Annotated in this window: 104 protein-coding genes and 5 tRNA genes (1 of these 109 cut by a window edge); 59 read left to right on the top strand and 50 right to left on the bottom strand. The window is 62.0% G+C overall.

The features are described from left to right. Positions 1-1,796: the 3' portion of a sodium-translocating pyrophosphatase gene (locus tag QZ266_RS01315; RefSeq protein WP_295690942.1), read on the top strand. Its footprint begins 298 nt before the window's first position; the window shows 1,796 of its 2,094 coding nt (coding positions 299-2,094); its start codon lies beyond the left edge, outside the window; it ends in the stop codon at positions 1,794-1,796. Positions 1,797-2,127: 331 nt separating this feature from the next. Here the strand turns inward: QZ266_RS01315 and QZ266_RS01310 are convergent, their stop codons facing one another. Beyond that, positions 2,128-2,622, bottom strand: a complete 495-nt coding sequence (locus tag QZ266_RS01310) for an outer membrane protein assembly factor BamE (RefSeq protein WP_295690940.1) — start codon at positions 2,620-2,622, stop codon at positions 2,128-2,130. Positions 2,623-2,739: 117 nt separating this feature from the next. Between QZ266_RS01310 and QZ266_RS01305 the strand changes: the two genes are divergently transcribed. The 6 genes from QZ266_RS01305 (at position 2,740) to QZ266_RS01280 (ending at position 6,486) form a co-directional block, all read left to right on the top strand. Further along, the gene (locus QZ266_RS01305; RefSeq protein WP_295690939.1) at positions 2,740-3,273 is read left to right on the top strand and encodes a ubiquinol-cytochrome C chaperone family protein; all 534 of its coding nucleotides are present in this window, start codon (positions 2,740-2,742) and stop codon (positions 3,271-3,273) included. A gap of 96 nt (positions 3,274-3,369) precedes the next feature. Then, positions 3,370-4,428, top strand: a complete 1,059-nt coding sequence (gene plsX / locus QZ266_RS01300; RefSeq protein ID WP_295690937.1) for a phosphate acyltransferase PlsX — start codon at positions 3,370-3,372, stop codon at positions 4,426-4,428. Further along, positions 4,425-5,402 carry a beta-ketoacyl-ACP synthase III gene (locus QZ266_RS01295; protein WP_295690935.1) on the top strand — a complete coding sequence of 326 codons (978 nt, stop codon included), beginning with the start codon at positions 4,425-4,427 and terminating at the stop codon, positions 5,400-5,402. Before plsX ends, QZ266_RS01295 begins: the two co-directional genes overlap by 4 nt. A gap of 97 nt (positions 5,403-5,499) precedes the next feature. After that, positions 5,500-5,805 (top strand): integration host factor subunit alpha, encoded by a 306-nt coding sequence (locus QZ266_RS01290; protein WP_295690933.1) that lies wholly within the window; start codon positions 5,500-5,502, stop codon positions 5,803-5,805. Positions 5,806-5,835: 30 nt separating this feature from the next. Next, positions 5,836-6,288, top strand: coding sequence for a MerR family transcriptional regulator (locus QZ266_RS01285; protein ID WP_295690930.1), 453 nt, complete (start codon positions 5,836-5,838; stop codon positions 6,286-6,288). A 120-nt stretch (positions 6,289-6,408) separates the two neighbouring features. Continuing rightward, positions 6,409-6,486: transfer RNA gene (locus tag QZ266_RS01280), tRNA-Pro, on the top strand. Between the two features lie 22 nt (positions 6,487-6,508). Here the strand turns inward: QZ266_RS01280 and QZ266_RS01275 are convergent. Next, the gene (locus tag QZ266_RS01275) at positions 6,509-7,774 is read right to left on the bottom strand and encodes an FAD-dependent oxidoreductase (protein ID WP_295690928.1); all 1,266 of its coding nucleotides are present in this window, start codon (positions 7,772-7,774) and stop codon (positions 6,509-6,511) included. A gap of 152 nt (positions 7,775-7,926) precedes the next feature. Here QZ266_RS01275 and QZ266_RS01270 point away from each other — a divergent pair, with 152 nt between their 5' ends. Next, positions 7,927-8,952, top strand: a complete 1,026-nt coding sequence (locus QZ266_RS01270) for a COX15/CtaA family protein (RefSeq protein ID WP_295690926.1) — start codon at positions 7,927-7,929, stop codon at positions 8,950-8,952. Positions 8,953-8,967: 15 nt separating this feature from the next. On the opposite strand, the gene QZ266_RS01265 is transcribed toward QZ266_RS01270, so the two are convergent. Further along, positions 8,968-9,816: a CPBP family intramembrane glutamic endopeptidase gene (locus QZ266_RS01265; RefSeq protein WP_295690923.1), complete on the bottom strand. Its 849-nt coding sequence runs from the start codon at positions 9,814-9,816 to the stop codon at positions 8,968-8,970. Positions 9,817-9,900: 84 nt separating this feature from the next. On the opposite strand from QZ266_RS01265, the gene QZ266_RS01260 reads away from it, so the two are divergent. Beyond that, positions 9,901-10,404, top strand: a complete 504-nt coding sequence (locus QZ266_RS01260; RefSeq protein ID WP_295690921.1) for a MarR family transcriptional regulator — start codon at positions 9,901-9,903, stop codon at positions 10,402-10,404. 51 nt (positions 10,405-10,455) lie between these two features. Here the strand turns inward: QZ266_RS01260 and QZ266_RS01255 are convergent, their stop codons facing one another. Both QZ266_RS01255 and QZ266_RS01250 read right to left on the bottom strand, forming a co-directional pair. Beyond that, positions 10,456-11,355: a hypothetical protein gene (locus tag QZ266_RS01255; protein WP_295690919.1), complete on the bottom strand. Its 900-nt coding sequence runs from the start codon at positions 11,353-11,355 to the stop codon at positions 10,456-10,458. A gap of 92 nt (positions 11,356-11,447) precedes the next feature. Then, positions 11,448-12,863, bottom strand: a complete 1,416-nt coding sequence (locus QZ266_RS01250) for an alkaline phosphatase PhoX (RefSeq protein WP_295690917.1) — start codon at positions 12,861-12,863, stop codon at positions 11,448-11,450. Positions 12,864-13,076: 213 nt separating this feature from the next. On the opposite strand from QZ266_RS01250, the gene rplM reads away from it, so the two are divergent. Together rplM and rpsI are read left to right on the top strand one after the other, a co-directional pair. Beyond that, positions 13,077-13,541, top strand: coding sequence for a 50S ribosomal protein L13 (gene rplM / locus QZ266_RS01245; RefSeq protein ID WP_295690913.1), 465 nt, complete (start codon positions 13,077-13,079; stop codon positions 13,539-13,541). Position 13,542: 1 nt separating this feature from the next. Further along, positions 13,543-14,040: a 30S ribosomal protein S9 gene (gene rpsI / locus QZ266_RS01240; protein ID WP_366523900.1), complete on the top strand. Its 498-nt coding sequence runs from the start codon at positions 13,543-13,545 to the stop codon at positions 14,038-14,040. A 69-nt stretch (positions 14,041-14,109) separates the two neighbouring features. On the opposite strand, the gene QZ266_RS01235 is transcribed toward rpsI, so the two are convergent. Beyond that, positions 14,110-15,027, bottom strand: a complete 918-nt coding sequence (locus QZ266_RS01235) for a LysR family transcriptional regulator (protein ID WP_295690911.1) — start codon at positions 15,025-15,027, stop codon at positions 14,110-14,112. Positions 15,028-15,139: 112 nt separating this feature from the next. Here QZ266_RS01235 and QZ266_RS01230 point away from each other — a divergent pair, with 112 nt between their 5' ends. Both QZ266_RS01230 and QZ266_RS01225 read left to right on the top strand, forming a co-directional pair. Beyond that, positions 15,140-15,763, top strand: coding sequence for a class I SAM-dependent methyltransferase (locus QZ266_RS01230; RefSeq protein WP_295690908.1), 624 nt, complete (start codon positions 15,140-15,142; stop codon positions 15,761-15,763). A 26-nt stretch (positions 15,764-15,789) separates the two neighbouring features. Next, the gene (locus tag QZ266_RS01225; protein WP_295690905.1) at positions 15,790-17,667 is read left to right on the top strand and encodes an ABC transporter transmembrane domain-containing protein; all 1,878 of its coding nucleotides are present in this window, start codon (positions 15,790-15,792) and stop codon (positions 17,665-17,667) included. On the opposite strand, the gene phaC is transcribed toward QZ266_RS01225, so the two are convergent. Further along, complete coding sequence (gene phaC, locus QZ266_RS01220) at positions 17,664-19,577, bottom strand: class I poly(R)-hydroxyalkanoic acid synthase (RefSeq protein WP_295690904.1); 1,914 nt, start codon at positions 19,575-19,577, stop codon at positions 17,664-17,666. The two genes, QZ266_RS01225 and phaC, sit on opposite strands and share 4 nt — an antisense overlap. Before the next feature lie 83 nt (positions 19,578-19,660). Here phaC and QZ266_RS01215 point away from each other — a divergent pair, with 83 nt between their 5' ends. The 10 genes from QZ266_RS01215 (at position 19,661) to QZ266_RS01170 (ending at position 25,708) form a co-directional block, all read left to right on the top strand. Continuing rightward, positions 19,661-19,990 carry a hypothetical protein gene (locus tag QZ266_RS01215; RefSeq protein ID WP_295690902.1) on the top strand — a complete coding sequence of 110 codons (330 nt, stop codon included), beginning with the start codon at positions 19,661-19,663 and terminating at the stop codon, positions 19,988-19,990. 54 nt (positions 19,991-20,044) lie between these two features. Continuing rightward, on the top strand, positions 20,045-21,001 hold the full coding sequence (gene glpX, locus QZ266_RS01210) for a class II fructose-bisphosphatase (protein ID WP_295690901.1): 957 nt from the start codon (positions 20,045-20,047) through the stop codon (positions 20,999-21,001). 11 nt (positions 21,002-21,012) lie between these two features. Beyond that, positions 21,013-22,824, top strand: a complete 1,812-nt coding sequence (gene recJ / locus QZ266_RS01205) for a single-stranded-DNA-specific exonuclease RecJ (protein WP_295690899.1) — start codon at positions 21,013-21,015, stop codon at positions 22,822-22,824. Between the two features lie 67 nt (positions 22,825-22,891). After that, positions 22,892-22,966 (top strand) — tRNA-Glu (locus QZ266_RS01200). Between the two features lie 134 nt (positions 22,967-23,100). Further along, positions 23,101-23,610, top strand: coding sequence for a 6-carboxytetrahydropterin synthase (locus QZ266_RS01195; RefSeq protein ID WP_295690896.1), 510 nt, complete (start codon positions 23,101-23,103; stop codon positions 23,608-23,610). Positions 23,611-23,979: 369 nt separating this feature from the next. Further along, positions 23,980-24,468, top strand: coding sequence for a cold-shock protein (locus QZ266_RS01190; protein ID WP_295690894.1), 489 nt, complete (start codon positions 23,980-23,982; stop codon positions 24,466-24,468). A gap of 88 nt (positions 24,469-24,556) precedes the next feature. Further along, complete coding sequence (locus QZ266_RS01185) at positions 24,557-25,126, top strand: DUF192 domain-containing protein (RefSeq protein ID WP_295690893.1); 570 nt, start codon at positions 24,557-24,559, stop codon at positions 25,124-25,126. Positions 25,127-25,167: 41 nt separating this feature from the next. Further along, positions 25,168-25,244, top strand: a tRNA-Pro gene (locus QZ266_RS01180). Positions 25,245-25,303: 59 nt separating this feature from the next. Further along, entirely contained in the window at positions 25,304-25,609 is a 306-nt protein-coding gene (locus tag QZ266_RS01175) for an ETC complex I subunit (protein WP_295690890.1), read from the top strand. 22 nt (positions 25,610-25,631) lie between these two features. Continuing rightward, positions 25,632-25,708 (top strand) — tRNA-Arg (locus QZ266_RS01170). Positions 25,709-25,769: 61 nt separating this feature from the next. Here QZ266_RS01170 and metC read toward each other — a convergent pair. Genes metC through QZ266_RS01155 form a run of 3 tightly spaced genes read right to left on the bottom strand, consistent with a single transcriptional unit; the run spans position 25,770 to position 28,761 of the window. After that, the gene (metC, locus tag QZ266_RS01165) at positions 25,770-26,927 is read right to left on the bottom strand and encodes a cystathionine beta-lyase (RefSeq protein ID WP_295690888.1); all 1,158 of its coding nucleotides are present in this window, start codon (positions 26,925-26,927) and stop codon (positions 25,770-25,772) included. Next, positions 26,924-27,754: a sulfurtransferase gene (locus QZ266_RS01160; protein ID WP_295690885.1), complete on the bottom strand. Its 831-nt coding sequence runs from the start codon at positions 27,752-27,754 to the stop codon at positions 26,924-26,926. Before QZ266_RS01160 ends, metC begins: the two co-directional genes overlap by 4 nt. Then, complete coding sequence (locus tag QZ266_RS01155) at positions 27,754-28,761, bottom strand: cysteine synthase A (RefSeq protein ID WP_366523901.1); 1,008 nt, start codon at positions 28,759-28,761, stop codon at positions 27,754-27,756. The genes QZ266_RS01160 and QZ266_RS01155 overlap by 1 nt, the downstream gene beginning before the upstream one ends. 119 nt (positions 28,762-28,880) lie before the next feature. Here QZ266_RS01155 and QZ266_RS01150 point away from each other — a divergent pair, with 119 nt between their 5' ends. Then, positions 28,881-29,507 (top strand): DUF6134 family protein, encoded by a 627-nt coding sequence (locus QZ266_RS01150; RefSeq protein ID WP_295690883.1) that lies wholly within the window; start codon positions 28,881-28,883, stop codon positions 29,505-29,507. A gap of 2 nt (positions 29,508-29,509) precedes the next feature. On the opposite strand, the gene QZ266_RS01145 is transcribed toward QZ266_RS01150, so the two are convergent. Next, complete coding sequence (locus tag QZ266_RS01145) at positions 29,510-30,997, bottom strand: deoxyribodipyrimidine photo-lyase (protein WP_295690881.1); 1,488 nt, start codon at positions 30,995-30,997, stop codon at positions 29,510-29,512. Between the two features lie 99 nt (positions 30,998-31,096). Here QZ266_RS01145 and kdsA point away from each other — a divergent pair, with 99 nt between their 5' ends. Further along, entirely contained in the window at positions 31,097-31,945 is an 849-nt protein-coding gene (kdsA, locus tag QZ266_RS01140; protein ID WP_295690878.1) for a 3-deoxy-8-phosphooctulonate synthase, read from the top strand. Between the two features lie 9 nt (positions 31,946-31,954). Here kdsA and QZ266_RS01135 read toward each other — a convergent pair whose 3' ends face one another. Further along, positions 31,955-33,157, bottom strand: coding sequence for a DUF3089 domain-containing protein (locus QZ266_RS01135; RefSeq protein ID WP_295690875.1), 1,203 nt, complete (start codon positions 33,155-33,157; stop codon positions 31,955-31,957). A 141-nt stretch (positions 33,158-33,298) separates the two neighbouring features. Between QZ266_RS01135 and QZ266_RS01130 the strand changes: the two genes are divergently transcribed. Further along, positions 33,299-33,961 (top strand): DUF502 domain-containing protein, encoded by a 663-nt coding sequence (locus QZ266_RS01130; protein WP_295690872.1) that lies wholly within the window; start codon positions 33,299-33,301, stop codon positions 33,959-33,961. Here QZ266_RS01130 and recG read toward each other — a convergent pair. Then, positions 33,958-36,042: an ATP-dependent DNA helicase RecG gene (gene recG / locus QZ266_RS01125; RefSeq protein ID WP_295690870.1), complete on the bottom strand. Its 2,085-nt coding sequence runs from the start codon at positions 36,040-36,042 to the stop codon at positions 33,958-33,960. The two genes, QZ266_RS01130 and recG, sit on opposite strands and share 4 nt — an antisense overlap. A 76-nt stretch (positions 36,043-36,118) precedes the next feature. On the opposite strand from recG, the gene QZ266_RS01120 reads away from it, so the two are divergent. Beyond that, a complete protein-coding gene (locus QZ266_RS01120) occupies positions 36,119-36,412 on the top strand; it encodes a succinate dehydrogenase assembly factor 2 (RefSeq protein ID WP_295690869.1) in 294 nt (97 codons plus the stop codon). Positions 36,413-36,465: 53 nt separating this feature from the next. Next, positions 36,466-39,954: a transcription-repair coupling factor gene (gene mfd, locus QZ266_RS01115; protein WP_367178193.1), complete on the top strand. Its 3,489-nt coding sequence runs from the start codon at positions 36,466-36,468 to the stop codon at positions 39,952-39,954. Between the two features lie 63 nt (positions 39,955-40,017). Here mfd and QZ266_RS01110 read toward each other — a convergent pair whose 3' ends face one another. Continuing rightward, complete coding sequence (locus tag QZ266_RS01110; RefSeq protein ID WP_295690865.1) at positions 40,018-41,334, bottom strand: hypothetical protein; 1,317 nt, start codon at positions 41,332-41,334, stop codon at positions 40,018-40,020. Between the two features lie 95 nt (positions 41,335-41,429). Here QZ266_RS01110 and QZ266_RS01105 point away from each other — a divergent pair, with 95 nt between their 5' ends. Continuing rightward, positions 41,430-42,524 carry a CaiB/BaiF CoA-transferase family protein gene (locus QZ266_RS01105; RefSeq protein WP_295690863.1) on the top strand — a complete coding sequence of 365 codons (1,095 nt, stop codon included), beginning with the start codon at positions 41,430-41,432 and terminating at the stop codon, positions 42,522-42,524. Positions 42,525-42,533: 9 nt separating this feature from the next. Here QZ266_RS01105 and QZ266_RS01100 read toward each other — a convergent pair whose 3' ends face one another. Then, on the bottom strand, positions 42,534-43,700 hold the full coding sequence (locus QZ266_RS01100) for a pentapeptide repeat-containing protein (protein ID WP_295690857.1): 1,167 nt from the start codon (positions 43,698-43,700) through the stop codon (positions 42,534-42,536). 319 nt (positions 43,701-44,019) lie between these two features. Here QZ266_RS01100 and QZ266_RS01095 point away from each other — a divergent pair, with 319 nt between their 5' ends. Then, the gene (locus QZ266_RS01095; protein ID WP_295690856.1) at positions 44,020-44,268 is read left to right on the top strand and encodes a hypothetical protein; all 249 of its coding nucleotides are present in this window, start codon (positions 44,020-44,022) and stop codon (positions 44,266-44,268) included. Between the two features lie 4 nt (positions 44,269-44,272). On the opposite strand, the gene QZ266_RS01090 is transcribed toward QZ266_RS01095, so the two are convergent. Beyond that, positions 44,273-45,265: a WYL domain-containing protein gene (locus QZ266_RS01090; protein WP_295690854.1), complete on the bottom strand. Its 993-nt coding sequence runs from the start codon at positions 45,263-45,265 to the stop codon at positions 44,273-44,275. A 79-nt stretch (positions 45,266-45,344) separates the two neighbouring features. Here QZ266_RS01090 and QZ266_RS01085 point away from each other — a divergent pair, with 79 nt between their 5' ends. From QZ266_RS01085 to QZ266_RS01065, 5 genes are all read left to right on the top strand, one after another. Then, positions 45,345-46,259 (top strand): YihY/virulence factor BrkB family protein, encoded by a 915-nt coding sequence (locus QZ266_RS01085; RefSeq protein ID WP_295690852.1) that lies wholly within the window; start codon positions 45,345-45,347, stop codon positions 46,257-46,259. 60 nt (positions 46,260-46,319) lie between these two features. Next, positions 46,320-47,024, top strand: a complete 705-nt coding sequence (locus tag QZ266_RS01080) for a CoA transferase subunit A (protein WP_295690850.1) — start codon at positions 46,320-46,322, stop codon at positions 47,022-47,024. Beyond that, a complete protein-coding gene (locus QZ266_RS01075; protein ID WP_295690847.1) occupies positions 47,024-47,683 on the top strand; it encodes a CoA transferase subunit B in 660 nt (219 codons plus the stop codon). The genes QZ266_RS01080 and QZ266_RS01075 overlap by 1 nt, the downstream gene beginning before the upstream one ends. A gap of 153 nt (positions 47,684-47,836) precedes the next feature. Continuing rightward, positions 47,837-50,923 (top strand): efflux RND transporter permease subunit, encoded by a 3,087-nt coding sequence (locus QZ266_RS01070; RefSeq protein ID WP_295690844.1) that lies wholly within the window; start codon positions 47,837-47,839, stop codon positions 50,921-50,923. Positions 50,924-50,944: 21 nt separating this feature from the next. Further along, a complete protein-coding gene (locus tag QZ266_RS01065) occupies positions 50,945-52,006 on the top strand; it encodes an efflux RND transporter periplasmic adaptor subunit (protein WP_295690843.1) in 1,062 nt (353 codons plus the stop codon). On the opposite strand, the gene QZ266_RS01060 is transcribed toward QZ266_RS01065, so the two are convergent. The 5 genes from QZ266_RS01060 to kynA all read right to left on the bottom strand — a co-directional run bounded on the left by QZ266_RS01060 (position 52,007) and on the right by kynA (position 56,558). Then, the gene (locus tag QZ266_RS01060; RefSeq protein ID WP_295690841.1) at positions 52,007-53,392 is read right to left on the bottom strand and encodes an L-serine ammonia-lyase; all 1,386 of its coding nucleotides are present in this window, start codon (positions 53,390-53,392) and stop codon (positions 52,007-52,009) included. A gap of 55 nt (positions 53,393-53,447) precedes the next feature. Continuing rightward, positions 53,448-53,714 carry an Lrp/AsnC ligand binding domain-containing protein gene (locus tag QZ266_RS01055; RefSeq protein WP_295690839.1) on the bottom strand — a complete coding sequence of 89 codons (267 nt, stop codon included), beginning with the start codon at positions 53,712-53,714 and terminating at the stop codon, positions 53,448-53,450. Positions 53,715-53,848: 134 nt separating this feature from the next. After that, positions 53,849-55,078 (bottom strand): kynureninase, encoded by a 1,230-nt coding sequence (kynU, locus tag QZ266_RS01050; protein ID WP_295690838.1) that lies wholly within the window; start codon positions 55,076-55,078, stop codon positions 53,849-53,851. Continuing rightward, on the bottom strand, positions 55,075-55,704 hold the full coding sequence (kynB, locus tag QZ266_RS01045; protein ID WP_295690836.1) for an arylformamidase: 630 nt from the start codon (positions 55,702-55,704) through the stop codon (positions 55,075-55,077). Before kynB ends, kynU begins: the two co-directional genes overlap by 4 nt. A 5-nt stretch (positions 55,705-55,709) precedes the next feature. Continuing rightward, a complete protein-coding gene (gene kynA, locus QZ266_RS01040; RefSeq protein WP_295690833.1) occupies positions 55,710-56,558 on the bottom strand; it encodes a tryptophan 2,3-dioxygenase in 849 nt (282 codons plus the stop codon). Positions 56,559-56,721: 163 nt separating this feature from the next. Between kynA and QZ266_RS01035 the strand changes: the two genes are divergently transcribed. After that, positions 56,722-57,306, top strand: coding sequence for a HupE/UreJ family protein (locus QZ266_RS01035; RefSeq protein WP_295690831.1), 585 nt, complete (start codon positions 56,722-56,724; stop codon positions 57,304-57,306). Positions 57,307-57,365: 59 nt separating this feature from the next. On the opposite strand, the gene QZ266_RS01030 is transcribed toward QZ266_RS01035, so the two are convergent. From QZ266_RS01030 to QZ266_RS01020, 3 genes are all read right to left on the bottom strand, one after another. Next, positions 57,366-59,228, bottom strand: coding sequence for a M2 family metallopeptidase (locus tag QZ266_RS01030; protein WP_295690828.1), 1,863 nt, complete (start codon positions 59,226-59,228; stop codon positions 57,366-57,368). 121 nt (positions 59,229-59,349) lie between these two features. After that, a complete protein-coding gene (locus tag QZ266_RS01025; protein WP_295690826.1) occupies positions 59,350-59,796 on the bottom strand; it encodes a YaiI/YqxD family protein in 447 nt (148 codons plus the stop codon). A gap of 3 nt (positions 59,797-59,799) precedes the next feature. After that, positions 59,800-60,930, bottom strand: a complete 1,131-nt coding sequence (locus QZ266_RS01020; RefSeq protein ID WP_295690824.1) for a M14-type cytosolic carboxypeptidase — start codon at positions 60,928-60,930, stop codon at positions 59,800-59,802. Positions 60,931-61,067: 137 nt separating this feature from the next. Between QZ266_RS01020 and QZ266_RS01015 the strand changes: the two genes are divergently transcribed. After that, positions 61,068-61,553, top strand: a complete 486-nt coding sequence (locus QZ266_RS01015) for a hypothetical protein (RefSeq protein ID WP_295690821.1) — start codon at positions 61,068-61,070, stop codon at positions 61,551-61,553. On the opposite strand, the gene QZ266_RS01010 is transcribed toward QZ266_RS01015, so the two are convergent. Both QZ266_RS01010 and msrP read right to left on the bottom strand, forming a co-directional pair. Then, the gene (locus QZ266_RS01010; protein WP_295690820.1) at positions 61,493-62,167 is read right to left on the bottom strand and encodes a sulfite oxidase heme-binding subunit YedZ; all 675 of its coding nucleotides are present in this window, start codon (positions 62,165-62,167) and stop codon (positions 61,493-61,495) included. The genes QZ266_RS01015 and QZ266_RS01010 overlap by 61 nt on opposite strands. Positions 62,168-62,187: 20 nt before the next feature. Next, complete coding sequence (gene msrP, locus QZ266_RS01005; protein ID WP_295690819.1) at positions 62,188-63,174, bottom strand: protein-methionine-sulfoxide reductase catalytic subunit MsrP; 987 nt, start codon at positions 63,172-63,174, stop codon at positions 62,188-62,190. A 403-nt stretch (positions 63,175-63,577) separates the two neighbouring features. Here msrP and QZ266_RS01000 point away from each other — a divergent pair, with 403 nt between their 5' ends. From QZ266_RS01000 to QZ266_RS15305, 3 genes are all read left to right on the top strand, one after another. Beyond that, positions 63,578-64,834, top strand: coding sequence for a site-specific integrase (locus QZ266_RS01000; protein WP_295690817.1), 1,257 nt, complete (start codon positions 63,578-63,580; stop codon positions 64,832-64,834). Between the two features lie 324 nt (positions 64,835-65,158). Continuing rightward, on the top strand, positions 65,159-65,368 hold the full coding sequence (locus tag QZ266_RS00995; protein WP_295690814.1) for a helix-turn-helix domain-containing protein: 210 nt from the start codon (positions 65,159-65,161) through the stop codon (positions 65,366-65,368). A 320-nt stretch (positions 65,369-65,688) separates the two neighbouring features. After that, the gene (locus tag QZ266_RS15305) at positions 65,689-66,021 is read left to right on the top strand and encodes a transcriptional coactivator p15/PC4 family protein (protein ID WP_367178192.1); all 333 of its coding nucleotides are present in this window, start codon (positions 65,689-65,691) and stop codon (positions 66,019-66,021) included. Between the two features lie 1,833 nt (positions 66,022-67,854). Here the strand turns inward: QZ266_RS15305 and QZ266_RS00990 are convergent. Further along, a tRNA-Ser gene (locus tag QZ266_RS00990) sits at positions 67,855-67,942 on the bottom strand. A gap of 122 nt (positions 67,943-68,064) precedes the next feature. On the opposite strand from QZ266_RS00990, the gene QZ266_RS00985 reads away from it, so the two are divergent. From QZ266_RS00985 to mazG, 7 genes are all read left to right on the top strand, one after another. Beyond that, positions 68,065-69,003, top strand: a complete 939-nt coding sequence (locus QZ266_RS00985) for a septal ring lytic transglycosylase RlpA family protein (RefSeq protein WP_295690813.1) — start codon at positions 68,065-68,067, stop codon at positions 69,001-69,003. 112 nt (positions 69,004-69,115) lie between these two features. After that, positions 69,116-70,261: a D-alanyl-D-alanine carboxypeptidase family protein gene (locus tag QZ266_RS00980; protein ID WP_295690812.1), complete on the top strand. Its 1,146-nt coding sequence runs from the start codon at positions 69,116-69,118 to the stop codon at positions 70,259-70,261. Between the two features lie 5 nt (positions 70,262-70,266). Then, a complete protein-coding gene (tmk, locus tag QZ266_RS00975; protein ID WP_295690809.1) occupies positions 70,267-70,902 on the top strand; it encodes a dTMP kinase in 636 nt (211 codons plus the stop codon). After that, positions 70,899-71,948 carry a DNA polymerase III subunit delta' gene (locus QZ266_RS00970; protein WP_295690807.1) on the top strand — a complete coding sequence of 350 codons (1,050 nt, stop codon included), beginning with the start codon at positions 70,899-70,901 and terminating at the stop codon, positions 71,946-71,948. The genes tmk and QZ266_RS00970 overlap by 4 nt, the downstream gene beginning before the upstream one ends. Before the next feature lie 2 nt (positions 71,949-71,950). After that, the gene (locus QZ266_RS00965; RefSeq protein ID WP_295690805.1) at positions 71,951-72,733 is read left to right on the top strand and encodes a TatD family hydrolase; all 783 of its coding nucleotides are present in this window, start codon (positions 71,951-71,953) and stop codon (positions 72,731-72,733) included. Next, entirely contained in the window at positions 72,730-73,581 is an 852-nt protein-coding gene (locus tag QZ266_RS00960; RefSeq protein ID WP_295690803.1) for an MBL fold metallo-hydrolase, read from the top strand. The genes QZ266_RS00965 and QZ266_RS00960 overlap by 4 nt, the downstream gene beginning before the upstream one ends. Positions 73,582-73,891: 310 nt before the next feature. Then, entirely contained in the window at positions 73,892-74,713 is an 822-nt protein-coding gene (gene mazG / locus QZ266_RS00955) for a nucleoside triphosphate pyrophosphohydrolase (RefSeq protein ID WP_295690801.1), read from the top strand. Between the two features lie 26 nt (positions 74,714-74,739). Here the strand turns inward: mazG and hflX are convergent, their stop codons facing one another. The 10 genes from hflX to dusB all read right to left on the bottom strand — a co-directional run bounded on the left by hflX (position 74,740) and on the right by dusB (position 87,116). After that, positions 74,740-76,092, bottom strand: a complete 1,353-nt coding sequence (hflX, locus tag QZ266_RS00950; protein ID WP_295690799.1) for a GTPase HflX — start codon at positions 76,090-76,092, stop codon at positions 74,740-74,742. Beyond that, entirely contained in the window at positions 76,089-76,361 is a 273-nt protein-coding gene (gene hfq, locus QZ266_RS00945) for an RNA chaperone Hfq (protein WP_075189826.1), read from the bottom strand. The genes hflX and hfq overlap by 4 nt, the downstream gene beginning before the upstream one ends. Before the next feature lie 106 nt (positions 76,362-76,467). After that, complete coding sequence (locus tag QZ266_RS00940; RefSeq protein WP_295690794.1) at positions 76,468-77,313, bottom strand: D-amino-acid transaminase; 846 nt, start codon at positions 77,311-77,313, stop codon at positions 76,468-76,470. Positions 77,314-77,322: 9 nt separating this feature from the next. Continuing rightward, positions 77,323-78,726, bottom strand: coding sequence for a TrkH family potassium uptake protein (locus QZ266_RS00935; protein ID WP_295690792.1), 1,404 nt, complete (start codon positions 78,724-78,726; stop codon positions 77,323-77,325). Between the two features lie 3 nt (positions 78,727-78,729). Then, positions 78,730-80,103: a Trk system potassium transporter TrkA gene (gene trkA, locus QZ266_RS00930; protein WP_295690788.1), complete on the bottom strand. Its 1,374-nt coding sequence runs from the start codon at positions 80,101-80,103 to the stop codon at positions 78,730-78,732. A gap of 21 nt (positions 80,104-80,124) precedes the next feature. Continuing rightward, entirely contained in the window at positions 80,125-81,513 is a 1,389-nt protein-coding gene (locus QZ266_RS00925; RefSeq protein ID WP_295690786.1) for a sigma-54 dependent transcriptional regulator, read from the bottom strand. Positions 81,514-81,516: 3 nt separating this feature from the next. Next, entirely contained in the window at positions 81,517-83,736 is a 2,220-nt protein-coding gene (locus tag QZ266_RS00920) for a PAS domain-containing sensor histidine kinase (RefSeq protein ID WP_295690783.1), read from the bottom strand. A 73-nt stretch (positions 83,737-83,809) separates the two neighbouring features. After that, positions 83,810-85,075 carry a response regulator gene (locus QZ266_RS00915; RefSeq protein ID WP_295690781.1) on the bottom strand — a complete coding sequence of 422 codons (1,266 nt, stop codon included), beginning with the start codon at positions 85,073-85,075 and terminating at the stop codon, positions 83,810-83,812. Next, positions 85,072-86,121: an ATP-binding protein gene (locus tag QZ266_RS00910; RefSeq protein ID WP_295690778.1), complete on the bottom strand. Its 1,050-nt coding sequence runs from the start codon at positions 86,119-86,121 to the stop codon at positions 85,072-85,074. The genes QZ266_RS00915 and QZ266_RS00910 overlap by 4 nt, the downstream gene beginning before the upstream one ends. Beyond that, positions 86,118-87,116, bottom strand: coding sequence for a tRNA dihydrouridine synthase DusB (gene dusB / locus QZ266_RS00905; protein ID WP_295690775.1), 999 nt, complete (start codon positions 87,114-87,116; stop codon positions 86,118-86,120). Before dusB ends, QZ266_RS00910 begins: the two co-directional genes overlap by 4 nt. A gap of 83 nt (positions 87,117-87,199) precedes the next feature. Here dusB and QZ266_RS00900 point away from each other — a divergent pair, with 83 nt between their 5' ends. After that, complete coding sequence (locus QZ266_RS00900) at positions 87,200-88,354, top strand: bifunctional 2-C-methyl-D-erythritol 4-phosphate cytidylyltransferase/2-C-methyl-D-erythritol 2,4-cyclodiphosphate synthase (protein ID WP_295690772.1); 1,155 nt, start codon at positions 87,200-87,202, stop codon at positions 88,352-88,354. Further along, positions 88,351-88,851: a CinA family protein gene (locus tag QZ266_RS00895; RefSeq protein WP_295690769.1), complete on the top strand. Its 501-nt coding sequence runs from the start codon at positions 88,351-88,353 to the stop codon at positions 88,849-88,851. Before QZ266_RS00900 ends, QZ266_RS00895 begins: the two co-directional genes overlap by 4 nt. Here the strand turns inward: QZ266_RS00895 and QZ266_RS00890 are convergent. Both QZ266_RS00890 and lipA read right to left on the bottom strand, forming a co-directional pair. Continuing rightward, positions 88,819-89,322, bottom strand: coding sequence for a type II toxin-antitoxin system RatA family toxin (locus QZ266_RS00890; RefSeq protein WP_295690767.1), 504 nt, complete (start codon positions 89,320-89,322; stop codon positions 88,819-88,821). The two genes, QZ266_RS00895 and QZ266_RS00890, sit on opposite strands and share 33 nt — an antisense overlap. A 33-nt stretch (positions 89,323-89,355) precedes the next feature. Then, a complete protein-coding gene (lipA, locus tag QZ266_RS00885) occupies positions 89,356-90,333 on the bottom strand; it encodes a lipoyl synthase (RefSeq protein ID WP_295690764.1) in 978 nt (325 codons plus the stop codon). A 636-nt stretch (positions 90,334-90,969) separates the two neighbouring features. On the opposite strand from lipA, the gene QZ266_RS00880 reads away from it, so the two are divergent. The 6 genes from QZ266_RS00880 (at position 90,970) to QZ266_RS00855 (ending at position 96,719) form a co-directional block, all read left to right on the top strand. Then, the gene (locus QZ266_RS00880) at positions 90,970-92,115 is read left to right on the top strand and encodes a N(5)-(carboxyethyl)ornithine synthase (protein ID WP_295690761.1); all 1,146 of its coding nucleotides are present in this window, start codon (positions 90,970-90,972) and stop codon (positions 92,113-92,115) included. 363 nt (positions 92,116-92,478) lie between these two features. Beyond that, on the top strand, positions 92,479-92,805 hold the full coding sequence (locus tag QZ266_RS00875) for a hypothetical protein (protein ID WP_295690759.1): 327 nt from the start codon (positions 92,479-92,481) through the stop codon (positions 92,803-92,805). Positions 92,806-92,833: 28 nt separating this feature from the next. Beyond that, on the top strand, positions 92,834-93,523 hold the full coding sequence (locus QZ266_RS00870; protein WP_295690756.1) for a hypothetical protein: 690 nt from the start codon (positions 92,834-92,836) through the stop codon (positions 93,521-93,523). Then, positions 93,520-94,545 carry a hypothetical protein gene (locus tag QZ266_RS00865; RefSeq protein ID WP_295690754.1) on the top strand — a complete coding sequence of 342 codons (1,026 nt, stop codon included), beginning with the start codon at positions 93,520-93,522 and terminating at the stop codon, positions 94,543-94,545. Before QZ266_RS00870 ends, QZ266_RS00865 begins: the two co-directional genes overlap by 4 nt. Positions 94,546-95,105: 560 nt before the next feature. Further along, positions 95,106-95,837 carry a hypothetical protein gene (locus tag QZ266_RS00860; protein ID WP_295690752.1) on the top strand — a complete coding sequence of 244 codons (732 nt, stop codon included), beginning with the start codon at positions 95,106-95,108 and terminating at the stop codon, positions 95,835-95,837. A 123-nt stretch (positions 95,838-95,960) separates the two neighbouring features. Then, complete coding sequence (locus tag QZ266_RS00855; protein WP_295690749.1) at positions 95,961-96,719, top strand: SET domain-containing protein-lysine N-methyltransferase; 759 nt, start codon at positions 95,961-95,963, stop codon at positions 96,717-96,719. 10 nt (positions 96,720-96,729) lie between these two features. Here the strand turns inward: QZ266_RS00855 and QZ266_RS00850 are convergent, their stop codons facing one another. From QZ266_RS00850 to QZ266_RS00835, 4 genes are all read right to left on the bottom strand, one after another. Then, positions 96,730-97,239 carry a DUF6702 family protein gene (locus tag QZ266_RS00850; protein ID WP_295690747.1) on the bottom strand — a complete coding sequence of 170 codons (510 nt, stop codon included), beginning with the start codon at positions 97,237-97,239 and terminating at the stop codon, positions 96,730-96,732. A gap of 25 nt (positions 97,240-97,264) precedes the next feature. Further along, positions 97,265-99,700, bottom strand: coding sequence for a M1 family metallopeptidase (locus QZ266_RS00845; protein ID WP_295690744.1), 2,436 nt, complete (start codon positions 99,698-99,700; stop codon positions 97,265-97,267). A 101-nt stretch (positions 99,701-99,801) separates the two neighbouring features. Next, complete coding sequence (locus tag QZ266_RS00840; RefSeq protein ID WP_295690741.1) at positions 99,802-101,106, bottom strand: hypothetical protein; 1,305 nt, start codon at positions 101,104-101,106, stop codon at positions 99,802-99,804. A 60-nt stretch (positions 101,107-101,166) separates the two neighbouring features. Continuing rightward, positions 101,167-101,940: a hypothetical protein gene (locus QZ266_RS00835; protein WP_295690738.1), complete on the bottom strand. Its 774-nt coding sequence runs from the start codon at positions 101,938-101,940 to the stop codon at positions 101,167-101,169. Between the two features lie 253 nt (positions 101,941-102,193). Between QZ266_RS00835 and QZ266_RS00830 the strand changes: the two genes are divergently transcribed. Then, positions 102,194-103,861 (top strand): AMP-binding protein, encoded by a 1,668-nt coding sequence (locus QZ266_RS00830; RefSeq protein ID WP_295690737.1) that lies wholly within the window; start codon positions 102,194-102,196, stop codon positions 103,859-103,861. A 153-nt stretch (positions 103,862-104,014) separates the two neighbouring features. Here QZ266_RS00830 and QZ266_RS00825 read toward each other — a convergent pair whose 3' ends face one another. The 4 genes from QZ266_RS00825 to QZ266_RS00810 form a co-directional block, all read right to left on the bottom strand. Next, positions 104,015-104,677 carry a hypothetical protein gene (locus QZ266_RS00825; protein WP_295690734.1) on the bottom strand — a complete coding sequence of 221 codons (663 nt, stop codon included), beginning with the start codon at positions 104,675-104,677 and terminating at the stop codon, positions 104,015-104,017. Positions 104,678-104,761: 84 nt separating this feature from the next. Next, entirely contained in the window at positions 104,762-106,162 is a 1,401-nt protein-coding gene (gene lpdA / locus QZ266_RS00820) for a dihydrolipoyl dehydrogenase (protein WP_295690732.1), read from the bottom strand. Between the two features lie 114 nt (positions 106,163-106,276). Then, complete coding sequence (locus tag QZ266_RS00815; RefSeq protein WP_295690729.1) at positions 106,277-106,879, bottom strand: HD domain-containing protein; 603 nt, start codon at positions 106,877-106,879, stop codon at positions 106,277-106,279. Between the two features lie 60 nt (positions 106,880-106,939). After that, positions 106,940-107,311 carry a cupin domain-containing protein gene (locus QZ266_RS00810; protein WP_295690726.1) on the bottom strand — a complete coding sequence of 124 codons (372 nt, stop codon included), beginning with the start codon at positions 107,309-107,311 and terminating at the stop codon, positions 106,940-106,942. 79 nt (positions 107,312-107,390) lie between these two features. Between QZ266_RS00810 and QZ266_RS00805 the strand changes: the two genes are divergently transcribed. Together QZ266_RS00805 and QZ266_RS00800 are read left to right on the top strand one after the other, a co-directional pair. Continuing rightward, positions 107,391-107,807, top strand: a complete 417-nt coding sequence (locus tag QZ266_RS00805) for an ACT domain-containing protein (protein ID WP_295690724.1) — start codon at positions 107,391-107,393, stop codon at positions 107,805-107,807. Between the two features lie 55 nt (positions 107,808-107,862). Continuing rightward, positions 107,863-108,537, top strand: a complete 675-nt coding sequence (locus QZ266_RS00800) for a 2OG-Fe(II) oxygenase (protein WP_295690722.1) — start codon at positions 107,863-107,865, stop codon at positions 108,535-108,537. Here QZ266_RS00800 and QZ266_RS00795 read toward each other — a convergent pair. Together QZ266_RS00795 and QZ266_RS00790 are read right to left on the bottom strand one after the other, a co-directional pair. Continuing rightward, complete coding sequence (locus QZ266_RS00795) at positions 108,534-109,316, bottom strand: acyl-CoA thioesterase (RefSeq protein ID WP_295690720.1); 783 nt, start codon at positions 109,314-109,316, stop codon at positions 108,534-108,536. The genes QZ266_RS00800 and QZ266_RS00795 overlap by 4 nt on opposite strands. 72 nt (positions 109,317-109,388) lie before the next feature. Beyond that, positions 109,389-110,471, bottom strand: a complete 1,083-nt coding sequence (locus tag QZ266_RS00790) for a serine hydrolase (RefSeq protein ID WP_295690718.1) — start codon at positions 110,469-110,471, stop codon at positions 109,389-109,391. 158 nt (positions 110,472-110,629) lie between these two features. On the opposite strand from QZ266_RS00790, the gene QZ266_RS00785 reads away from it, so the two are divergent. Further along, positions 110,630-111,583 (top strand): sialate O-acetylesterase, encoded by a 954-nt coding sequence (locus QZ266_RS00785; RefSeq protein WP_295690716.1) that lies wholly within the window; start codon positions 110,630-110,632, stop codon positions 111,581-111,583. A gap of 44 nt (positions 111,584-111,627) precedes the next feature. Here the strand turns inward: QZ266_RS00785 and QZ266_RS00780 are convergent. After that, a partial coding sequence (locus QZ266_RS00780; RefSeq protein WP_295690714.1) for a 2-oxo acid dehydrogenase subunit E2 occupies positions 111,628-112,732 on the bottom strand: 1,105 nt, incomplete at its 5' end.

Raw genomic sequence — 112,732 nt, 5'->3', positions numbered from 1 at the left:
GCGCCAATGTGCGCACGACCCAGGCTGCCAGTACGAGCCTAGGGGCCGGCCTGGCCGTGGCTTTCCGGTCGGGTGCCATCACCGGGATGCTGGTTGCCGGTCTCGCCCTGCTGGGTGTGGCGGGTTACTACTGGGTACTGACCGGTCCGATGGGCCTGGTCCTCGGAAGCGAAGACACCGGGCGGATCATCATCGATTCCCTGGTCGCTCTGGGCTTCGGTGCCTCCCTGATCTCGATTTTCGCCCGTCTCGGCGGCGGTATCTTCACCAAGGGTGCGGATGTCGGCGGCGACATGGTCGGCAAGATCGAAGCCGGCATTCCCGAGGATGATCCGCGCAATCCGGCCACCATCGCTGACAATGTCGGCGACAATGTCGGTGATTGTGCCGGCATGGCGGCTGACCTGTTCGAGACCTATGCCGTGACTGTGGTTGCGACCATGGTGCTGGCGGCGATCTTCTTCTCCGGCGGTCTGGCGACCACGATGGTGCTCTATCCGCTCATGATCGCCTCGGCCTGTATCGTGACCTCGATCATCGGCACCTTCTTCGTGAGCCTGGGCAAGGGCACCAATGTGATGGGCGCGCTCTACAAGGGCCTCATCGTTGCCGGTGTCCTGTCGATCGGTGCGCTCTACTTCGTGACCGATTACACCATCGGCATGGGTGATATCGCCGAAGTGAACGGCAAGATGATCACCGGGATGAACCTGTTCTGGTCCGGCCTGATCGGCCTGATCGTCACGGCAGCGATCATCTGGGTCACCGAATACTATACCGGGACGGCCTATCGCCCGGTGAAGTCGGTGGCTCTGGCCTCGGAGTCCGGGCATGGCACGAATGTCATCCAGGGTCTCGCGGTCTCGCTGGAATCGACAGCGCTGCCAGCCCTGATCATCATTGGTGGCATTCTGGGTACCTATGCCCTGGCAGGCCTGTTCGGGATTGCCATCTCGGTGACGACCATGCTGGCCCTGGCCGGTTTGATCGTGGCCCTCGATGCCTTCGGTCCGGTGACGGACAATGCGGGTGGCATTGCTGAAATGGCGGGTCTCGACGAGAGCGTCCGCAATACGACCGACACGCTTGATGCGGTGGGCAACACCACCAAGGCGGTCACCAAGGGCTATGCGATCGGTTCGGCCGGTCTTGGCGCCCTGGTCCTGTTTGCGGCCTACACGACGGATGTCGAACACCTGCTGGGGATTGAGCCGAACTTCTCGCTCGAGAACCCGTATGTGATCGTCGGCCTGCTCTTCGGTGGTCTGCTGCCATATCTCTTCGGCGGCATGTCCATGATGGCCGTGGGCCGTGCGGCCACCGCCGTGGTTGCCGAAGTGCGGCGTCAGTTCAAGGAGATCCCGGGTATCATGGAGTATAAGGCGAAGCCGGATTATGGCCGCGCCGTGGACATCCTGACCAAGGCGGCGATCCGCGAAATGATCGTGCCATCGCTTCTGCCCGTCCTGTCTCCGATCGTGCTCTACTTTGCGATCAATGCGATCGCCGGTCAGGCGGAAGCCCTGGCTGCGGTTGGTGCGATGCTGCTGGGCGTGATCGTCAATGGTCTCTTCGTGGCCGTTTCCATGACCGTCGGTGGCGGTGCCTGGGACAATGCCAAGAAGTATATCGAAGACGGCCATCATGGCGGCAAGGGCTCGGAAGCTCACAAGGCTTCCGTGACCGGCGATACGGTTGGTGATCCCTACAAGGACACTGCCGGACCCGCCGTGAACCCGATGATCAAGATCACGAATATCGTGGCCCTGCTTCTGTTGGCCGTCCTGGCCCACTAGGCAGGATCACACCTGATCCTGGAAGAGCTCCGGCCTTTGGCCGGGGCTCTTTTTTTTGTCCGCTCTGCGCCGCGCGATCGATCCTTGTACGACGGGTTTGCGGTGGCCGCCCGGCCCGCCGCCTTGTCGTGGGTCAAGGCGGCCGGCAACTGCCCACGAGCGCGGAAACAATCCCCCTCACACAGCCCTTCAGGGCATCGTCTCCCGGAGGAAAAGGTCGGGCGGGCCGTGGCGGAGTGGGCGCGCTTTGTTGGCCCACAGCGAGCGCCGCGCACAAAAAAGCCCCGGTCCGTGAACCAGGGCTCTTTGGGTTTTGCGATACTGGTCGCCTCTACTGGTCGCGGCGTGGACCGCCAGCGCCGCCGGGCAGGTTCTGCTCGCCACCGAATTGTTCGGAGGGCAGGCGCCCGACATTGCCGAGAAGCTGTTCAAGGAAGGTCAGTTCGCGACCCCGTGTCGGTGTTTCGCGGTCGGCATAGGCAACCACGCGGCCGTCTTCCAGCCCGTATTCGGAGACTTCGGAGACCACGCCATTATCGTCGAAGGTGACGGCGATGATGCGGCGGTCACGTGTCGCCGGCCGGAGATAGGCCAGGCTCTCGCGGGTCGCGGAGATATAATACCAGGTATTATCCTCGAACGTTCCACGTGTTGACGGATTGCCGAGGCGCGACAACACAGAAGATTCGGTGTCTTCGGCGACCAGGATTTCGGGCACGTCCTGTGTGGTGTAGCGATAGCCGTGCGATCGAAGGACCGGATTGCAGGCCGATGCGCCGATCGCGCAAGCGGCAATCAGGACTGTAAGGCTAACGCGACGCTTCATCAGGAACTCCTGCGAGATGGGTCTGCCACGCGCGACGTGATGACGCGTGCGGCGCTGTCTTGACCTAACCAAGGGCGAGCTTAGCTTCAAGCGCCAATTCTTGGGAGAGCGGATCGCATGTTGAACCGTCTTTTCGGCCGAAAGCCGGAAAAACTACGCGCCGAAGCGCTTTATCGCGATGTCGTGACGGCTGCCCGCACGCCGGATTTCTATGCCAGGCTGGGAGTTCCGGACACGGTTGAAGGCCGTTTCGAGATGATCATCCTGCATTGCGCCCTGGTGGTGCTGGCCCTGAAAACGCAGGACGGTGATGATTCAGCGCGTCTCAGCCAGGCGCTCTTTGACACCATGTTCGATGATTTTGATGCTGCGATGCGCGAAATGGGTGTGGGCGACTCAGGCGTTGGCAAGAAGATCCGCTTCATGGCGGAGGGCTTTTATGGTCGGGCCGAAGCACTGCGCGAAGCGGCCAGCCAGGACCAGGCAGATGAATTGCAGGCTGTGCTGTCGCGCAATGTTTTCAGCGCTGAGGCGGATGATGCGCGCGCGCCAGCCCTTGCCCTATACGTCAACTCGGCACTTGAAGCCCTGCGGGCACAGGGTGGGGCAGCGTTGATCGCCGGGGCGTCGCCAGCCTTTCCGGCGATCTGATCGCCGTCTTGCTGCCTTGCATTGCCAGAGTCATGGGCTAAGTTCCGCGGGCTTTCGGCGCAGCGCGCCTTTGCGAGGGACATTGCACCGCTACTCATGACAGCTATCCCCACGATTTCGGTCGACGCCATGGGCGGAGATCTCGGACCCGAGGCGGTCGTCGAGGGTATCGGCCATGCGCTCAAGCGCTGGCCGGACCGCAAGGCGCACTATCTGCTTCACGGTGATGAGGCGCTGCTCGCGCCGCTTCTGGAAAAGCATCCGAAAGTCGCCGCCGTATGCGAGTTGCGACACACGGAGACGCTGGTCCAGATGACAGACAAGCCGAGCGAAGCCGTCCGGCGCGCGCGCGGCTCCTCGATGTGGAATGCCATCCAGAGCGTGAAGGCCGGTGAGGCCGGTGCGATCGTCTCCTCGGGCAATACCGGCGCCTTGATGGCGATCGGCAAGGTCATCCTGCGCATGAAAAAGGGCGTTCACCGTCCGGCGATTTCTGCGAACTGGCCTACGCCCAAAGGGCATACGGTTGTGCTCGATGTGGGCGCCAATGTTCAGTGCGGTGCGACCCAGCTGGTTGAGTTCGCAATCATGGGCGAGGCCTATCACAGCGCGGTCTTTGGCGGCGACTCGCCGTCTGTCGGTCTGCTGAATGTCGGCCAGGAAGAACTCAAGGGAAATGACACGGTGCGCGAGGCGGATCAGCTGATCCGCAAATCGGGCCTCGACATTGCCTATCAGGGTTTCATCGAGGGCAATGACATCTCGGCCGGCGGCATCGATGTCGTGGTCACTGATGGTTTCACCGGGAATATTGCGTTGAAGACGGCTGAAGGCACGGCCCGTCTTGTTGCCGGCTGGGTGCGTGAGGCGCTGACCAGCTCGCTGCTGGCCAAGCTCGCGGCCGGTCTGCTCTCGCTGGGCGCGCTCGAACGCCTGCGTCAGAGGATGGATCCTCGCTACATCAATGGCGGTGTTCTGCTGGGCCTCAAGGGGATCGTCGTGAAGTCGCATGGCGGCGCCGATGGTGAGGGCTTCGCCTCGGCGCTCGGCTTGGCCTATGTCATGGCGAAGAGCGATTTCATGGCCCAGATTCGCGCCAATCTCGACAAATTCGCCAGTTTTGAAGAAGAACAGGAAGTCGTGGCAGCGTCATGACCGAGTTGAGTACGCGTATCGCCGGTATCGGCTCCTATCTGCCCGAGCGGATCCTGACCAATGACGAAATCTCCGCCATGGTCGATACCAGTGACACCTGGATCCGAGAGCGGACGGGTATCCGTCAGCGTCATATCGCCGGTGAGGGCATCACGACCTGTGACCTGGCGGAGCGGGCTGCGCGCCGCGCGCTCGAAGATGCCGGGCTGGAGGCGGACGATCTTGACCTGATCGTAGTCGCCACAACGACTCCGGATTTCACCTTTCCCTCGGTCGGTACCATGCTGCAGGCCCGCCTCGGCGCGACCCGGGGGGCGGCGTTTGATGTCCAGGCCGTCTGCACCGGCTTTGTCTACGCCATTGCCATGGCGGACAATATGCTGGCGCGCGGTCAGGCGAAGACGGCTCTGGTCGTCGGTGCCGAGACCATGTCGCGCATTCTCGACTGGACCGACCGCTCGACCTGCGTGCTCTTCGGGGATGGCGCCGGTGCGATGGTCTTGCAGGCGGCTGACACGGATGAGGGTGCCGACCGTTCGGGAATTCTGGGCACTTATCTGCGCTCGGATGGCCGATTCAAGGATTTGCTCCATGTTGATGGCGGTCCGTCCTCGACCGGAACGGTGGGTCATTTGCGCATGGTGGGCAATCAGGTCTTCCGTCATGCCATCACCAATATCGCCGAATCCATGACCACGATTGCCAAGCGTTCCGGCGTCACGATCGAGGAGGTGGACTGGTTTGTGCCCCACCAGGCCAATCAGCGGATACTTGAAGGTGTTGCGCGAAGGCTTTCAATTCCAACGGAAAAAGTCATATCCACTGTTGCCGACCACGGGAATACCTCGGCGGCTTCGGTTCCTCTTGCCTTCGATCGGGCGGTCCAGGACGGGCGCATCAAGCGGGGCGACCTGGTTTTGATGGAAGCGCTGGGTGGTGGCTTCACCTGGGGCGCCGCGCTCGCGCGGTATTGATCTTTTATTCGCCGGTTTCTTGCACTTAACCAAGACCTTGGCGTTGACCTGACCCGCTTTGGAGGCGTAGCCTCCTATCGTCTTTGTGGGGATAGCTATGTCAGACAAAACCTTGACGCGAGCAGATCTGGCGGAATCGGTCTACCGAGAGGTTGGCCTTTCACGTCAGGAATCAGCCGATCTTGTTCAGTCCGCGCTGGGCATGGTGTCGGACACGCTGGCCAAGGGTGAGTCGGTCAAACTCTCCTCATTCGGCTCGTTCCTTCTGCGGGACAAGCGTGGACGCGTAGGGCGTAATCCGAAGACCGGAGTGGAGGTGCCGATTGAGGCCCGCCGCGTCCTGGTGTTCAAACCGTCGCAAGTTCTCAAGGAGCGCGTCGACTCGGCTCTGTCCAAGGATTAGGACAGGCCCGCAGGCTGACGCGAAGGGCGCATGTCGGTCACCAAGAAGTCTGCAGACGCATTTCGGACCATCAGCGAGGCCGCTGATGAACTGGATATCCCGGCGCATGTCCTGCGTTTCTGGGAAAGCAAATTCGCCCAGATCAGCCCGCTCAAACGTGCCGGAGGCCGGCGTTTCTACCGTCCCCAGGACTTGCAATTGCTGCGCGGCGTGAAGCGGCTCCTTTATGAGGATGGCTACACGATCAAGGGCGCCCGGAAATATTTCAAGGATCATGGCATTGCGGCCGTGATGGCGATGGGTGAGGGCGCGGCCGGCCCGCTGAGCGATGCGCTCGCAATTGATGCCGCCGACCGCGAGACGCCGGCCGTGACAGCTCCGGCGCGTCCGCGCCCGGCCGATGGCGCCCAGCGCCAGCTCGATGACATCCTCGCCGATCTGGAAAACGCCCAGGCCAAGCTGAAAGCCGCCCTGGAACCGTGATGGCGCGACCATTGTCCGGTCCACCGCACACCGCGCTGACACGCCTGTTGCGGAGCCGGAAAGCTCACCCTATAAGCGACTTCCCCATTGGACGGGCCTGCCTGTCCAGCAAGTGAGTGTCGGAGCGTGGCGCAGCCCGGTTAGCGCACCGGTCTGGGGGACCGGGGGTCGCGAGTTCGAATCTCGCCGCTCCGACCATCCTTGCAATTTGATCCGGCCCTTACGCTCCGGCCAATGCGGCCTTCATCACATCCTTCATCGCGATCGCCGGATTGGCCAAGGCTGCCAGCTCGGGCCGGGCACGCTTCTGGATCATCATCTTGGCCGCCATGAAGCTTTGCGGGTCATTGATGCAGTCGGCGGCGATCAGCACCCCGTCGGCGAGATGGAAGAAGCTGCGGGGTGTTTCGGCGTCGCCGCCGCGGGTGATGGTGGTGTCCTGGGTCCCGATCAGGCCGGCTGTCTGGAGTTTGAGGTCGAACTGGTCGGACCAGAACCAGGGCACTTCCGGCTTGGGTGCCGGGGCGCCGCAGATGGCGGCGGCGGCACGCTTGGCCTGGTCAAGGGCATTGGGCACGCTCTCCAGACGCAGGCGGGTGTCGGTGAGCCAATTGTGCTGTTCGGCGCAATCGCCAATGGCGTAGATATCGGGATTACTGGTGCGGCACTGATCGTCGACCCTGATCCCATTGCCCGTCTCCAGACCGCATGCGGCTGCGATTTCCTGATTGGGCATGACGCCAATGCCGACGAGGACGCTATCGCAGGCAATCTTCTCGCCGGTCTTCAACTCGACCCGGTCGGCACGCGTGCCACGCGAAAAGAATCCGGACCTGGGCTTCAGCGCCGCGACCTGGGCGTCCAGACGAATGGTAATGCCGCGGGTCTCATGGGCGTCCCGATAGAATTGCGACACTTCGGGAACCGCGACGCGCGCCAGGAGGCGATCCATCGCTTCAATCACAACCGGTGTCGCACCGAGCTTGGAGGCCACCGAGGCCGCTTCCAGCCCGATATAGCCACCACCGATAATGGCGATCCGTTTGCCGGGCTGGACGTCCGTCTTCAACGCATCGACGTCGGCAATGGAGCGCAGATACCGAACGCCATCGAGCTCGGCGCCGGGGACGGGCAGGGGCCGCACGCGGGAGCCGGTTGCGATCACAAGATGCGTGTAGGATTCCTCGCGCCCGTTGGAGAAGATGACGAGATTCCGGTCCGGGTCGATCCTTTTGGCCCGGCTCGACAGGCGCAATTCCACCGCTTGCTCGGCCCAGGTTTCCGGCGGTTGCAGCCAGAGACGGCTTTCATCGATCTCGCCGGACAAATAGGTCTTGGACAGGGGGGGGCGCTGATAGGGCGGGTGTGGCTCATCGCCGACCAGGACAATGCGGCCCTCAAACCCGCCGCGACGCAAGGAGGCCGCGCATTGGCCGCCTGCCTGCCCGGCGCCCAGAATGATGACTGTCTCACTGGTATTCGCCACGCCTGTCTCTCCCTGACACTCTTGTCGGTTGCGACATGATGGCGCGTCCGCTCCTGTCCTGCGAGTGCATTATCAGCAGGTGACCCCGATGGAGTGAAGTCCGAGGCTTGTCTGCCGCTGTGGATGGGCTAACTAGCCGCCCGGGAGATTGTATGTCGTACCACACCAGCACCACCAGCCGCGCCGTTTCGATCTGGCTGCTCGTTGTCGCCGCATTCGTCTGCGCGATGATCATTGTCGGCGGTACGACGCGGCTGACGGATAGCGGCCTGTCCATCACCGAGTGGAAGCCGATCTCCGGCGCCATTCCGCCCCTTTCTCAAGAAGATTGGGCGCGTGAGTTTTCGCTCTATCAGCAGACCACCGAATTCCAGGTTCAAAACGCCAGCATGACGCTGGAAGAGTTCGAGTTCATTTTCTGGTGGGAGTGGGGGCATCGGCAGCTGGGTCGACTGATCGGCCTGGTCTTTTTTGTCCCGTTCGTCTTCTTCTGGCTGCGGGGCGAGCTCAGCGCGCGTCTCAAACCGCGCCTGTTCGGGCTTTTCCTGCTTGGCGGTGCCCAGGGCGCGATCGGCTGGTGGATGGTCGCCAGCGGCCTGTCCGACCGGCTGGACGTCAGCCAATATCGTCTGGCCACGCATCTGGGCATGGCGTTCATTATCCTGGGTGCATCGATCTGGCTGTCGCTGGAAGCGCGCTATGGGCCGCCACCTTTGCGGCGAGGGCGACTTGCCGGCCTTTCGGCCGGGCTTCTTGGCCTGGTCTTCCTGCAAATCATCCTGGGGGCTTTCGTCGCGGGCCTTGATGCCGGTCGAATCTACAATACCTGGCCCTTGATGAATGGTGATCTCATCCCCGAGGGCTATCTCGCCGGGATGGGCTTTTTCCCGGCCATATTCGAGAGCCATGCAGCGGTGCAGTTGCATCACCGGTGGACCGGCTATCTCGTTGCTCTGGCCGTCTTTGTCTACGCCGGCTTGATCTGGCGGGAGCCACGGGTTTCTCTGAAGCCTTTCATGATCATCCTGCCAGCTCTCGTGATCGGTCAGATCGCACTCGGCATTGCTGCGTTGCTGGCGGTCGTGCCGCTCTCGCTCTCCCTGGCCCACCAGGCGGGTGCGGTCCTGCTTTTCATTGCCATGGTCGGCGCGGCCTGGACCGCCCGCCGCGCGGTATAGGCGGGGCGCTTCGCGCTAGAGGCCGGCCTTGCGGGCCCGCTGCCAGTACACCAACGCGATCAGGCTCACCACGATTGGTATCATGAGACCGTATTCATCCGCCCACAGGGCGGTGGAGGAGGTCTCGACGGTCAAAGGCGTGAAGATTTTCTGGATGTAGATATTGTGGGCGCCGTGAAACATGATGGCGGGCCACACGGATCGGCTCCGAAAAGTGTAATAGGTCATGATCACGGTCATGGCGATGATCATCACGGTGAAACAGATCAGCTGAAACACGGTGTTACCGCCGCCATAGGCGATGATGATCGGATAGTGCCAGATTGCCCAGATACCACCGCTGATCAGGCAGGTGGCATTGAATGAGACAAGCTTGCGCAACTCCCACGCAAAGAAGCCGCGCCAGCCGATTTCCTCGCCCGCGATCGTGCCCAGTGACTTCGCAAATTGCACGATGGCCATCAAGACAACCATCAGTGCGATCACCAGGAAGGCCGGCGCATCGGGAAGGCCAAGTTGCTGGCTCCACGCGCTGATTGTTTCCAGATTTCCGAAGCCACCCAGCCCGGTCATCCAGATGATCCCGTAACCAATTGCGACATAAAGCACCGGGATCAGGTATCCGGCCCAGTTGGCGCCATGGCTTCCCCAGCGCCAGGGCAGGTCGGAAATCTTTCGACCGCGGAGTTTGAGCGTCAGGAAAGCTGACACTGTGGGCATCATCATGAGCGTGCCGACATAGAGGGAGGTCGGCACAAGCTCGACGATCGCGAAATGGGCGATTGCGCTCGTTATCGAGAGAATCACGAGGAAGGTCAGCAAGGTGAGGACCGTCGTGCGTTTGTCAGTTTGAGCGTCATTCATGGTGGCTGACCTTCCTTTACGCCTGAGGTCGAAGGGTGTATTTTATGCATCAAATTGTACAATTGATTGTATGAAAGGCAAGCCATGCGTGACAGCAACATCATGGACACTCACCGGCTGAGCGGCGCATTCGTGTCCAACAAACTGCTGAGACTGGTGGAAATGATTGCCGATCAGGGACAGGCGCTGTTGTCGTCAGCGGGCATTGATGTGCCGCCAAGAGCGATCTCGACGGTTCTTATGATCGGTGAGATCGCGGATGTGACGGCTGCCGATATCGCGACATCGCTCGATCAACCTCACCAGGTCGCGACCCAGCGTATTGCGGCCCTGATCAAGCTGGATCTCGTCACAAAACGCCCGCATGCCACGGACAGCCGGCGCAAGGTCCTGGTCCTGACGGCGCGCGGCGAGGATCAGTATCGATTGATGATGGCTGTGCTCGAGAAAATCCGTGCGGCGATGGATGCCCTCTTCGACGAGATCGGCTGTGATCTGGCTGGCAAGGCTGTGGAGGCCGTTGCGGCGCTCCGGACGCGGCCATTGACCGAGCGGGTCGAAGGGTTGGACGCAAGCGACGTGAAATGAGCCGCTTGCGCGGCTCATTCGGTCTCCATCAGTGTCGCCGGTCGAGGGTCGCTATTCGTTGGAAAACACCGCGCGGGTCAAAACGTCCCGCGAGATGACTTTCAGTCGACCGGCGTCGGCGTCAAAGACGGCCATGAGGCCGTTGGAGTAGGCTGTGTAACCAAAGTCAGCATCCGTGACGGCAAGGCCCGCCGGAATGCCGACGCCCGGCGTGGAGAGGCCATCGACGATGTCGAGGGAAATGCCGGCTTCCAATGTAGCCGCATCAAAGGTCTCGACAGTATCGCCGCTGCCATTGGTGGCGAGCACGAGACGCGTCCCGTTGAACTCGCCAACAGTCAGATTGGCCGCTGGATAAGCGGTGCCGGCCAGCAGTGTCCCGTCACTGCTGAGGCGGGCCAGGCCACCGGCCGGGCTGGCGGTGTAGATGTCCCCATCAAAGGTCGCGCACTGGCGAGCCGGATCGGGCAGAGGGAAATCGCGGATTCGCTCGACGCCGAGGACGTCGTCGCCGGCATCCCGGATCCGCCAGATCTCGGCGCGTGCACCGGTTCCCAGCACGACGATTTCAACAAAACCGGCGCCTTCGCGCAGCAGGCAGAGGCCCGTGACACCGTTGATCGGCTCAATTTCGCCCAGTGGCAGATCAAGGACCTGCGCGCCATCGCGAATGACGGCATATCCGCGAACCGAATTGGAATCAGCCGCTGCGCCGAAGATCAGCGGGAGGCTTTCGCCGCGCAGTTCGAAATTGGGGGCTGTGGCGAGTCCCGTCAGGCGCTCACCGGCATGTCGCGTTTTCAGCAAACCATCCAGGTCGAAGATATCAATACCGCCATCGCGCGGCGCTGACAGGACAAAGCCGAGCGAAGGGGCGAGCGGGTCAGGCAGGAAGCCGACCATGCCGCCCCCACCACCGTTCACAGGCGTGAAGGCGGCCGTCACCGTCAATTCGACCGGTCCGCCCTCATCCAGCGGGCTGGAGTTCTCGGCTGTTTCCTGCGTGTCCGGGCCGCAAGCGCTGAGCGCCAGCAGGCAAGCGCCTAGCGCGAAGGCTCGGGCCAGGGACCGCGAACCGCGAAGGTGCGGCCGGGATAGCGCTGTACGTTGAAAAACAGAGTCGAACCGTCGGGACTGAAACATGGACCGCAAATCTCGCTTTTTTGACCTTCCGGCCCGGAGGCCGCATTGCGGGCAATCGTATACACCTCTCCTTGGGGCGTCACGCCGCGGATGTACTGGTCTTCAGGTCCGTCCTCAACAACGATGAGGTCGCCCCAGGGGGCAACGCAGAGATTGTCGCAACGCTCCATCACTGCGGCGTCATGGCTCTGATAGAAAAGTTGAAGCCGGCCGGGCGACGCGGATTCGCCGGGCTCGCCTTCATTCGGGCTTGGCTGGTAGCGCCAGATCTGGCCAAGCCGGTCCGGGCCGCCATCGGTACAGGCGAAGTAACACTCATTCTCGCCCCACCAGATACCTTCACCGCGGGTGAATTGCGCGGCGCCGCCGCCGATGGCGCGAATGGCAAGATCAGCGTCAGGCGCTTCGACATTGTCGAGGTCCACCCAGTCCACATCCAGCCATTCGCCGGGCTGGATTGTCTCGCTGTCCCAATTTCGTGTGTCGAAGCCCGGGCGCCCGCGGATCGCAAGGCCCTGGAGGCGTCCGCCTTCGATCAGCTGTTCCGGAACATTCGGCAGGAAGCGATAGAAGGCGGCGCGTTCATATTCGTCCTCGGTCTCGTAGACGATGCCCGTGCGGGGGTCGACGGCAATCGCTTCGTGGCGGAATCGGCCCATGGCCTTGAGCGGCACGGGCTCAACCAGTCCTTCGGCTTCGGCCGGAACCTCGAAGATATAGCCATGTTCGACACCGGCCTGGGGGCCGGGATTGAGATCCGTTTCCTCACAGGTCAGCCAGGTCCCCCAGGGCGTCGGACCGCCAGCGCAATTATTTATTGTCCCGACGAGGGAGAGATACTCGTCCTCGACGGCCAGGGTCTCCGGGTTCAGGATGACATGGCTTGTGCCGCCAATATGCGGATTGCCCTCTTCGTCCCAGTCATGGACGAGGGCGCGATCAATTCGCTCAAGACCGCTATTGCCGGGCACGAAGGGCGATTTTTCGGCATCGCCAAGGCGCAGCTCGTGATTGCGGACCAGAACAAGGCGTCCATCGGCTTTCTGGAAACAGGCCATGCCGTCAAAATCACCGGGCACGGTCAGGCCGTCGCTCATCGGCTGGCCGGCCGAGGAGATCACCTGATAGGTGAAGCGGCGCGGTAGATCGATGAGCATGTCCGGATCAACACGCAGGGGACCCAGCCCGCTGACCTCATTGAAATAGCCTTGCTCAGCCGGATAGGGGCGCTGGCAGCCGGCCAGGGCGGCGAGGCCTGAAAAGGCGAGGGTGGTGGCGGCGCTGCTGCGCAAGAAATGGCGGCGGGACAGGGACATCGGCAACTCCGGGGACGTCGGGAACACGCTGTAATTACGTTAGATTCACGACGGAGGCATGACGGTTATGCAGTGTGCGGTATCATTTAACCGTATCGTTAGGTGTATAAAATTACAGCCAAAATCAGCCACCTGCTTGACCAAGCCGAAAATGCCCTCTAAACGGCGCGCTCGAATTCAACCCGAGCCAAGCAGGCCTGAGGCAGGATCAATATGAAAACCATCTCCGTTAAACCGGCGGATGTCGAGAAGAAGTGGATCGTGATCGATGCGGAAGGCGCCGTTGTTGGCCGTCTCGCCGCGTTCGTCGCCACCCGCCTCCGCGGCAAGCACCGTCCGGACTATACTCCCCATGTCGACATGGGCGACAATGTCATCATCGTGAATGCCGAGAAGATTGTCTTCACCGGCAACAAGCGTGACGACAAGCGCTACTATCACCACACCGGCCACCCTGGTGGCATCAAGGAAACCAGCCCGGCCAAGATTCTGGACGGTCGTTTCCCTGAGCGTGTGGTCGAGAAAGCTGTTCAGCGCATGCTGCCGAAAGACAGCCCGCTGGCCCGTCAGCAATTCTCGAACCTGCGCGTTTACGCCGGTCCCGATCACAAGCACGAGGCTCAACAGCCGGATGTGGTCGATTTCAAGTCCATGAACTCCAAGAATACGCGAGGCTGATATGTCAGAAGAAGCCCGCTCGCTCGAAGACCTCAAAGACGTCATCAAGGAAGCCGATGCCGGCACCGTGGTGGCTGACGAGTCCGTTCCGGCTGAGCCCAAAATCGATGAGCACGGCCGTTCCTATGCCACTGGCAAGCGCAAGAACGCGGTCGCCCGCGTCTGGATCAAGCGCGGCAATGGCAAGATCACGGTCAATGGCCGTGACCAGGAAGTCTATTTCGCACGTCCGGTCCTGCGCATGCTGCTCCAGCAGCCGCTGCAGGCAGCCGAACGTGTCGATGAGTTCGACATTGTCGCTACCGTCGTCGGTGGAGGCCTGTCCGGCCAGGCCGGTGCTGTGCGTCACGGCATCTCCAAGGCCCTCCAGCTGTTTGAACCGGGTCTGCGCCCGGTCCTGAAAGCCGGTGGCTTCCTGACCCGCGACAGCCGCGTCGTCGAGCGTAAGAAGTACGGCAAGGCCAAGGCCCGTCGTTCCTTCCAGTTCTCCAAGCGCTAAGCTTTACAGAACACGCCGAATGCAAGACGGGCGGTGCCACTGGCACCGCCCGTTTTCGTTTTGGCTATCTCACAGCCGCGGGCGTGGCCGGGCTCGTGCCTGGTCGGCCAGACCGTCGGCGATGGCGTCGAAGACCAGGCGGATACGGCGGCTGGTATTGAGCTCGCGATGGGTGACCAGCCAGGTCTGGACCGGGATCGGGGGCAGGGCCGGCCAGACTTGCTCCAGGATGGAGTGCTGGTCGATCCAGTCGCGGGTCATCGGGGTCACGCCGAGGCCCTGCATGGCCAGGGCGTGATGCACGGTCGAGCTGCCGCTGCTGATACGGAAGTTATCCGGCGTCAGGTTCAGCCCGATTGCATTGAGATGCTCGATCACGCGTTCATTCTGTTCGAAGCCGATGAAATCGAGCCGGTTGACATCGTCCAGGTTGGTTGGGCGACCGACGCGGTCGAGATAGTCCGGATGCGCATAGAGATGGCCTGTGGTCTCGCTGACCAGGCGGGCAATCAGGTCCGGTTGTTCCGGGCGGGCATGCCGGATGGCGATGTCGGCCTCTCGCTTCTGCAGATCCTGCAATTCATTCGAGGCAATGATCTCGAGGCGGATACCCGGTGCTTCCTCACGGATCCGTCTGATGATGGGCGGGAGATAGAAAGACGCCATGATATTGGTCGCGGTGATGGTCACCAGGCCCTCGACCGCGCTGGATTGGCCCGAAGCGGTCAACGAGATGCGTTGGGCGGCCTCGCCCATGGAGCGGACATGCTCGACCAGTTCCAGCGCCGCGCGGGTTGGCTGGGTGGCGCGGCGATTGCGCTCGAAAAGGGTGACCCCCAAATCCGCTTCCAGCGCCGCAATCTGGCGACTGAGGGTTGGCTGGGTCTGGCCCAACGCGCGTGCTGCGGCGGAGAATGAGCCTTCCTCGATCGTGGCGAGGAGGGCGCGGATCTGATTCCAGTCGAAGGCGATGGCGTTCCAATTCATCTAAATGCGTATATCAGATGTCCGGATGGCGGCAATTTATATTCGCTCAACGTATGTCAAAACCGGGGCCTTGGTGGTTCGTACGGCGCGAACTCGCAGTGGAGACAAAGTCATGGGTCAAGCACAACGCTGGTGGGACAAGATCGCGGAAAAATACTCGAACCAACCGATTGCGGACGTCGAGTCGTGGGAGTTCAAGCTCTCGAAAATCCGTGAAACACTGACGTCGGATACGCGCCTGGTGGAATTCGGTTGCGGCACAGGCGGAACGGCCCGCCGCCTCGCGGATGCTGCCGGCTCCATCCTGGCGACGGACCTCTCCGGCGAGATGCTGGCGATTGCCGAGACGCGCGGTGCCGAGGCGGCAATCGACAATATCAGCTATCAGCGCGCCGATTTCGTCGATCTGGATGCGCCGGAGGGCAGTTTCGACGTCGTTCTCGGCATGAGCATCCTGCACCTGCTGGAAGATCGCCAGGCGGCGATCGCCAAGGCGATGAAACTGCTTCGGCCCGGCGGCCACTTCATCACCAGCACAGCCTGTTTGCTGGATGGTTATTGGTTCATGGTGCCGATCCTGCCGATCGGGCAGTTTTTCGGTGCCTTTCCGCCGGTCAAGGCCTTCGGTACGCGGACGCTCAAGCAAGAGATTGTCGAAGCCGGGTTCGAAATAACCTATGACTGGCGCCCAAAACCCGGCGCGGCACTGTTCGTCATCGCCCGCAAACCGGCCTGAGCCTCGACCGAGCAGAGAGTGATTGCATGACCGAAACCCAGACCGCGCGAGATGCTGCCGTGGACGAAGCCCGCGGTTCAGGATTTGCCGCCGAGCTCGAGCGCGACCAGGCCCACCGGGAAAAGGCCAAATCGGTGCAGCCCTTGCGCCGACTGATGCCCTATATATTGCGCTATCCGGGCTTGTTGGCGGCCTTCTCGGTTTTTCTCTTCCTGGCGTCTGGTCTGACGTTGCTCCTGCCCGCAGCCTTCCGTCTCGTGGTCGATTGCGGTTTTGCAGGCGCGACCCAGTCTGATGCCTGTGCCGGCCTGGGGGACAGCTCGGGGCTCGGAATCTATTTTCTGGCCGGGATGGGTGTGGCGGTCCTGCTGGGCCTCGCCAGCGCTTTCCGATTCTATTTCATCAGTCGGCTGGGTGAACGTGTCGTGGCGGATCTGCGCCAGGATGTATTTTCCCATCTGCTGTCGCTCGATGCGCGTTTTTATGCAGGGACGCGGACCGGCGAGGTGCTCTCGCGCCTGACCACCGATACAACCTTGATACAGACGGTCGTCGGGTCCTCGATCTCGGTGGCGTTGCGGACCGTGGCGACCACGACCGGAGCCTTGATCCTGATGGTCGTCGTGAGCTGGCAGCTGGCCCTGCTCGTGCTGGCGCTCGGCCCTTTGATGCTGGGACCGATCATGTTGTTCGGCCGCCGGATCCAGCGTCTGTCGCGCGTCAGCCAGGATAATCTGGCCGATGCCTCGGCGCGGGCCGGCGAGACCCTGCAGGCAATCCAGACAGTGCAGGCCTTCACCCGCGAGCGCGAGGAATCCCACCGCTTTGGCAAGGCGGTGGAAATGACCTTTGTCTCGGCGATGCGGCGGATCAATGTCCGCTCCTTCATGACCGCCTTGATCTTCTCGGTCATTCTGACCGGATTGATCGCGGTGCTGTGGTTTGGTGCTGTTCAGGTGCAGGCTGGCGCCATCACGCCCGGCGCGATGACCCAGTTCGTGATGTATGCCTTTGTCGCCGTGAGCGGCGTGGGCATGCTCACCGAAACCTACACCGAGATGATGCGGGCGGCCGGTGCCACCGAGCGTCTGATGGAATTGCTGGTCGCGCGCACCTCACTGCCCATCGCGTCGCCGGTCGAGGAGCTGGCCGAGCCCGTTGAAGGCGCGATTGCGTTCGAGGCTGTCCGTTTCGCCTATCCGGGCCGGGAGGCCGAACCGGCTCTGCGGGCGGTCAGCTTCGAGGCCAGACCCGGCGAGACGGTCGCCATTGTCGGGCCGTCCGGGGCTGGCAAGACGACACTGTTCCAGCTTCTGCTGCGCCTGCATGATCCCCTTGGCGGGCGGATCTGTCTGGATGGACGCGATATCAAACAGCTCGATCCGCAAGCCTTGCGCGAAAAGCTGGCCATCGTGCAGCAAAACGCGCCGCTCTTCTCGGGAAGCGTGGCCGACAATATCCGCTTTGGACGCCCCGAAGCGAGTGATGCCGAGGTCCAGGCCGCGGCTCGGGCCGCCAATGCCGACGCCTTCATCCAGGCCTTGCCAGAGGGCTATGACACATCGCTTGGCGAGCGGGCCGCCAGCCTGTCCGGCGGGCAGCGCCAACGCCTCGCCATCGCCCGCGCCATTTTGCGCGATGCCCCGGTCCTGCTGCTTGACGAGGCGACCAGCGCTCTCGACTCAGAGAGTGAGCAACTGATCCAGGCCGCCGTGGAGACCCTGTCCGAGGGACGAACAACCCTGGTGATCGCCCACAGGCTGGCGACCGTGCGTTCGGCAGACCGGATTATCGTTCTGGAGAACGGGCAAGTGGTCGACACCGGTCGCCATGACGACCTGCTTCAGCGCGGCGGTCTCTACGCCCGATATGTCGAGCTGCAATTCGGTCAGGTCGACGCCTAGGCTGCCGGTTCCGGTTTTGCCGATTTCGACGGCTTGGCGTCGCTTCGCACAAGGACGTTGCGGCCGGGCGCCTTGCGGATCGCCTTCAGCTTGCCATCACCGGGCGTGCGCGGCGGGACATCGTCGCCCGAGCGGTCAAACAGCCAGGCGCGCCAATCGCCCCACCAGGAGCCGGGATGCTCCGATGCGCCGCCGATCCAGTCTTCGACGGTCTCGGGTAGGGCGTCATTGGTCCAGTACTGGTATTTCTTGGCGTCGGGGTGATTGATCACGCCGGCAATATGTCCGGAGCCCGCCATCATGAAGCGGGCCGGGCCGCCAAACAGGCGGGCGGCGCGATACACGGACGGGTAGGGCGCGATATGGTCCTCGCGGGATGCCTGGATATAGACCGGTGTCTTGACGGCACCGAGATCCAGCGTGTGGCCGCCGAGCTCGAGCTCGCCCTTCGCCAATCGGTTATTCTTGTAGAAATTGTCGAGATACCAGAGGTGCAGGGCCTTGGGCATGCGCGTCTGGTCGGCATTCCAGAACAGGAGGTCGAAGGCTTGAGGCTGGCGGCCGAGCAGGTAGTTATTGACCACGAAGGACCAGACAAGATCGTTCGAGCGCAGGAGATTGAATGTGTCCGCCATCGAGCGTCCGTCCAGAACACCGCCCTGGCTGTCCATGATGCGCTCGATTTCCTTCAGCCAGACATCATCAATGAAGATGAGCAGATCACCGGCCTTTTCGAAATCCGACTGGGCCGCGAAGAAGGTTGCCGAGGCAATTCGTTCTGACTGGCCTTCCGCCTCAAGCCAGGCCATGGCCGAGGAAAGGAGCGTACCCGCCACGCAATAGCCGACTGCATTGACAGAGGTTTCGCCGGTGGCAGCCTCGATCGCGTGCAGGGCTGCAAACAGCCCCTCATGCATGTAATCCTCGAAGGTCTTGTCCTTGAGCTCCGGGCCCGGATTGACCCAGGAAATCAGGAAGACGGTGAAGCCCTGATCGACCAGCCAGCGGATCATGGAATTCTTTTCGCGCAGATCCATGATGTAGAATTTGTTGATCCAGGGCGGCGCTATCAGCAGTGGACGCGCCTTCACGCTCTCTGTTGTCGGCGCGTACTGGATCAATTCCATCAGATCGTTCTGGAAGACGACCTTGCCCGGCGTTGTCGCCATGTCGCGGCCGACCTTGAACCCGTCCGTATCCGTCTGGGTGAGCGCCAGTCGCCCGTCGCCGGCTGCGAGATCATCGAGCAGGTTCTGCAATCCCCTGGTCAGGTTCTCTCCCTGGCTTTCCATGGTTGCGCGGAGTACGTCGGGGTTGGTCAGGGCAAAATTCGTGGGCGACAGCGCATCCGTCATCTGTTTGGTGAGAAACTCGACTTTGCGCTTGGTCCGCTCATCGATGCCGTCAACGCTGCCGACCAGACCCATCATGAAATGCTGGTTGAGCAGATAGGATTGCTTGATCGCGTCGAAAACCGGGTTTTCCGACCAGTCAGCCGAGCGCCAGCGCTTGTCACCGGGTTCGGGACTGATGGCCGGCGTCGTCGGCGAATCACTGGTCATCATCCGCTTGGTCGTGTTCGACCAGAGATCGATATAGCCCTTCATGAGATCGGCCTGGGCTTGCATCATGAGGTCGGGCTGTTCGGCAATCTTAGCCCAGACTTCCTGGAATTCCGGCGCCGAATGAAAGGGGTCGGCATTGGGCAGGACCGGATCGCCCTCAATCGCCTTGCGCATGACGTCTGACATCAGGTGCTGCGACTTCAATGAGGCCTGCATCAGATTGCGCGATACCTTGTCGAGGGCGTCGAATTCCTTTTCGGAGAACCCGGCCCAACCAGGCGTGTCGGCCTTGTCATCAGGCTTGCCGGGATCCTTATTCTTGTCATTTCCCGACGTGTCGCTCATGGCAATCCCTTGTGATCAACAGGTGACTCAGACCCTTATCAGCGTATAGAAAGCGCGACGCGCGTCCAGCGCGAGGAGAGCCCATGAAACATGTCCTGTTCGTCCTGTGTGTGACGCTCGGTGCTGGCGGCTGCGCCGTGATCGACATGCCGGCGTCCGATGATGCCAATCCGAGCTGGGTTGATGAACGTCTCGCCCGAGCCGGGGATAGACGAGAAGCACCGCCCGTGGTACCGGTAACATCCCTTCCACAGAGCGAAGCGGGGGCCATGGATGCTGCCACGCAGCGCCTGCTCGATGAGCGCGCCGCCATGCAGGCCGAGGCCTTACGCCGCGAAGAGGAAAACCGGCGTGGGGACGCCAGTGATTTTGTGAGTGACGGGCAGGCCCGAACCCAGCCTCCCCAGCAATAGGATCGGCGTAAAGCCGCCCGTTCCGCACCCGGACGGGATGATGAGGAAGACGAAATGAGCGACACGCAAGCCCTGACCAATCTGGCCTTTCAGGCCGTTCGTGCGGCTGAGCACGCAGCCGTGGCAGCCTATGGCTGGATCGGGCGTGGTGAAAAGGAATTGGCGGACCAGGCCGCAGTTGACGCTCTGCGCACGGGCTTGAACGCCATGCCCATGAAGGGGCGGATCGTGATTGGCGAGGGCGAGCGTGACGAAGCGCCAATGCTCTTCATTGGTGAGGAAGTCGGGACGGGCGAAGGCCCCGAGATCGACATCGCACTGGATCCGCTCGAAGGCACGACGCTGACCGCAAAAGGGCAACCCAATGCGCTGGTCCTGGTCTCCTTCGCGCTCCGCGGCGGTCTGCTGCATGCGCCGGATACCTATATGGACAAGATTGCTGTCGGCCCGGGTCTGCCCGCTGGCGTGATCGATCTCGATGCCTCGCCCGCGGATAATGTCCGCAATCTGGCCAAGGCCAAGGGTGTCGACCCATCCGAGATCACCGTCTGTATCCTCGAACGCGAGCGTCACCAGCCCATCATGGATGGTGTGAAATCGGTCGGTGGCCGCATTCGCCTGATCCCCGATGGCGATGTCGCCGGCGGGATGGGGACGGCGGGCCTCGGTGCCGGTGTCGACCTCTATATCGGCCAGGGCGGCGCCCCTGAAGGTGTGCTGCTCGCTTCGGCCCTGCGCTGTATCGGTGGCCAGATGCAGGCGCGTCTCGTCTTCCGCAATGATGATGAACGTGTGCGTGCGGCCCGGACCGGGGTGACGGATCTCGATCGCAAGTATGACGTCGCCGAACTGGCGGCGAGCCATTGCCTTTTCGTCGCCGCCGGCGTCACCGATGGTGATCTGGTCGATGGTGTGCGCAAGGAGGGCGATCTGGTCCACACGCATACGCTTTTGCTCGACTCAGCCGATCATTCCGTCCGCCGTATCCGGTCAGCCCGACCGGCGGCCTGATCGATGGTGTGATGCTCGACGACAATCCGACACAATCCGGCGGCTCATCTCCACTCCTGGGGGTGAGCCGTTCGCTATCCGGCAAACGCTGGAGGCTGCGCGAGGCGGATGAGGGCGAGATTGTCACCATCGCCCGCCAGCAGGGCGTGCCCGACGCGCTCGCGCGGGTCATGGCGGCGAGGGGTATCACCGCGCAAGGCGCAGCGGGCTATCTCGCGCCGCGCTTGCGTGACAGTTTTCCCGATCCCGCCGATTTCGCCGATATGGACAAGGCCGCCCGCCTCGTATGGGAGGCGATCGAGACGGCACGCCCGATGGCGGTATTCGCCGATTACGATGTCGACGGTGCGACCTCGGCCGCTCAACTCATCCGGTATTTCCGGCATTTCGACCATGATGCGGAGATTTACGTGCCTGACCGTGTCGAGGAGGGGTATGGCCCGTCGGGCGAGGCGTTCGACACGCTGAAAGCGCGCGGCGCGGAGCTCGTCATCACGGTGGATTGCGGCGCTGCTGCCCACGCGGCTCTGGAGCATGCGGCGACCATCGATCTCGACGTCATCGTCATCGACCACCATTTGATGGATGCGGCGATGCCGCCCGCCGCGGCGCTGGTCAATCCCAACCGGGCCGACGACAAATCCGGTTGCGGTCATCTCGCGGCTGCCGGGGTAACCTTTGTATTCCTCGCGGCACTCAATCGCGAAGGCCGGCGGCGCGGGACCATCACGCCTGACAATGAGCCCAATCTGCTCGACTGGATCGACCTCGCCGCCCTCGGCACGATCTGTGATGTCGTTCCGCTCACCGGCATTAATCGAGCGATCACCGCCCAGGGCCTGAAGGCGATGACCGGCTGGCGCAATCTCGGTCTGCGAAGCCTGGCCGAAAAGTCGGGCGTGGAAGGTGAGGCGACGACCTATCATGCCGGTTTCCTGATCGGGCCGCGTATCAATGCCGGCGGCCGGGTCGGCAAATCGGATCTCGGCGCGACCCTGCTGACCACCGAGGATGAGGCCGTGGCGCTGCGGATTTCCGATCAACTCGACCGGCTCAACGCCGAGCGTCGCGCCATCGAGGCGGACGTGCTGGACGCTGCCAGCGCCCAGCTAGAAGGCCAGGCATCGGACCGGGCGATCCTGATTGCCGCCGGCGAAGGCTGGCACCCTGGCGTGATCGGCGTTGTGGCCGGCCGGCTGAAGGAACGTTTCGACAAGCCCGTCATCGTTATCGGGATTGATCGCGAAGCGACACCGCCCGTCGGCAAGGGGTCCGGTCGCTCCGTACCCGGCGTAAATCTGGGCGGCGCGATCGCGGCGGCCCGCGAGGCCGGCCTGTTGCTCTCCGGCGGCGGTCACGCCATGGCCGGTGGGCTCAGCGTCGATCCGGACCGGATAACAGAGCTCGTCGCCGATCTCGACACACGTCTGGCGCCCGAACTCGCAGCCGCAGCCGATGCCATGGCGCTGAAGGCCGATGGTGTCTTGTCCGCCTCCGGGCTCACGCTCGACCTCGCACGCACGCTGGAACAGGCGGGTCCTTACGGTCAGGGCAATGCGGAACCGTGCTTTGTCCTGCCAAGGATGCGGGTCAGCTTCGCCAAGCGTGTAGGCACGGATCATGTGCGTTTCACGCTCACCGATATCGACAGCCGCCGGGTCGATGGTATTTGCTTTCGCTGCGCCGATACGCCAATTGGCGAGGCCCTGCTGGCGGCGGGCCCGGACTTGTTCCACGCTTTCGGACGCCTTAAACTGGACAGCTGGCAGGGCCGGGAACGCGTGCAGCTCCACCTGGAAGACCTCGCAACTGCAGCGGAATGATTTTTTGCAGAAATCCCGCTTGCAAGGATGCTCAGGCTTTTCTATACGACGGCCCTCACATCGCTGCGGTCCCTTCGTCTATCGGTTAGGACGCCAGGTTTTCAACCTGGAAAGAGGGGTTCGATTCCCCTAGGGACTGCCACGATGTCCTCCCCATACAGATGATGATGCGAGATCAGCCGGTCGCCATGCCCATTGCGCGGGCAGTCCGGGTTTGCCTCTGCGCGGGGCGCGGGCTATAGGCCCACACCGAAACCGAAAGCGGAGCGTACGGGCATGGCCCATCTGTCGACCAAATCCTATGGCAATGAGCGCGGTCTGTCCTGTTGCTCTCGGCAATGGGCTGCGGACAGCCATTGCGCGCTTCTGCACGGCTATTCCTTCGGCTTCAACTTCGTGTTCGCCGCGGAACAGCTCGACAAGCGGGGCTGGGTGCTGGATTTCGGCAAGGATGGTTTCGGGCCGATCAAGGAGTGGCTGCACGACATGTTCGACCACTCACTCCTGGTCGCGCGCGATGATCCCGAGCGGCCGATGCTTGAAGCGCTCGGCGAGTGCGGCCTGGCCAAGATTCGTCTTGTCGAGGGTACGAGCTGTGAGCGTATGGCCGAGATGGCCTTTCACAAGGCGTCCGAGATCGTGGCCACGGCGACGGGTGGCCGCTGCTGGGTCGAGTCGGTGGAATGTTCTGAGCATGCCTCGAATTCGGCGATCTATCGTTCCGCTGCAGCGGTTGAGCGTCTCGCCCAGACCGAGCGTTTGCAGGTCTCGCTGACCGAAGATTGAGACTCAGCGGTTATCCGGCTCAATTTTCCAGTCAAATTCACGTGTTTTGATGTGTTCACGGAGCATTTCCGAGCCTATGGCCGGATCAAGGTGCATAAAAAATTCGCCTGATACGGGAAAAAATGCACATTACCGAACTGTCATGCTAAGCGCATCAAGTAGCGTGGAGAATTCTACAAAACCACAAGATATAGTAGTTGAAGGGGTGAGAATGGCTCGCACTATCAATATTTAGGTCAGAGCCAATACGGCCCAAAGCCGAATTCATCTTCTCTTAACCTATCAGTTTGTGTAACAACCTTTCGCTCGAGGGTTGTTTAAGCGAGTGACATTATGGTTTTGGCTCACGAAGTGTTTGAAGACACGGAGATGCTTGAGCTCGAAGGCCGGGTGAAGTGGTACGATCCGGCTCGGGGCTATGGGTTTATCGATGCAAGTGACGGGCAGGGGGACATCCTGCTTCATGCGAGCTGCCTCAGGCGGTTCGGGCAAGGTCCGGCGCTTCCCAATGCGAAAGTGCTGTGCAAAGCGGTTCAGGGCGACAAGGGCCGACAGGCGGTCGAACTGGTTGAGATGGTGGGCGGCGATGCCGAAGCCGAGACCCGACCACGACGTTTCCATCCTTATGCCGTTACAAACGCGCCTTTCAGCGAGGCGGTGGTGAAATGGTTCGACGCGCTGCGTGGATACGGATTTGTCACCTGCGACGAGGTCGAGGGTGACGTCTTCCTGCACGCAGCCACTCTGCGGCGCGCGGGGCTGGACGATATCCAGCCCGGTGATCGCCTCGAGGTTCGCTGTGTCGAGGGCCCCAAGGGCGCGCTGGCCGCGGAAATCAAGCCTGCCGGCGCGGCCTGACTATCAAGGGCGGGTGACCTGCGTCGCCCGCCGCTTTCCCTTGCGTTTGACCGTTGCGCGCCCACGGGTGCGCGGTTAGCTTGCGGCCATGCGAAACCTGATCCTCTCCAGCCTTCTGGCTCTTGGTCTGGCCGGCGCCGTTTCGGCCCAGCCCGCCACTCCTCAACCTGCTCTTGACCCGACTGCACAGGATGCGCCGATCATATTCGGTGGTCCCGATGTCGTCCGGATCGACACGGCGAGTGGCGCCAGTCATGTCATCATGGCGGAGATCGCAACGACGCTTGACCAAAAACAGCGCGGGTTGATGTGGCGCGAGAGCATCGAGCCGGGCACGGGCATGCTGTTCGAGTATGCGCCGCCGGAATCAGCCTCCATGTGGATGCGGAACACGCTGGTCGATCTGGATATTGTTTTCATCGATCCGGAGGGCAGGATTGTGAAGATCATTGCCTATGCCCAGGCCGAATCGCTGCGCAGCCTTGCCGCGGAAGCCAGTGTTTCCGGCGTCCTGGAGCTGGGCGCGGGGCAGGCGATCGAGCTGGGACTGCGCCCGGGTGATAGTGTTCACCACGCCATTTTCGGTAATGATGGCGAGCCGGCAGCGGTCGCGGACGATGATGATGCTGCAGAGGAAAGCCCTGTCGAGGCGCAGTAGGCTTGCCTTAATCGGAACGCGCTTACATAAGGGCACTCAGTCGGGGCGTGGCGCAGTCTGGTAGCGCATTCGCTTTGGGAGCGAAGGGTCGCAAGTTCGAATCTTGCCGCCCCGACCATTTGCCGGGCCTTCGCAGGGTCCCGCCCGGCAATGTCGTGATATGATTGGGAGAGACGCATGTTCGCAAAGATCTATCGTCCCGCACGCAATGCGATGCAATCCGGTCGCGGCAAGACCAAAAGATGGGTGCTCGAATTCTCGCCCGAGATGGCCAAGCGCCCCGACCCGCTGATGGGCTGGACCTCGTCCTCCGACATGCGTGGCCAGATCAAGCTGACCTTTGACACCCAGGAAGATGCGGTGGCCTATGCCAAGCGTCAGGGTATTCCGTTCCAGGTCGTCGAGCCGCATGAACCAAAGCGTTACGCGAAATCCTATGCCGATAATTTCTCGGCCGATCGCAAACAGCCCTGGTCGCACTAGGCGCCTCGCCTGACAGTTTTCAGCTTCCGTAGCTCAACCGGATAGAGCGCCCGCCTTCTAAGCGGATGGTTGCAGGTTCGAGTCCTGCCGGAAGCGCCAGCTTTCCTGCGCACGACAACTCACTCCGCGGTCCCGTCCCGAGGGGGCGGGCTCGCCCGGTTCAGCGTATGGCCGCGACAGCTGCGAAACCGCGCTCCAGATCGGCGACCAGGTCTTCGGGGGCTTCGAGACCGATAGAGAGACGGATCAAGGCGCCGTCATGGCTGTGGTCGGTCTTCGTGCGCTTCAATTGCGGATCGCAATGGATGGCGAGGCTTTCATAGCCGCCCCAGGAAAAGCCCATGCCAAAGACTTCCAGCGCGTCCAGGAAACGCTCGGACATCGCCACATCCCAGCCCGGGACCTCAAAGGCGAAGAGCCCGCAGGCACCGGTGAAATCGCGCTGGAAAATGGCATGGTCGGGATGATCCGGGCGGGCCGGGTGTCGAATGGCCCCGACCTCTGATCGGGCGGCGAGCCAGTCGGCGATGGCCAGGCTGCTGGCAGCGCTCCGCTCCATGCGGACCGCCATCGACCGCAGGCCGCGCAAGGCGAGATAGGCATCGTCCGGCCCGGTATGGAAACCGAAGGCGCGCTCTGTGGTTTGCAGTCTCTGGAACAGCGCCTCATCGCGCGCGACGACAGCGCCCATGAGCAGGTCGGAATGCCCGCCCACATATTTGGTCAGTGCCTGGACCGCGTAATCGACGCCAAGCTGAAGCGGCTTGAAAGTCAGCCCGGCGCTCCAGGTATCGTCGATAATTGTGGTGACACCCTTGTCCCGGGCAATTCTTGCGATCGCCGGGACGTCCTGCATTTCCATCGTCAGGGAGCCCGGGCTCTCCAGCAGGATAGCCTGGGTCTTGTCGGTGATCAGGTCCGCGATCTCGGCGCCCATGCGCGGCGCGAAGAAACGGGTCGTGATTCCATAGCGCGACAATTGGGTCAGCAGGAAATTGCGGACCGGCCCGTAGATACAGTCGGCAGCCAAGATTTCCCCGCCAGCCTCGGTCGCGGCAAGGATGGACAGCGTATTGGCCATCAGGCCGGATGAGGTGAGGGCCGAACCCGCTCCCCCCTGCAACTCGGTGAGGGCGGTGCGCAGGGCGTCATGGGTCTCCAGACCCACCCGGCCATAATGCTTGCGGCTTGGCGGAAAGTCGTAGAGTGCGGCGGCCGACGGCGCCAGCATGGTCGATCCGCGCGCTACGGAAGGATTGACCTGTCCGCGCTCATCATGCGGTCGGCCCAGGCGGGTGAGGCGGGTATCGTCTTTCATGGCGCGGCGCGTCCCGTTTCGATTTCGGTGTCGGGACAGCTGCCCCATTCGCTCCAGGATCCGTCATAGACGGCGGAATCGTATCCCAGACAATCCAGTGCCAGCGAAACAATGCAAGCCGTGACCCCAGAGCCGCAGCTCGTGATGGTCGGCCGGTCCGGATCAAATCCGGCTCGCGTGAAGAGCGTTTCGTCGATCCGGAGCTTGCCCTCCGTTGTCAGCAAGGTCGTGTAGGGCAGGTTTCGCGCGCCGAGCATGTGGCCACCGCGCATGTCCGGGCGCGGTTCGGGGATACGCGCCGCAAAACGAGCCTTGCCGCGGGAATCCAGAATCTGGCTCCGCCCGGATTTGACCGCCGCTGCCACACTGTCCCGGTCTGCGAGGCGGGCCGGAATCAAGGCCGCCTCGAAATCACCCTTCGTCCAACGCGATGCTGGCCGGTCTGCGACCGGCCCCGATGCGGCTATCCAGGCCGGCAGACCGCCGTCAAGAACCGCGACACCTTCATGTCCCATGGCCCGGAACATCCACCAGACACGGGCGGCGCTGAACAAGCCGAAACGGTCATAGACGATCAGCCTGCTGGCGCCATTGATGCCAAGCCCGCGGGCGTGTCGGGTAAAATCCGGGGCGGACGGCAACATGTGCGGCAGCGGGTTGGCGGTGTCCTTGACGGTATCAATATCGAATGGACGCGCGCCGGGTATATAGCCTTCGGCGCCATCCTGCGGCCCGGCTGGGAAGGTCCAGCTGGCATCCAGGAAAATGGTGTCAGGGTCGGACAGCCGCGAAATCGCGGCGCCCGCGTGGATCAGGCTTGTGCCCATCAGGCCAGCCAGGCCGGCACGGGCAGGCCTTTTTCGCGCAGGAAATCCGGATTGTAGAGTTTGGATTGATAGCGGGCGCCGTGATCACAAAGGATGGTCACGATCGTATGGCCCGGCCCCAGATCGCGTGCCATGTGCATGGCGCCGGCGATATTGATCCCGGAAGACCCGCCCAGACACAGGCCTTCCTTCTGGGTCAGGTCGAAAATGATCGGCAGGGCCTCTTCATCGCGAATACGATAAGCGCGGTCGACCTGGATGCCCTCGAGATTGGCCGTCACCCGGCTCTGGCCGATCCCTTCCGTGATCGACGTGCCTTCGGCCTTGAGCTCACCATCCTTGAAAAACCCGTAGAGCGCCGCGCCGCCCGGGTCGGCGATTCCGATCTGGACATTCTCCCGCCTGGCCTTCAGGCCGCGGGACAGACCGGCGAGCGTGCCTCCCGATCCAACGGCGCAGATGAAGCCATCCAGCTTGCCGTCGGTCTGGTCCCAGATTTCTTGCGCCGTGGTGGCAGCGTGGAAATCGCGATTGGCGGTATTGTCGAACTGGTTGGCCCAGATAGCCCCATTGGGTTCGCTCTCACTCAGCTCCGCTGCCAGCGTCCCGGAATAGCGAGCATAGTGATTGGGATTGGCGTAGGGCACGGCATCCACTTCGATCAACTCGGCCCCGAGCAATCGAATGGCATCCTTCTTCTCCTTGGACTGGGTGCGTGGAAAGACAATCACCACTCGATAGCCGAGGGCGGCACCAACCAGGGCGAGACCGATCCCGGTATTGCCGGCCGTGCCTTCCACAATCGTGCCGCCAGGGCGCAGCGCACCACTGGCTTCCGCAGCTCGGATAATCCCCAGAGCTGCGCGATCCTTGATGGATCCGCCCGGATTGAGAAACTCCGCCTTGCCGAGGATTTCGCATCCCGTGGCTTTCGAGGCGGCGTTCAATCGTATCAGCGGGGTGTGGCCGATCAGGTCAATAACGCTGCGGGCAGGTTGCACGGGCAAGTCTCCTAGGCTGGGGCTGACCAGTGTCAGTTGGTGTCGCGGATGGAAAAGAAAATGGCAAGGCCTGCAATCCGGATCGTGCTTCAAAGCGTAGTCCAATCATGACCCGCCATACTCCCATGATTCAAGCCATCCCGCTCGCCCTTGCCACGCTCAGCTTTGCGACGCCTGGCGCGCTCGCTGACACGCCAGATGATGTCACTTTCGATGTATTCCGGAACGGTTCGCCCTTTGGCGAACACCGGGTGGAATTCTCCGAGCGACCCGATGGGCGGATGGAAGTCGAGATCGAAATCGGTCTGCGGGTCGGTTTCGGACCGGTGACCGTATTTCGCTACGAGCATGAGTCCGAGGAGGTCTGGGACGGAGGCGAGCTGGTTTCGCTGACGGCCTCGACGCTGAAGGATGGTGACCGCACCCGCTACGCGCTGTCTCGCGATGAAGCGGGGCGCCTGATCTCGCAAGACGGCTGGATCGAGGACCTGGTCCCGTCCAGTCACTGGTCCGGCTATATGGCGGGCCTTCCGGCGGTACTCAACACCGAGACCGGTGAGCCAATGGACGTCACGATCGAGGATCTGGGGATGGACCGGGTCGAGACCGGAAGTGGTCTGATCGACGCCCGCCGCTACCGGATGACCGGCTCTGTCACGGTCGACCTTTGGTATGATGCAGAGGGCCGCTGGGTCGGTTGCGCCTTCTCTATCCGCGACCAGAATATCGTCTACCGCCTTCGCGATAACTGAGTTCAGCTGGTCGCGTCCGCCTCGGCTGCCGCGCTCGAGGCACATTCCTTCATGTGCTGATAAGCGGCGAGAGCGCTCTCACGCCCCTGCTTCAGGTCGACGACCGGGCGCGGATAGGTCTTGCCAAGCGTGACACCGGCCATGGCGAGGATACCATCCGGCTGGTCCCAGGGCGCATGGATCGCTTTGCTGTCGAGCTTGGCCAGCTCCGGAACCCACCGCCGCACATACACCCCGTTCGGGTCGAATTTCACGCCCTGGCTTACCGGATTGAATACCCGAAAGTAGGGGGCCGCATCGGCGCCGGATCCGGCAACCCATTGCCAACTCGCGGCATTCACATTGAGGTCGGCATCGACCAGGGTATCCTCGAACCAGATCATGCCGTCGCGCCAGTGAACGCCGAGATGCTTGATCAGGTAAGACGCGACGATCATGCGCGTGCGGTTGTGCATCCAGCCCGTTTGCCAGAGCTGGCGCATCGCCGCATCGACGATGGGCACGCCGGTCTGGCCGCGCTTCCACGCCTCCAGCCCGTTATTATTCTTGCGCCAGGGAAAATGATCGAACTGGCTGTTGAAGTTCGCCTCTCTCAAATCGCCGAAATGGAATGCGAGATAGATGGCGAAGTCGCGCCAACCCACTTCCGAGAGGAATTTCTCCATCGGTTGGAACGCGCCGCCGCGCTCGGCGTGATCACGGGCACGGTGCCACACGGTTCTCGGCGAAATTTCACCCCAGGCAAAATGCGGCGAAAGGCGTGACGTGCCTTCGCGGTCGGGGCGATCGCGGTCGGTAGGGTAGGCGGCCATGGGGCCGCAGAGGAAGGCGTCGAGTTTCGCGTGGGCGCCGGCCTCGCCAGGTGTCCAGTCCTGGTCAAAGCCACTCGCCCAATTGGGGCGGCTCGGCAACAGACTCCAATCCTCCAGGACCTCGCTTGCGACCTTTTTACCGTTGATCAGCTGCGTGGGGGCCGGCAAGGGCGCGCGCGGATCAAGGTTCCGCAGCGCCGCCTTCCAGAACGGCGTGAAAACGCGATAGGGCTTGTCCGATCCATTGAGATGGGAAGCCGGGTCGATGAGTGTGCTGCCCCGAAATGTGCGGGGCCTGATCCCCGAACGCTCAAGCTGGCGGGCGAAGCGTCTGTCGCGCGCATCAATCTCGGGCCGGTCGGCGCGGTTCCAGTAGATCTCGCCGCATGATGCTTCGCGAGCCAGGGCCGGCAAGATCTCGGCCGGGTCACCGCTGCGCAGGACCAGGCGCGCGCCGCGGGCCGACAAGTCCTCGGCGAGGCGTTCGAGGGAGTGGTGCAGCCACCAGCGTGCCGCGGCGCCCGGGGCTGTTGCAGTCTCGCCCCCGGTTTCATGGATGAAAACGCAGACAAGCTTGTGCCCGCTGCGAACTGCGGCATGAAGCGCCGGATTATCAAGGACCCGAAGGTCTCGCCGAAACCAGACGAGGGCGGTATCGGTGGCGCTGGAACTTGCCATTCTTGTCCTGTCGCTCAATAAGGGCCTTGTCTCGCTACGTCATCGATCCGATATCGGATCAGTCGAGCGACAGCATTCGCGTCCACAAGGAGAGCCCGCGTGAGCCAGGTCAATTCCGTCATTTCCATCCCGCGTCCCGGTCGCAATCCGATCGAGATCGGCAATGACCGCAAACTCACGATGATTGCGGGCCCGTGCCAGCTCGAAAGCCGCCAGCATGGGCTGGAAGTTTCGGCCCAATTGCGTGAGATCGCCGATCGTCTGGATGTCGGCCTGATCTACAAGACCTCCTTCGACAAGGCGAACCGCACCAGTATCAAGGCGCAACGCGGCCTCGGCCTTGAGGCTTCACTCCCGGTCTTTGCAGAGATCCGCGAGACGAGCGGACTGCCAGTGCTGACGGATGTGCATTCCGAAGAGCAGGCGCGTATCGCCGCGCAGGCAGTCGACATTCTCCAGATCCCGGCCTTCCTCTGCCGTCAGACCGACCTCTTGATTGCGGCGGCCGAGACCGGCAAGCCGATCAACGTCAAGAAGGGCCAATTCCTGGCACCCTGGGACATGAAAAATGTGATCGAGAAGATCGCGGCAGCGGGCAATCCCAACATCATGGCGTGTGAGCGCGGCGCCAGCTTTGGCTATAACACGCTGGTATCGGACATGCGCTCGCTGCCGATCATGGCGCAGTTCGGCGCACCGGTGGTCTTCGATGCGACCCACTCGGTCCAGCAGCCCGGCGGTCAAGGCGCGTCTTCGGGCGGCCAGCGCGAATTTGTCCCCACCCTGGCCCGCGCAGCGGTGTCGATCGGTGTCGCGGCTGTGTTCATGGAAACGCATCCGGATCCCGACAATGCGCCATCCGACGGACCGAATATGGTGCCGCTTGATCAGTTCGAGGCTCTGGTGAAGCGCCTGCTGGAATTCGACGCCCTCGCGAAAGGGCTGTAGCCAGCCGGCTCAGAACTCGCGTCGGTCCGGGATCGGAACAACCGGCGCATCCTCGACATCCTCGACAATCTCGAGAGGCGGCGCCCAGCGACGTTCTTCCTGCAGGATACTGATCAGCGTAAAGGCGCGTTGCGCCGCATCCAGGCGCAGGTCCTCGTAGAAGAGGTTGAAGGGCGGCTCCCTGAAGTCCTCGGCCAGGCGATTCGGCCTTTGCAGGTCGCGGTGACGGGGCTCGTCGACAAATAGTATCCCGTCGGCGCACTGGGCGCCTGTCTGTCCGGGGATCGGCGCGGGCGTCGTATCCGGCGGCAAGCCTTCAGCGGCCACACCGCCGCGATGCTGACGCGCCGAGGCATATTCACTGGTCCGGGTGCCCAGGACCGGATTGATGCACAACAGGCCCCGTCCTTCCACAAAGGCGAGATTGCGATCCGGGGTCCAGCTCATCGTGCGTTCGGTAAGAATGCGGATCCGGTCAGATTCCTCTGTCTGTGCATAGGAATAGGCAAAGACGCAGCGAACATCCTCCGCCGTTTCACAAGGCGGGATGTCGGCAAGCGCATCGGAGAACAAGTCGAGCGGGACGGGTGCGTCAATGATATAGGCCGCCACCAATCGACTGCGGAGCGTTTCGTCCTGCGCAAAGCGGTCGATCAACAAGCCGAGCGCGTGAAACCCGCCCTGACCGACGCCAGAGAGAATGATTGGACGATCAGGACCGATGTCTTCCAGAAAAGCGTCGAAGGCCCGCGCGACATCCTCATGGGCAAACAGGCGGGCCTGGACGCTGTCCTCCCGGTTATTCATGAAGGCATAGAGCGCGGCCTGCCGGTAGCGTGGCGCGAACAGGACGCCGGAACGCGCGAAGGGGGCCGCGTAATTGGGCAGGGCGATGTCGATGACCTGGCGATTTGCGCTTTCCTTGTCGAGCGCGCCATTCCAGTTGGCACCGCCGGAATAGGTGGTCGGATGGACGAAGAAGACGGCGGCTTCCTCAGGATCGCTGAAATCGCCCCGCGCGAACCAGGCGTCCGCTGCGGCGTAGTCTGCCGGCGGGGGCGGGCTATAGGTCTGGAACGGTTCGCCGGGGTCCTGGAATGTCTGGAAAATCTGGTCGCGCAGCAACCAGCCAGCGAGAGCTGCAACGACCAAGAGGCCGAGACTCCCGGCGACGACCATCCAGCGCGCGATCGAGATCGGATTGGCGAGCATGTCGAGGCTTTTCCTTGTAACGCGAACTGTGTGTGAAGATCGTGCAGCGGCGATTGGCGACCGATTTGGCTTACCCTATGCTGACACGGCTGCCGGGGGGTAGTGTTTACGCCGATCCGGCGTCATCTGGACGGGAGCGCCATGTTTCGCTGGCTTCGCAACAGTTTCCTCACCGGTATTGTGATCGCCACGCCACTGGGCGTGACCTTCTATCTCATCGTGTCATTCGTCGGCTTCGTCGACAATGTGGTCAAGCCCCTGATCCCGGCCCGCTATAATCCGGAAACCTATCTGCCGGCGGATTTCACCATTCCCGGACTTGGGGTTCTGATCGCGGTCATCCTGCTGACGGCCCTTGGCGCACTGGCGGCGAATATCTTCGGCCGAACCCTGATCGGGATTGGCGACCGCATTCTCAATGGTGTTCCGCTGGTCCGGAATGTCTATGGCGCGCTGAAACAGATCATGGAAACGGTGTTCTCCGGAAAGGCCAATTCCTTCAAGGAAGTGGTGCTGATCGAATACCCGATGAAAGGTCTTTATGTCGTGGCTTTCGTGTCGGCCGAAGGGCAGGGCGATCTCAAGCACAAGATTTCCGATGACGTGGTGGCACTTTTCGTCCCGACCACACCCAATCCGACATCGGGCTTCCTGCTCTATACGCCGCGAGCCAATACGATCCATGTCGACATGACGGTGGAGGAAGCGGCCAAGCTGATCATTTCCTTTGGAATGGTCACGCCTGACAAGCTGCCCGATGAGGTCCGGGCGAAGTTGCCGGACGAAATCACCAAACCGCACTAGCCCGAGCGAAGGAAGCGAACGCCCTGGTCATGATCGAACAGGTAAAGGAGGGTGCGCAGCGCATCGCCCCTTTCACCCTTGAGTTCGGGATCCTGGTGAACGATCAGGCGGGCATGATCATTGGCAATCTCGATCAGGGCCGCATGTTGCTCGATATCGGCAAGCCTGAACTCCGGTAGCCCGCTTTGACGCAAACCAAGCGGGTCGCCGGCCCCGCGCAAGCGCCAGTCCTCTTCTGCGATCCGGAAACCGTCATCCGTCTCGCGCATCATCTCAAGACGGGCCCGGGCTGTATCGCCGAGGGGCCCCTTGTAGAGCAGAAGGCAGGATGAGGGCTTTTCACCCCGCCCGACCCGACCGCGCAACTGATGCAGCTGGGCGAGCCCGAAACGCTCGGCATGCTCGATGATCATGACTGTGGCATCCGGCGCATCGACGCCCACTTCAATGACCGTGGTGGCGACCAGGATATCCATTTTGCCAGCCCTGAAGGCGGTTGCGACGGCTTCTTTCTCGGCGGGCTTCATGCGGCCATGCAGCAGGCCGACCCGGTCATCGCCGAGGGCGGCGCGCAAATGCCGCCAGCGATCCTCGGCCGCAGACAGCTCCGACATCTCGCTTTCCTCAACCAGCGGGCAGACCCAGTAAACCCGATCTCCGCGACCGATTGCCCGGCGTACGCCTTCGACGACTTCATCCAGCCGGTCCATTGATGCCAGGCGCGTTTCTGGCGGGATGCGGCCGGCCGGCTTTTCATCCAGCCGGGAGACATCCAGGTCGCCATATACCGCGAGCGAAAGCGTGCGCGGGATTGGCGTCGCAGTCATGACAAGCGTGTCGGGGCGTTGCCCCTTGGATGTCAGTCGCAGGCGATCAGAGACGCCGAAGCGGTGCTGCTCGTCGATCACGACAAGGCCGAGATCCGCGAACTCGATCCCGTCCTGGAAGAGGGCATGCGTGCCGCAGACAATATCCACATGGCCCTGCGACATGCGCTCGAGCAGGGCGGCACGTGTTTTTCCCTTGTCGCGCCCGGTCAGCGCGATGACGGAGAGCCCTGCCGGCTCCAGCATCTCGGTCAGGGTTCTGGCATGCTGGCGCGCGAGGATTTCAGTGGGTGCCATGATCGCGGTCTGCACTCCGGCGCCCGCGGCCTGGGCTGCGGCGAGGGCGGCAACGAATGTCTTGCCCGCTCCGACATCACCATGGAGGAGGCGCGTCATGCGGGCGTCGGAGACCATGTCGCGACGGATGTCCTCGAAGGCCCGCATCTGGGCGCCGGTCGGTTTGAACGGCGCCGTGGCAAGGAGTTTGTCGACGGCCTCCGATGACCCCGCCAACGCGCGACCGGATTGGGCACGTCGGCTTGCCCGGACAATTTGCAGGGCCAGCTGGCGGGCAAAGATCTCATCAAAGGCGAGGCGTTCACGTTCCGGGGCGTCCGCCTCGAGTGAGCGTGCCGATTCCGGCGCGTGCAGGGCTTTCAGGGCCGGTTTGAAGGCTGGCCAGGCGTGCTGGTCGTAGACATCCGTCGGGATCCACTCGGGAAGCGTGGGCAGGAGTGTGAGCGCGCCATCGATGGCACGCCGCATGACCTTGGCGGTCAGCCCCGCGGTGAGCGGATAGACCGGCTCGATGAGCGCCATCTCTCCCGCGGCCTCTTCCGTGACCACCAGATCCGGGTGCACGATCTGGATTTCCGACCCGAAACGCTCTGCCTTGCCGGAAATCACCCGCGTCTCGCCCTCGGGCAGGAGCTTGGACAGGTAGTCACGTCGCGCGTGAAAGAAAATCAGGTGGAGGAAACCGGTCTCATCGCGGCATCGCACCTTGTAGGGCTGGCCCTGGCGCTGGGCCGGGATATGGGTTTCCACGATCACGGTCAGCGTGACGATTTCACCGGTCGGCGCGTCCATGATCGGGACCCGCCGGGTCCGGTCGACCAGCCCCGTTGGCGGTGTGAAAAGGACATCACGGATCCGACTGCCGCAAACTTTCTCGACCAGGGTCGCGAGCCTCGGACCGATTCCGGGCAGTTTGGTGACGTCCTGGAAGAGCGGAAAGAGAATCTCTGGGCGCATGATCTGCACCTTATCGGCAAGTTGTGCGGCTGCCACCGGTCGACGGCGGCGATAGGGAGGACTATATGCCCGGGTTATGAGTGATGACATTGAAACACAGCGCAAGAAACTGCGCATTCGTGCCTGGCGCCGCGGCTTCAAGGAAGCCGATCTGATCCTGGGCCGGTTTGCCGACTCTCATCTGGCCGAGCTCGGTCCGCAGGCGCTGAATGATTTTGAGCGTCTGCTGGATGAGCCGGACGCGGATATCTATGCCTGGATCATTGGCAAGCAGCCGACACCGCCCCAGTTCGACACCTCCGTCATGACCGCCCTGAAGGGCTTCCGCGTGGATGCGGATGCCGCGTTCGGCGACGGCCCCAAGCAATAAGCGCAAGGACAGTCCCTGTGGCAGCGACGACGACCGGCGTGTCTGAGACCGAAATGATTGCGGCAGTGCACGGTCAGGCGACTGTCTGTGGGGCGCCGGAAGGGCTTGATGCGCTCGTCTTTGCCGACACGGCCCGCCTGCGCGGCGGTGTGAATGTCTTCATTGCCCGCGATGATTCGCGCGCGGCGGCCTTCGTTTCGGCGCTGCAATTCTTCGCGCCCGATATCGAACTCCTGCGTCTGCCGGCTTGGGATTGCCAGCCCTATGACAGAATTTCGCCCAGCCCGCGTGTGGCTGCGCGCCGGGCAGCGACGCTGGCAAGACTGTCTTCGGGAGATCTTGGCACCGCGACACTGGTCGTCACCACCATAAACGCGATGGCGCAGCGCTGCCCGCCGCGCGCGGTTCTCGAAAGCGCCGGCATTGCCGTCAAGTCCGGCCGAAGCGTCGATCTGGATGACCTCATCCAACATTTCACGGTCAATGGTTATGCCCGTACGGCCACCGTGATGGAGCCAGGCGATTTCGCCGTTCGTGGCGGTGTGGTTGATGTCTATCCGCCTGGCGCTGAGGAGCCGGTTCGCCTCGACTTCTTTGGTGACACGCTTGAATCCATCCGGGCCTTTGACCCGGAGACCCAGCGTTCCCTGCGTCAGCTCAAGGCGATCGAGTTCACGCCGGTGAGTGAAGTCCTGCTCGACGAGGCGAGTATCTCGCGCTTCCGTTCTGGTTTCGTGAAAACCTTCGGGGCCGTACAGGGCGGAGACCCGGTCTATGAAGCTGTCAGCGCCGGTGCCCGTCCGGCCGGTGTCGAACACTGGATGCCGCTTTTCTACGAGCAGCTGGACACGCCCTTCGACTATTTGCCCGCCGGAGCGCTGGTCGCGATCGATCATCTCGCCGATGAAGCGCTGGACGAGCGGCTGAGTCAGGTTGCAGACTATTATGAGGCCCGGATCGTGGCGGGCGAGGCGCGTCACGAATCCGCGCTGTCGGCGCCAACCTATCGCGCCCTGCCAGCCGATGCGCTTTACTTCACCGAGGCGAACTGGACAGGCGCGCTGGCTGATCGCCCGGTTCGCCGCTTTACCGCCTTCCGCGAACCAGGCCCGCAAACGATTGATATCGGGGGCAAGCAGGGGCGCGGCTTTGCGGCGGAACGCATGGCCGAGAACACCAATGTCTTCGATGCGGTTGCCAGCCATATCAAGGCGCTGACCCGTTCAGGCAAGACAGTCATGCTGGCCTCCTGGACCGGCGGCGCCTCGGATCGTCTGGCGAGTGTTCTCGGTGAGCACGGTTTGAACGGCATTCCCCTGATGGACAGCTGGACGTCGGTACCGGCAGACGGGAAGGGCGGCATTTGCCGCGCAATTCTGCCGCTCGAGCGCGGGTTCGAAACCGAGACTCTGGCGGTGCTGTCCGAGCAGGACATATTGGGCGACCGGCTCGCCCGTCCCCGCAAGAAGCGTCGATCCGCCGACATCATCGTCGAGGCCGGTTCGCTTTCGCCAGGCGATCTGGTCATTCATGCCGATCATGGCCTGGGTCGATTCATCGGGCTGAAAACGTTGCCCGTCCAGGATGCGCCGCACGACTGTATCGAGCTGGAATATGCCGGTCAGGCCAAGCTCTACTTGCCGGTCGAGAATATCGAGCTGCTGTCACGCTATGGCGCTGAGTCCGAGACCGCGCAGCTCGACAAGCTGGGCGGCGTGGCCTGGCAGGCGCGCAAGGCCAAGGCCAAGAAGCGCTTGCGCGATATGGCGGACCAGTTGATCAAGATTGCGGCCGAGCGCCTGGCGCGCAAGGCGGACCCGATTGAAGCGTCGAGCGGGATTTATGACGAATTCTGCTCCGCCTTTCCCTATCCGGAAACCGATGACCAGCTGAACGCGATCGATGATGTCTTCTCCGACCTCGCCAAGGGCCGGCCGATGGACCGCCTGATCTGCGGTGATGTCGGTTTCGGCAAGACTGAAGTCGCGCTGCGTTCGGCCTTTGTGGTCGCGATGAGTGGCCAGCAGGTGGCGATTGTCGCGCCGACGACTTTGCTGGCGCGTCAGCACTACAAGACGTTCACGGACCGTTTCAGAGGCTGGCCGGTCAAGGTCCGGCTTTTGTCCCGTCTCGTTTCTGCGAAGGAAGCCAAGGCGACCCGGGACGAGCTTGCTGACGGCAAGGTCGAAATCGTGGTGGGCACCCACGCGCTTTTGGCCAAGACCGTCAAATTCTCGGATCTCGGCCTGCTTGTGGTCGATGAGGAGCAGCATTTCGGGGTGAAGCACAAAGAGCGTCTGAAGGAGCTGCGGTCGGACGTGCATGTGCTGACCCTCACGGCGACACCGATCCCGCGGACGCTCCAGCTGGCGCTGACGGGTATCCGGGACCTCTCCATCATCGCGACGCCGCCAGTCGACCGCCTGGCCGTCCGCACCTATGTCGCCCCCTTCGACCCTGTCAGTGTCCGGGAGGCTTTGCTGCGAGAGAAATATCGCGGCGGGCAGGCTTTCTTCGTCGTGCCCCGGATCTCGGACCTGGAAGAAACCGTCTCCTTCCTGCGGGAGAGCGTGCCGGAAGTGACCTTCGTTTCGGCGCATGGCCAGATGGCGGCGTCACAACTCGAAGACATCATGACGGCCTTCTATGAAGGTCGATATGATGTGCTCCTGTCGACCACCATCGTTGAGTCCGGGATCGACATCCCCACCGCGAACACGCTCATCGTGCACCGCGCCGATCGTTTCGGCCTGTCCCAGCTGTATCAGTTGCGTGGCCGGGTCGGTCGTTCGAAGACACGCGCATATGCCTATCTCACCACGCCCATTCGGCAGACGATCACGGACAGTGCGGAAAAGCGCCTGAAGGTCATGCAGTCGCTGGATTCCCTGGGAGCCGGTTTCACCCTGGCCTCCCATGACCTGGACCTGCGTGGCGGCGGTAATCTGCTTGGCGAAGAACAATCCGGCCATATCAAGGATGTCGGCGTCGAGCTTTACCAGTCCATGCTGGAAGAAGCGGTCGCGTCCCTGCGCTCCGGGGGCAGCGAGGAAGACGAAGGCGAATGGTCGCCGCAGATCAATGCCGGCGGTGCGGTGCTGATCCCCGACCATTACGTCCCGGATCTGGATGTCCGCCTGCAGCTCTATCGTCGCCTTTCATCGCTGGACAGCAAGACAGAGCGCGAAGCGTATGCTGCCGAACTGATCGACCGTTTCGGTCCGCTCCCGAGCGAAGTGGAGACACTGCTTCGTGTGGTCGCGGTCAAGGCGCTGTGCAAACGCGCCGGTGTCGAAAAAGTGGATGCAGGTCCCAAAGGGGCCGTCATCCACTTCCGCAATGACAGGTTCGCGGACCCACCTGGCTTGATAGCGCACATCTCCGCCAATCCGGCCCTGTTCAAGGTGCGTCCGGATCACAAGCTGGTTCTGCGTGCGGAATGGGATGAACCGGAAGATCGCTTGCGCGCCATCGAACGCGCCATGGCGCCCCTGGCCGACCTGTCCATGAAGGCAAAATCAGTAAACCAGACAACGGCTTAGCCAAGCATCTTAGCCTTGTAGGCGAATGGAATTTTGCGGAATGTAAGCCGAAAGAGGTGCCGGTCAGGCGCTGGCAATCACCGGTGTGGGCCGTATCAGGCAGCGGCGTGCGCGCTCGATGAGCGCATCGGCCGTTTCTCCCGGTCGTGTCTGAACCGGCGCAGCCCGTACGCTCAGACGGAAGGGGCGAAGCGGGTCGTCGCTCTCGAAGGCGGTGCATTCTGCTATGGCCGCCACGCGGGCGGCCACGCAATCGATCCCGACCGCATTGGTGAACGGGAGGACTCCGAGAAAGACGTCCGCATCGAAACGGGCGGCTGCATCTTCGGTACGCAGGAGATGGCGCAGCATGGCGGCAAATTGCCGACGGGCCTTCTCGGCCGAGACGTCGTCAGGGCGCTCACTGCCCTCGGGCAGCATGACCTGTAGGGCAATCATCGAGAAACTCAGCTCGTCGCGCGCGCTCGCCTGGAGCAGGTCCTCGACATGGGCTGTGAGATAGGCCGCATGAAAGAGCCCGGTTTCGATGTCCAGCGACCGCGTATCGCGGCAGGATTCCAGGATTGCCTTCGCTTCACGGCGACGGCGACGTTCGTCTGTCAGCGTCAGGACACGTTCGCGCAGTTCGTCATCATCGGTACCGGGCGGCAGCAGATCGGAGACCCCGCGTGCGAAGGCCTCCTCGGCCGCCGTCGAGTCGACATCATCGGTCAGGAGCAATACCGGCGTGTGATAGAGCCGGGCATTGCGGCGCATGGCCGAGGAAATCGTGAAGGCGATATCGCGCTTGTCGGCTGCGTTCAGTACGACGGCGTCAAAGGGGCGCTCGTGCAGGTAGTCGAAGGCGGAATAGGACGAAAAGGCCGCAACAATATCGGCACCGACCGACGCCAGCGTGTGTTGCAGGGCCATGAAGCGAGGCGAAGCGTCGCCGACATAGAGCACGCAGGCCGGCTGGTCCTGACGTTCCACCAGACCGGGTTTCTGGCCGTAGAGCGCGCTGACCTCGGTTCGGCGACGGGCAATGATTTCCATTGTGTGGAGGCGGAACAGGGCGCGTATCCGGGCCGCGATCTGGACCGCCGGCGCGGGCTCGCGGATCCATGCGTCGACCTGGCTGGGCGAGCCAACATTGTCGGGACCCACGACGAGCAGGGGCCGTTCGCCGGGCGCGAAGCGGTGAAAAGCCTTTATGCCATCTTCGACATCGCGGTCACATTCGGCGAGGATGATGCCAACCGCCCAGTCGTGATGGCGACGGGCTGGCGGGCTGTCCGCGCGGACGAGACGGGACTTCAATGACAGGTTTCCGAGCTGTTCGCTCAGGGAGTCCACGCGTTCGGACAAGCCAAATACCAGCACGTCGAGTTCGCGTCCCATTCGTCCCCCAGTCATCGTCGCCGGTCCTCCGGTATTCCGTGAGATTGCCACAAGTGCCACGCTTTCACGAAGATTGATTCGCGAGGTGATCCCCCATGAAAGCCCAAGGTCCTCTAAAAGGCGTTAAAGTGCTCGAGTTTGTTGGCCTGGGACCCGCGCCATTCTGCGGCATGATGCTGTCTGATATGGGCGCAGATGTCGTCCGTATCGACCGCCCCGGTGCGCATGGTGGCGGCGCGGCCGATGTCCTCGCGCGGGGCCGGCGGTCCATCGCTCTCAATCTGAAGGATGAGGCGGACCTGGAAACGGCGCGCCGCCTGATCGCGAGCGCAAACATCTTGCTGGAGGGCTATCGCCCGGGTGTCATGGAGCGTCTGGGCCTGGGGCCGGATATCGCGCTGACGCGCAACCCGGCGCTCGTTTATGGCCGCATGACCGGTTGGGGGCAGTATGGCCCGCTCGCCCACGCCGCCGGCCATGACCTCAATTATATAGCCTTGACCGGGGCTTTGAGCGCAATCGGTGATCGCGAAAAACCGGCCATCCCCCTCAATCTCGTGGGTGATTTCGGGGGTGGGGCCATGTATCTCGGCTTCGGTGTCCTGGCGGCGCTTCATCATGCCCGGGCCAGCGGTGAAGGCCAGGTTGTGGACGCGGCCATTGTCGACGGCGCGACCTCCCTGATGGCATCGCAGTTTCAGCTTGCCGCGTTCGGCCTTTGGTCGCCCGAGCGGGGTAGGAATCTGCTCGACGGCGCGGCACATTTTTACAGCGTCTATGAGTGCGCCGATGGCGGCTTCATTTCCGTGGGGCCGCTCGAACCGGAGTTCTACGCGCTTCTGTGCGAGAAGACCGGTTTTGACGGCCAGACCTGGCCAGCCGACTGGAGCGGCAAGGGGTGGCCGAACGCCAAGGCTGCCATGGCGGACATGTTCAAGAGCCAGTCTCGCGACCATTGGTGCGCGCTGCTGGAAGGGTCGGATGCCTGTTTCGCACCGGTGCTGGACTATGAAGAAGCGGCGCGGCATCCCCACATGGTCGAGCGTGCGGTGCATGCCGAACTGGATGGCGTTCGACAACCTGCGCCTGCTCCCAGATTCTCGGTCACTCCGGGTGCGATTCAGGGCCCCGCCGCGGTGCCGGGAGCCGATCAGGATGCAGTTCTGAGCGACTGGCTGAGCGAGACCTGACGCGTCGTTTCAGCGTCGGGCATGCTCTGTGTCGAGCCCGTCCGTTCTTGCCGTCGAGAGGTCGCAATCGCGGAGATCAGCATAGCGCAATCGTGCGCCGGCGAGATTGACCGGGATCTGGCGATCCGCACCCAGGCTGAGCGGCCCGAGAATGGCGCCTCGCAGGTCGGCATGGGCGAGATTGGCGCCCGTCAGGTCGGCTCCGCGCAAATCTGCACCCCTCAGATCGCATCGACGCAGATCGGCGCCGGTCAGGCGGGCGCCCTGCAATTCGGCTTCGCGCATGTTGAGCCCGGCAAAATTGGCGCGCACGGCCTGAAGCGCGGTCAGTGCAGCGCCTGTGAGTGGTTCAACGCCGCGAAGGTCGAGCCCGTCCAGCCGTGCCGGCTTGCCCTCCTTGCCACCGGTCCTGACCCGTTTCGCATGATCGTCCAGGCGCTGCTGCGGCGTGCGTGGATCCGTGTCGGGCCCCAGGGCTGGCAGGTCGGTCTCGTCCGGCAGGATCCCGGTCAGCAGTCCCTTTGTCGTGGCCATCGTGATGTCCGCGGCCTGTTCGTCGCAATTGCGGAAGTCGGCATCGGTCAGATTCGCACTGCCAAATCCGGTGCCGCTGAAGATCGCGTTGACGAAAACCGCGCCCTCGAGATCGGCCCGGTTGAATCGGGCGGCGGACAGGCTGGTCTCGTCAAACCGGGCACCGCGGGCGCTGACGCCAGCGAGCCGCGCTCGGTCGAGGACAGATCCGGCAAGGCTGGCCTTGTCCAGGCGAGTGATTTTCGACGCGGCGCTGCCGCGGCTCCCCGATGGTGCGGGCAGGGCGTATTCCCGGAAGTCCGCGCCCGCGCATCGGGCGGCGCTCATGTCCGCATCCGTGAGGTCGCAGCCGCGAAGGTCCGCGCCATCAAGCTGGCATCGGACCAGGGTCGCGCCGGTCAGCGATGCGCCGGACAAACGCGCCCCCCGCAGGTCGGCATCGGTCAGATCACACGCATCGAGGCGGGCCTCACTGAGATTGGCGTCACGCAAATCGCGTTCGGTCAGGCTCAGGCCTGACAGATCGGCACCGGCCAGGTTGGCCAGATGCCCGCCATCCTTGCCTTCAAGCAGGCGACGGTGCGCGTCGCAAATGCGATCAAGCGCAGATTGATCGATCGGGGACGGGGCAGTTTGAGACAAGTGCGGACCGGTTCGGAATAGAGGATTACTGGGTGAATTCGGTACAGAATAGACGAGCGGAGGCCGTTCAGGAAAGCGTTCATGTCGGGTTCAGGGCGTATACCGCATCTTCAATCTCGAGGTCAGCGGACAACCTTCTCAGTCCCTCGCTCGTACGCTGGACTCAATATCGTAAAGATAGCCCCCGAAACGCCGGTCACCCCCAATGACCGGCGTTTCTTTTTGCGTCTCAGGTTCGCCTGCCTGGGGGTGACAGGTTTTGTCCTGCCAGCCCGTCATTGTGATCCTCAACGAAGCGATACGCGATGGAGAGATCAGAATGGCGATTGCAATCAATGCTTATGTCGACGGTGTCAGCGGCCTGCGCAATGTGGTGCCTCACCGTTTTCGGGACGGCTTTTACCGGATGCAACGTCCCGGCGACGAGATCGACTGCCTCCATGTCGAGGATCTGCGCTCGGTCTGTCGTTATCTCAACAAGGGATATCAGCTGGCCATGAGCACGGCGGACGGCCATTCCATGCCGTCCTGGCAGAAGCCTGAAAGCGTCCGCATCGCCATTCGCTGAGAGATCAGGGCAGGCCCGGAAAATCGCTGCGGCGGTGATCGCGGACCATCTCGGCCAGTTCGGCGGGAGCCAGGACCTCAACCTGGTCACCCCAGGCATAGAGATGCCAGCACATTTCCAGCCAGCCGCAAGCCTCGAAGCGAATGGTCAGGCTGCCATCGCGACCGGTTTCGCTGGTCTGACCGGGATGGAAGCGGTAGCGCGCGGCGTGGGGGGCGGCGTCTGCCGTAAAGCGCCAGACGACCTCGCCGAACTCCCGGTCATTCTGAAACACACCGAATGCGCGATTGGCATAGTCGTCGAAATCGAAGCCCGGAGCGCGTGCGAACCAGTCCTCGGTGGTTTCCGCCGCCTCGATATCCTCCACGCGGAAATGGCGCATATGCCCGTCTTCGCGATCGCGGTCACGTCCGACCAGATAGCGGCGCGCGCCCAGCAGCAGCCCATAGGGCTCAATCCAGCGCTCGCGGGAAGCCTCGTCCCGGCGACCGCGATACCGGATTTTCAGGACGAAGGGACCTTTGAGCGCTTGCGCTATTGCGGCATCGACGGTGGGATCCGACGCGGGTTGCGGTCCGGGTCGCGCTGCATGACCCATCGCTTCAAGGAGGGCTTCCTCATCGGCTTCCAGCCCGGCCCGCCGCTTGTCCGGCATAAGCAGATCAATGGTCTGACGCAAGCTGCGCAACTGGCTGACTTCGCGTTTCAGGCCCTCGCGCTCAAGCGTCGAGACCGCGAGTTCCAGCGCCGCCACTTCATCGGCTTGCGGCGCGAAGAATTCCCCGACACGCCGACGCGGAACCCGCCATCGCTTGATGCCATCACCATCGACGTAATCCTCGGTGTCCGGGAAGACCTGCTCGAGCGCCTGGGTCATACGCTGCGCGGTTCGACGGACACATTCGAACTCGCGCTCGATCTCGGCCAGCGAGACGCCGCCATAATTACTGGCGAGCCGGGCCAGGCGAAGAAGGTCGACCGCTTTCGAAAAGGACATGGCTCTTTCCTGAATTCCTTCGCCGCGACCGCTCCCGATCTGATAGACTCAGCGGCGCGTGAATTGCATTCGACAGGACATGGACGACGCACTCAAGCCGGACCCGCCGCACCGCCATCCGCTCTTGCGGATCATCGGTGTCATCATCGCCGCCATCTCACGCTCGATGGCGCGGGATGTGATGTTGTTTGCGGGAGGGGCCTCCTTTTTCGGCATGCTGGCCCTGTTTCCGGCAATCGCGCTGGCCATGTCGGTCTACGGACTGATCTTTTCCGCCTCCGATGCCGAACAGCAGATTGCCCGTTTCGCCGAGATCATGCCGGCCGGCGCCCAGGATTTTGTGCTTGGGCAGATGGGCCGTCTCGCCGACGCGCCGATTGCCGCCCTGTCGCTTAATGGTTTCATCGCCCTGGTGATTGCCCTGTTCGCTGCCTCGCGCGGGGCCAAGGCAATGATCGCCGGGCTCAATCATCTCGCCGAGGACCGGGATATCCGCAATATCCTGCAGTTCAACATCCTGGCCATGATGAGTGTTCTGGTCGGTGGCGCGCTGCTGACAGCGGCCAATCTCGCCGTCCTCCTGATTCCGGTCTTGCTGGCGCGCCTGTTTCACGCGCTCGGTCTGGATGCGCTCGATCTCGATTCGCTGATCAATGAATGGAGCGTGGCCGCGGCCTTCATGTTCGTGGCGCTTGAGCTGCTATACCGGGTGACCATGCGCAAGCGGACCCGGGCCGTCAGCTGGCGCGCGTCGACCGTGGCCGCCCTGGTCGCCACAGCGCTCTGGTTGGGTTTGTCGAAGGTATTTTCAACCTATGTCGGTGAAGTGATAGATTTTAGCGTCTATGGCTCGCTTGGTGCACTTGTCGTCTTCCTTCTGTGGATTTATTGGTCTGCCTATGCCGTCTTCTTCGGTGGCGCACTTGCCATCGAGATCGACAATCGAGTGCGTGCCGCGCGCGATGACGGTGAGGGGACTTCAGACGCGGGCTAGCTATTTGCTGCGCGCGCGATATAAACATGAACCGAATATCAACTTCGAGACGGGGTTCGCATGAAAAAGGTATTTGCCGACGCCCAGGCCGCACTGGATGGCCTGGTCTTCGACGGGATGACGCTGATGGCTGGCGGGTTCGGCCTGTGCGGCATCCCGGAAAATTCCATCGCCGCCTTGCACAAGGCCGGCGTCAAGGACCTGACCGTGATTTCCAACAATTGCGGCGTCGACGGATTCGGCCTTGGCGTTCTGCTTGATGCCAAGCAGATCAAGAAAATGGTCTCCTCCTATGTCGGAGAGAACAAGGAGTTCGAGCGCCAATTCCTGTCCGGCGAGCTTGAGCTGGAATTCAATCCGCAAGGCACGCTGGCCGAGCGCATTCGCGCGGGTGGCGCCGGCATTCCGGGCTTCTTCACCAAGACCGGGGTCGGCACCCTGATCGCCGAGGGCAAGGAACATCGCGAATTTGACGGCGAAACCTATATCATGGAGACCGGCCTGAAGGCGGATGTCTCCATCGTCAAGGCTTGGAAGGCCGACCCGCAGGGCAATCTCGTCTTCCGCAAGACTGCGCGCAATTTCAATCCGATGATGGCGACTGCCGGCAAGGTCACCGTGGCCGAAGTCGAGGAAATCGTCGAACTCGGGGCGCTCAATCCGGACGAGATCCACACACCGGGCATTTTCGTCCAGCGCCTGTTTGTCGGCAGTTTCGAGAAGCGCATTGAACAGCGCACCATTCGTGAAAGGGAGGTCGCATAATGGCCTGGACACGTGATGAAATGGCAGCCCGCGCTGCCCGGGAACTCGAGGACGGCTTCTACGTCAATCTGGGCATCGGCATTCCGACTCTGGTCGCCAATCATATTGCCGATGATATCGACGTCACCCTGCAGTCGGAAAACGGCATGCTGGGTATGGGGCCCTTTCCCTATGACGATGATGTTGACGCAGACCTGATCAATGCCGGCAAGCAGACGATCACCGAGCTGCGCCGGACGAGCTATTTCTCCTCGGCCGACAGCTTCGCCATGATCCGCGGCGGCCATATCGACCTGTCCATCCTGGGCGCCATGGAGATCTCCGAGAGTGGCGATATCGCCAACTGGATGATTCCGGGCAAGTTGGTCAAGGGCATGGGCGGGGCGATGGATCTTGTTGCCGGCGTCAAACGCGTCGTGGTGATCATGGATCACGCCAACAAGAAGGGTGAACCCAAGCTGCTGAAGGCCTGCTCGCTGCCTTTGACCGGCCAGGCCTGTGTCCACCGCATCATCACCACATTGGGTGTTTTCGATGTTGTCGAGGATGGTCTCAAACTGCTCGAGCTCGCACCGGGTGCTACGCTGGAGCTCGTCGCCGAGCAGACCGAGGCGAAGTATTCCGTCGCCGACAATCTTGTCGCGCACGAAGCGGCTTGATTCAGTCGACAAGGTGAGGCGGGCAGCCGCCTGATTGTTGAGAATTTCTGAGGCGGTTCACCAATGCGTGAGCCGCCTTAGCATTGTTTAATCCGGGTTTCATGATGGTGGACAGGTCGGGTCGGTTAGGACCGGCATGCGAGGGAGACTCACATGCCACTAACACGCTTGTCGCTGAATAATCCGGCCGCCGTTTTTGTCGGTATCGCGCTGATCGCGCTCATGGGCGTGGTCGCCTTCACCAGACTGCCGATCCAGCTCTTCCCGGACACGGAGCGACCGCAGGTCAATATTGCGACGTTCTGGCGCTCGGCCTCGCCGCTGGAGATGGAAAGCGAGATCATCGAGCCGCAGGAGCAATTGCTCACCGGTCTGCCCGGGCTCGAGGAAATGCGTGTTTTTGTGGGTGAAGGCTCCGCCTTCATCAATCTGACCTTCGCGCTCGAAACCGACATGACGCAGACGGCGATCGATATCTCGAACCGCCTGTCGCAATTGCCGCCCCTGCCGCGCGATGCGGTGGGCCCCAATATCGGCGGCTTCGGTGGCGATGCGCAGCAGAGCCTGATCTGGTTCTTCATGCAGGCCCTGCCAGGCAATCCGAACGAGATTCACGACTATTCCGCCTTCGTCGAGGACACCGTCATTCCGCGCCTGGAAGCCATTCCCGGCGTGGCCAGCGTGCAGATTGGCTGGGGCCAGCGTCCCGAGGAATTACAGGTCACAATCGATCCCTACCGCGCCGCCGCGCTGGGTGTGACCCTGCCGCAGATCTCAGGCGCCATCGTCAATAATTCCGACGTCTCGGGCGGCAATGCCGAGATCGGCCGGCGCTCTTACCAGATGCGTTTTGAAGGCGAGTTCGAACCGGAAGAACTCGATGAGCTCGTCATTGTCTGGCGCGACGGGACTCCGGTCCGGCTCGGCGATGTGGCGACCGTCGAGGTCAATTACGGCGAGCGCAATAATTTCACCTACCAGAACGGCAATCCGGCCATGGGGATTGAAGTGCGTCGGCAACCCGGCGCGAATGTGCTTTCCGCGCTCGATGCCGTGAAGGCGGAAGTCGCCGAGATCAACGAAACCCTGCTGGCCGAGCGCCAGCTGGTCATGGCGCCATCCTTTGATGCCTCCGTCTTCATCATGCGCGCGATCGATCTCTTGCGGACCAATCTGCTCCTGGGCGTGGTGCTGGCTATCTTCGGTCTCTGGCTCTTCCTGCGTCGGGCACGGGCGACGCTGATCATCTCGCTCGCCATCCCGGTCTCCCTGCTTTCAACCCTGATCGTCCTCTTCCTCCTTGGTCGTTCGCTCAATGTGATTTCACTGGCCGGGCTCGCCTTTGCCACCGGCATGGTCATGGATGCCGCGATCATCGTGCTGGAAAACATAATCCGGCGAAGGGAGGCGGGCGAGGATCCCGATACCGCCTCCGACAAGGGTGCCAGACAAGTCTGGGGTGCCTTGCTTGCGTCAACGACGACGACCGTGGCCATTTTCCTGCCCATCATCTTCACGCGCAGCGCGGAGGGGCAGATCTTCGCGGATCTCGCGGTCACCATTGCGGTGGGTGTCGCCATCTCGATGGTTGTGGCGGTGACGGTCCTGCCGGTTGCGGTGAAGCATTGGGTGAGGGACCGCAAGACGGCTACAGCCCAGCCCGTTCTCAATCGGGTTGCCGATTTTGTGCTTATGGTCAGCGATAGTCCGCGTCGCCGGATCGGCATAGTCACTGCACTGATCGTCCTGCCGATGGTGTTCAGCTGGTTCCAGCGTCCGGACATGGATTATCTCCCGCCGGTTCGCCGTGATGCGGTCGATGCCTTCTTCATGTTCCCGCCCGGTTCCAATCTCGACTGGGTCGAGGAGGAAGTCGCTGCGACGGTCATTGAACGGCTTGAGCCCTATATGACGGGCGAGCGCGAACCAGCCTTGCGGAACTATTATTTCGGCACTTTCCCGGGCGGCGGCGGGGCGACTGCGGGTATTCGTGTGCAGGACCAGTCACGTGTGGGCGAACTGGAACGCATTGTCCGCGAGGAAATCATCACCGGAATCCCGGATGTCATCGGCTTTGCCCAGCAGGGCAATCTCTTTGGCGGCTTCGCCCAGGGTGGCAATATCCAGGTCAATATCCAGTCATCGGATGAGGGGGCCCGTGCCCGGGCGACCCAGGTCGGCCTGCAAATGCTGCGGGAGCGCTTCCCCGGCGTGAACATCAATGCCAATCCGCCGCCGCAATCAACCCAGCCACGCCTGACCCTGGTGCCCGATGATCGTCGGATCCAGGAAGCCGGCTGGGCCCGGCGCAATGTGGCCGGCATGATCTCCATGCTCGGGGATGGCCAGTTCATTGGCGAGTATTTCGACGGTGAGAGCCGGATGAATATCATCCTCCGCTCGGAGGGCTGGGACACGCCGGATCAGCTGGCCGGCTTGCCGATCGCGACGCCGACCGGAGCGGTCGTGCCGCTGGGCGATCTGGTTCAGATCCGCGAGGAGGTGGGTGTCGGGGGCATTCAGCGTCTCAATCGCCGCCGGACGGTGACCATCAATATCAATCAGCCGGACGGCGTCTCGCTCGAGGAAATCCTGACCGTTGTCCAGGAAGAGGTCGAACCGGCCATTCGTGCCGAACTGCCGGCAGACGGGTCTGTCGTTTACGGCGGCAGTGCCGACAGTCTCGACCGCGCGATCAACACCATGCTGATGAATATGGGCATGGCGATGGTGATCCTCTTCCTGATCCTCGCCGGCATGTTCCGTTCCTTGCGGGACGCTGTGCTCGTCCTGGTCTCGATCCCGCTGGCCGGGGTGGGCGGGATTGCAATGCTGCAGATTCTCAACCTCTTCGTCACCCAGCCGCTCGACCTCCTGACCATGATGGGCTTCGTGATCCTGCTTGGTCTGGTGATCAATAATGCCATTCTCCTGGTCGATCAGACACGCCAGGGCGAACGGGACGGGCTTGGACGCCGCGACGCGGTCGAGGCCGCGCTGCGCATGCGTTTGCGGCCGATCTTCATGTCGACCATGACGAGCTTGCTGGGAATGCTCCCGCTCTTGCTTGTTCCCGGTGTCGGCAGTGCGATCTATCGCGGTCTGGCCGCGGCCATTGTGGGCGGGATGAGTATCAGCCTCGTTTTCACCCTGATCCTGATCCCCTGCCTTCTCAGGCTTGGCGAGGGTGCAAAAGCGCGCCTGACACAAGCTGACCCCCAAATCCAACCGGCCGAATAGGCTGATCTGCGGAGACACACCATGCTGGCTCGTACTCTCACCCTGGCGCTCGCGCCGCTGACCCTGGCCCTGGCCAGCCCGGCTGCTCTGGCGCAACAGGCGCCGCCACCGGCCGTCGTTCGAACCTCGGAAGTCGTCTCGCTCGACATGTCGCGGACGATCAACACACCGGCGAGCGTGATGTCGCGCAATGATGCCCAGATCGCCGCGGAGGCGTCCGGCCGGATCACCTTCATTGCCGAGCCCGGTGATGAAGTCGGAGAGGGGGGATTGATCGCCCAGATGGATGATCGCCAGGCGCGTATCGAGCTTGAATCCGCCCGCGCGCGCCATACCCGCGCCGCAGCCAATGCGAGCTATCAGAATGCCGAGGCGTCGCGTTATCAACAATTGGCAGAAAACGGCACAGTGCCGGCCACGCGCTTGCGTGAGGTCGAGCTGGCCCGTGATCTTGCGGTCCAGGATGCGCGCGAGTCGCGTTCAGCCCTCGATCGCGCCGAACTGGCTCTGGAGCGTACACAGATCCGTGCGCCCTTCGCCGGACGGGTGGCAGAGCGCCTGATCCAGGTCGGTGAATTATCGGCGCCGGGGCGTGATATCGCTCGCCTGGTGGATATCGAGCACAAGGAAGCCGTGGCGCAGGTCCCGGTGGCTGTTGCGCCGTATCTCCAGGTCGGGATGGATGTCACGCTGTCCTTGTCGGACAGCACGTCAGTGCGGGCGCCGATCCGCGCAATCATCCCGGTCGGCGATGCCGTTTCGCGCACTTTTGAGGTTCGCATTGATCTGGAGGGCTCCGACTGGATCATCGGATCGGCGGCGCGGGTCGCCTTGCCCACCGAGACACCCCGGACACAACTCGCCGCGCCATATGATGCGGTTATCCTGCGGGCAAACGGGAATTTCGTCTTTGTCGTCGATGAAGAGGATGTCGCACACCAGATTGCGGTCGTGCCCGGCGTTCGGACAGATGGCTTTATCGCGATCGATGGCGAGGTGGAGATTGGCCAGCGGGTCGTGGTCTCCGGCGCGGAAACCCTGGCCGAGGGGCGCACGGTCAGCGAGCTCGGCGAGGACGCCTGATCAACACGCGACCACGTTCACGGCCAGTCCGCCCTGGCTCGTTTCCTTGTACTTTTCCTGCATGTCGACACCGGTCTGGCGCATCGTTTCAATAACTTGATCGAGCGAAACCTTCATGTCCGATGAGGTCGCTCTAAGCGCAAGGCGCGCGGCGTCGATGGCCTTGATGGCGCCAATGGCATTGCGTTCAATACAGGGAATTTGCACGAGACCGCCGACCGGGTCGCAGGTCAGGCCGAGATTGTGCTCCATGCCGATCTCAGCCGCGTCCTCGATCTGGGCGTTATTCGCCCCCATGGCAGCCGCGAGCGCGGCAGCGGCCATGGAGCAGGCGACGCCAACTTCCCCCTGACACCCTGCTTCAGCCCCGGAGATGGAGGCGTTTTTCTTGTAAAGGGACCCGATCGCCGCGGCGGTCAGGAAGAAACGCTGCAGCGCCTCCTCATCATCCTGGTCCCGGTGATATTTGTCGAAATAGCGCGCGACGGCCGGAATGATCCCGGCGGCGCCATTGGTGGGGGCCGTCACCACACGTCCACCGGCGGCGTTCTCCTCGTTCACGGCCATGGCCCACAGATTGATCCAGTCCATGGCGGCGAGCGGGTCCGTCTTGGGATCGACCGGCTCGGCAATCAGGTCGCGATTCATCTTGGGCGCGCGACGCTTTACATTGAGGCCGCCAGGCAGGACGCCATCCTGCTTGAGGCCGCGGTCAATGCAGTCCTCCATGGCTCGCCATAGGCCTTCAATACCCGCGCGGATCGTGTCGTCGGGCAGGAATGTCCGTTCATTGGCCAGCATGATGCGATAGATGGACAGGCCCGTGCGCTCGCCGATCTCCAGCAGTTCTGCGGCCGAGTTGAAAGGATAGGGTTCGCCTTCCTTCACATCAGCGGCGGAATTGCGCCCCGCCTCGTGTTCGTCGATCACGAAGCCGCCGCCGATCGAATACCAGATCTCCTCGCGGATGATCTCGCCGGCGTCATCGAGAGCCCGGAATTTGAGCGCATTGGAATGGAAGGGAAGGCGGATATCACCGCGGAAATCGAGATCCTTGCGCTCCTCGAACGCAATCTGCCGACCATCGCTGAGGCGGAGTGTGTGTTCGGAGCGGATGCGCGCAAGTCGGTCCGGGATGGTGTCCGGATTGATCCGCGCCGGATCATGGCCTTCCAGTCCCAGGAGGACGGCCGTGTCTGTGCCATGGCCCAGCCCGGTCAGGGCCAGGGATCCGTAGAGTTCGGTCTGCAGGCGTGCGATCGGGCGCTGCGCCTCTTCCGCCATCACGCGCTCGACGAAGACCTTGCCGGCCTTCATCGGCCCGACGGTGTGCGAGCTGGATGGGCCGACGCCGATCTTGAAAAGGTCGAAAACACCGAAATGCATGGCGGTACTCGCTGAGTTGCGATGATGAAGGTAGGGACGCGTCGTTGACGCTCGACTAGTCGTCTCCCAGACCCTGATCGCGCGTGAAGGCGTTGAAGCAGATGATGGTCTGCGTATCCTTGATGCCCGCGATGGTCTGCACCTTCTGATTCACGAAACGACCGATATCGGCCTCGTCCTGGAGCGTGAAGCGGGCCAGCAGGTCGAATGCGCCGGAGATGGAGTGGACCATGGGGGCCTCGTCGAGATTGTCGACCAGTTTGGCCGCAACGTCATAGGTGTGGCCGAGCTCGCATTTGATGAAGACGTAGAACTGGCGCATGGAAAACTCCTCGGGCTCAAGCGGCCGCGATCAAAGCGGCAGGGCTGGTGGGACAGTATCGGCAAGTCGAGGCCGGTTGAAGCGCCTGTGTGACAGGCTCGACGGGCCTTCGCCAGTGCGAAATTCGGCTGGGCTCAAGTGACCGCGGCTCGCTGGTTGAAGCGGGGCTCTCGCCACTCCTGCGCGGTCATGACCTCGACCAGATGATCCACAGCCCGGGCAACATCCTCATAGCCCACATAAAGCGGCGTGAACCCGAAGCGCAGAATATCCGGCGCGCGGAAGTCACCGATCACGCCGCGCGCGATCAGGGCCTGCATGATCGGATAGCCGTCCGGATGGGCGAAGGAGACCTGCGAACCGCGCTGCGCCGGGTCACGCGGGCTGCGCAGCTCGAACCCGTCCAGCCTGCCTTCGACCTGCTCAATGAATAGATCGCCCAAGGCCTGTGACTTGGCCCGGATCGCGTCCATGTCGGCTTCCAGCATGATGTCGAGGCCGCACTCCAGCGCTGCCATGCCGAGAATGGCCGGCGTTCCGCACTGGAAGCGGTCAATGCCCGGCGCCGGCGCATAATGCTCTTCGAACGCAAAGGGGCGGGCATGGCCCAGCCATCCTGAGAGGACGGGCGACACCGTTTCCTGATGGCGTTTGGCCACGAAGAGAAAGGCTGGCGCACCCGGGCCGCCATTGAGGTATTTATAGCCGCAGCCAACGGCAAAATCGGCACCGCAGGTATTGAGTTCAACGGGAAGGGCGCCGGCTGAATGGCTGAGATCCCAGATCACCGGAATGCCCCTGGCCTGGGCCAGGCCGGTCAATGCCTTCATGTCGTGAAGGCGTCCCGACTTGTAATTCGTGTGCGTCAGGAGCAATGCCGCGACCTCGTCATCGAGCGCGTTGGCGAGCTCGGATGTCTCGACCAGGCGCTGCCGGATGCGGCCGCCCGAAAGTGTCGCCAGCCCCTCCATCATATAGGCGTCTGTCGGGAAATTTCCGGTTTCCGAAAGGATGACGGATCGCTGCGGTGCAAGTTGAAGACAGGCGCACAAGGCTTTGAAAATATTCACGGAGGTCGATTCGCCAGCCAGCACTTCATCGGCGTCTGCACCGATCAGTCTGGCAATCTTGGCACCCAGCCGGCGCGGGGCATTGATCCAGTCATGCGTATTCCAGGACCGGATCAGGTCCTCGCCCCATTCCTGCTGCAGGACCTGTTCCATGCGAGCCGGGACACTGGCGGGTCGCGCGCCGAGCGAATTACCGTCCAGATAGATGACACCATCGGGCAGGTCGAAACGGGATTTGAAGCCCGTCAGGGGATCGGCGGCATCGAGGGCCTTGATATCGTCGCGTGTTTTCATGTCAGCTCTCTCAGCACAGCCCGGACCGGCGCGGCATCGGCGCCGGCAATCTTCAGGGGCAGGGCGATCAATTCATAGGCACCGTCCGGAACGTCGTCGAAGACGAGCCCTTCCAATATCCGCATGCCATGTCGCTTCACTGCATGGTGAGCGTCCATTGTCTTGGAGGTTTCGGGGTCCAGCGAGGCCGAGTCCAATCCGACGAGCCGGCATCCGGCGGCAGCCAGTGCCGTGATCGTGTCCGCGTGAATGGCCCGAAACCGACTGTCCCATGTCTCATGGGGGAAATGCGAATAGGTGCGGATCAGTACGCGCTCCGCCGGGCCGATAATCGCCCAATCAATATCCTCCGGACGGACATGGGCGCTATTGCCTTGCGCCGTGATCAGGCGGCAGGGCCCGACATAGAGGGCGATGTCCGCCGCCGCCATGTCATCCCCGGCGGGGTCATAATGGCTGGGCGCATCGGCATGGGCACCGCTGTGGGTCGACAAGGTCAGGCGCGAGACCCGGACCGGGCAATCAGGCCCGATAGTCCAGACTTCATCGCAGGCGAATGCGGTGTCGCCGGGCCAGACGGGCAAACCGGCGCGCAGGGTTTGAGAGATGTCCCAGAGCTTGGCCATGGCGATCAGAGCGAGGTCCGGACGGTCCAGATTTCCGGGAAGAAGCGGAGATCGAGCGCCTTTACCAGGTAGGACACGCCGCCCGTCCCGCCCGTTCCGCGGCGATAGCCGATAATCCGCTCGACGGTTTTCATGTGGTTGAAACGCCATTGCTGGAATTTATGCTCGAGATCGACGAGTTTTTCGCCCAGCTCATAGGCCTCCCAATGGGTGTCGCTATCGCGGTAGATCGTGCGCCAGATGTCTTCGACCGCCTCGCTCGCCTCATAGGGCTCGGACCAGTCACGCTCGAGCTTGTCGGCGGGGATGTCATAGCCCTTGCGGCTGAGCCAGCGCAGGGTTTCATCCCACAGGCTCGGCGCGTTCAGGGCGCCTTCCACCATCGTGCGCGCGGGCGGATTGCTGGCATGGACGCGGGCAAGGGCGGCATTCTTGTTGCCGAGACGGTATTCCAGCGTTCGATACTGGAAGGACTGGAAGCCGGATGATGCGCCGAGCTTGTCCCGGAAGGCCAGATAATCGGCCGGGGTCATGGTCGCGAGAACATCCCAGGCCTGGATCAACTGCTCCTGGATACGGCTGACGCGGGCGAATTTCTTGAGCGCTGGACCGGCATCATCACGGCACAGATCGCCCATTGCGGCTTCGGTCTCGTGGAGAACGAGTTTCATCCAGAGCTCGGCGACATGATGGATGACCACGAACAGCATTTCGTCATGCTCATCGGTCAACGGTTTTTGCGCGGCGAGCAGGGTGTCGAGCGCGAGATAGCCGCCATAGGACATCTCGTCCTTGAAGTCCCAGTGAATGTCCTCGCCGGACACGTCCACCCGGGACGAAAACGTCTCGCTCATACCGATACTCCCCGTTCTCCGGCCGCAAGCCTGAGCGACTCGCCGGCACCGTCGTCGTTGTCGAAGGTGTAGGGGTTAAGTCGGCGTACTGGCAACCGCGCGCGACGCTTGAAGCCGGCCCGGGGCTTGCCTAGCTTGCCGCGGAACTTCCGGGGAGGTGGCGATGGAAGCCGCAAGCGAACAGACAGTGTGGGATGTCATCGGGCTCTATCTGCAGCAGGGCTATATCCACATCCTGCCGCGCGGACTGGACCATATCCTTTTTGTGCTCGCGCTCTTCTTTGCCTCGACACGCATCAGGCCGCTGATCTGGCAGATATCGGCCTTCACCCTCGCGCACACGATCACGCTGGGCCTTGCCGTCCTCGGTTATGTCAGTCTCGATGCCGCAATTGTCGAGCCGATCATTGCCCTGTCCATCGCCTTTGTGGCGATCGAGAATCTGGTCTTCAAGGACATGCCTCGCTGGCGCCCGGCGATCGTTTTCGGCTTCGGTCTCTTCCATGGTCTGGGCTTCGCCGGTGTCCTCACCGATTACGGCCTGCCGCAGGACCAGATCCTGCCCTCGCTGTTGAGCTTCAATGTCGGAGTCGAAGCCGGGCAACTGACAATCATCGCCGCGTGCTGGCTGGCATTGCACCGGTTTGCCGACGCCGCCTGGTATCCATGGCTGGTCCGGATCGCCTCCGGGCTGATTGCGCTGATGGCGCTGTGGTGGAGCATCGAACGCGTCTTCCTCGGCGGATAGCCCACGCAAAAAGGCGGCCCCGGGAGGAGCCGCCTTTTCAGCGTGTCGATTGAAGTCGCTTACCAGCCGCAATCGCGTGTGGCGTTCTGCTCTTCCAGATGCGTCATCAGAGGCTGGAAGTAGGCGATGATGGCAGAGCCATCCATCTCGCGGGTACCGGTAAAGGCCTCCAGCGCGTCCGGCCAGGGCTGGCTGGCGCCCATTTCCATCATTGCGTTGAAGCGCGCGCCGACTTCTTCATTGCCGTAGATCGAGCAACGGTGCAGAGGCCCTTCCCAGCCAGCCATCTCACAAGCCGCTTCGTGGAACTGGAACTGCATGATGAAGCTCAGGAAGTAGCGCAGATAGGGCACGTTATTCGCGATATGGTATTTTGACCCCGGGTCGAAGGCATTGGCGCCACGATCCACCGGCGGGACAATACCCTGATAGCTTTCGCGCAATTCCCACCAGGCTTCATTGTAGTTTTCCGGCTGGATCTCGCCGCGCAGCACACGCCAGCGCCACTGATCCATCATCACCGCGAAGGGCAGGAAGGCGATCTTGTCGAGCGCCGTATCCATCAGCAGGCCGAGATCGGCGGAAGCGTCAGGGACATCAGCGGCCTCAAGCAGACCGATCTGAACCAGATAATCCGGCGTCACCGACAGGGCGATGAAATCACCAATGGCTTCGTGGAAACCGTCATGGGCACCGCCCTGGAACAGGAAGTCCTGATCATTATAGGCACGTTGATAGAAATTGTGTCCCAGCTCGTGGTGCACGGTGACGAAATCGTCCGCATTCACGCGTGTGCACATCTTGATGCGGAGATCTTCCTCGCTGTCCAGATTCCAGGCCGAGGCGTGACAGGCGACCTGGCGATCGCGCGGCTGGGTGATCAAGGAGCGGTCCCAGAACGTGTCCGGAAGCTCTGCCATCCCCAGTGACGTGAAGAAGGTCTCAGCGGTTTCCGTCATCCGGATGGGATCATATTCGGCATCGACCAGTAGCTGGGTCAGGTCATAGGCCGGACCCGCATCGCTGACCGAGGCGACATCGCTGAGCGCCGCCCAGGACTGGGCCCACATATTACCAAGCAGGTCAGCCCGGATCGGGCCGTCGGCCGACTGGACGTCTTCGCCATAAAGCTCGCTGAGATCGTCACGGACATAGCAGTGAAGCTGCTCGTAAAGCGGTTCGACCTGTCCCCAGAGACGCTCGACTTCCGCTTCCATCTCGGCGGCCGGCATGTCGTAGTTCGAGAGCCACATTTCCGCGAGGTCGGAGAAGCCCAGATCGCGGGCGCCGGCATTGGCGATATCAACCATTTCGGCATAATCCGTCGCCATCTGGTCGGGTGCATAGCTGTCCCGCCAGCCAGCCCAGACGTGCGACAGGAATTCAGGGTCACGGCTGGTCCGCATGATGTTTTCCAGCTCATTGTGATCGACCATCTCGCCGTCGATCTCCATCAGGCCGGTGGAATAGGCCGAGCCCATGCGCGTTGTCAGTTCGGACAGACGGGCGGCAGCGGCGCTGTCCGACGGGGCGGGCAGGGTGATGCCGGCCCGCAGGACGTTCATCTTGCGCGCCATCTCGGTCGACAGGTCGAGCTCATTATAGCGCGCGGTCTCGGTGGCCAGGCGCACAGCCATTTCCGTGCCCTGGGTCGACATGCGCTCGAGCAGCCAGTTGGTGTCATAGGTGATGAAGTTATTCTGCACCCAGGCCGTGCGGGCGCCGAATTCGCTGAACTCCCGCAGCTCGCTTTCCGCATCGGTCAGAAAGCGGCCTGCATCGGCCACTGTCACGGCTGTCTCACCGGGTGTATTCGCAGCCTGGCTATCATCGCCAGCGGCCGGCGTGTCTGTCGGCGCGCTGCAACCGGCCAGTACGGCCAAAACGGCGCCGGATGCGACGCCTGCCATCAATCGTTTCATGATCATTTCTCCCCATCTGCCGCTCAAGGCAGGATTGGCTATCGTTTGCTATCCTGAGGGCCTTGCCGTGCACGTCAAGACGTTCCCACGCAAATGTGTGCGCATAACGGGGCTTTGTCGGCTATCGGGCTGCCGCCGCGCGCATGACACGTTCCATTCCGTCAAGGAAGGCAGAGCGGTCTTTCGGGCCAAAGGGTCTGGCACCAGAGGTCATGGCGCCGGTCTCCCGTAGATCGGTCATCAGGTTTCGGGTCGCCAGCGAGGCCCCGATATTGTCCTCTGTCCACAGCTTGCCGCGCGGATCAATGCCGATCGCGCCGGCCTTGATGCAACGGTCGGCCAGCGGGATGTCCGCTGTGACAAAGACATCGCCCGGCCCGATATGCTCGGCAATCCAGTCATCGGCGGCATCGAGCTTGCCTTCGACGATCACCAGGCGCGCCCACGGCGAATTGGGACGTCTCAGTCCACCATCACAGACAAAGAGCATTTCGCATCGGTGGCGCTCACCGACACGGATGATTTCATCCTTCACCGGGCAGGCATCGGCATCGACATAGATGGTCATGATCTAAAGCTCGCGAACCAGGGCCAGCATGGCATCCAGATTGGCGGCGCCCAGCTTGCGGCACCGCTCCGGCGACCAGCCGAATTCCGGATCGGGCAGATCGGCATTGTCCTTGAAGGGCATTTCCAGCGTCATCGCCAGGCATTTGAATTCATTGGCGAGGTAGTTGGTGCAGACAGACAGGTTCGCCGTGCCCGGCGCATCAACATCATAGCCATGCTCGGTCTGGAAATCCGGGCTGGCGAGGCAGAGCGCGTCCTTGTAGCTGTCCAGCAATTCCTGGCCGCGTGTATCGAAATTCGGCGCGCCTTCGCCGCCGGCGATGAAATTATAGGGCAGGGCCTCATCGCCATGGACGTCGAGTGCCAGGTCAATACCGGTCTCGCGCATGCGATTGAGGACGTGGAAGACCTCGGGCGAATTCTCCAGCGAGGCCTTGTCCCATTCCCGGTTCAGATTGACGCCCTTGGCATTGGTCCGCAGATGACCCCGTTTGGAGCCGTCGGGATTCATGTTGGGCACGATATGGAAGACGGCGTGTTCGCGCAGCTTGCGGGCGACGGGATCATCATCATCGAGGAGCCGACCGAGAAAACCCTCCATCCACCACTCCGCCATGGTCTCGCCGGGGTGCTGGCGCGCCGTGACCCAGATCGTCCGCGTCGCGCTGTCGGCCTCGCCAACCGTCAGCAAGTCCATGCTCTGGCCGTCCAGCGTCTCGCCAATGACTTCCAGTTCGACAGCGTGATGCAGCTGGGCCCAGGCGATCAGGTCCTGATGACGCTCCATGGAGAAGGGCGCGAAATAGGCAAACCAGACTGTGTCAGTTTCGGGGATATGGTGGAGGGTGAGGACGCCCTCGGCATAGTCGGTGTCGATCCGGAACCAGGTCTCACGGTCATAAGAGGCGCAGGCCAGATAGCCGGGCCAGCCTTCCAGATAGGCTGCACCGCCGGCATTCTCGATGGCCATGGTGAGCTGTTCGCCCATCGCGCCGGTTACCCGGAAATGGAACCATTGATAGAAGTCGGAGTCCTTGTCCCGGCGAATCTCCAGCCGGACCCGTCCCGGATCGGCTGCGTCCAGAACCGCGATATTGCCGCTGTCGAAGGCGTCGGTGATGTGAAGTGGCATGAGGCGCTCCGCATTGATCGCTAAAGGGTGACTCGCGTGTGAAGCTGATAGACCATATCGCACGGCCAATCGATGGCGCACCTGCGTCGAGGATTGTTGAATGACGCCCCGGGGCGTCAGCTCGGGAGATACACATCATGATGATCTGGCTATCGCGCATCATCCGCTTCGGACTGCCGCTCTTTGTCTCGGCAATCTTTCTCGACTCCCTGCGATACAAGTTCACGGACGCACCGGAGACACAGGAAATCTTTGGCAGGCTTGATGGCTGGGCGGCCAGTTTTGGCGCGGCGGGCCTGTTTGACCATAGCGGTCTCTTTAGCCAATACGTGATCGGATCAGCAGAACTCCTTGCTTCCGCATTGCTATTGATCGGATTTATACCTGCTTTCCGGCGTTTTCAGGTCGCCGGCAGCGCACTCGGACTCGCAATCATGAGCGGGGCGATAAGCTTCCATCTCTTCACACCGTTGGGCATTGATCCCAATGCCGATGGCGGCGGCCTTTTCGTCGCGGCCTGCCTGGTCTGGCTGTCCTGCGTCATCTTGCTGGTGATCAAGCGTCAGGACTTGCTGGCGCTTGGATGTGGCGTTTTCCGCGCCTTTATCCCGACCAACCGATAGGCCAACAGCGCGGCGAGGATGGCGCCATGAATCCAGGGGGCAAGCTGGAAGCCTTTCACCATGAAGCCATGATGGAGGACAGCCAGGATTGCCAATGGGTAGACGATACGATGAAGGCCCTGCCAGCGGCGCGCGCCCAGCCAGCGCTGCATCCGGTTGAATGAGGTGATCGCCAGCGGAATGAGCAGAACAAAGGCGCTCATGCCCAGCGTGATGTAGATCCGGTCGGTGACATCCCGCCACAAGCCGGCTAGGGCGCCGGTCACTGTGCCCGCCTCGATGAAGAGGTCGAGCCCGAGATAGGCGAGGATGTGCAGCAGGGCGTACCAGAAGGCCGCCAGACCGATCCGCCTGCGGACCATCATGATCGGCCCCCATTTGGTCAGGTCCCGGACAGGCGTCACCGCCAATGAGATCAGCAGGACCCGGATCGCGGTGTCGCCGAGAAAGCGATGCGTGGTCTCGATCGGATTGAAGCCAAGTCCATGCGCCTGTCCATTGAGCAGCATCGCCCACTGCCAGCCGAGCCAGAGCCCCGGCAGGGCGAGGAGCCAGAAGGTGAGCGGCTTCAGGAAATGACGGCTGACGGTGCGCAGCAGCGGATTGCGGGCCATGGGTTGGAGCTCGATGCCGGCTAGTGGTTTTCGATCAGATCCATGCCGGCATACATGTGCGCGACCTGCTCGGAATAGCCATTGAACATCTCGGTATCCCGGCGCGCGAAGACATTGCCGCCAATCACCCGCTCCGAACGCTGGCTCCAGCGGGGATGCGCGCGGTTCGGATTGACGTTGGAGTAGAAGCCGTACTCGTGCGGGGCCGAGCGGTTCCAGCTGGTCTCGGGTTCCTCGGAAACAAAGCGTATTTTTACGATCGACTTGATCGATTTGTAGCCATATTTCCACGGCACGACGAGGCGGATCGGGGCACCGTTCTGGTTCGGCAGGACCTCGCCATAGAGGCCGACTGCGAGAAAGGCGAGCTCATTCATCGCCTCATCCATGCGCAATCCCTCAACATACGGCCAGTTCAGCACCGGGAAGCGGGTGCCGCGCATCTCGTCGCGGTCCAGATCCGTCACAAACTGCACATAGCGGGCATCGGATGTCGGCTCGAAGCTCGCCAGGACGGATGCGAGCGAGACGCCGATCCACGGGATGACCATCGACCAGGCCTCGACACACCGCAGACGGTAAATGCGTTCTTCCAGGTTGGAGAAATCGACCACATCTTCCAGCGCAAACCGGCCTGTCCGGGCCGCATGGCCTTCGACTTCGATCGACCAGGGGTCAGTTGTAAGAGCGCTGGCATAGCGAGCCGGATCGTCCTTGCCGATGCCGAATTCATAGAAATTATTATAGCCGGTCACAGCGGGATAAGGCGTCAGAGGGTCGGCGACCTGATAGTCTGTCGTGCGATGCGCGAGTTCGCCACTCGCTGGCCTCGATCCCGTTGGCATCGACGCGGCGCTGTCCTGATCCGATTGCGCCTCGCAGGCACTCAAGCCGGTGAGGGCAAGCGCGCCGCCCGAGGCGATGATCTTGCGGCGGTTGAGATAGAGTCCCTTGGGGGTCACATCGGCTTCGGGACTTTGCCAGGGGCGCTGTTTGGGAATGAACATGTGTCGATATCCGTGCCTTCTCTGGACAGAACCTAGGGCAATTTTCACGGACGTCTGCCCCTTCCACGCTTTCGTGATGAAATAGCGGGATGACGTGACCCTCGCTTGAGCAGGATTAGGAGATTGCGGGAGATACGGTCAGGTCTGCCAGACTTGTTCGAACTGGTGGCGCCAGCCAGCCCGGGGGCCCTGAAGCCGAGGCTCTGACGCCGGGGCTCTGAAGTATGTGTGATCCGGAAGACTGATGGCGGAGGGGGAGGCCGCGCCACCGTCATACTCTACTGTATCAGGCGGTACTGATGGGGCGAAAATCCCTGTCCAGACTGGTGTTTCGTGTCTAGACCTGTCTCCGTTTGTGCCCCAATATCTCACCAACAATTTAGGGTATTTTTTGGGGTAGAAGATGGCGAGCCGACCAAAACACAAGATATCGAGCGGCCAATTCTCCGCGCTCCTTCGGGAGGATGCCAAACCGGGCAGGCATAGCGACGGGAGCGGTTTGTACTTGGTTGTTGGGCCAGGCGCGTCTCGCCGATGGGTGCTCCTCTACCGCTGGAATGGCCGAACCCGGGAAATGGGACTTGGGCGGGCGTCCGAACTCAATAGGGGCGGCCTTGGCTTAAGCGATGCCCGCACGAAAGCAGAAGCCGCACGCACGCAGGTTCAAAACGAGGTCGATCCTATTGCGGCTCGAAATGCGCTCCGCGCCCGCCCGACATTTGAAAAGCTGGCGGAGGATTTTCTATCGCTCAATGAGGATGACTGGAAGAACTCGAAACACCGCCAACAATGGCGCACTACGCTTCTCAAGGTGGCCGGCGCCCTTGGAAAGAAGCGGGTTGATGACATCACCATTGAGGACGTTGCAGACACGCTGCGGCCGATCTGGACCACGAAGCCCGAAACCGCCAGACGCACGCGTGGGCGGATCGAACGCGTTATGGATAGGGCCTTGGCGCTCGGATTTATCACCGGACCAAATCCGGCGCGTTGGAAGGGCGGGCTTGAGCATCGCCTCGACAAATCGAGCAGGCCAGACACCGCACATTTTACCGCCATGCCCTATGCAGAAGTGCCAGAGTTTTTCGACGCCCTAAAGAAGCGGGAAGGCGTCTCCGCGATGGCCTTGGCATTCCTGATTTTGACCGCTGCGCGATCTGGAGAAGTGAGGGGGGCGACTTGGCAGGAAATAGACTTTGAGAAGGAGGTCTGGTCCATCCCGGGCGAGCGCATGAAAACCGGTAAGCCTCACCGCGTCCCGCTCAGCACCTCTGCCCTTGAAATTCTAAATGTCATTCGGCCGCTATCAGGGGGCGCTGATGGAGATCTGGTTTTTCCGGGGCAAAGGGGTAGGCCGCTTTCAAATTCGAGCCTGAGCGCCGTCCTGCGCCGAATGGCCGTGCCCAATACCAAGGCGACTGTTCATGGTTTCCGGTCGGCCTTTCGAGACTGGGCGTTTGAAGAGACCAAGCACTCCCGGGAAATCATCGAGATATCGCTGGCGCACGTCGTGGGAAGCAAAACCGAGCGTGCCTATCGGCGCGGCGATGCGCTGGACCGGCGGAGACACCTAGTCGATCATTGGCGGGCATACCTGACCGGAAGCGGTGACTCGAACGTGATTCCAATGTCCCAATCGGGCAATCGGGCTACGCCATAACCCCCCGATCCCATCGCAACGACGCTCGCCGATTTGTGATTTCTGCAATATCGAGGGTCCAGTTGCGCGCATATTTGAACAAAACCGGAACGTGGCCGTCAAAAAGCTGTAGCATGGATTCAAATATCCAGACGTCTGTTGGTCGAAATTTCCATTCAAATTCAGGGCGTAAATGGTGCCGGAAGAATCGGCGTTGATGGGTGTGCCGGTCTATGCGTTTGGCCTGAGTCTTTTGGGTTGGCTTCGCGCGCGTTTGCCTATCCCTTGTATCTGCAAGCCCGCTGAATCGTCAGCGGAGGCCAGGGCGTATCAAAAGGAGTGCTCATGGAAGTGAAGTCTGAACCCGCCGCGTTCTCGGTTGTCGCTGCGGCGTCCCAGTTGGGCGTAAGCCGTGCGACCGTTTATCGGCTCATGCAGAAAGGCGAGCTGGCCTCGCTCAAGATTGGATCGCGTCGGCTGATCCGCTGCGATGCAGTCACCAATCTTCTCGACAACCTCTCCAATACGAAAGGCACGACTAATGACCATCAGTAACGAAAATGGCCCGAGTGGCGGTGCAACGCCAACCCGGGCCGATACGATAGAATTGACAACCCTCTCGCTTCACGAACATAGCCACACCGCGCGCAATGTAAAACCCGGAATCACGATCCGGGTGCTCCCGGATGGCGATCCGGTTTCGATTCCCGGAGGACGTGCGGCGGAAACTATGCGCCTTCTAATATTGCACGGCGCGCGTGGCTTCACGAGCGGGGAGGCGTCCGTTTACCGTTGGGCGCGCCGGACCAGCGAATACATTCGAGGTCTGCGAGTTTTGGGCGTCCCGATAGTAACGCGCCGGGAGCACACTTCTGATGGTTCATGGGTTGGTCGGTATATTCTCGACGCTGAGGTTCATGTGGTTCGCGACGCAGCTTGCGAGGCCGCCAATGACGAATAACGGTAGCTGTGCCTTGCCGATAGAAATCGCGCACTGGGCAAAGAACGCAAAAGAAAGTGTGCGGGTCCATCTGGACATCTACCAAGGCACGCCGGTTTTTTCAGCCCGAACCTACTACGCGGCCGGAGACGGAAGCTGGAAGCCCACGAGGAAAGGGCTAACGCTTTCAGTGCAGCACCTTCCCGCCCTGCTTGAAGCCGTTTCCAATGCGGAGCATCAAGCGCGTTCGACCGGCCTGATTAGATAGCCGGATCGCTGGGGCGACGTTTTCGGAGCAGTACGCACGCGCGCGCGAAGCGTGGCCTATCCCGAGTGCGATACGACTGAGCGTTGCCCCAGCGCAATTTCGCCATGCGCCAGACACCAAACCTCCCCCATGCCCGGGTTTACCGGCATTGGCTCAAAACTGATGCGTGGAAGGCCCTAGACGGCCGCTCCGTCAGGTTGCTAGTCCATCTGCTGGCACGGTGGCGGCCGGGGGCGCCGGGCACGATCCCATTCACCGACGCCAATGCGGCCAGGGTTGTGAATGCGCACTCCGATACAGCTGCAAAGTCCGTAGACACCTTAAGGCGGCTTGGGTTTCTCTCGCTACATCGTCAGGGCGGTCTGCGAGGGCCAAGATGCGCCCGGACCCGTATGATCGAGCTTGTGACCTATCCAGCAGGCCGACACCTCGCTCCGCCATATTCGAGAATGCCGTTCGGCCGAATCCCGGAGCATTGGCTGGCACTGCCCGCATGGAGATTGCTCAGCCCTCCCGCGACCAAGTTGCTTGTGGACACCCTCGCAAGGCATGATGACGACGGGGAGAACCTTTGGAAGCTGGACGCCAAAGCGGTTGTCAGTCGGGCCGGTTGCGGTCGCGTGACCGCTTATCGAGTTCTATCGGAACTGGATCGTGTCGGCTGGTTTTGTCAGGATTCCGCGTCTGGCTGTGGCGCTGGCGTATACTCCCTGTCCCAGTTCCCGACGCCTTACAGGCCGGCAGAGGCTTGGCGCTACGAGCGATGGATCCCGCCGCTTAAATTCGCCGCCCGGAAATTTGGCACAGAACGCCCGACGAATTGAACTGCCCTCGGGTACAAATCGCCGAGTCAGCCCAAAAAATACTTTAGGTATTAATAGGTTAAAGGCGCTCCGATTCTGGCGAGGATCCGCTCTGAGCCGCCTGTTTGTTCTATTGTATATATGCCGGAGTCGCAGAGCCCATTCGGTCAAGCAGAGCTAACAGACCAGACGGTCAGGGGATCGGATAGCGATAGAGCCCGCCGCCCGGTGCTATTGGTGCTGCGGCGTGGATCGAGGCAGACGGCACGGCTCATCTGGAAGTCGAGTTCGACAACGGCACGGACACAAACCGTCGAGACGACGCCTAGTCCTCGGGAGTTTTAACGCACACCAGAACGCCGGCCCCGTAGGATATATGGCGGGTTTCCCGGCCTTCGTCGTCAACGGCAGTGATTGCCCCGTCCTCAAGCCTTAGGTCAGACGTGGCTACGCGCTCAAGCGCCCCGCCTGGCGAGTCCAGAGCGCAGCCCTCAAGGTTTACAGACTGACTGCCCATATCACACCCGGCAAGTGCCAAGCCTGCGCCGCACACAATCAACAATCTCATTTTGTTCCCCTGATGGATCAATAGCCAAGGGGTACGCACGCTAGACGCGCAAGTCTAGTGGAACGGGGCAAGGCTCCTTCCAGAATCGCGAGGCGGACATCACGAAGAACAAGGGCGGGCGACCGCGCAAAGAGCTTTCGGACGAGGACTTCGACCGCCTTGTCGGCATGGTCAAGATCCAGTGTACCCAAGACGAGATCTGCAACATATTCGGCATGACGGCAGAGACGCTGAGCACGCGGTTGCAGGAGCGTGGCGAAGATTGTTTTTCGACCCTCTGTAAAAAGAACTTGGAAACCGGCAAGCAGATCCTCGGGGGGTGTGTCGCCTAGCCGGAATTTAGGGAGGAGGGGCAACCTGTCCGTTGTTACCTGCAACGCGCCAAGTTGGGGTAATTGATGGGGTAGATACTCTTTCTAAGAGGGCAAAAGATTGAAATTTATTTGGAAATCTTTGATCCGGTGGCGGAGGGGGAGGGATTCGAACCCCCGGAACCTCGCGGCTCAACGGTTTTCAAGACCGCCGCAATCGACCACTCTGCCACCCCTCCGTCCGCTTCACTTAGCGGGCAATGACCGGTCTGCGCAACTGTCTACTTGCAGCTTACCCTCCTTTCACCATTCTGCGCTAAACAGGGTGAAGGTCGGGGGGCCGGACAGGAGTGGAAACGGCGTGCAGAACTGGCGACTTTTACTGGCAGGACTGGCTTTGAGCCTGGTTGCGGCCTGTTCCTCGACCCCGGATCAGATGCGCCATTATTCCGGCAGCGGACCTGCGCCGAGCCGTTCGGGAGGCTGGGCGCCGGCCTCGGGCGATTCCACGCGTGCCGCGCGTCCGGTTGATGCACGGGGCTTGATTGCCGCGTCCAGCGAGCACCAGAAAGTTGGCAGAACCTACACGGTGGGCGGCCGGACATATCGCCCTCAACGGGATGATAATTATGACGAAACTGGTATTGCCTCGTGGTATGGCCCGAATTTTCACGGCCGTCCGACCGCCAATGGTGAGGTCTTTGACCAACATATGATGACCGCGGCCCACACGACCTTGCCGATTCCTTCGATCGCCGAGGTCACCAATCTCGAGAATGGCCGCTCCGTCATCGTGCGGATCAATGATCGCGGTCCCTTTGTGGCCAATCGAGTGATCGATCTCAGCCGCGCGGCAGCGACCGAACTCGATTACATCGGCGCGGGGCTGGCCCATGTGCGGGTCCGTTATCTCGGTCCGGCCCACGAGCATGGCGCTCCGCCGGAGCGGGTCTATCAGGCCAATGCGGCGCCAACGCCCGCCGTCCGGCCTCAGCCGGCCCGGGTCGCGGTCGCTGAGCCGGCAACGATTGAACCGACGCCCGCATGGCAGCCAGGCTCCGGCCCGGGCGGGCAGTTTTCCCTGCAGGTTGGCGCCTTTTCCGATCAGGGCAATGCCCAGGATTTCGCACGGCGCCTGGACGGGGCCGGGGATGTCTGGGTTGAACCCGGTGCCTCCCAGGCCGGTCGTGTCTGGCGTGTCTTCGTCGGCCGATGGGCGGATCGCAATTCTGCCCACGCGGCCCGGGGCACGCTCGCGGACTGGGGCGTCTATGACGCCCGCATCGTGACCACGAACTGAGCAGAAAGACTGCCCCGGTCGTGACCGCGACGCTGGACGTCATCGTCTTGCCGCGCTTCAATGCTTTCTTCGCCTCGAACCACTACCGATTCCGGCCAGGGAGCGTCTCGACGTGCGCGCATTTTCAGCTTTAGCCTTCTTCTTCTCGCTTGTGATCACGGCGCCCCTCCAGGCGCAGAACACTTACCAGACCGAGGCCAGTCATGCGGCCATCCTGGATGTGGAGACCGGGGAAATCCTCTACGCCCTCAATGGCGATGAGGCGATGCCGCCCGCATCCATGAGCAAGATGATGACTGTGCTGATGGTGGTTGAAGCACTTGAGGCCGGCTCCTTGTCTCTGGATGATGAATTGCCGGTTTCCGAGCATGCCTGGCGCACAGGTGGCGCCGCCTCCGGCTCCTCGACCATGTTCCTGGAGGTCAATTCGCGTGCTCGCGTCGAGGATTTGCTGCGTGGCGTGATCATCCAGTCCGGCAATGATGCCTGCATTGTTCTGGCGGAAGCCATTGGCGGGACGGAAGCGGCCTTCGCCGACATGATGACCGACCGCGCCCACGAGCTCGGTCTGACCTCCGCGAGCTTCGCCAATGCCACCGGCTGGCCGGATCCCGACCATCGTATCAGTGCCATTGATCTGGCGCGGCTGGCGCGCATCCTGATCGAGGACCATCCCGAGTATTACGGGATCTGGGCCGAGCGCGAATTCACCTATAACGGTATCCGCCAGTATAATCGCAACCCGCTCCTGGGCGTGTTTTCCGGCGCCGATGGCCTCAAGACCGGCCACACCGAGGAGAGCGGCTATGGCCTTGTGGGGTCAGCCGAACGGGATGGCGAACGCCGCATCATCGTCTTCAATGGCATGGGTTCGAACGCGGCGCGTGCGACGGAAGCCGAGCGGATGATGCGCGCTGCGCTCAGCGATTATAGTCTCTATCACCTCTTTGCCGCCGGCGATGATGTCGATCACCGGGCCGAAGTCTTCATGGGGGACAGCGACACGGTCAGCTTGCGGGTCGCCGATGATGTCACCGCCGGCCTGCACCGTCGTGCGCGTCGCGACCTGACTGTTACGGTCAGTTATGACGGACCGCTGGTTGCGCCGATCCAGGAAGGTGATGTGGTCGGCACATTGATCGTCGAGGCCCCGGACTATGAGGCTCGCGAATACGACCTCCTGGCCGCCGAGAGTGTGTCCGAGAAGGGTCTGATGGGACGGATTGGTGCGGCGATTGCCCACATGCTGCGGGGCTGAGACGCATGACCAGGGGAAAATTCATCACGCTGGAAGGCGGTGAGGGCGCAGGCAAGACCACGCTCATTCGCGGTCTGACCCACGCATTGGCCGATCTCGGCATTGTTACGCTTGTGACCCGCGAACCCGGGGGAACGCCCGGCGCAGAACTCCTGCGAGACCTGCTTCTGAATGGAGATGTCGAGCGCTGGTCCTCCCGTACCGAAGCGCTGTTGATGTATGCCGCCAGGGTTGATCATGTCGAACGCTGCATCAAGCCGGCCCTGAATCGCGGCGCCTGGGTCTTGTGCGACCGTTTCGCCGATTCCACACGCGCCTATCAGGGTGTTGGCGGTGGTCTGGGAGCTGCGGACCTGGCCGAACTCCAGCATTTCGCGCTCAACGATTTCCATGCTGACCTGACGCTGATCGTCGACCTTGAGCCGGCGATCGGTCTTGAGCGCACCATCAAGCGCGGCGAGAAGATCACCCGCTTCGAGAAATTCGACGCCGAGTATCACGAGCGCCTGCGCCAGGCCTTCCTGGATATTGCCGAGGAAGAGCCGGAGCGCTGTGTTGTTCTCGATGGCAGCCAGCCGTCCGAGGCCGTCCTGACCGCGGCCCTGGCCGCCGTGCGTACCCGTTTGTTCGCAACGGCATGAGCACGGATCCCGATATCGGGTCTGACGTTCAGCCGGGCTGTCTGCCACCGCGCGAGCGCTATGATTTGTTCGGGCATGACGCGGCAGAACAGGCATTTGCCTCGGCCTGGGAGAGCGGGCGGCTGCACCATGCCTGGATGATCACCGGACCACGCGGCGTCGGCAAAGCGAGTCTCGCCTGGCGGGCAGCGCGGCGTGTGCTGGGCGCCCGGCCGATGCCGGAAGCGGGCCCGCTCGGCGCCAGCGCCCAGGACCCGGTCTGCAAACTGATCGAGTCCCAGGCCACGCCGGATCTCCTGCTCCTGCGCCGCCCCTGGGACGACAAGCGCAAGCGTTGGCGGGCCGAAATCACGGTCGAGGAAGCCCGACGTGCGCCGCATTTCTTCGAAATGAGTTCCGGAGGCGGCGGCTGGCGCGTCTGTATCGTGGATTGCGCTGACGACATGAATAACAATGCCGCGAACGCCTTGCTGAAAACGCTGGAAGAGCCGCCGCATCGTGGCGTGCTGTTTCTCGTAACCCATACGCCGGGACGGCTTCCGGCCACGATCCGCTCTCGCTGCCGTCGCTTGAGCCTGCGCGCACCGTCGGCCGAAACGACCGCCAGCTGGCTGGAGCAAACAGGCGCGGCTCCGGACGCCGGCGCAGCGCTTGCGGCAGCGCGTCTTGCCGGTGGCGCACCGGGGCGAGCCCTGGCACTGATTTCCGGCGGCGGCGTGGCGCTGGCGGCCGAGGTCAATCTCCTCGTCGACCGGGGCGCGACCGCCAGTGATGCCGATATTCGCAAGATTGCCGAACGTCTCAGCCTGAAAGGACAGGAGGAGATGCGCGACCTGTTTTACGAGGTTCTTGCCAATGCCATTCGCGGCCAGGCCCGCGAACGCGCTGAAGCCGGTCGCGACCCAACAGCCTGGCTGGACAGTTGGCGAGACCTCAACGCGCTTGTCCGCGATGCCAACGCGCTCTATCTCGACCCGAGACAAACCATCTTGAGCGCGCTCGGCCAGGTCCGCAATGTGGCGCGCAAGGAAAAGGCCGGCGCCTGAGCATGTATATCGACAGCCACGTCAATCTGCACGGCGAGCAATTTGCCGAGGATCTCGATGCCGTCATCGATCGCGCCCGCGCGGCTGGCGTCGGCCGCATGATCACGATTTGCTGCCAGCTCTCTGATTTTGAAGCCGTTTCCGCGATTGCTGAAGCCCATGAGGATATCTGGTGCACGATCGGGGCGCATCCCCACCATGCCAAGGATCGCCCGGACATAACCGCGGACGAGCTGATCGAGATCGCAGGGCATCCCAAAGTCGTGGGAATCGGGGAGACCGGGCTCGATTTCCATTACGGATATTCACCCAGGGAAGAGCAATTCCAGTCCCTGACAGCCCATATCGATGCCGCGCGCCGAACCGATCTTCCGCTCATTCTCCACACCCGCGAAGCCGATCGGGCGATGGCGGACCTGCTGGAAGACGAAATGGGGAAGGGGGCCTTTCGCCCCTTGCTGCACTGCTATACCGGCGGGACTGAACTAGCCCATCGGGCCTCCAAACTCGGCGCCTATTTCGCAGCGTCCGGCATCATCACCTTCAAGAAGGCCGAGGATGTTCGCGCTGTGTTTCGCGATGAGGTCGCCGATGACCGGGTGATCGTCGAGACCGATTGTCCCTATCTCGCGCCGGTCCCGCACCGCGGCAGGCGTTGCGAACCGGCCTTCCTGCCGGATGTCGCCCATGGCCTGGCCCAGGTTAAGGGCTGGACCGACGAGGTGTGCGAACAGCGCACCACCGAGAATTTTTTCCGTCTGTTTGACCGGGTCCCGAGACCATGACGGGCGTTACCCGTTTGACCCTGCTGGGAACCGGTTCGTCAGGCGGCGTGCCGCGGGCCAATGGTGATTGGGGTGATTGCGATCCGGACAATCCGCGCAATCGCCGCCGTCGCTGCGCAGCCCTGATCGAGCAGGCTGCCACCGAAGCCGCGCTGGCGGACGGAGAGGCGGTCACGCGGATTGTCATCGATACCTCACCGGATTTCCGCGAACAGATGCTGTCTGCCGGCGTCCGGCGGGTCGATGGCGTGGTGATGACCCATGATCATGCAGACCAGACGCATGGAATCGATGATCTGCGCGCCTTTGCCTATCTCCAGCGCCAGAGAATTCCGGTCTGGATGGACAAGCCGACCGCTGACAGTCTCACCAACCGCTTCAGCTACACCTTCCAGGCACCGCCGGGCTCGGGATATCCACCCATCCTCGACCTCAAACCGATGCCGGCTTGCGGCGAGACCGTTACAATCGACGGCCCGGGCGGCGCGGTTGCGATCATACCTTTTGACCAGGAACATGGTCGGATTCGCTCATTGGGCTTCCGGGTTGGCGACCTGGCTTACTCGGCCGACATCAACGCTTTGCCCGATGACAGTGCTGCGATCCTTGATGGTATCCAGTGCTGGGTCGTCGATGCCTTGCGCGATGAACCGCACCCGACACATTTCAATGTCGATGATGCGCTTTCCGCGATCAAACGGATCGGCGTCCCGCAGGCGGTCCTGACCAATCTCCACATCACGCTCGATCACGCCGCGCTTGCCGCACGATTGCCGGCCGGGATTCGTCCAGCGCATGACGGCCTCACAATCGAATCCCGAAACGGGGCTGTTTTTATCCGCGATTGATGCGCAATGCCGGTCCTGCGGCTTCGTGATCTGGCCACATTTTATTTCTCATAATATTTATTATGCGCGATTTTGATGCGATACAACCGGGCCATGCGCCAAAGCTCCACCCTCCCGCAATTCACCATAACAGAACTATTTCAATCGTTTCTGGAGGCTATTGGATGTGTCATCTCATTAGAGTTTTCGTTCGCGTGGTATGAGAGGTCGGAATTTCTATCCTGCTTTAAGTATCTCCGGCGGGCTTACACTCCGGCAAATCGGACTATGGTCGGCTCAACCAGTTTCGCGTCAGCAATCGGAGCCCGACATGTCCGCGCCGTCTGAAACCCTGCCCCCGATCGACCGCCTCCTCGCAATCATGGCCAAGCTGCGCGACCCGGATGGCGGCTGCCCCTGGGATCTGGAACAGGATTTCGCGAGCATCGCGCCGTATACGATCGAGGAAGCTTATGAGGTTGCGGATGCGATCGAGCGCAAACGCCATGACGAGCTGAAGGACGAGCTTGGCGATCTCCTCCTCCAGGTCGTGTTTCACAGTCAGATGGCGCGCGAAGCCGGCCTGTTCGGATTTGATGACGTCGCACAGGCGATCAATAACAAGATGGTGCGCCGTCATCCGCATGTCTTTGGCGATGCCAGCACGCGGGACAGTGTGACCCAAACCGCCGAATGGGAGGCTATCAAGGCGGCCGAACGGAAGGCGTCGGACAAGGGTGAGAGCCTGCTCGATGATGTCCCCATCGCCCTGCCCGCGCTGAAGCGTGCGCAAAAGCTGCAAAAGCGGGCGGCGACGGTCGGCTTTGACTGGCCGACAGCGGATCGTGTCCTGGACAAGGTCGACGAGGAATTGGCCGAAGTGCGTGAAGCGATGGCGGCGGGCGATGCGGATGCGGTGGCCGAGGAAATCGGCGACCTGATCTTCGTTTGCACCAATCTGGGCCGCAAGATGAAGGTCGATGTCGAGGCGGCCACGCGCAGCGCCAACACCAAATTCGAGCGCCGGTTTCGGCATATAGAACAAACACTTGAGTCGCAGGGTCGGACAACATCCGACGCGACACTGGACGAGATGGAAGCGCTCTGGGACGACGCCAAGAAGATTGAAAAGGGCGTGGTTGACCCCGCCTGATTGTCTATCCCGGGCAGGTCCGACGGCTAGAAATCATCCTCATCCTCGACATCGCCAATCCCCTTGGGGATCGCCAGATCGGGGAATTGAGACCGGAACCGCCCTGCCTCGACCGGGTGCAAGCGGACCTGAAGAGTGCTGGCGCCTGTCTTGGTGTCCATCTTGCTCGCCAGAACATCACCATGCGCGTGGAGCCAGGCGAGCGCACGCGCGTCCTGCGGCGGAATGGTGATTTCCAGGCGCTCATTCTCTTGTGACAGAGCGCGTTCAATGGCTTCGACGAGAATTTCGACGCCTTCACCCGTCACTGCCGACAGGGCCAGCTTGATCGGCCGCCCTGCCTTGAGATTGGCCATCTGGACGGTAATCCCCAGATCCTCTCGACCATCTTCATCCAACTGGTCCGCCTTGTTCCAGGCTTCCAGCATGGCCTGTTCGTGGACCGGGCCGGCCTCTATCGCGTCGAGCACGCCTTCCACGTCCTCGATACGGCCCTCACGGTCCGGATCTGAGGAATCGATAACATGGACAAGAAGGTCCGCCTCGCGAACCTCTTCCAGCGTGGCCCGGAAGGCCGCGATGAGTTCTGTCGGCAAATCGGTAATGAATCCAACCGTATCAGACAGGAGAATTCGAGTGCCGCCGGGCAGGTCAACCGCCCTCACCGTCGGATCGAGTGTCGCGAAGGGCATATCCTGCGCAAAGACGCCCGCGCCAGTCAGCTTGTTGAAAAGCGTGGACTTTCCGGCATTCGTATAGCCGACGAGCGCGACCGTGGGAAACGGTACATCCTGGCGTTTGGACCGGTGAAGGGAGCGCGTCCGCCGGACGTCTTCAAGTTGGCGGCGCAATTTCGACATCTTCTCGCTCAGCAGGCGGCGGTCAGTCTCGATCTGCGTTTCACCCGGCCCGGCGAGGAAGCCGCCGCCGCCCCGCTGCCGCTCGAGATGCGTCCAGGTCCTGACCAGGCGCGAGCGTTCATAGGCCAGGCGGGCCAGTTCGACCTGAAGCACGCCCTCCTTGGTGCGGGCACGTTGACCGAAGATTTCCAGGATCAGACCGGTCCGGTCGACCACTTTCACATTCAGGGCTGTTTCGAGATTTCGTTGCTGGACCGGCGATAGTGCCGCGTCGATTACCGCGACATTGGCCTCAAGCTCGACAAGCAAGTCGCGCAATTCATCCAGCTTGCCGCGTCCGAAATATCGACCCGCATCGATCTTGCGGATGGGCAAAATGAAGGCGTCCCCGACGACAAGGTGGAGGGCTTCAGCCAGACCGGTGGCTTCTTCCAGGCGCGCCTCGGCGCGGCCCATCGTGTCTCGGCTGGCGGGATGAATGACAAGGGCGCGTGAAACCGGCGCCTCGCGCTCAATCAATCCGTGGCGCTCTCTTCCGCCGCATCCTCGTCCGCCTTGTCGTCTTCGAACAAGGATACCGGCGCGGCCGGCATGATGGTCGAAATGGCGTGCTTGTAGACGAGCTGCGAAAGCCCGTCCCGACGAAGCAGGACACAGAAATTGTCAAACCAGGTGACGACACCCTGCAGCTTCACACCATTGACGAGGAAGATGGTCAGGGGCGTCTTCGTTTTACGCACAGAGTTGAGGAAGACATCCTGGAGATTTTGTTTTTTATCGTGCGACATGTTGGCTCCGCATGCGTCGCTTTGATCAGCGATTCGTATCAAGGGTATACAGGCCTTGCATGAGGCTGCAACCACTTCATTTTGCATGGGAAGCTGGAGCGTGCGCTCAAGCCTCCCCCAGATAGGCCTCGCGCAGCGACAGGGTCAGTAAGCCCGGCTCTCCATTGGCGATGCTATGGTTGTCTATCGACACAACCGGGGTCACGAAGGATGTGGCGGATGTCAGAAAGGCCTCGCGCGCCTCATAGGCCTCTTGCGGGGTAAAGCCCCTCTCCTCGATTTCCAGTCCAACATCTTGAGCGCATTTGAAAATTCGAGCTCGCGTGATGCCATGCAGGATGCCGTGATCCGCTTGCCGGGTGACCAGTTTTCCGGCCTTGGTGACGATCCAGGCATTGGTCGAGCTGCCTTCCGTGATGCGCCCGTCCCGATCGACCTGCCAGGCCTCGACAGCCCCTGCTTCGTGGGCCGCCTGCTTGGCGAGGACATTTGGCAACAGGTTCACGGTTTTGATGTCACAGCGCGCCCAGCGCTGATCCGGCACCGTGACAACGGCAATTCCGCGCTCGGCTCGGGCTTCCGCCGCGGCGTGATCCAGCCGCTTGCAGGTCAGCACGATGGTCGGTTGAACCGCCTGTTTCGGGAAAGCATGGTCCCGACGCGCCTGACCGCGTGAAATCTGGAGATAGACCAGACCATTGCGAATCCGGTTCCGTCGCAGCAATTCACCAATAATGTGTTCCAGCGCAGCCCGACTCCTCGGCGTCGGTATCCGGAGCTCGCCCAGGGAGCGCTCAAGACGGTCAAAATGTCCGTCGGCGTCCATCAATTTGCCCTCGCGGACGCTCCAGACTTCATAGACGGCATCGGCAAACTGGAAACCACGGTCCTCGACATGGATCGAGGCCTCGCCGTGCGGGAGAAACCGGCCATTTACATAGGCAAAGCGCATGGTCGTTCGTTACTTCCTCTTGAACAGGGCCCAGATGGCGGCGATCGCGGCCAACACTTCCAGACGCCCGAGGATCATGGCTGAAATAAGGATCGGCTTGGCCTCGTCGGGTATCTGGCGCCAGCTGGTCAAGGCATCCGACTGATCCAGCATGGGACCGATATTGGCAAGGGCCGCCGTCATCGCAAGAAAGGCCGTCTCGAAATCAAGTCCGACCGAGGCCAGGGCAATGGTTCCGACGCCGATCGCGGCCACGAAAGCCAGGACATAGGCCCAGATGCCAACCAGAGCGCTTTCCTGAACACGACGACCGCGGAAGCTGACGGGCACAACGCTGCGCGGGTCGGACAGGACGGCCAGCTCGGCGCCCATTCGTTTCCAGAGCAAGAGGATGCGCGAGACCTTGATCCCGCCCGTCGTCGATGCCGCCGCGCCGCCGATAAGGGCCACGAAGATTGATGCGGCCAGCGCCGGAATGACCCCGCCACCGGCAGAGAATCCGCTCGTGGTCACGATGAAGGTCGCATCCAGCACATCCGAGAACGGCGTGCCTGGTCGGGCAAGGACGAAGAAGCCGCCGAGGCCGACAATGAGCGCGAATATCCCCAGAATGTCGGGATCGCGGAGGACGGACCGGTCGCGGAGGACATCCCAGAACAGGGCGATGTTCAGTGCGCCGACGAGACAGCCCATCATGACCCAGACGGTGGAGATCGGCCCGATACTCTCCAGCAGCCCGCCATCCGTCGGTGTATAGCCGCTGGTCGAAATCGCGCTCATCGACAGGACGGTGGCATTGAACAGGCCATTGCCGGCAAACAACAGGCCCAGCCAGACCAGCGAGGTGAGCACGGAATAGATGATCGCGACGCGTCTGGCGGCGAGCGGGAGATGCGAGAACACATTGTCCGAGCGCAGGGTTAGCAAGGCCGATTTGCGAATTGCCGGGACATCCCTGTCCAGCGCGGCAAAGACACCGATTGCCAGCAAGAGCGTCGCATAGCCGCCGAGCCAGCCGAGAATGGCCCGCCAGAAGATGAGGGAGCGTGGCAGATCATCCGCAGGCAGGAGCGTCGCGCCGGTCGTGGTCACCGCCGAATAGGCTTCGAAGACCGCATCGATCGGATCAAAATACCCGGTCAGCCAGAATGGCAGCGCCGCCATGGCCGGTGCCGTGATCCACGACAACAGCGCGAGGCCGAGGGCATCGAGAGCGCTGGCCCTGGATTTCAGCCCGCGCGTCGCGGTCAGGATGAAAATGCCCGGAACGAAGGCGATCAAGGCCGTCGTCCCGAACAATGGCGCGAGATGCGGTTCACCCACCGCTGCCGCCACAAATGCCGCAAACAGGGCCACGCCCGCGAACAGGACCCAGAGCGCGCCAAGCGGCCGGAGAAAGGCGACGGGCGTCATGGCCTAGAAGTATTCGAGACTGACGCGGAAGAGGTGCTCGACCTTGGGGATGAGCGCCGTATTGCAAAATAGCAGGACGCGATCATTCTCGCGGATGCGACCTTCATCGCAAGGCAGGATGACCTTGTCGCCGCGTACCACAGCGCCGAGGGCGACACCGTCGGGCAATTCCAGCTCGTCCAGGGTCTTGCCGACCAGGGGCGAGGTCGAGAGCGCGACGCCTTCCACGGCCTCTGCCTGCCCGCCGCCCAGGCTCTGCAGCCCGGTGATCCGGCCACGACGGATGTGCTGGAGAATGGTCGAGACCGTAGTTGCGCGCGGGTCGATCAGGACGTCGATATCCAGCGCGTCACGGAGGCTCTCAAAGGCCCGGTCATTGATCAGGGAGAGCGCCCGCTCGGCCCCTTCCCGCTTGGCCATGACGGCGGAAAGCATATTGACCTTGTCGTCATTGGTCACACAAACGACCAGCTCGGCCTCGCTGACGCCGGCCTCATGCATCAGGCGAGCGTCGAGCCCGTCCCCGTGCAGCACGACAGTGCGTTTCAACCGCTCCGCGGCAGCTTCAGCCCTTGCCTTGTTGGCCTCGATCAAGCGGACCTTCACGCCGCCGGCACGCTCGAGCGCCCGGGCGACATAGACGCCAATATTGCCAGCGCCGACGACAACAACGCGCCGGATCTGCTCGGCATTGCGTCCGAAAATATCGAGAATTCGGCGCACCTGGCGACTCTCGGTGACGATATAGACATCATCCCCGGCCAGGAGCGGGTCGTGAAGTTTGGGAATGAAAAGGGTCTGCTCGCGCTGCACCCCAACGACGGCCAGGCGCAGGTCCGGGAAGAGTTCCATGACCTGTTCGGTGGTCGAGCCCGCCACCGGTGAATTCTCGTCGAGACGCAGTCCGAGCAACTGGACCCGGCCGCCGGAGAAGACAGCCGTGTTGAACGCGCCCGGCGTCTCCACCCGCTGGAGTATGGCAAGACCCACTTCCAGTTCCGGCGAGATCACGACATCAACCGGCATATTCCCGGTCGAGAACAGATCGCCCCATGCCGGGTCGAGATAGTTCTGGGCGCGGACACGGGCGATCCGCATCGGCGTCTGAAAGAGCGAATGGGCGACCTGGCAGGCCACCATATTGGTTTCGTCCGAATGCGTGACGGCGACCAGCAGGTCCGCCTGCCGGGCCCCTGCGCGTTCCAGCACGTCCGGATGCGAGCCATGCCCGACGACGCCCTGGACATCGAGGTCGGTGACCACATTGTCGATCAGCTCGGTCGACCAGTCGACGACCGTGACCGCATTTCCTTCGCGGGCGAGCGCGCGGGCGATACCCACACCGACCTGTCCGGCTCCGCAGACAATCGCTTTCATGTCAGCTCCCTCCAGCCGGCGTCAGGCCGCGCCTTCGCGTTGCGGGCTGCCAACCCCGAGAGATTTGAGCTTGCGGTGCAAGGCCGAGCGCTCCATGCCAATGAAGGCCGCAGTGCGCGAGATATTGCCACCGAAACGGTCGATCTGGGCCTTGAGGTATTCACGCTCGAAATTCTCCCGGGCCTCGCGCAGTGACAGGGCAATCATCTTCTCGGAATCAAAACCGACATCCTGATTTTCCCGGGTCACGACCTCTGATGGCAGCGAATCGAGGGTGATCGGTTCTTCCATCGCGCCGGTCGCCAGGATCAGCAGGCGCTCGATATTATTGCGCAATTGACGGACATTGCCCGGCCAGCCATGGGCCTGCAAGGCCGCCATGACATCATCGCCGAACCGTCGGCGCGGCAAGCCGGCCGAATTGGTCAGGCGTTCGACGAAATGGGTGACCAGTGCGGGAATGTCTTCGCGGCGATCGGCGAGCGGCGGAACCTGTACCGGAACGACCGCCAGACGGTGGTAGAGATCCTCGCGAAACAATCCGCCCTGGATGCGGCCGGCCAGGTCCTGGGCTGTCGAGGAGATCACCCGGACATTCACCTGCACATCTGCTGCGCCACCAATCCGGCGGAAGCGCTGCTCGACGAGAAGACGCAGCAATTTGCTCTGCGTATCCTTCGGCATGTCAGCGATTTCATCGAGATAGAGCGTCCCGCCATGCGCCCGCTCAAGCAGGCCCACATGCTTGACGCTGCCATCCTCATTCTCGCGGCCGAAAAGCTCTTCTTCCACACCCTCCGGTGACATGCCCGGAGCGCTCACGGCAACAAAATCGGCTTCATTGCGCGGTGAGCTCTCGTGAATCAGGCGCGCCACCAATTCCTTGCCGGCGCCCGACGGCCCACGGATCAGCACCCGGCTATTGGTCGGTGCGACCCGATCAATCAGCTGGCGGACCTGAACAATTCCGCTGGAATCCCCGATCAACGAGCTTTGCGCCTCACTGCGAGCGCGCAGTTCGGCATTCTCCGAACGCAATCGGCTGGTTTCCAGCGCGCGCGTCACGGTCAAGAGAAGCTTGTCGCTCTTGAAGGGTTTTTCGAGAAAGTCATAAGCACCCTTCCGGATCGCCGCGACGGCGGTCTCGATCGTGCCATGACCGGAAATCACGATGACCGGCATGTTCGGGTCAATGGCCCGGAACTCGTCGAGCAATTCGATCCCGTCCAGTCGACTGCCCTGCAGCCAGACGTCGAGAATGACCAGGGACGGCTTGCGGGCCCGGATCTCGTCGAGGGCGCCATCTGCGTGAGCCGCTTCGCGGGTTTCATACCCGTCATCTTCCAGCAGCCCACCGATCAATTCACGGATATCTGCCTCATCATCCACGATCAGAATGTCGCGAGCCATGGATCAGGCCTCCTGTATGCTTTGAATGTCTTGTTCTGTCTGGTCTGCGAGCGGGAAGATCAGCCGAACGACGGCGCCGCTTCCCTCGCGGGGCACATCGAGCTCCAGCCGGCCCTTATGGTCTTCCATCACGCGTTTAACGATGGCGAGGCCAAGGCCGGTACCCTTCTCGCGGGTCGTCATATAGGGCTCGGTCAAGCGCTCCCGATTGGGAGTCGGCCAACCCAGCCCGTTGTCGCTGACCTCGATCACCGCGAACCCGTCGCGTTCGGTCAACTGGACCGAGATCGCACCCGCCTCACCGTCTTTTTCCATACGCGCTTCAACGCTTTCCGAGGCATTCTTGAGAATGTTGGCGAGCGCCTGACCTGCAAGCCGCGAGTCACACAAACCCAGGACCGGTTGATCCGGCTTGTCGAAGCGGACCTCCATCGCGGCCGAGGCCACCCGTCGCGCGAACACTGCCGATTTGGTCAATTCGCCGAGCTCGACTTCCTCGACCTTGGGCTGGGGCATGCGGGCAAAGGACGAGAATTCATCCACCATCCGGCCGATATCACTGACCTGTCGGATAATTGTTTCGGTACACCGATCAAAGGTCTCCAGATCGCTTTCGATTTCCTTGCGGTATTTGCGACGGATCCGCTCGGCTGAGAGCTGGATGGGTGTGAGCGGATTCTTGATCTCATGGGCGATGCGGCGAGCAACCTCACGCCAGGCGGCATTGCGCTGTGCAGTGACCAGGCGCGTGACATCGTCGAACGTGATGACGAGGCCAGCCTCCTCATCCATCGAGGCGCGCGCGGTGATATGGCGGATCTGTTCATCGGCCATAGTCAGGTCAATCTGGGCTTCGGCGACGGCGCCGGGGCGGCGGCGCGCTTCCGTGACCAGGTCACTCAGGGCTGGCGTGATATCATCAAGCTGCATGCCGATCTGATCATCCGAACCCGCCGACAGAATCCCGATGGCCGAGCGGTTGATCAGGGTGACCTTGTCATCCTTGTCCAGGCCAATCACGCCAGCGCGAACCCCGGCCAGAATGGCTTCGATAAAGGCCCGGCGCTGTTCGCTTTCCGCATGGCTCTCGATCAGCTCACGACGCTGGCTCCGCAATTGCCGGGTCATCCGGTTGAATGCGCGCGCCAGGGCCGCAATCTCGTCATCATCGCGCCCCATCTGGACACGCGCTTCGAGATCCCCTCGCCGCACCCGCTCCGCGGCGGCGACGAGGCGTGAAATCGGTGTGACGACCCGTGTCGCGGCGCTTAATCCCAGCCAGACCGAGCCGATCAGGATCAGAGCCGCAACCTCGAAATAGAGCAGGAAAAAAGTCTGGCGGATCGAGGTCTCCTGCTCGTCCGCCCGACGCAGGGCAACCCGCGCCTCCTCCATTTGCCGGAACAGGTCCACATTCATCGGGATCGAGGCGTAGAGAAAGGCGTCTTCATAGCCGCTGAGTTGGGTCAGGAGGCGAACCACATCCGTGCCCACAGGCGTGAATTCCGGGGTCGATACGGCGACCCCGCCCCCGCCTTCATTGGCCAGTTCGTAGAGCCGCGGCGATGGCACCACATAGGGCTCGTTTTCCTGGAAGCGGGTACGCGCCAGCAGATTGCCCCGACCGTCGACCACATAGGCTGCGGAAAAATTCTGCTGTGCCGCAAGAGCACTCAGTCCCCAGACATACTGGATCCGGCTCGAGCTGAACGCCTCGACCGCATCCGGCTGGTTGAGCGCCTCCACCATCGCGCTCAACCGGTTGCCGGCCGCGTTGACCTCGCGCTCATAGATTTCGCCCGCCACGATGGCAGTCCCGTCGACGACCGTCGCAATCCGCTCTCCGAACCAATAGTCGACGCCGCGATTGAGGACGGCCCCCAGAAAGAGCGCGGCGAGGACGGCCGGCGCTGCCGCAGCGAGGGAGAACAAGGCAACAAAGCGCAGGTGCAGACGCGGCGTCGGTTCGCCAAACCGGCGCGCCCTCACCCGGCGGACAAAGCGGACAACCACCACACCGCCAAGACCGAGGATCAGAACCGCATTGCCGACCAGAAGCGCCATCGCATTGCGATCATTCAGGCGCATGAGCCCGTTATCGCCCAGCAATCCGGTCGCGGCGATGGTGAGCAGGATCGCAGATGTGACGAAGCCGATGCCGAAAAGTGCGGCGGATCGCGGTGAGATGTTCCGGATCAGGGGCTTCGATAGAGTGTTCGGCAAGTGTGAGCTCACATGTTGCAGAACGGCATCATTACCCTGTTGTTGCAAATAATCAACACCCGTGCTGCACAGGTCACATATCGTCCGGATCGCCTTCCAGCTCAGCCAATCGCCGGGCCAGGGTATTGCGGTTCAGGCCCAAAATCTCTGCCGCCCGGGAGCGGTTTCCGCCGCATCGATCCAGCGCCTGGCTGAAAAGCGCACGGTCAACGGCGTCGATTGCAACATTGCGGGCATTCTTCCGGCTCAGTGAGAGGGCCGCGATCGCATTGGCATGGACATCAAGGTCCTCGCGCGAATCCCCGGCATCAGCCGAAAACGCCACCAGCACATCATCGAGACCGGCAACCCGACCCCGCGTGGCAAGCGACAGCCGCGACAATACCGATCGCAACTCGACGACATTCCCGGTCCATGCCGAGCCCTGAAGGTATTGGACCGCTTCTTTCGAGAGCCGGACCCGGTCCTGTTTGTCGCGCCGGGCAAATTGGGCGAGGAACGCTTCGCACAAGGCCGGGATGTCGCTGCGGCGCTCCCGCAAGGGCGGCACGGCGATGACGCACTCCGACAGGCGCGCAACCAGTCGTGTGTCCAGTCCGGCGTCCGGTGAATGGGAGGCCGTGGCGATGACGCGACCAATCCCGGCATCCAGCGCGTCGCGGGCTGCGCGTTGCTGTTCGGCATTCCACTCTTCAAGGCGCAGCCAGACCACCTGGCGGGCGGCCTTGGTCGAACCGAAAACCTCTGTGGCGGTGTTTGATGGTGTCACGACGACGGCGTCATCAGCGGAAATGCCGCGTGCCCGAAGCAGGGCCTCGGCGGCCTGGCGTTTTCCCACCCCGGGTTCGCCCATGATCATCACATGCGCCTGGCTGGTGGCGGCGCGGGCGATCGCCTTGAAAGCCGACTGCATGGCGGCGGACTGGCCAATAAAGCCGGTGGGCTCATCGGCCGCTTTCGAGCGCCCGGTCTTGGCCTCATCGCCCAGGGCAGCACCAACGGCCGCGATCATGTCGTCGAGATCAAAAGGCTTCGGCAAATATTCGAACACGCCGCCCTTGGCCGCATTGATTGCCGTCGAGGCCGTCGCCTGCGCGCTCATCACAATGACCGGCATTTGCGGACGCAGACGCGCGACAAGGCCCAGATTCTCGAGGAAGTTCGAGCCGTCCAGAAGCACATCGGCCAGCAGGAGATCGCCTTCACCATTGCGGATCCAGTTCAGCGCCGTGTCCGGCGAGGCGGTCGCCCGGACCTGGTATCCCGCTGACCCCAGTGCGCGTGACAGGATGAGTTTCAGGCTTTCATCGTCTTCCAGCAGCAGAATTCTGGCGCTCACTTTGGATCCTTCCGGGCAATCGGCAATCGAATATTGAAGACGGTCCGGCCCGCCTGGCTTTCGAAATCAATCTGACCCTCATGCAGAGCCGCAATCCGGGCTGAGAAGGCCAGTCCGAGCCCCTCACCTGCCGGCTTTGTGGTCACGAAGGGGGTGAAGATACCCGATCCCAGCGTTTCGGGAATACCCGGACCATTATCACGGACTGACAGGACGAGTGGCGTCGGATTGCCGCCCGTTCGGCTCTTGGGGCCGGCATCAAAACGGGTTTCTACCACGATTTCCGCCGATGGATCTGTACGAACGGCATCGAAGGCATTCTGCAGCAAATTGAGCACGGCCTGCATCAACAGGTCCGGATCGCCGGCGATCACTGGCAGGGACGGATCGAAATTATCGCGCATGACGCCCCGCGTCGCTGTATCGGCGCGGTGCAGACTGTCCATGGCACTGACGGCCAACAGATTGAGATTGATCTCAGATCGCGGTCCGAGCTGGATATCACCAACCCGGCTCCAATGATCCGCCAGGCGCGTGATCCGGTCGACATCCTGGATGATCAGGCGGGCCAGGTCGCGAGCCCCTTCCATGTCGGTTTCGCGCCGGATGAGCTGCGCCGCGCCGCGGACACTGGCGAGGGGGTTCTTGAGCTCGTGTGCCAGCATTCGGCCAAAACCCAGCGCGGGCGCTTCGGACGCCTTGGCGCCCACCTCCTGGTGCGGCAGGACAGACAGGATCAGCTGTTCATGCTCGTCTGACCAGCGCGCATGAACGTCAAAGGGCCCGTCCCCGCCCAGCATCCGGCCGAGCGCCACCACAGTACGGCGAGTGCCGCAGGCCTGTTCGATAATGTCGGCAAGATGAGCGCAGGCCGGGGACAGGATCCCGAAACGACCCTTGCGCATGTGCCGGATCGACAATCCCAGCCATTCTTCTGCCTGGGTATTGGCCCACACACAGCGCGCCTCGGCACAAAAGACCAGGATCGGGATGGCCGCCTGGTCCGCCGCCAGATGGGCCGAGCCCGGGGGATCAAGCGTCGTCATGCGACCGCACGCCCGTCAAGCTGGCGCAGGCCATCGAGTGCGGCATGGACGTCGGATGCCTCATCCGAGCGGCACAGGCTGGCGCGCTGGGCACGGACCCAGTCGCGATCCCCGGAGCCACATTCGACATCACAAAAGCTGGCAAAATGCTTGCGCATCATGCGGCTACCCAAGTGGGGACCATAATGGGCGAGACTGTCTTCGAACTGATCCGACAGGGCGGTGATCTTGTCAGTCCAGCGGGTTTCAAGCGGCGGCAGACCGGCGAGTTCACGGCCGATTTCGCCGACCAGCCAGGGCCGCCCCTGGGCGGCACGGCCGATCATCACGGCATGCGCGCCGGACTGCTCCAGGGCGTCACGGGCATGGGTGACGGTGTGGATGTCACCATTGACCACGACCGGGATATCCACGGCCTCCACCACCGCCCTCACGGCGGACCAGTCGGCCTCGCCCTTGTAGAATTGCTGGCGGGTTCGACCATGCACGGTGACGAGGCGGATTCCGGCGTCCCGGGCCCGGCGGGCGAGGTCGGGCGCATTGAGACTGTCATGATCCCAGCCCAGGCGCATTTTCAGCGTGACCGGCTTGCTGGTCCCGGCGACCGTGGCTTCGATCAGGGTGAGCGCATGGTCGAGATCGCGCATCAAGGCCGAGCCGGACAGGCCCTTGGTCACCTGGCGGGCCGGACAACCCATATTGATATCAATCACTTCCGCGCCGGCATCCTCGGCAATTCGGGCCCCTTCGGACATCCAGCGGGCTTCGCGGCCGGCGAGCTGGATCACGCAGGGCTTGAGGGAGGCGTCCAGTGCGGCCTTGCGGATCATGTCCCGGCGACCGGCAGCGAGGGCATCTGAGGCGACCATTTCGGACACGACCATGCCGGCCCCAAACCGTTGGGCCTGGCGACGGAAAGGCAGGTCTGTCACCCCGGACATGGGTGCAAGTATGGCCGGGATTTCAATGCTGTGCGTGTCGATCGAGAAGCGCATGCGGCTGGACAAATCCTCGGTGTGCGTCGTATGGCCGAAGGCTAGCGAGTATGCTGCGCTGCGGCAATCCACGAGGCCTGTAGATGAAGATCGCTGCTGTCATTGTCGCTGCCGGACGCGGTGAACGCGCGGGCGGCGGTGTGCCCAAACAGTATCGCGACCTGGCCGGAAAGCGCGTGCTCGCACGATGTGTTCATCGTCTGCATCAATGTGGTGTCTTCATGCGCATCATTGTCGTGGTCAACCCGCTTGATCGTGACCACATCGACGCGGTCGAGGGCGAACTCGGTTTCAGATTGGATACGATCCCCGGCGGGGCCACCCGGACCGCCTCGGTCCGCGCCGGCCTCGAAGCGGCGTCCGAAACCGGTGCCGAAGCGGTTTTCATTCATGACGCCGCCCGCCCCTTCGTTTCGCCCGCGCTCATCGATCGCCTCGTCGACGCGCTCGAGCGCCATCAGGCGGTCATCCCGGCCCTGCCCGTCAGCGATGCGCTTCTTCGTGTCGGTGATGGTGGCGCGATGGGTGAACCGGTATCGCGGGACGGTCTCCAGGCCGCGCAGACGCCGCAGGCTTTCCACCTTGCGTCGCTGCTCGACGCCTATGCGCAACTCGGCGGGACCGCCCTGCCCGATGATGCGGCAGTCGTCCGCGCGGCGGGCGGTGAGGTTGCGCTGGTGGCCGGTGAGGCGGAGAATTTCAAACTGACCACGCCGGAGGATTTCATCCGCGCGGAAAGGATGTTGATGAGCGAGGCGATCACCGTCACCGGACAGGGGTTTGACGTTCACCGGCTGGAGACGGCGGAGGTGATGTGGCTGTGCGGGATCGAGATCCGCGCCGGGCTGGGCCTGGTCGGACATTCCGATGCCGATGCCGGTCTGCATGCGCTCACCGATGCCATTCTCGGTGCGGCCGGGGCTGGCGATATCGGCGAGCATTTCCCGCCTTCCGACCCGCAATGGAAGGGCGCCCGCTCGGATGCCTTCCTGCTGCACGCGATCAAACGCCTGCACGAGGCCGGCGGCGAGCTCGTCCATGCCGACATCACCCTGATCGCCGAGCGGCCCAAGATCGGCCCCCATCGCGACGCCATGCGGACGCGGGTGGCGTCGCTGCTGGGCCTGCCGGAAAAGCGGGTCAATATCGCGGCGACCACCACGGAAAAACTCGGCTTTACCGGGCGCGGCGAAGGCCTCGCAGCCCAGGCCATCATCACAGCGAGACTGACCCCATGATCTTCACCCATTCCCTGATCGACCAGGCCGAAACCCTCATCGACCGGGCGCGAACGGCCGGCGTGATGCTTGCGACGGCGGAAAGCTGTACGGGCGGGCTGGTCAGCGCGCTCCTGACCGAGATTCCGGGCTCTTCCGATGTCGTCGATCGTGGTTTCGTGACCTATTCCAACGCCGCCAAGACCGAGATGCTGGGCATTCCGGCCCGCGTGATCGAGGCCAATGGCGCGGTCTCGGTCGAGGTGGCCCGGCGCATGGCCGAAGAAGCCCTGCTGCGCTCGAACGCCGACATCACGGTGTCGATCACGGGCATTGCCGGTCCGGGCGGATCCGAGCACAAACCGGCCGGCCTGGTGCATTTCGCCATGGCCCGGCGTGACGGGGCGACGAAGACCCATGTCTGCCGATTCGGCGATCGCGGCCGCGATGCGGTCCGCCTGGCCAGTGTCGCCACGGCGCTCGATCTATTGGCCGAGGGCGTTGATCTCTTCGGTTAGGTCCAGGGCGGGATCGCCGGTGGCCTCGTAACGACGCTTGGCCTCGGCGGAGAATTTCTCGATCAGAATGCGGCCGGCGCGCTCGCGATTGCTCTCCAGCAACATTTGCAGGATGGCATTCCTGAATTCGGCCCGGATCGAGAAATCGACCAGGCAGGACCCGTCCGACAGGGCGATAAACCGCCAGTTATTCTCCAGCACGCGGAACGGCCCGGCAACAAAGCTGACCACGATCGTGTGCGCTCGGGCATCGGCCGTGGCCCGCGAGGTGAAGCGTTCGGTGACGAATTTATAGCGCACGCGCGCTTCGGCCGTCATGTGCCGGACCTCACCCTCCTCACGCTCGTCCAGCAGGCGCATGGCGGTAATCTGGGGAATGAATTCGGGATAGCGCCGGACATCGCTGACCAGCGCGAACAGGTCTTCGGGCGCATGGAAGAGGCGCAGGCGTTCGCGGACTTCTACGACCATTTTCGCGCCTGCTCCTGGACCGGCCTTCTGAAACTAGCCGCGTACCATCATCTGCTCGCGGGCGGCGCGCAGCTTGGCGAAATCATCCCCGGCATGGTGGCTCGAGCGGGTCAGCGGCGTGGCCGAGACCATCAAAAAGCCCTTGGCCCGCGCGATCGTCTCATAGGCCTTGAACTCGTCGGGATGCACGAAGCGGTCGACCGCGGCATGCTTGCGGGTCGGCTGGAGATACTGGCCGATGGTGAGAAAATCGATGCCGGCGGAGCGCATGTCGTCCATCACCTGCATCACTTCTTCCTTGCTCTCACCCAGACCGACCATGATGCCGGACTTGGTGAATTGCGCCGGGTCGCGATCCTTCACGCGCTCCAGGAGCCGCAGGGAATGATAATAGCGCGCGCCCGGGCGAATGGAGAGATAGAGCCGCGGTACCGTCTCCAGATTATGGTTGAAGACGTCCGGCTTGGCATCGATCACCGCTTCGGCGGCGCCGGGCTTGCGCAGGAAGTCCGGGGTCAGGATCTCGATCGTGGTCTTCGGCGTCGCGGCGCGGATCGCCTCGATCACATCAACAAAATGCTGCGCCCCGCCATCATCGAGATCATCCCGGTCCACCGAGGTGATCACGACATGATTGAGCCCCATCTGCGCGACGGCCTCGGCCACACGGCGCGGCTCGTCCGTGTCGACTGCGGCCGGCAGGCCGGTCTTGACGTTGCAGAAGGAACAGGCGCGGGTGCAGGTATCGCCCAGGATCATGAACGTGGCGTGCTTTTGCTCCCAGCACTCACCGATATTGGGACAGCCCGCCTCCTCGCACACCGTCACCAGACCGCCATCCTTGACGATTTTCTGGGTCTCGGAAAACGTCTTGCCGAGCGGCGCCTTGACCCGGATCCAGTCCGGCTTGCGAAGCACCGGCGTATCCGCCCGCTTCTGCTTCTCCGGATGCCGGGCCGCGCGCGCGTCAGAGGCGGCAGAGCGGGTGGTGTTATCGATCAGATTGGCCATGAAGGCGATGTATGACGACAGGCGCGATGTGGCAAGGTTGGGGGCTGTTTGGAGTTGAGGGTGTCACGGCAGCCGGCACGTTCCATCTCCTTGGGGAGAGGGTGTCGCGGAGCGACGGATGAGGGGGCCAGCGACAGGCACCAGGATTTTCCGGCTTATCCGGCCCCCGACCTCGTTCCCAAGGCAGAGGGAAAGACGCGCCGCTCTTTTCTTCCCCACTTGTGGGGAAGTGGGCCGGCGCGCAGCGTCGGGTCGATAGGGCCGAGCGTTAGCGAGGAGGTGCGTGGCACTCCGCCTGCGGCGGCGCCTCCGTCTCGCCCTGACGGGCGATCCACCTCCCCACCTTGTGGGGCGGAAACGACGATGCCCCTCCCCGGGCCTTCGGCCTGGCTGGCGCTGAAATCCGTATTCATTGGCTATTGCCGGGATTGTGGCGTAGCACTGGCACGCTTGTCGTTGACACGCCCAACTCATCGCCACTGCAGCCACACCCATCATTGCTCGCGGATTGAGCGCCTTGCGCTCGCGACCGGCGGCGGATGAGGCGTGCACCTTCATGCCGTCCGTCGTCGGGACCTTCCGGATCCCGGACAATCATCCTGACCCCGGACGGCTTCCCCGCAAAAAGGCACCAAAATGAGCAAACTGACCTTCGGAGTCATCGGGACTTCCAACAAGCCGGATGAACAACGCCTGCCCATTCACCCCGATCACCTGGCGCGCATACCGCAAGACGATCGCCAGCATCTGATCTTTGAAGAAGGCTATGGTGCGCCCTTTGACATTTCGGACTCACAGATTGCCGCGCAGACGGGCGGCGTTGCGCCGCGCGCTGATCTGCTGGCAGAGATCGGCAATGTGATCATTGCCAAGCCCACACAGTCTGATCTGCAGGGGCTGCGTGAAAACGGTATCCTGTGGGGCTATCCCCATTGTGCCCAACAGCGTGCCATCACCCAGGCTGCGATTGACCGGCACCTTACCCTGATTGCCTTCGAGGACATGTTTGTCTGGGGGCCGTCCGGTCAGGTCGGGCGTCACACATTCTACAAGAATAATGAAATGGCCGGCTATTGTGCGGTCCTGCATGCCCTGCGCCTGAAGGGGATAGACGGGCATTACGGCAATCAGCGCAAGGCGATCATCTTCAGCTTCGGGGCCGTCAGCCGCGGCGCGATCTATGCGCTGAAAGCGCATGGTTTTCGCGACATCACCATTTGTATCCAACGCCCCGATCACGAGGTGCGAGAAGAGGTACTCGACTGTCACTATGTGAGATTGCGCGAAGGCGGCGCGGGCGAAGCGCGCATGATGGTGATCGAACATGACGGGTCCGAACGCCCCCTCTCGGCCCTGATCGGCGAGGCCGATATCATCGTGAACGGGCTGCTGCAGAATACCGGTCACCCGACCATGTTCGTCACCGAGGCGGAAAAGGACGATATCAGACCCCGTAGCCTGATCATCGATGTCAGCTGCGATGAGGGTATGGGGTTTTACTTCGCCCGGCCGACCAGCTTCAGCGCGCCGATGATCCGGGTCGGCAAAGCGGATTATTACGCAGTTGATCACACCCCCAGCTATCTCTGGGAAAGCGCCACACGCTCGATTTCCGCTGCCCTGGTGGTGCACTTGCCCGTAGTGATTGGCGGGCGTGATGAATGGGCCGGGAGCGAGACCATCCGCCGGGCGGTGAATGTGGATGCCGGCATCGTGGTGAAGCCCGCCATCCTGTCATTCCAGAACCGCGATCCGGACTACCCGCACGCGGCTGTCGCCTAGTCGGGCGGGTACAAGCCCCTCCGTCTCGCCCTGACGGACGATCCACCTCCCGACGGTGTGGGGAGGAAAGTTCACCCAGGCTTGCCTTCCGGCCAGCATCGCTATCCTAAAAGCTGCCGATCACAAGTTATCATTGTAATCTCAGCCGTGCCCACCTATATAGCGAGCAGGCCATTACTTGCGCTTCTGGAAGAAGCGCTGGTCATTTGCGACCTGGCGGCCAAATCGAACAATTTAACTAGCGCTCTGGCTCCGGTATTTCGGCGTCGTTGAGGCCCCTGCGCGCGCCTGCGGCGTCGTTGAGGCCCGTGCGCGCACCTGCGGCTTGGTTGGATCCGATAGTCTGACGATGGGAGAACGCGCTTGGACAAAAGGGTCAACAAGAACCTGGTTGCCTTCCAGTTTTCCTTCGTCATTGACGACATTGAAAAGCGGTTTCCTGCTGGAACATACACGGTCGAAACCGAAGAGGAGACGATCCTCGGATCGTCGTTTCAGGCCTATCGGCACATCGAGACGATCCTTGTGAAACGTCCCCCAAAAGGAAAGCCGGGCCTTTCCCATTATTGGTCCGTGGATCACGAGGCCTTGGCGCGAGCGATCGAAGCAGACTCCGATCGTTTCCACGAATTTGGGCGCTCCGCCGGCAGCGCTCGAACAACCTCAAACAAGGAAACAGGGAGTGAATAGCTATTGCAACTTTCTGTGGAGCTCCATCATGAATAAGATCGCCAGGGTCACATCTGCAACGCTGCTACTGCTCGCATCGGCTGCTTCCGCCTCAGCGCAAACGACAATAACCACGCCCGTTCCTGACAACGCCACCCAACAAAACTACGGTCAGGGCTGGTCCTGTGACATCGGGTACCGAGAAACTGCCGACACATGTGTGGCCGTGGTTGCTCCGACAAATGCCTATCTCAATGACAGGCGTTTTGGCACCGGCTGGGACTGCCATCGCGGGTTCGAGGTCATGAATGGAGAGTGTCGAGAAATCGCCCTTCCTGCGAATGCCTACCTAAAGGAAAATGGCTGGAGCTGGGAGTGTGAGCGCGGTTTCGCAAGAGAGCGCGGTTTTGCAACAGAGAGCGACACCTGTCTGCAGATTGATGTCCCGATAAACGGATACCTGTCTAGAAGCACTTATGGAGATGGGTGGGCGTGCTCACGTGGATACCGAAAAATCCGCAATGAGTGTTCGGCGATTGATGTGCCCGAAAACGGCTATCTTACGGATATGTCACATGGAACTGGGTGGGAGTGTCTACGAGGATTCTCCGCTCGCGCATCGGAATGCGTAGCGGTCATTGTTCCCGAAAATGCTCATTTGACAAACTCGGGTGATGGTTGGCGTTGCAATCCCCTTTTTGAAGAACTGTCCGGTCGATGCGTTAGCGAAAACCGATGAAAACTCGCAGGAGAAACCTTCAGCCATCCGCAACGCAATTTGGTGGAATAGAAGTAGTAACAACCGTCAATACGGGCATGCGAGAGAGCGGTTTCGGCACCGTCGATACTTGCCGGGGCATCGCAGATATTCTCGGCGATAAGCATTCAGCTGTTCGGTTCAATCTCGTTGCGTCGAAGAGCGACCTCCGGAACATCGTTGATAGACGCCCTGATCTGGTAATCCTTTGCGTCAAATACATTATTGACGATCTCAGCGGCGAGCCAATTTGGCTGTCTGACTTCTTCGATCGCAATGACGTTTTTCACTCAGGGTCAGACATCAAGACATTGGACTTTGATTCCAACAAGAGCGTCGCGAAAACATTCCTTCGAAACAAAGGCATCGCAACGGCTGATTTTTTTCTCGCGCGCCCTGAACAGTATAGCGCCGAACGTGGGTTGCCGCTCGCGTTTCCTCTCTTCGTAAAACCTCTGGACGCAGCAAACGGGAATGGCATCGATGACAGTTCAATTGTTCATGATTTTCCCAGCCTCGAGGCGAAAATTCGTTCCGTCGTTCAAAGCTTTGGTCGTGTGGCCCTTGTTGAACGGGTCCTAACGGGAAGAGAATTTACGGTCGCCATTCTCGCCAAGGGTGCCCATCAGCCGCCGCGTGTAATGCCTGTAGAAATTATTGCCCAGCCCAACCAGCATGGGGACAGAATCCTGGGCGCCAGGGCGAAAGCGGAGAATCAGGAGGTTCTTCAAGTTGTCCACGGGGATCTTCGGACTCTAGTTGCAGAGTTTGCGTTGCGCTCGTTTATTGCTCTGGGCGCACGAGATTACGGGCGGATCGATATTAAGATGGACTCGCGAGGCATGCCTCACTTTCTGGAGGCCAATCTGGTTCCGGGAATGACGAGAGACAGCAGCTATTATCCAGAAGCATGCCGGATTGATGCAGATCTGTCTTATGGGGAGGTGGTTCTGGAAATGTTTAATCTGGCGATGGAACGAAAGGCCGTTCCCGCGCTCGTTTAGCCGTCTCGCTCTCGGACTACGGACCACTTTACGGGCGGCAGTCCAGAGACACATTCATGCGGCCAGCATCCCATAGGTCTTATCCGGCACCCAGAGAACCAGTCGAATGCGCCATCTGAACCGGTACAACGCAAGCAGGCCATTCAATGCTCTCAAACCAGCAGCCGACCGCGACAAAGCTCACTGCCCGGTAGAATAACGTCATAAAAATCCACACCTCGAGTGCCGCCAATGTCGACTCCTGTGACAAAGCGGACTGAAATAGGAGCCCCACGCCCCCCCATTTTCCCGGACGCGCCTCGGCGCGATCCGGGACCTGCTGGAAACACATCGCTCGACTGATCGCTCTGTGGGTCCCGGGTCTCCGCCCGGGAAAAATGATTGGGGGATGGGAGGAGATTGGGGTTCAGGCACCGGGATTTCCCCCTCTCCCTGGGCAGAGGAGAAGGCGGCGGCTCTCTTTTCTTCCCGACGCTGTGCGCGGAATCCCGCCCATGCTTGCCTTGCTGACCACAACGCGCTCTTTGGAGACGGGTCAAAACGGCCCCGGGGGGGACTACATGATCTTGCGTCGTCTGGTTATCGCCCTGCGCAAGCAGGACTGGTTTACCGTGCTGATCGAAACGCTGATCGTGGTGTTCGGTGTCTTCATCGGTCTGCAGGTCAATAACTGGAATGAGGCCCGCCAGGAGCGGATCGAGACGCATAGCCTTCTGGAACGACTGGAGCGTGATTTCGAACAACAATTGGCACTGACCGAGCGGGGTATAGAGCGGCAATTACTCTATCTGGACGTCACCGGGCGTCTGATCGCCGGGATTCGGGCCGGCCAGCTGGACGAGGCGAACCTTGCCGCTGATCTCGCCCTGGTGGATTCCGTGGCGACGATGCCGGGGCCATCCGTGGCCTTTCAGGAAATGGTGTCGACGGGCCGCTTGCGCCTCATCCGGAATGAAGACCTTCGGGACGAACTCTACACCTATGACAGCAATGTCAGCTTCCTGCGCGACCAGTTTTCGCAATTCACAAGCTCGATCAATGAGTTGGGCCGCGTTATCATACGCGCCAAAACTCTGGAACTGACGGGCCTGCCATCCGAGACCTTCGAGCAGCTTGGCAGTGTCGAGGCTGTCGATCGCGCGGTGCTGCTGGAGGACCCGGAAATCCTGGACGCCCTGCAGGGCGCCTATATCACCCAGGACAATTCCCATCTGGTCCTGATTGCCCTGCGCGCCCGGATCGAGGCCATCCTTGTGCGCCTGGCTGACGAACGTGGCCGGCAGGGCGTATAACCATACGCGTCGGGACCCGGACATCACCTCGGCGAATAGTCAGAATTCTCCCTTCAGCCTTGTTCATCCAGGCAAATCCCCTAACCTCACTTCACCTTATTGTTTGTGTTGGGGGATTTGGGCATGCTGGGGTTTCTTGGGGCTACCGGACCGGAGTCTGTGCCGGTCCATCTGATCGGGTTTCATGTCGCGGCAGACGGGACGCGGCTTTATGATCGCCTGGCGCTGGTGATCGAGGCGGATGGTCGGGTATCGGGCCGGGTCGACCGGATTGCCGAGCGTGACGGGCTGGCGCGACCGGCCGAGGCACGCGGGCTCCTTATGGGTGACCAGCTCGCCCTGATGCTTGAATTTGCAGATGGAACAACGCTAGCCGAGGCCGGCGTCATGCTCGACCTCGCGCCCGAGGCACGGCGCCATGGCGCTGCCCTGGTGGGCCGCATTGCCGGTCAGGCAAGGCCCGGCGCGCAGGCCGGCGAGGCCAGCGCACCGGCGGCGCAGCCCTATGTGATGGCCCATGCGCCCGCGGCGCGGCTGGACCGCTCACCCACCCATGGCTGGGGCACGGTCCTGGAAATGGCGGTGACGGCGGGCGAGACGGTGCTGGGGATCTACGGGCCCGTCGGCGCGCGCCAGACGCCCTATTCCTTCCGCACCGATGATGGCCGCCATATCGAACCCACGGGCTATGGCCATTTCGTCAATCACGCCTGCGAGCCGAGTTGCGAAATCATCTATGACCAGGAGACCGCCCTGCCCACCCTGGTGGCGCTGCGCGATCTGGCAGCGGGTGAGGAAGTGACGTTTGATTATACCCGCACGGAAGGCGATCTGGCCGGCGCATTCACGTGCCGCTGCCCGGCGCTTGTCCACAAGGTCTAGGCGGGTCGGTCTAGTCGCTGAAGCGAACGCGGACCGGTGAGCGTTGCCCCGGCCCCTGCATCGCCGTGCGAACGGCGGAATTGAAGCGCAGATTGGTCATCATGACCTGGTCGTCGAACGTCTCGGCGAGCAGGTCATTATCGACGATGAAACTGGCTTGTTCGGCCGGGATGGCGGCCGAAAAATAGATCCAGGTGAACTCACCATCGGCCTCGGCACCGACATAGGATAATTCGAGAAGCTCGCCGTCGGTATCGGCCATGCGGAAGGTCCGGCCGGCATAGGCGCCGACCGCAGCCAGGCCCTCGGGCGTGGCCAGGTAGGTGTCGGCGTCCAGATCGGTCCGGTCCAGCGCCTCCATCAGATCATGACCATAGACCCGGTGGATGATTTCGAGCTCGCCCGTGCGTTCATTGACGGCGATCTCGGTGACGCCGGCATGCATGCGGTGGGCAAGGGTCGGGGCTGTCACCAGGGACAGCCCCGCCAGAGCGGTCAGGAGGGTCGAACGGATGCGCATGCTGTTTCGCGGCCCTCCTGCTAGCCTATTCCGGACGCGTATTGACGCTGTCGCGGGTCACCCGCAGGTCCAGATCGTCCATCATGCTGGATGGGTTGCTGGACGAGCGGTAGAGCTCGAGACGCGTCGGTTCGATGCGGGGCGGATAATAGTTGTCGGTGCGATCGGCATCGGCCGTTTCCCACAGCGGATCCAGCTCCACGGACATGACCTGGCGGTCCGAGACGTAGGTCCAGGTCACATTGCGCGGGTTGTAGCGCCAGACTTCAGCCGGGATGCGCACCATCTCGGTGGACCCATCCGCGAAGGTGAATTCGAGGATGATCGGCATGACCACCCCGCCCTCATTGGTGAAGTCGAGATAGTAGACGCGATCACCGCTGTCGAGGATGTCCGCTTCCCAGTCTTCCAGCCCTTCGCGCAGGCTCTCATACGCTTCGCGCTCGCGATTGGTGACGGTGTGACGATCATTCTCGGAGTAGAAATCCAGCACTTCCGGATTGCTGTCCGCATAGAGAGCGACACCGTTTTCGCGGTTGGAGGCCTGGGTCAGGCTCTCCGGTTCGCTGGCAGCCTGCTCACGGGCACGCATGTTCTCGATGCCCGGATCCTCGGTATCGAACGTCCCCTCGATCACCCGGTCCAGGGAGATGTCGACATGATCGGTGGAGTAGAACCAGCCCCGCCAGAACCAGTCGAGATCCACCCCGGAAACCTCCTCCATCGTGCGGAAGAAGTCATAGGGGGTCGGGCGACGGAAACGCCAACGCTCGGAATAGGCCCGGAAGGCCTCGTCGAACAATTCGCGTCCCAGCACCGTCTCACGTAGAACCACCAGGGCGATGGTCGGCTTGGAATAGGCGTTCGGTCCGAACTGAAGAATGGAGTCTGATTGCGTCATGATCGGCATCTGGTTGGTTGATGCCATGTAGGACGTGATCGAGTGCGGGTCGCCGCGGCGAACCGGGAAGTTTTCTTCCCACTGACGCTCGGCCTGGAATTGCAGGAAGGAGTTCACCCCTTCATCCATCCAGGTCCACTGGCGCTCATCGGTATTGACGACCATCGGGAAGTAGATGTGACCGATCTCGTGGATGATGACGCCGATCAGGCCACGCTTGGAACCCAGCGAATAGCTGAGATTACCGTCATCATCGACCATCGGACGGCCATAGGAGCCGCCATTGAAGGTGATCATCGGGTATTCCATCCCGCCCTGCGGGCCGGCGATCGATTGCGCGACCGGGTACGGGTAAGGGAAGGCGAAATCATTGTAGACAGCAAGCGTGTGCTCGACGGCACGGGTCGAGAAGGTCGACCAGAGCGGCTCGCTCTCATTGGGATAGAAGGACATCGCCATGACCAGGTCGGGCGCATCGCCCTCCCCGTCCTGTTCGACACCGACCGCGTCCCAGATGAATTTGCGTGAACCGGCCCAGGCAAAATCGCGGACATTCTCGGCCCGGAATTCCCAGGTCGCCATCGAACGGGTTCCGCGACGCTCATTGGCGCGGGCTTCCGCCGGGGTGACGATAAAGACCGGCTCATCAGCCGTGCGGGCCTCTTCCAGACGCTCACGCTGCGGTTCGGTCAGGACCTCGTCGGCATTTTGAAGCACGCCCGTGGCCGAGACGATGAAGTCCTGCGGCACGCGGATCGACACGTCGTAATCGCCGAATTCGAGGCCGAATTCCCCTCGACCGAGAAAGGCCTTGTTGTGCCAGCCTTCATAGTCGGAGAAGACCGCGGCACGGGGGAACCATTGTGCGATCTGATAGATGCAGTCGGCACCGGTATCCTCGGTCTCTTCGAAGCATTCCCAGCCGGCCCGGCCACCAATGACCTGGGTCTCCACGAGGCGGTAGTCCCATTCAATGGTAAAGGTGACGCTGTCGCCGGTCTCCAGGTCCGTATCCAGATCGAGACGCAGAAGCGTATCGACGATGGTGAAGTCCATCGGCGCGCCATCGGCGTCGGTGACCCCGGTGATGTTGAAGCCGTAACCGTCCTCATCAAGCATCTGGCGGCGACGCATGGACCGGGCGGAGATGCCTTCGGGCATCGACTCACCCACGCGGCCCGAGGCCCGCCCGCCACCGCCGACCGTTTCGGTCATCACGGCGATGGAATCCGGACGGAAACGGTTCTGGTCGAGCAGGAACCACAGGAAGTCCAGCGTGTCCGGAGCATTGTTGGTATAGGTCACCGTCTCGGTGCCAAAGAGGTGTTTGGCCTCTTCGTCGAGCCGGATATCAATGTCGTAATCGACCTGCTGCTGCCAGTAATCCGGTCCCGGCGCACCGGTGGCGCGGCGTTCGCGATTTGGCGACGGCCAGTCTTCGTCTTCGAGCTGTCGGAAAGCATCCCGCCAGTCATTGACGGTCTGCTGGACAGGCTGGGCGACCGCAACGTTGAACGTTGCGGTCGCTGCAGCCAATGCAATCATGTGAAGAGTACGCATATTCCCCATTACCCCTGCTGTGGGACATTCACGGGGAGATTTAGCGCGCGCACCCGGCAAGGTCACCCCCGCCTTTCCGCATTGTCATGATGCGGAGTGACTCACTCTGCCGATGCGGTGGCACTTGCCCCCATCACCGGGGCCGTCGGTCGACGCTTCCCGAGCGACATCACCCAGGCACCCAGACCGATGAAGAGCAAGAAGAAACCGGCGAGCACACCGGCTACCGGCAAGGCTCCCAGAGCCGCGAAAACGGCCACGACCGCAAAGGTCGAGAGCAGGCGCATGCCCAGGCCGAGACTCTTCTCGTCCGGCTCTCGATTGAAGATCATGTCGCCGACGGAAATGGCTCCCAGACCGATGCAGAGCAGCATGAAGGGCCAGAAAATGAGCCACATGATCGGGATCAGCAGGATGCCCACCACCGTAATGGCCAGCAAGATGGTCATCATGATCAGGAAGATCGGCGACAGGGCGAAGCTGATGAAGCCCAGGAATCCGGTGACAACAGGTTGCTCGCGGAACTTCGTCGCCACCGACGCGCAACCACTCGGCGCTATCATGCAGGCAAGGGCTGCCAGCAGGAAGGCTGCGCCCGGAATGAACAGGCTGAAGACGCCGGTCGGAAAATCGAACTCCGGACCGAAATCGACCTGTTTCCAGTCGCGGGCGCCAAAATTGAAACGCTCATATTCGTAATCATAACTGCCAAAGCTCGTGCCGTCGGCAATGACCGGATCACTGGGTGAGCGGATCTGCAATTCGCCTGACACCCGGGTGCCGTCGAGCACATAGACTTCTTCGGCCGTGACCTCGACATCGCCCAGGAAAGTGCCGGACAGGTGAATCTCGCCACCTTCGATATCAACAGGCCCGTCAATCTGGCCCGCGAGGTGAACCTCCCCGCCGACAATCTCGGCCGACCCGGCGATATTGCTTGAGCGGGTGGTTTCGATATAGCCACCGGCCAGCTTGGCATCGCCGCCAATCTGCGCGCTGATTTCCAGATAGCCGGCCGCGCTGTTCAGCATGCCGCCAATCGTGCCGCCAACCTGGCTGTCACCACCGGCGAAATTGACATCTCCGGTCACGGCGGCATCGGATTGCACGTCGCCACCGGCGATGTCGAGATCATTGCCGATCGTGCCGGACACATCGATCTCGCCGCCGACCAGCTGCACCGAACCGCGCACATCGGCATCGACCTGGATCACGCCGGCAATGCCCTTGATATCGCCATCGACCAGGCCGCGGACATTCATCTCCCCGCCAAGGAAGATGACGTCATTACTGCTGCCTTCGACATCCACTTCGCCGCCTATGACCTGCGCGGTCGCGGCACCGGTTAAAAGGGAAATGGCCAGCCCCCCGGCCATCACCATTTTCCGCATCTTTATGATGTTCATTTTGAATCTCCCTGCGCCCCCCGGCGATCAGGTCAGGATTGAACCGCTATTGGCTTGGGATTAGTCCTCGGTCAGATCGTCGCAATCGCGACCATTGCGCGGCTGGTAGTCAAGGCCGGACACCTGGGCGCCGGATTGCGTGACCGGAGCGTTTTCCGCCCAGACCGTGACGCCATCTCGCACGCGCGCCGTTTCGGTGAACACGACGTCGATCGCACAGATCTGGCCACCACCGGTCAGCGAGCCGCTGATCTCGATGAGACCGCGCTGATTATTGCGCCGATTGCGGTTGAGGTCCTCGGCCGCCACGAGCTTGACCGGACCGGTCGCCTCACCGGTAAAGCGGATCTCGTCAGCCTGGGCATGAAGCTCATCGCCGAACCAGCCCCCAACCGTCATCTCGCCGGCTGCCAGAGCTGCCTCGCCTTCGACACGGCCGGAGAAGTCGATCTCGCCACCGGCCAGGTTGAGTTCGTCGCCGACATCGGCAGCAAAGGTGATTTCACCGCCTGCGATGGACGCCTCACGACCGATACGACCGGAAAAATTGATATCGCCACCAGCGATCGAGACATCGCCGCCAACCTGAAGGTCATCGGCATCCACATCGCCTGCAACCAGGCTGAGATCGCCGCCGATACGGCCGCGCAGATTCACGTCGCCGGCCAGACGGCTGTAATCGCCATCGCGGTCCAGAACGACATAGCCGTCGACAGTCCGCATTCCATGGCCGCGCAGCATCTTGCTGTCGTCGTCACCATCGACCACGATCACGCAGCCCGACGTCATCAGCGCAGTGGTCATGGCCGAAGCGGCCAGCAGGACCTTTTGCATGTCAGTCTCCCGTACAAGTCAGGGCGTTCGAAGCCCCGGTCAGACGCTCCCCAGCGTTGAGACGGAGCTTACATTATCGAATTTCGATATCAACCGGTTTTTTCGTTTTTCGATAAATTATTTCCGTATATCGCGATGTAATCTGCATCGGAGTGATGTGAATCATTCCTCCCCCTTCCCTATACGTCAGCCAGGCGTAATATCCCGGATCAAGCAAACGCTCGCGTAAGATGAGCGTTGATGGGAGGATTACATGGCTGACACTGCAGCCGCTGGCGACATGCCAGCCGGAACCGTTGCCGCGGACACCAATGCGCCGGAGATCGGTGAAGTTTTCAACGGGCCGGACTTCAATCTCAAGAGGATCCGTAAATCGGTCTTTGCCGCTCTGCTCGATTCCAAGCGTCGGTATGGCAGCAAGAAGCTCGCTGCGGTCGATGCCGATGGTCGCGAACTGTCCTTCGGAGACCTGACCAAAGCTGTCTTCGCGCTGGGCCATGCCCTCAAGGCGGGGACGGAAAAGGGCGAAGCCGTTGGCGTTCTGCTGCCAACCGGTGTCGGCGCCATCATCTCCTTCTACGCCGTGTCTGCCTATGGCCGTGTCCCGGCCATGCTCAATTTCACCGCCGGCGAACGGGCGCTGAAAGCCGCATGCCGGGCCTGCAAGGCCAAGCGCATCGTCACCGCGCGTCGTTTCATTGAACTGGGCGAACTCCAGGAGCTCGAAGCCACGCTCAAGGAAGATCATGAGCTGATCTATCTGGAAGACGTACGCGAAAACCTGTCGATCAAGGACAAGATCGCGGCAGCCGTCGGCATGGTGGCGCCTTTTCTGGTTCGGGCGCATCCCGATCCGGACAGTCCGGCCGTCTATCTCTTCACCTCCGGGACTGAAGGGGATCCCAAGGGCGTTGTTCTCAGCCACGCCAATCTCCTGGCCAATGTGGAACAGGTCCGCGACCATATCCGGATCCTGCCGACCGATATCCTGTTCAACCCGCTGCCGACCTTCCATTGCTTCGGGCTGACCGGCGGTGTGCTGGTCCCGCTCGGCCTCGGCGTTCCGGCGATCTGCCATCCCACGCCGCTACAGGCCAAGACGATCGTCAAACGGATCGCCGAAACCAAGGCGACCATCCTGTTCGCCACCGACACCTTCATGAACCAGTACGCCCGGGCTGCGGACGCCGATGATCTCTCATCCCTGCGCATGGCCGTCTGTGGTGCCGAGCGGGTCAAGGACGAGACCCGCTCCTCGCTGCGGCGGCGATTCAATCTGGAGATTGTCGAAGGCTATGGCCTGACCGAGGCCGCGCCGGTCTTCTCGGTCAATCAGCCGGACAATAACCGGCCCGGAACCGTCGGTCAGATCATGCCCGGCTGCCAGGCCAGACTGGTGAAAGTCGACGGCATTACGGATGGCGGCCAATTGCACATCAAGGGGCCGAACATCATGAGGGGCTATATTCGCCCAGATGCGCCGCTCGTTCTCGATGCACCAGCCGGTGGCTGGCACGACACCGGCGACATCGTCTCCATTGACGAGGAAGGCTATATTTCCATCCGCGGCCGCGTGAAGCGCTTTGCCAAGCTTGGCGGTGAGATGGTGTCCCTGGCCGTGGTCGAGAATTGTGCGACTTCATTGTGGCCCGACAATATGCATGCCGCTGCGGCAATTCCGGACAAGCGCAAGGGCGAGCAGGTCGTCCTGCTCACCGATTACGCCAAGGCGGATCGCGCTGATCTGGTCGCCTTCGCCCGCAATCACGGAATCTCCGATCTCGCCATTCCGCGCAAGATCATCCAGGTCGAGAGCATTCCCGTCCTGGGAACCGGAAAGACCGATTACGGCAGCGTTCAAAAGACCGTGGAGGCGATGATGGCCGAGAGTGCCAAGCCGGTCGCGGAACCCGCCGAATAGGCCCAACAGGAAACCGGGGCCTGCCACACACCGCCGGAACAAGAGGGAGCTGGACCCGGCGGACCTTCCTTGCGGAAAGCGAGTGTGACAGACCCCGGAGGGACATGCCGGCGTTGATCAGAAAAGCGCCGGCACAACTTTCAAAACCTGTATCTAAAGGTGATCGCAATCGCGGCCTGCGAGCGCCTCATAGGTGAAGCCATCGCCATCCGGCCGGCGATCGGAGATCACCCGCAATTCGCCCTCGATCCGCGCATTGCGGCGAATTTCCACCTCAGCCGCGCAGATCGTTCCGCCCTGCTGCAGGCGCCCGGACACTTCCACCCGGCCATTGCCATGATCGCCTCGACCATGGCCGCGCAGGTGAACCGGGCCGGAAATATCGGCCCGCAAATCCATTCGTCCGGCATCCATTTCCAGACCACCGCCAATAGTGCCGTCCAGGGTGATACGGCCGGCGGCGATGGTGACATCTCCGCGAATGACGGCATCGACATAGCCGGTTCCGGCATCGATCTCGGCGTCGCCGTCAACTTCTCCGGTAAAGCGCACCCGACCGCCGGCGGCGCTCAGATTGCCGCCAACACGGGCATCGGAGCGGACACTGGCGCCGGCCAAGTCGAGATCGCCGCCGACATGACCATCTGCCCCCACCAGCATGCCGGAAAACTCGGCATCGCCCGGCACATCGACATTGCGGGAGGCAACCAGGCCGGCCGATTCAACCGATTGCCCCTCACCGTGTCCCGACACCGAATAGGTACAGGCGGACAGGGCGATGGCGGCAGTGGCAGAAAGCAGAAGTCGGGTCAGCATGGCATCCTCACAAAGCTCGGGTTTGAACCTTGGATGCCGCGCTGACGCCAATCGGATGCAATCAGGCGAAAATAATTTCAGCCATCAGATGTGAAGCGCTCGTCCATAGGCGTCCAGCACGCTCTCATGCATCATCTCCGACAGGGTCGGATGCGGGAAGACGGTGTGCATGAGTTCGGCTTCGGTCGTCTCGAGCTGACGCCCGACCACATAGCCCTGGATCATCTCGGTGACTTCCGGTCCGACCATGTGGGCGCCCAGCAATTCCCCGGTCTTGGCGTCGAAAACGGTCTTCACCAGGCCCTGGTCATCGCCAAGCGCAATCGCCTTGCCATTGCCGACGAAGGGGAAGCGGCCGACCTTGACATCATGGCCGGCTTCCCTGGCCTTGGCTTCAGTCAGGCCAACCGAAGCGACCTGCGGATGGCAATAGGTGCAGCCGGGAATATTCCCGGTCTCGAAGGCATGCACATTCTCGCCGGCGATCTTCTCGATACACACAACGCCCTCATGGCTGGCCTTGTGGGCGAGCCAGGGCGGGCCCGCGACATCGCCGATGGCGTAGAGGCCTTTGACATTGGTGCGGCCGAAACCGTCATTGACGACATGGCCCCGATCGACCTTCACGCCCAGCGTGTCCAGGCCCATATTCTCGATATTGGCGACGATGCCGACGGCCATGATGACCTTTTCAACCTCGATCACCTCGACCTTGCCCTTGGCGTTCTTGACGTGGACCTTCACCGTATTGGCGGTCTTCTCAAGCTTCTCGACCTGGGCCGAAACCATCAGGTTGAGCCCCTGCTTCTTGAAACTCTTGGCGGCGAAGGCCGAAATTTCGGCATCCTCGACCGGCAGGACACGATCCATCATCTCGACGACGGTCACATCGGCGCCCATTGTCTTGTAGAAGCTGGCAAACTCGATCCCGATTGCGCCCGACCCGATGACCAGAAGCGATTTCGGCATGGCGTCCGGAACCATCGCTTCGCGATAGGTCCAGATCTTGTCGCCATCCGGTTCCAGCCCGGCTTGCGGAATGGTCCGCGCCCGTGCGCCGGTCGCGAGAATGACGTGCTTGGCCGCATACCGGTCCTTGCCGACCACAACCGTGGGCGCATCCTTGCCCTTTTCGAGGGCCGCACTGCCTTCAATGACGGTGATCTTGTGCTTCTTCATCAGCATGCCGATACCGCCCGTGAGGCGGGAGGAGACTTTCCGCGAACGCTGCACGATTGCCTTAATGTCGAACCCGATCCTGTCGACGGACAGGCCGAAATCGGACGCATGCTGCATGAGATGATAGACCTCGGCTGAGCGCAGCAGGGCTTTTGTCGGGATACAACCCCAGTTGAGGCATATGCCGCCGAGATTGTCGCGCTCGACCACTGCGGTCTTGAGACCCAGCTGGGCCGCACGGATCGCTGCCACATAACCCCCGGGTCCACCGCCGATTACGATCACGTCGAAAGCGCCTGCGCTCATGGCATCCTCATTTATTTCGCTAGCGAACCAAAACCGGTCCCTGTATCAGCGGGATACCAGTCTGACCGCTCAGGATCAATCCGGTAACCTTCGGCCGCGCGCGTTAGAAGGTTCCTATTCGGCAGCCCTGTCGGCATCGGCATAGATCGATCGCCTGGGCGCTGACAGGACGCGCCGGACCATGGGTTCGAAAAAGGAGAGCGGCTCGCTCTTATAATAGGCCGAGAAGGCGGCTTGATCGTATTTGGCGCAGAATTCCTCGCAGGCCCCGAAATACGGGTGATCGCGGAATTGCTCGCGCATGTCCCGGTCGGCGCCGATAAGATGGAAGAAGTAATAGCCCTGGAAGATGCCGTGATTGGCAACAATCCAGTGGTTCTCCTCACTGATGAAGGGCTTGAGAATGGCAGCAGCGATATCGGGGTGATTATAGCTGCCCAATGTGTCGCCTATGTCGTGCAGCAGAGCCATCACGACATATTCCTCATCCCGTCCGTCACGATGGGCGCGCGTCGCGGTCTGCAGGGAATGCTGCAGGCGGTCGATCGGGAAACCGCCGAAATCGCCATCGAGCAGGCGCAGGTGATCCAGCACACGCTCCGGCAGCTTCTTGGCAAATGGACCGAACTGGCTGGCGATAACGCCCCAATCCTCGGCAGTCCCCTCTTCCATGGCGGCAAATCCGGCGCGCGGCGCGTTTTCATCATGCGTGGACATCACGACCTCCCGTTTTCCGTACCCTGACGTCGAAAAGCGGTCGGGACAAGTCGCGAACCGCTACAGGTCCTCGATCGTCTGGGTCAGATCACTGTCGGGGTTGTCACCGGTATTGGTCACGCCCGCCTTCTCGATCAGCAGGATATGGACCGTCTCGGTCTGCGTCACCGGGCGGTGGCGAACCCCTTTGGGGATGACGCACAGCTCGCCGGGCCCCAGGATAATCGAATCCTGCCCCTCGATCTCGATGCGCAATATGCCCTGGGTAACGAGGAACAACTCGTCTTCGTCAACATGGCTGTGCCAGGCGAAGGCGCCCTCGCCCTTCGCGAGCTTGAGCTCGTAATTGTCCAGCTTGGCGATGCGCTTGGGCGACCATACATCGTCGAACTGACTGTGTTTCTCGCCCAGCGAGATGGTTTGAACAGTCATCGCTTTCTCCCCGAAATCGCGACTCACGTATCACTGTCGCGTGTGGCAATGACCCTAACCGCTGAATGGAGCCAGCCAAATGACCGGTATCAGTGATCTCAGCACCCTGCTTGCCGGACTGCGTCCGGAACCGGATCCGGTCCGTTATGGCTTCGTCACCGGGCCGGATGCCGCGCTCGCGCCGCATGCCGATACCGCGCTGATGCGCTTTGTCGAGGCCGAGGGAACGACGCTCATTTTGCCCTTCGAGGCCGCCGAGGCCGCGGGACTGGATCCGGTCTTTGCCTGTCGCCGGATTACCCTGGCCATCCATTCATCGCTGGAAGCGGTCGGCTTCATGGCGCAGGTCGCGGCCACGCTGGCTGCCGAGGGGATCGGCTGCAATCCCGTGGCCGGTTATTTCCACGACCATGTCTTCGTACCCGAGGACCGGCTGGGCGATGCCCTGGCCGCGCTCAAGGCCCTCGCCCGGACCAGTGGCCGCGAATTCGATTGACCCGGTCCCCCGGCGGTCGTACCAGCGCGGACCCTGATTGATCGGACCACCGCGCGTGAGCCTTCCCCTCTCGGGCCTGACCGGCCTGCCTGCCTTCGATATCGGCATTGTCTGCGATGCCCTCGCCGGGCCCGGATATATCGCGGTGCGTCTGACAGATACCGAAATGCTGGGAGCCTTGCGCCAGGAGGCCAGAGCGCTGTGGCAGGATGATGCACTCAAGCCGGCCGGCATAGGCCGGGCTGAGGATCACGAGCTGATCGCCGGCGTGCGCCGCGACAAGACGAAATGGCTGGACGGCTCAACCCCGGGCCAGATCGCCTATCTGGCCTTTGCCGAAGCCCTCCGTCAGAACGTCAATGCACGCCTCATGCTCGGCCTGTTCGCGTTCGAGGCGCATTTTGCGGTCTATGAGTCCGGCGGCTTCTACAAGCGCCATGTCGACAGTTTTCGCGGCGCTCGAAACCGGGTGCTGTCCACGGTGCTCTACCTCAACCCGGACTGGCGCGAGGGCGATGGCGGGCATTTGCGGATCTATGGCGAGGGTGACTGCGTGCTGGGCGAACTCCGCCCGGAATTCGCGACCCTGGCTGTTTTCCTGTCAGAGGAAATACCGCACGAGGTCACCATCTCGCACCGCGAGCGTTTCTCGATCGCCGGTTGGCATCGGTGCAATGATCTTGGCCTTGCACCGGCGCTCCAGGTCCGGGCCCTGCCGATCGCGCCCTAGCCCAGCGGGTTCGCGCGCGTCGGCTGGCCATTCTCATCCAGCGCGACCATGACATAGTCCGCCTCGCCGACCTTGCGGCGCTCGCCGGTCAACAGGTTTTCCGCTTCGGCCAAAACCCCGATTGTCATCGATGTGTGGCCGACCGAGGCAATCGTGGCGACGACGTCCAGCATCTCGCCCTCCTGGGTCGGGGCAATGAAGTCGATCTTGTCCGAGGCTGCCATGCCGACATCACAGCGCGTATGACGCGAGGCCGCGATATAGGCGGCCTTGCCCATGATCGACATCGCATTGCCGCCGAAGAGCTGTCCAAGATGATTGGTGTCGCCCGGGAAGACCAGTTGCAGCGTGCGGGCATAGCCAGGCGGGCTGGCGGCGAAGTCCGGCTTGGCGTCGGGAGACGGTGGCAGACGGTCCGGATTCGTCTTGCGATCGGCCGCCACCATGGTGAAAGCCCCGCGCGTACAGATATGCCGGACCCCGGTCAGCAGGTTCTCCGCTGCCAGCTCGACATCGACGATCAAGGAGGTCCGTCCGACCATGCGGACCTGACCGGTCAGTTCAACCAGGTCGCCGAGATGGGCCGGTGCCACGAAATCCAGCTTGTCGCAGGAGGCCGTCACAAAGGGCCGCCGGGCGTGCCGGGCCGCGACAAGGAAGGCGACCTTGTCCATTTCCGCCATGGCCGCCCCACCGAAATAACTGCCTTGATGATTGGTCTGGTGCGGGAAAATCAGATCGGCGTGACGGATCTCGGCGAGATGGCGCGGCTGGGTCATGAACAGGAACTCCTTGCGCCTGTCGGTGCGCGGATTCTGCTCCCGGGGCCAGCCCCGCCTTCGTTTCGGTTATCAATCGTCAGACATCGACGCAGCAATCACGGCCCTCAGGATCGAGGTATAGTCACGACCGCCCATGCGGGGCCCGTCCGGAATGTCAGTATTCATTCGGTTGACGATGACTAGGTCGAGGCTCGGAATGACGGTGACATACTGGCCCCCATAACCGGCCCCGGTATATATGTCCGCCGCGAGACCATGCTCGTCAGCGATTTCGGCATCGGCCGGGCGCCACCACATATAGCCATAACCGCCCATCCAGGCCCCGGGCCAGCCGGTGTCGGAATAATCCGCCGTACTTTCGCGCACCCAGTCCGCGGAGAGAATCTGTTCGCCCTCCCACTCACCTTCCTGCAGGAAGAGCTGACCAAACAAGGCTGTATCCCGGGCCGACAGGCGCATGTGATAGGCGGAGAACATGGTCCCCGGCGCATGCTGGCGATGCGTTTCGAAGACGTCGAAATCGGGCATGCAGAGCGGCTCGGCAAAGACCCGCAGGAAGGCCGAATCGTAATTGCGGCCGGACGCGCGCTCGAAGATGTGTCCGGCAACGTTGAAGTCCCAATTATTGTAATACCAGTGCTCTCCGGGCGCGAACTCGCCGCGCTCGGGCCGTGACTCGCGCATTTGCGGGGTCTCTGCAGCAGACGGAATATAGACCCCCGAGCGCGCCATGATCACATCGCGAACCGTGGCCGTGCGCTCCTCATCGGTCAGTCCGGCCAGGTCATCAATCCCGAGATCCGCCAGGCTGGCATCGAGTGACAGCGCGCCTGCATCGACAAGCAGGCCGATCAGGGCGCTCATCAGCGACTTTCGCAAGGAGTGCACCATGATCAGGCGATCGGTCTCGCCATGTTCAAACACGACCTGCCCGTTCTGCACGACCATCAGGGCCGTGGAATTCAACTCATTCGCCAGGGCGTCGAGCCCGGACAATTCGTTTGCAGTCCAGCCAAGCTCGGCCGGCGCCGTCGCGGTTGGCAGCGGGTAGGTCTCGCAGCGATCCTCCTGCGCGGACGCTGCGCCGGACATCGCGATGGCGATCAGGCCAAGCCCGGCCACGGAGCCGGTCCATGTGGTTTTGAGTGTCATAGTGTCCCCCATTTCGGTGTGCCGACCGATCCGCACGCCGGACCAGTCCCGGGTGACAGGATAGTGATGTCGACCAACCTCAACTTGGCCGGGAGATTGACGTTCCGTTAGATCGCGGGTCACCCTGACTTGTCGCGTTGATACGGATGGGGGCTGAGATGCGCTTTGTGATGACATGTCTGGCAGGTCTGGTGGCCGCGTGCAGCGCCGGCCCGCAGACCGGAGATACTGGCGGCGGGCAAACCCGGGAAGGCGGCCAGACCTACAAGGTCTATTATCTGGGCGGACAGTCCAACATGGACGGATATGGTCACGTCTCGGAGCTCTCCGAAGATCAGACCGGGCCCGTCGCCAACGCCTATATCTACACCGGCAATGGCGCCTGGGATGGCGAAGCTGGCGGCAGTATCGGCTATTGGGGCCCCCTCACCCCCGGCCATGGGACCGGTTTCGCTACTGATGGCGAAACGAATGCCCTGAGTGATCGTTTCGGCCCTGAGCTCAGCTTCGGGCGCGCGCTGGCCGCCAACTCCGACCAGCCAATCGCCCTGATCAAATACTCCCGCGGTGGCACCTCGCTGGCCGATGGGGCCGGCTATAGCGACTGGTTCCCCGAAGCGGGCGGCGCGGATGATCTCAACCAGTATGATTTCGCGCTGGCGACCATCAGGAACGCGTTGGCGGCGCGGGATATTGATGGTGATGGCCGGCTGGACCAGCTTGAACCGGCCGGGATCATCTGGATGCAGGGCGAGAGCGACGCCTTTGCCAGCCACGAGACGGCCGCCGCGTATCAGGACAATCTGCGCCGGATGATGGATTTGTTCCGGGCGGCCCTGCACCGGGATGACCTCCCGGTTGTCATCGGTCGGATCAGCGATAGCGGCATGAATGAGGACGGCCAGATGATGCCCTATATCGACACCGTGCTGGCCGCACAGGCGGCCTATGTCGACAGCGATTCCTGTGCAGCCTATGTGACGGAAATCGAGACCTACTCACACAGCGATGACGCCTGGCACTATGACACGGCGGCCTATCTCCAGATGGGACAGGCCTTCGCGGAAGCGGTCACCCAGCTGGAAACGGCGTGTGGCCAGACGCGCCCCTGATCACAGCCAAACGGTTTGCGATCCGGAGCCACCGCGCCCCGTGGCTACATCAGCATCGTCATCGGGTCTTCGACATAGGTCTTGAAGGCTTGCAGCCATTTCGCGCCGGTGGCGCCATCGACGACACGGTGATCGCAGGTGAGCGTCACCGTCATCACCATTGCGATGGCGAGCGCCCCATCCTTGACGACCGGGCGCTGTTCACCAGCGCCGACCGACATGATCATGCCCTGGGGCGGGTTGATGATGGAGGCGAAGCTGTCGATGCCGAACATCCCGAGATTGGACAGCGAGAAAGTGCCGCCCTGGAATTCTTCCGGCTTCAGCTTGCGATCGCGGGCCCGCATGGCGAGGTCTTTCGACTCCCGCGAAATTTCAACCAGACCCTTCTGATCCGCATCCGTGATGATCGGCGTGATCAGACCGCCCTCGATGGCGACGGCCATGGAAACGTCGGCATGCTTGTGGCGGGCAATCATGCCGCCTTCGATCCAGGATGAATTGGCGGCCGGGACCTTCTTCAGGGCGAGGCCGGACGCCTTGATCAGGATGTCATTGACCGAAACCTTGGCGCCATCCTTCTCGGCGGCGGCATTCACGCGCTTGCGGAAATCCATCAGCGCATCGATACGGCAATCCACGGTCAGCGGGAAATGCGGGATGTCGCGGAAGCTTTCAGACAGGCGCTTGGCGGAAATCTTGGTGATCCCGTCGGCCTTCTCCACATCGTAGCGGTCGCGGGCGATCCCGTAGGCAGCCAGCGGGTCTTCCATGTCGACCGGCTTGGGTGCAGGTGCATCGGAGGTCGCGGACGCCGCCGCCCGGGACGGTTGGGCATGCTCGACATCGCGCTTCACGATCCGGCCATAGGGACCTGATCCGTCGATGGTTTTGAGGTCCAGTCCCTTGTCGGCAGCGATCCGCTTGGCCAGCGGACTGGCCTTCACGCGGTCGCCCGCGCTGGCGCCGGCGTCGTTGCGGCTTTTGGCCGGGGCACGGTCCTCGCTCTTCGCGGCGACAGGTGCAGGCTCGGATGTTTCGCTCTTGCCGGGAGCCGGGGCCGGTGCCTCGCTCGGGGTTTCGGAAATTTCCGTCTCGCCCTCTTCCAGCAGCACGGCGATCACGGCATTGACCTTCACGCCTTCCGCG

It is taken from the genome of uncultured Maricaulis sp. (assembly GCF_905480005.1).
In the GTDB taxonomy this organism is placed as follows: domain Bacteria; phylum Pseudomonadota; class Alphaproteobacteria; order Caulobacterales; family Maricaulaceae; genus Maricaulis.
Note: the sequence above shows the minus strand (reverse complement) of the source record. Positions and strands in the feature narration are given on the sequence as shown.

What these genes read in the sequence shown, in the direction of transcription:
- QZ266_RS01085 (WP_295690852.1), top strand. Translation starts at nt 45,345, where the DNA reads ATGGACGACGCACTCAAGCCGGACCCGCCGCACCGCCATCCGCTCTTG.
- trkA (WP_295690788.1), bottom strand. Translation starts at nt 80,103, where the DNA reads ATGAAAGCGATTGTCTGCGGAGCCGGACAGGTCGGTGTGGGTATCGCC.
- QZ266_RS01185 (WP_295690893.1), top strand. Translation starts at nt 24,557, where the DNA reads ATGCGAAACCTGATCCTCTCCAGCCTTCTGGCTCTTGGTCTGGCCGGC.
- QZ266_RS00900 (WP_295690772.1), top strand. Translation starts at nt 87,200, where the DNA reads ATGAAGATCGCTGCTGTCATTGTCGCTGCCGGACGCGGTGAACGCGCG.
- kynB (WP_295690836.1), bottom strand. Translation starts at nt 55,704, where the DNA reads ATGGCCAAGCTCTGGGACATCTCTCAAACCCTGCGCGCCGGTTTGCCC.
- QZ266_RS00910 (WP_295690778.1), bottom strand. Translation starts at nt 86,121, where the DNA reads ATGACGACGCTTGATCCCCCGGGCTCGGCCCATCTGGCGGCGGACCAG.
- QZ266_RS01015 (WP_295690821.1), top strand. Translation starts at nt 61,068, where the DNA reads ATGATGATCTGGCTATCGCGCATCATCCGCTTCGGACTGCCGCTCTTT.
- QZ266_RS00785 (WP_295690716.1), top strand. Translation starts at nt 110,630, where the DNA reads ATGCGCTTTGTGATGACATGTCTGGCAGGTCTGGTGGCCGCGTGCAGC.
- QZ266_RS01250 (WP_295690917.1), bottom strand. Translation starts at nt 12,863, where the DNA reads ATGTCCCTGTCCCGCCGCCATTTCTTGCGCAGCAGCGCCGCCACCACC.
- recG (WP_295690870.1), bottom strand. Translation starts at nt 36,042, where the DNA reads ATGCGCCCAGAGATTCTCTTTCCGCTCTTCCAGGACGTCACCAAACTG.
- QZ266_RS00970 (WP_295690807.1), top strand. Translation starts at nt 70,899, where the DNA reads ATGAGCACGGATCCCGATATCGGGTCTGACGTTCAGCCGGGCTGTCTG.
- QZ266_RS00895 (WP_295690769.1), top strand. Translation starts at nt 88,351, where the DNA reads ATGATCTTCACCCATTCCCTGATCGACCAGGCCGAAACCCTCATCGAC.
- QZ266_RS01030 (WP_295690828.1), bottom strand. Translation starts at nt 59,228, where the DNA reads ATGAAACGATTGATGGCAGGCGTCGCATCCGGCGCCGTTTTGGCCGTA.
- QZ266_RS00880 (WP_295690761.1), top strand. Translation starts at nt 90,970, where the DNA reads ATGAGCAAACTGACCTTCGGAGTCATCGGGACTTCCAACAAGCCGGAT.
- kynA (WP_295690833.1), bottom strand. Translation starts at nt 56,558, where the DNA reads ATGAGCGAGACGTTTTCGTCCCGGGTGGACGTGTCCGGCGAGGACATT.
- rplM (WP_295690913.1), top strand. Translation starts at nt 13,077, where the DNA reads ATGAAAACCATCTCCGTTAAACCGGCGGATGTCGAGAAGAAGTGGATC.
- QZ266_RS01000 (WP_295690817.1), top strand. Translation starts at nt 63,578, where the DNA reads ATGGCGAGCCGACCAAAACACAAGATATCGAGCGGCCAATTCTCCGCG.
- QZ266_RS01135 (WP_295690875.1), bottom strand. Translation starts at nt 33,157, where the DNA reads ATGCTCGCCAATCCGATCTCGATCGCGCGCTGGATGGTCGTCGCCGGG.
- QZ266_RS01055 (WP_295690839.1), bottom strand. Translation starts at nt 53,714, where the DNA reads ATGCGCCAGTTCTACGTCTTCATCAAATGCGAGCTCGGCCACACCTAT.
- QZ266_RS01070 (WP_295690844.1), top strand. Translation starts at nt 47,837, where the DNA reads ATGCCACTAACACGCTTGTCGCTGAATAATCCGGCCGCCGTTTTTGTC.
- lipA (WP_295690764.1), bottom strand. Translation starts at nt 90,333, where the DNA reads ATGGCCAATCTGATCGATAACACCACCCGCTCTGCCGCCTCTGACGCG.
- QZ266_RS00795 (WP_295690720.1), bottom strand. Translation starts at nt 109,316, where the DNA reads ATGACCCAGCCGCGCCATCTCGCCGAGATCCGTCACGCCGATCTGATT.
- rpsI (WP_366523900.1), top strand. Translation starts at nt 13,543, where the DNA reads ATGTCAGAAGAAGCCCGCTCGCTCGAAGACCTCAAAGACGTCATCAAG.
- QZ266_RS00940 (WP_295690794.1), bottom strand. Translation starts at nt 77,313, where the DNA reads ATGCGCTTTGCCTATGTAAATGGCCGGTTTCTCCCGCACGGCGAGGCC.
- QZ266_RS00865 (WP_295690754.1), top strand. Translation starts at nt 93,520, where the DNA reads ATGAAAACTCGCAGGAGAAACCTTCAGCCATCCGCAACGCAATTTGGT.
- QZ266_RS00925 (WP_295690786.1), bottom strand. Translation starts at nt 81,513, where the DNA reads ATGGCTCGCGACATTCTGATCGTGGATGATGAGGCAGATATCCGTGAA.
- mfd (WP_367178193.1), top strand. Translation starts at nt 36,466, where the DNA reads ATGATTGCGGCAGTGCACGGTCAGGCGACTGTCTGTGGGGCGCCGGAA.
- QZ266_RS00840 (WP_295690741.1), bottom strand. Translation starts at nt 101,106, where the DNA reads ATGAACATCATAAAGATGCGGAAAATGGTGATGGCCGGGGGGCTGGCC.
- QZ266_RS01265 (WP_295690923.1), bottom strand. Translation starts at nt 9,816, where the DNA reads ATGAATGACGCTCAAACTGACAAACGCACGACGGTCCTCACCTTGCTG.
- QZ266_RS01130 (WP_295690872.1), top strand. Translation starts at nt 33,299, where the DNA reads ATGTTTCGCTGGCTTCGCAACAGTTTCCTCACCGGTATTGTGATCGCC.
- dusB (WP_295690775.1), bottom strand. Translation starts at nt 87,116, where the DNA reads ATGCGCTTCTCGATCGACACGCACAGCATTGAAATCCCGGCCATACTT.
- QZ266_RS00855 (WP_295690749.1), top strand. Translation starts at nt 95,961, where the DNA reads ATGCTGGGGTTTCTTGGGGCTACCGGACCGGAGTCTGTGCCGGTCCAT.
- QZ266_RS01295 (WP_295690935.1), top strand. Translation starts at nt 4,425, where the DNA reads ATGACCGAGTTGAGTACGCGTATCGCCGGTATCGGCTCCTATCTGCCC.
- QZ266_RS01285 (WP_295690930.1), top strand. Translation starts at nt 5,836, where the DNA reads ATGTCGGTCACCAAGAAGTCTGCAGACGCATTTCGGACCATCAGCGAG.
- QZ266_RS00835 (WP_295690738.1), bottom strand. Translation starts at nt 101,940, where the DNA reads ATGCAAAAGGTCCTGCTGGCCGCTTCGGCCATGACCACTGCGCTGATG.
- QZ266_RS01065 (WP_295690843.1), top strand. Translation starts at nt 50,945, where the DNA reads ATGCTGGCTCGTACTCTCACCCTGGCGCTCGCGCCGCTGACCCTGGCC.
- QZ266_RS01260 (WP_295690921.1), top strand. Translation starts at nt 9,901, where the DNA reads ATGCGTGACAGCAACATCATGGACACTCACCGGCTGAGCGGCGCATTC.
- recJ (WP_295690899.1), top strand. Translation starts at nt 21,013, where the DNA reads ATGCTCGACGACAATCCGACACAATCCGGCGGCTCATCTCCACTCCTG.
- mazG (WP_295690801.1), top strand. Translation starts at nt 73,892, where the DNA reads ATGTCCGCGCCGTCTGAAACCCTGCCCCCGATCGACCGCCTCCTCGCA.
- kynU (WP_295690838.1), bottom strand. Translation starts at nt 55,078, where the DNA reads ATGAAAACACGCGACGATATCAAGGCCCTCGATGCCGCCGATCCCCTG.
- QZ266_RS01215 (WP_295690902.1), top strand. Translation starts at nt 19,661, where the DNA reads ATGAAACATGTCCTGTTCGTCCTGTGTGTGACGCTCGGTGCTGGCGGC.
- QZ266_RS01305 (WP_295690939.1), top strand. Translation starts at nt 2,740, where the DNA reads ATGTTGAACCGTCTTTTCGGCCGAAAGCCGGAAAAACTACGCGCCGAA.
- lpdA (WP_295690732.1), bottom strand. Translation starts at nt 106,162, where the DNA reads ATGAGCGCAGGCGCTTTCGACGTGATCGTAATCGGCGGTGGACCCGGG.
- QZ266_RS01080 (WP_295690850.1), top strand. Translation starts at nt 46,320, where the DNA reads ATGAAAAAGGTATTTGCCGACGCCCAGGCCGCACTGGATGGCCTGGTC.
- QZ266_RS01110 (WP_295690865.1), bottom strand. Translation starts at nt 41,334, where the DNA reads ATGGGACGCGAACTCGACGTGCTGGTATTTGGCTTGTCCGAACGCGTG.
- QZ266_RS00815 (WP_295690729.1), bottom strand. Translation starts at nt 106,879, where the DNA reads ATGTCCACGCATGATGAAAACGCGCCGCGCGCCGGATTTGCCGCCATG.
- QZ266_RS01290 (WP_295690933.1), top strand. Translation starts at nt 5,500, where the DNA reads ATGTCAGACAAAACCTTGACGCGAGCAGATCTGGCGGAATCGGTCTAC.
- QZ266_RS01225 (WP_295690905.1), top strand. Translation starts at nt 15,790, where the DNA reads ATGACCGAAACCCAGACCGCGCGAGATGCTGCCGTGGACGAAGCCCGC.
- QZ266_RS01020 (WP_295690824.1), bottom strand. Translation starts at nt 60,930, where the DNA reads ATGCCACTTCACATCACCGACGCCTTCGACAGCGGCAATATCGCGGTT.
- QZ266_RS01090 (WP_295690854.1), bottom strand. Translation starts at nt 45,265, where the DNA reads ATGTCCTTTTCGAAAGCGGTCGACCTTCTTCGCCTGGCCCGGCTCGCC.
- QZ266_RS00890 (WP_295690767.1), bottom strand. Translation starts at nt 89,322, where the DNA reads ATGGTCGTAGAAGTCCGCGAACGCCTGCGCCTCTTCCATGCGCCCGAA.
- QZ266_RS01235 (WP_295690911.1), bottom strand. Translation starts at nt 15,027, where the DNA reads ATGAATTGGAACGCCATCGCCTTCGACTGGAATCAGATCCGCGCCCTC.
- QZ266_RS01150 (WP_295690883.1), top strand. Translation starts at nt 28,881, where the DNA reads ATGATTCAAGCCATCCCGCTCGCCCTTGCCACGCTCAGCTTTGCGACG.
- QZ266_RS01160 (WP_295690885.1), bottom strand. Translation starts at nt 27,754, where the DNA reads ATGGGCACAAGCCTGATCCACGCGGGCGCCGCGATTTCGCGGCTGTCC.
- phaC (WP_295690904.1), bottom strand. Translation starts at nt 19,577, where the DNA reads ATGAGCGACACGTCGGGAAATGACAAGAATAAGGATCCCGGCAAGCCT.
- QZ266_RS00850 (WP_295690747.1), bottom strand. Translation starts at nt 97,239, where the DNA reads ATGCGCATCCGTTCGACCCTCCTGACCGCTCTGGCGGGGCTGTCCCTG.
- QZ266_RS01075 (WP_295690847.1), top strand. Translation starts at nt 47,024, where the DNA reads ATGGCCTGGACACGTGATGAAATGGCAGCCCGCGCTGCCCGGGAACTC.
- QZ266_RS01190 (WP_295690894.1), top strand. Translation starts at nt 23,980, where the DNA reads ATGCTTGAGCTCGAAGGCCGGGTGAAGTGGTACGATCCGGCTCGGGGC.
- QZ266_RS01095 (WP_295690856.1), top strand. Translation starts at nt 44,020, where the DNA reads ATGGCGATTGCAATCAATGCTTATGTCGACGGTGTCAGCGGCCTGCGC.
- QZ266_RS01060 (WP_295690841.1), bottom strand. Translation starts at nt 53,392, where the DNA reads ATGCATTTCGGTGTTTTCGACCTTTTCAAGATCGGCGTCGGCCCATCC.
- tmk (WP_295690809.1), top strand. Translation starts at nt 70,267, where the DNA reads ATGACCAGGGGAAAATTCATCACGCTGGAAGGCGGTGAGGGCGCAGGC.
- QZ266_RS00810 (WP_295690726.1), bottom strand. Translation starts at nt 107,311, where the DNA reads ATGACTGTTCAAACCATCTCGCTGGGCGAGAAACACAGTCAGTTCGAC.
- metC (WP_295690888.1), bottom strand. Translation starts at nt 26,927, where the DNA reads ATGAAAGACGATACCCGCCTCACCCGCCTGGGCCGACCGCATGATGAG.
- QZ266_RS00965 (WP_295690805.1), top strand. Translation starts at nt 71,951, where the DNA reads ATGTATATCGACAGCCACGTCAATCTGCACGGCGAGCAATTTGCCGAG.
- QZ266_RS00960 (WP_295690803.1), top strand. Translation starts at nt 72,730, where the DNA reads ATGACGGGCGTTACCCGTTTGACCCTGCTGGGAACCGGTTCGTCAGGC.
- QZ266_RS01105 (WP_295690863.1), top strand. Translation starts at nt 41,430, where the DNA reads ATGAAAGCCCAAGGTCCTCTAAAAGGCGTTAAAGTGCTCGAGTTTGTT.
- QZ266_RS01010 (WP_295690820.1), bottom strand. Translation starts at nt 62,167, where the DNA reads ATGGCCCGCAATCCGCTGCTGCGCACCGTCAGCCGTCATTTCCTGAAG.
- msrP (WP_295690819.1), bottom strand. Translation starts at nt 63,174, where the DNA reads ATGTTCATTCCCAAACAGCGCCCCTGGCAAAGTCCCGAAGCCGATGTG.
- QZ266_RS15305 (WP_367178192.1), top strand. Translation starts at nt 65,689, where the DNA reads ATGGTTCATGGGTTGGTCGGTATATTCTCGACGCTGAGGTTCATGTGG.
- QZ266_RS00845 (WP_295690744.1), bottom strand. Translation starts at nt 99,700, where the DNA reads ATGCGTACTCTTCACATGATTGCATTGGCTGCAGCGACCGCAACGTTC.
- plsX (WP_295690937.1), top strand. Translation starts at nt 3,370, where the DNA reads ATGACAGCTATCCCCACGATTTCGGTCGACGCCATGGGCGGAGATCTC.
- QZ266_RS01310 (WP_295690940.1), bottom strand. Translation starts at nt 2,622, where the DNA reads ATGAAGCGTCGCGTTAGCCTTACAGTCCTGATTGCCGCTTGCGCGATC.
- QZ266_RS01175 (WP_295690890.1), top strand. Translation starts at nt 25,304, where the DNA reads ATGTTCGCAAAGATCTATCGTCCCGCACGCAATGCGATGCAATCCGGT.
- QZ266_RS01230 (WP_295690908.1), top strand. Translation starts at nt 15,140, where the DNA reads ATGGGTCAAGCACAACGCTGGTGGGACAAGATCGCGGAAAAATACTCG.
- QZ266_RS01195 (WP_295690896.1), top strand. Translation starts at nt 23,101, where the DNA reads ATGGCCCATCTGTCGACCAAATCCTATGGCAATGAGCGCGGTCTGTCC.
- glpX (WP_295690901.1), top strand. Translation starts at nt 20,045, where the DNA reads ATGAGCGACACGCAAGCCCTGACCAATCTGGCCTTTCAGGCCGTTCGT.
- QZ266_RS00830 (WP_295690737.1), top strand. Translation starts at nt 102,194, where the DNA reads ATGGCTGACACTGCAGCCGCTGGCGACATGCCAGCCGGAACCGTTGCC.
- QZ266_RS00805 (WP_295690724.1), top strand. Translation starts at nt 107,391, where the DNA reads ATGACCGGTATCAGTGATCTCAGCACCCTGCTTGCCGGACTGCGTCCG.
- QZ266_RS00995 (WP_295690814.1), top strand. Translation starts at nt 65,159, where the DNA reads ATGGAAGTGAAGTCTGAACCCGCCGCGTTCTCGGTTGTCGCTGCGGCG.
- hfq (WP_075189826.1), bottom strand. Translation starts at nt 76,361, where the DNA reads ATGTCGCACGATAAAAAACAAAATCTCCAGGATGTCTTCCTCAACTCT.
- QZ266_RS01025 (WP_295690826.1), bottom strand. Translation starts at nt 59,796, where the DNA reads ATGACCATCTATGTCGATGCCGATGCCTGCCCGGTGAAGGATGAAATC.
- QZ266_RS01035 (WP_295690831.1), top strand. Translation starts at nt 56,722, where the DNA reads ATGGAAGCCGCAAGCGAACAGACAGTGTGGGATGTCATCGGGCTCTAT.
- QZ266_RS01120 (WP_295690869.1), top strand. Translation starts at nt 36,119, where the DNA reads ATGAGTGATGACATTGAAACACAGCGCAAGAAACTGCGCATTCGTGCC.
- QZ266_RS00860 (WP_295690752.1), top strand. Translation starts at nt 95,106, where the DNA reads ATGATCTTGCGTCGTCTGGTTATCGCCCTGCGCAAGCAGGACTGGTTT.
- QZ266_RS00825 (WP_295690734.1), bottom strand. Translation starts at nt 104,677, where the DNA reads ATGCTGACCCGACTTCTGCTTTCTGCCACTGCCGCCATCGCCCTGTCC.
- QZ266_RS01145 (WP_295690881.1), bottom strand. Translation starts at nt 30,997, where the DNA reads ATGGCAAGTTCCAGCGCCACCGATACCGCCCTCGTCTGGTTTCGGCGA.
- QZ266_RS00935 (WP_295690792.1), bottom strand. Translation starts at nt 78,726, where the DNA reads ATGACGCCCGTCGCCTTTCTCCGGCCGCTTGGCGCGCTCTGGGTCCTG.
- QZ266_RS01270 (WP_295690926.1), top strand. Translation starts at nt 7,927, where the DNA reads ATGTCGTACCACACCAGCACCACCAGCCGCGCCGTTTCGATCTGGCTG.
- QZ266_RS00870 (WP_295690756.1), top strand. Translation starts at nt 92,834, where the DNA reads ATGAATAAGATCGCCAGGGTCACATCTGCAACGCTGCTACTGCTCGCA.
- QZ266_RS00790 (WP_295690718.1), bottom strand. Translation starts at nt 110,471, where the DNA reads ATGACACTCAAAACCACATGGACCGGCTCCGTGGCCGGGCTTGGCCTG.